This is a genomic window from Diaphorobacter sp. ED-3, from assembly GCF_027625375.1.
Taxonomy (GTDB): domain Bacteria; phylum Pseudomonadota; class Gammaproteobacteria; order Burkholderiales; family Burkholderiaceae_C; genus Diaphorobacter; species Diaphorobacter nitroreducens.
Window position 1 is genome coordinate 1,617,261 of the sequence record NZ_CP115182.1, and the last position, 113,801, is coordinate 1,731,061.

Sequence of the window (113,801 nt, forward strand, 5' to 3'; positions counted from 1 at the left end):
GGGGTGCGCTGACATGAGACTGGAGCAGCTGATCGAGCGCTTCCGCGTCGAGGCCGGCGATCTGCTGGAGCCTTACCTGTGGGAGCCTGATTGGCTACCCGGTTGGTTCAGCGAGGCACAGGACGAGGCGGCGGTGCGCGCGCGACTGCTGCTGGATGACTACACGCCTGAGTTGTGCACCATCGCCGTTGCGCCTGGGACAGCGAGCTACCCGCTGCACGCGAAGCTGTACGAGATCGCGAGTCTGCGCCTTGAGTCTGCCGACCGGCCGTGCGAGCCCGTGCTGGTGACGCGCGAGAAGCTGGACCGCATCGAGCCTGGCTGGCGTTACCTGCCCGAGGGCGCACCGCGCTGGGCCATCCAGACGGACACACGTCTGCGGCTGGTTCCAGCTCCAGCGACTGCAGGGACGCTCCGGCTGGAGGCCTACCGGCTGCCGCTCAAGGCGCTCAGCCTGGACACCGACAAACCCGAGATCCACGAAGCCCACCACCTGCACCTCGTGCAGTGGGTGCTTTACCGAGCCTTCGGCAAGCCTGACTCCGATGCACACGATCCGCAGCGATCCAAGCAGGCGCTGGACGAGTTTGAACGGTATTTCGGCCTGCGCCCGGACGCAGATCTGCGCCGATCCACGCGCCACGACGAAGTGCAGGCCAATGTGAGCTACGTGCTCTGAGGAATCGCCATGTACGGTTTCAACCCCGAGAAGATGAAGAAACAGGCAAAGGCCGAAGGTCCTGGCCTTGGATTCAAGCCGCGCAGCGCGGCCCAAGCGCAAGCGCTCAATCAGGCGCCCGACACCATTCCCGGTATGTTCAAACCCGGAGAGTTCGTGCTGCCGCCCGACACGGTGCACGCCATGGGCGGCCCCGAAGCGCTGCAGGGCGTGGTGGACGCGACACACACCCCGGCGCCTGACACCGCCGCAGTGCCGCGCGGGTTCCAGCCGCAGGTGTTCTTCGCGCAGGGCGGCAGTGTGGACGACGAAGTGAGCCGGCAGAAGGCGAACAGTTTTGGCGACGCCTCTGCGGCCGCAGCCGATCCCGCCGTTCGCCAGGTTCAACCCGCGCCAAACTCTCCGAGCAACACCTTCCCCGGAAATAGGACGCAGGGGGCAAGCGGGTTCAGTGGTGCACCGGTCGGGCAAGCAGACGCTCCAGCGACGGCGCCTGCGGCGGCCCGGGGCATGCCCACCCGCAATCCTGGCCCGTCCGAGTTGTTCATGAATGACCGCACCCAGGAGTTGCGTCAGCAGGTGGGCGCGGGCAACTATGCCCAGGCGGCCGGCACGGCGGCGCGTACCGCGGTACAGGGCCTTGGCATGTACGGCCTGGAGGCTGCGGATAAGGTGGCCACTCCGGTCATTGATGCCGCCCGCGGTTTCGGACGGGGCTTGTTTGGCTCCGATGCCAACGCGGCGCCTGCGCCTGCGGCGTCGACTCCCGCGGCCACTCCTGCAGCGAAGCCTGCAACAGCAGCGACGAACCCCACCGATACCCGCCTGGCAGTGGGCACGCAGACGGCGCCCGCCAGCACGCCCAATCCTGCGCCGGCTCCAACACCCGACGCGTCCGCAGGCAAACAGGTCATGCCCGGCGTGTATTCCCATGGCCCTGGCCAGTACAGCGACAGCGCGCAAGGCATGGGGTTCAAGCCGGGATTCACCGGGCAGCCCAGCGCGCAGAACCTGGCCGCAGCCGACAACCTGGCGCGCGGCTTTAACTCCAGCGCCCGCCCTGCAGATCCCGGACCAGCGTTGGGCTTTGGCCCGGGATCCGAGATGGCGCGCGTCCAGGCCCCCACCGTGCTGCACAGCGGCAACAGTTGGCAGGCGCGCAACGACCTGCGTAACCTGCAGGTCGGCGCCAGCAGCATCACCAACTCACCGACATGGAGTCGCGGCGCTGTATCGAATGACCGAGGCCGCCAGATCAGCGGTACAGCGGACCAATATGGCAACGTCGCAGCCTATCAGGCGGCACTCGGGGCGGATACTGCTGCGCGGGGTGCACAGCCGGCCTTTGACATGGCGGCGGCACGAGAAAACGCGGCCATCCAGCGCGAGGGCATGCAGCAGCAGGGCGCCACGACGCGTTCTGCCATCTCCGCCGGCATCGACCAGCAACGCGTCGGTATTGAGGGCCAGAAGGCTGCGGGACAGATTGAGGCCCAAGGCATTGCCAACCGCCAAGCCCAGCAGCAAGAGCAGTTGCTCGCCGTCCTCGCAGACCCGCAAGCCTCCGTCTCGCGGAAGCTGGAAGCTCAGCGCACGCTACGCGCCATGGCTGGCAAGACCGAGGAAAACCGCTTCACGGTGGTGCCCGGCGGCCAGGAGTGGGACGCTCAGGCCGGAGCCATGCGCAACGTGCCGGCGCGCGTGCTCAACAACCAGTCGGGGCAGTTTGTGGAACAGCCGGGGCAGGGTGGTCAAGCACAAGCCCCGCAAGATGCGGCTCAGAGGCAGGTTGGCATGACGTACCTGCTGCCGAACGGGAAGACCGGGCGTTGGACTGAAAAAGGGTGGCTGCTGGTCAGCTAGCGTTTCGCCGGCTGGAAGCCAACCTCTTCATCGGTTAAGTATCGGGCGGGTTCAGATGGTTGCGCTTCTGGTCTTGCCTTCGACGCCGGCGGCGGCGTCAGCACGCCCTTTTCCCAGTCAATTTGAGCTTGGGGCTGGCTTTGCCGATGCATCGGCCCGACCTCTGGCGGCAATGGGGAAGGAATCAGTGTTCGCAGATATTCGGGATTTTTCCCCTCAAGGCGATAATTGATAGCCTCAGCAGCAAAAAAAGCCCGCTACGGCGGGCTTTTTCATGCCCCCCCATAGGGCTCGACGCACAAGCTCGTGCCGCCTCGGTGTACTTTTTCACGTCTACTCCCTCTGCTAGAGTGCCGTCAGGAGGATTTATGCATTACGCACTCTTCGGCCTCATCATTGCGCTTGCCGGAATGGCGCCGGCTGTGCAAGCCCAGGTTTTCAAGTGCACGGGGCCGGGTGGCAAGCCGACATTCTCTGACAGGCCGTGCGACACTGGTTCTACCGGCGGCCTGGTTCAGCGTGAACGCACCTTCGAAGAAAAGATGAGCGAACGCGAGCAGGCCTTCGAAGCGGAGGCGCGCAAGCAGAATCGGCGCATGGCCGAACAGGAGCGCGACTGGGCGGCGCAGAGTCAGCGCCCAGCTCAGCCGATGGCTGCACCAGTGGTGAGACATTCGGGCAACGACTGGGCAAAACGCAAAGAACTCCAGAACCTCGAGACCTCTGCTAGCAGCATCACCAACAATGGCAGTCGCTGGGATAAGCCCGCCGAGGCGAGACGAGATGAAGCCAGGCGCGAGGAGGCTAGGAAACGCGCTGCACATGCTGGGCCAACCACCTTCACGAATTGCGCCCCGGGCTTTTGTTATGACAACCAGGGCGGCGTCTACCACCGAGTTAGTCCAGATTTCATGACTGGTCCGAATGGGCGGGCGTGCCATCGGTCTGGCAACATGTGGAATTGTTCTTAGGACTAACAGACGCCCGTGTATAGGGTTCGACTGCTAGCCACCCTCCGGGAAGACTGGGGGGATGGACAAGCAGCATCTCACAGACGAGGACGTTGGGTTTAGCTCTCCTGCGGCGAGCGGGAGCGGCGCCAATGTTGAACCTAAATATCTGACTGATGCTGAGGCCGGGTTCGCGCCGCCTGCACGCACCATCGGCGCCGCCCTCAATGACACCGTAATCGAGGTGGCCAACGCGGCCGCTGGCGGCGTGTCTTCGGCCGCAAACTTCGTGAAACCCGGCAACGCGGTTTCCAAGTGGATCGACAAGAACATCATCGAGGCGGGCGAGGCCAAGCAGTCCGATGTGGTGAAGGCCGAGAAGCAGCGGCTGAACTCCGATCTGGCCGCGGCCGATGGCGTGGGCGACGAGGTGGCCGCCGTTGGGCGGTACATCGTAAACAACCCGGTGCTGTCCGCAGCGCAGGCGGCCGGCTCCTTCGTGGGGCCCGGCCTGGCTGTGAAGGGCGCGACGACGGCCGCGCGCGCCGTAGGTGCTGGCGCCAAGGCGGTGGAGCGCGCCGGGCGTGCTGGCGGCGTCGCCGCGGGCGCTGCAATGGCAGGTGGCGATGCTGCAGGTACGGCGCATGATCTAGCGACGCAGGCCGGCGCCACAGACGAACAGGCGGTGACCGCGGGCCGGCAGGCGAGCGTGATCCCGGCCATCGTGGGCGGCGTGGGCGGCGCCTTCGGTGCCGAGAAGCTCCTGGCAGGCGCCAAGGGTTTTGCCGGTGGCACTGCGGCGCGCGCGCTCAAAACTGGCGCGTCCGAGGCGCTGCAGGAAGGCATCGAGGAGGGTGTGACCCAGTATGAGGGCCAGCGCGCGGCTGTGCCCTATGACCCCAACATCGACCCGAGCAAGGGTGTGGCCGGCGCAGCGGCGATGGGCGCGGCACTGGGCGGCATCACGGGCGCAGGCATGGGTGCCTTCGATGGCATCCAGGAGGCGCGACGCCAGCAGGCCAGTGACCCGTTTTCTCAAGCCGTAGCCGCACAGCAATCGGCCGGCCAGGATGTGGGCAGCAGCGTAGCCCACGGCGAAGGAACAACCGCGGCCGCTCCGGAGCAGCAGGACGCGGACCGCGAGCAATTCCAGGCGAGCCTTGGCGTGCGACAGGCACCGGTGCTGGATGAGGCACGCCTGCGTGAGCAGGGCGTGACGCCTGCCACCCAACTGAACGCCGAGGCATTGGATCGGGCCTTGGGTGTCGCATCGCCCATGCCGGCCGAGGATTCGACCGAGACCGCACCGCCTGCCGATGGGCCCGCCGCCGAACCGGCGCCGAAGCCTTCCGAGGCGATGGGCCTGGATGCCAACGCGGGGGCGCTGTCCGCCGCGGCGGTGCAGGCAGTGGATTCTGGCGCCCACGAGCAGATGCGGCAGGCCGAAACGCTTGCCCAGGCGGCAGAGCAGGCCAAGGCCGCCAATCCGCTGCAAAAAAAGGAGCGGGGTCCGCAGGCCCAGCCTGATGTGGACCCGCAAACCGGCGAGATTGCAACCGGCATGGCCGCCTGGTCGGATACGGATCTCTCCACCGCCTTCCGCGGCGCCCAGTCGCGCGAGGTGCGCCTGGGGCTCGCCAAGGAACTGCAGCGCCGCCGCGCCGCGCGCGAGCAGCAGGCCCTTCAGGCAGAACTCGCCGCCGAGCAGGACGGGACCTCCCCGGGCGCGGAGCGCGCAGACACCACCTTCGCCAGCGTCACAGAGGACGCCGGCGCACCCCCGGCCAGCACGGCCACCACCACAGGAGCACCAGCAGATGGCCCTACGTCCACCCAAGCCCAGCAAGCAGGCGCGCAACAACCGCAAGCAGGAACTCAAGAAGGCCCTGCACGAGCAGACGCGGCCACAGGAGCAGCCGCCGCGCCGGCTGGAGGAAGCGGCCTACAAGCGGCTGGACTGACCGGTGGCGGCGCCCCGACTGCGGACGCTGGAGCGCAAGCAACGCCAGCGGCAAGCGCGCCGGCTCAAGCGCAGGGCGGCGAGGTCGAAGTCTTGCGCCAGCAGCTGCGCGATGTAGAGGCCCGGATTCTGGCCGTAGTTCCCAGCGCCATGGGCGCGGGCGGCGGCGACATCGAGGCGGCCATGAAGAGCCGCAAGGTGCCGGTGACGCTCAAGGCGCAGCGCAAGGAGCTGTTGGACCAGGTGCGCGCTGCGCGGGACGCAGAGGTGAAGACCTTTGCTCCAGAAACAGGCACGCTGGGCATTGCGCGCGCCGACATGCCCCAGGTGCCCACCCAGTCCCATGGCGGACTGGTCAAGCACCTGAACGCCCAGGGCATCGCGCATGAAACCACGACCGTGGATGCGGCGGCGCTCAAGCCCACCCAGGCGGAATACTCGCCGGCCAAGGTGGAGGCGGCCAAGACGGCGGGCGGCGACCGCGCGGTGATTGTGTCCAGCGATGGCCACATCATCGACGGGCACCATCAGGCCATGGCGGCAGCCGAGGATGGCAAGCCAGTCAAGGCCATCGTGTTGGATGTGCCGGTGGAGCAGGCGCTGGAGGCGGTGAAGAACTCGCCCAGCGCCGCGCCGGCTCGCTTTCAGGGCAAGGATGCCGACAAGATCAATCCGGCCATCGAGGCGGTGCGTGAGCATGTCGCCGGGACCCTCGACAAGGCCGCGCTAATCGAACGCCTGCGCCCCCTCGGGCTAACAGAGGCCCAGGTGGGCTCTGTCACCTACAAGCTCGGCGATGACTGGCAGACGGCTGATACGCGGTCAGTGCTGGCGGCCGCCAATGTGTCTGATCCCCGAGACACGGCAAACACGCCGGCCACCTCTGCGACGCCCGCGCCGGGCAGCCGTGCCGCAGCCCGCATCGAGGACTTCGGCGAGGAGCTGCGCGGTGCGCGCAAGATGCTCTACGCCAAGGCCTACGCCGACGGCATGGCCCAGGCGCGTGAGCTGGACGTGCAAGCGCACCCGCTGTCCAAGACCTGGCCCGAGCCCGACTACGGCCGGCTGCTGGAGGGCGGCGCCACGCCGCAGGCTGTAGCCCTGGTGCGCGCGCTGCGCGACGCCGTGCCCACGAAGCCGCAGACCGCTTGGAAGCTCAAGGCCTGGGCCCAGAGGCTGCAGGCCCTGCGCGGCTTCGCGGACGACATCCTGGCCGGCCGCAGCGACGCATCCGCCGTGCTGCGTGAGCTGGAGCGCGCAGGCATCCGGGACGTGTCCAACCAGGCTGCGCTGTACGAGGCCGTGGGCCACGAGCGCTCGCTGAAGGGCGTGAGCCTGTCGTCCGCCCGGTATTCGATGTACGAGGGTGTGGACTACGACCCGCCGCGCACCATCTGGACGGTAGAGCGCGAGGCCAAGGGCAGCGCGTTCGGGAGCTGGCCGCGCGAACTTGCCAATGGCGACACGCGCGAGCAGGCCATCGCGGCCTTCAAGCGGCGCGCCGCCGAGCTGCTGGCCGAGGAGCAGGCGCCCACCAAGGGGGCGACCTTCGAGATCTACAGCAAGCGCGCCGGCGGCGCCCGCGAGTTCTTCATCGGCAAGAAGATCGGCCGCCATGTGGCCGAGCTCAAGGCCGGCTTCTCGGACCTCAAGGCCGCGCGCCAGTACAAGGGTGACCACCAGGCGGAGCTGGAAGACCTGCTGGCCAAGTACAAGGCCGTGCCGCCCGTGCGCAACGCCCAGAATGCTCCGCGCATCGGGGAGGACTACCGCCAGGGCGCCGACGTGACGCCCGAGCAGTTCCAGGAGGCCTTCGGGTTCCGGGGCGTGCAGTTCGGCAACTATGTGGAAGGTTCGCGCCGCCAGCAGGATCTGAACCGCGCCTACGATGCGCTGATGGACCTGGCCGGCGTGCTGAACCTGCCGCCGCGCTCGCTGTCCCTGGGCGGTCGCCTGGGCCTGGCCTTCGGTGCGCGCGGCGGTGGCGGCGCCAACGCGGCCGCGGCGCACTATGAGCCCGACACCGTGGTCATTAACCTGACCAAGCGCGAAGGCGCCGGCAGCCTGGCCCATGAGTGGTGGCACGCCCTGGACAACTACTTCTCGCGCCAGCGCGGCGACGGCGCCGCGATGATGACCGAGGAATCGCGCCGTGGCGACGGCGTGCGCGAGGAGATGCGCGCCGCCTTCCGCGACGTGATGTCCGCCATCCACCGTACCGCCATGCTTGAGCGCAGCCGCAAGCTGGACGAGCGGCGCACCAAGGAATACTGGTCCACCAAGCCGGAAATGTCGGCGCGCGCCTTCGAGAGCTACGCGATCGCCAAGTTGCAGGACCAGAGCGCGGGCAATGACTACCTGGCGAACGTGGTGGGCGATGCTGCGTTTGCGCTGGAGGGGGCCTACCCATACCCCACGGCGGGCGAGATGGCGCAGATCCGCGAAGCGTTCGATGCGTTCTTCCAGACGGTGGAGACGCGGGAGGAGGGCGGGACGACGGTGCTGTTCCGCCGCGACACAGCAGAACCATTCGACTACGAGGCGATGCAGCGCGTGGTGCTGGGCAAGCCAGCCGGATTCTCGGCAGCGGCGCGCGAGCAGGCGGTTTCTTCAGTGCGGCAGACCGTGGACGCCATCCGCGCCGCCTGGGGGGCCAATGCGCCCGAGGTGGTGGTGGCGTTCGACATGCAGGATGCAGCGGTGCCCGAGTCCGCGCGCCAAGCGGATCTGCGCCAGCGCAGCGGCGGTGCGCGTGGCGCGCCGGAGGGCTTCTACTACCGGGGCAAGGCCTACCTCATGGCCTCCCGGCTGAACACGCCGGCCGACGCCACCCGCGTGCTGTTCCATGAGGTGCTGGGCCACCATGGCCTGCGCGGCAAGTTCGGCAAGGATCTGGACGCGGTGCTCAACCAGGTGGCCACCATGCGCAAGGCAGAGGTGGACGCCAAGATCAAGGATTACGGCCTGCGCGGGGTGAGCAATCTGGACCGGCGCACGGCCGCCGAGGAAGTGCTGGCCGAGATGGCGGAGAAGAACCCGCAGTTGCTCTTTGTGCGGCGCGCGGTTGCTGCCATTCGCAACTGGCTGCGCACGCATGTACCCGGGTTCAAGAACCTGCGCTTGACGGATGACGACATCATCCAGGCCTACATCCTGCCGGCGCGCGGCTGGGTGGAGCGCAGGATGGACAATCCGGCCCGATTGCCAGCGCAGGGCGTGGTGGCACCCGCGTACAGCCGCTCGGAATCCACGCAGGCTGGCTACGAGGCTCGCATCGACGCGCTGTTTGGCGGCGGGAAAGCCCAAGTGGGAACCCGCGTGCTGGATCGCTCTGACGTGATGGGACTGCTGGGCTATCCAGATGTGCCCCTGATGCTCAATGAATCCCACCTGCGTGATGGGCTGACCAACCACCCAGAAATGACGGCAGCGGCCTGGAAGAAGGTGCCGGAGTGGATCGAGAACCCCGCCATGGTCTATCGATCGCTGGATGCCAAGCATCCGGGGCGCATCGTGATGGTCGCGCCGGAGTTGCTGGCGGGGTATCCGGTGGTCATGGCCATTGAGCCTAGCCCGGGTGTGGTGGGCGGGAAGCCCGGCCAGGCATCCACCGAGCAACTGCTGGTGACGGTCTTCGCCAAGACGACAGGCGTTGTGCCTGCCGCAGTCGCGGCACGCCAGGGGCGCCTTCTGTACCTGAACAAACAGAACGCCCAGTTGATCGGCCGAGGTGGAGGGGTCCAATTCCCCAAGCACGACGACGTTTCAACCGGGCGCACGAAAATTCTAACCGAGAAGCACCTGGCAGGGTGGCGCAGGGCGAATGCGCAGCAGGAACAGGGCGGCGGCGACGGGGCGATGTTCAGCCGTTCGCGCGAAACGCCTGCTGCACGCCACGTTGGCGAGATCCTGCGAAGCGTGACAGTCACCAACCTCAAGCAGCAGACCGCCTTCAAGGCTACTGACCTGCGCCCTCTTGGCCTGCAGTTCCTGGGGCGTCGCCAGCTGGTCGACGTGTACGGCGGCATGCTTCCCGAGCTGCGCCGCTACAGCGACCTGATGGCGCGCATGGATGCCGACAAGAACGAAGCCGGCGCCGGAGCGGATCAGCTGGCCAAGGACTGGGCCAAGTTGACCGACGAGCGTCAGTTGGCGGAACTGATGCACGACGCCACACTGGCGCAGATTGACCCAGCTAAGGAGTATGTCGCCGGCGATGATCGCGTCCGCTTCACAATGTTGCGAGGCCGGTATGACGGCCTATCGGCGCAGGCAAAGGCTGTGTACGCAAGAGCGCGAGATACCTACAGCGCACACATGGAGAGCGTGCGCGCCGCCATCAAGGAGCGCATCGAGCGCGCCGAGATGAGCAGCGAGCGCCGCGCAGCCCTGCTCCAGCGCATGGACGATGAGTTCTTCGGGCACATCAAGGGGGTGTACTTCCCGCTGGCGCGCTTCGGCCAGTACGTGGTGGTGGTCAAGGACGCCGAGGGAAAGGTGGCCAACGTGAGCCGCGCGGAGACCATGGCCGAGGCGGACGCCACGCGCCGCCAACTGCTGTCCGCCTTCCCGCAGGCCAAGGGCTTCACCGTGGGGAAGGTGCTCAAGGCCAAGGACTTCGTGGCCGAGCGCGACAGCGTGGGCCGCGGCTTCATGGAGCAACTCTACGGCGTGCTGGACAAGCAGGGCATGGATGCCAAGCAGCGCGCCGAGCTCGAGGACGCCCTGGGCCAGCTCTACCTGTCGTCGCTGCCGGATCTCTCGTGGGCCAAGCATGGCATCCACCGCAAGGGCACGCCCGGGTTTAGCCAGGACGCGCGCCGGGCCTTTGCCCAGAACGTGTTCCACGGCGCCAGCTACTTGGCCAAGCTGCGCTACGGCGACCAGCTGCAGGACGAGCTGGGCGAGATGCAGCGCCGCGTGGACGCCGGCAGCACCCAGGCCGACTTCGACTCGGTGAAGGCGCAGCAGGTGGTCGACGAGATGGTCAAGCGCCACGACGCGGCCATGAACCCCAAGACCAACGCCCTCTCCACCGCGTTGACCAGCCTGGGCTTCATGTTCCACTTGGGCCTGTCGCCGGCCTCGGCCATGGTCAACCTGACCCAGACCGCCCTGGTGGCCTTCCCCGTTATGGGCGCGCGCTGGGGCTTCGCCAAGTCCAGCGCCGCGCTGCTCAAGGCCAGCCAGGAGGCGGCGCGCGGCCGGAACGACATCACCGCCAGCCTGAGCCAGGACGAGAAGGCCGCCTTCGACGAGGCGGTGCGCTCGGGCGTGGTGGACGTGACCATGGCCCACGACCTGGCCGGCATCGCCCAGGGCGAGGACCGCAACGTCTCCTACAAGCTGCAGCCGGTGATGCGCGCGGCCAGCTTTCTGTTCCACCACGCCGAGAAGTTCAACCGCCAGGTCACCTTCGTGGCCGCTTACCGGCTGGCGCGCGAGGCCGGCGCCGACAGCAAGCAGGCCTACCAGCAGGCCGTGCAGGCCACCTACGACGGGCACTTCGACTACAGCGCCAACAACCGCCCGCGGGTGATGCAGGGCAACGTGGCTCGGGTGGTGCTGCTGTTCAAGCAGTACAGCCAGAACATGGTCTACACCCTGGCGCGCAACGCCCAGCAGTCGCTCAAGGGCGCCACGCCTGAGGCGCGCGCCGAGGCCCGCAAGGCCCTGGGCGGACTGCTGGCCATGCACGGCATGGCCGCCGGCGTGCTGGGCCTGCCCATGGTGACCACGCTTCTGGCCGCGGCCTCGATGCTGGGCGGTGACGACGACGAGCCATGGGATGCGGAGGTGGCCCTGCGGAACATGCTGGCCGACACCTTCGGCCAGAAGGCCGGCGAGGTGCTGGCCCACGGCCTGTCGCGCCTCACGCCCTGGGACATCTCAGGGCGCGTGGGCCTGGACAAGCTGATCTTTCCGGATGTGCAGGAAGGGCTGGAGGGCCAGCGTCTCGGCGAGTCGGCCATGACCGCGGCCTTGGGCCCGGTGGCCGGTATCGGCATCAACGTGCTCAAGGGCGCGCAGGAGATGAGCGAGGGCCGATATGCGCGCGGGCTGGAAGCCATGGCGCCCAGCGTGCTGCGCGGGCCGCTCAAGGCCTGGCGCTACGAGACTGAGGGCGTCAAGGACAAGACCGGCATCGTGGTGCAGGACGAGGTGGACGCCGCGGCGCTGTGGGGCCAGGCGGCCGGGTTCTCGCCGTCGAGCGTGCGCAACGCCTACGAGGGCAAAGCAGCCATCGCGGGCCACGACAGGGCCCTCATGGCGCGGCGCAGCGCCCTGGTGGAGCAGTTCGCCATGGCGGCCATGGCCGGAGACGAAGAGGGCAAGGCCGAGGCGCGGGAGGCGGTGGCCCGGTTCAACGAGAAGAACCCGAGCCGGCGCATCCTGCCGATGCAGCTGGCGCAGAGTGTGGCCGCGCGTCAGAAGCGGATTCGGGAGGCGCAGGAGGGGGTGTATCTGCCGGCTAAGCGCAGGGATGCGATGGAGCAGGGGAGGTTTGTGGTGGCTGATTAAAGCGTGTTGCCGACGTGCAGCTTGCGTTTGGCAGCGACATACGCCTTATGCGCAGCATCTGCCGATTCAAAGATGCCAAGTTCGTGCAGCTTGCCTTTGCTTCTGATTCGGGCTCTGAACCTGCCGGCACTACGTTGCTCTACGCCAAGAGCTCCAGAACGAGAGTGGCTCGAGGCCGATCGCCGGTTCTCGGTGTTCGTGATGTGCACAACATCCCTCAAGTTCTCGATTCGGTTGTCATCGCGAACGCCATTCAGATGGTCAATCTCGCCAGATGGCCATACACCGTTGTGCATGAGCCAGATGATGCGATGAGCTCCTATGGCTTTCCCACCCGTCTCAACCACGATGTACCCACCATCGTTGACATAGCCCGCGACCGCGCCGGCAACGCGATTTTTCCCAGTGAGGGATTCCCGCCACCGAAGGATGCCATTGTCGTAGTGGAAGATGGCGTGGACATTGTGGGGGCCGATGCACTCGGCTTTTGTGTGAGCGTGTGCCTCTTGCTTCGTCGCAAGTTCCAAGTTTGCGATGCGATTGTCGGAACGGTGGTGATTGCGATGGATCACCAAACCATCCGGCCAGTGTCCGTAATGCGCGAGCCACGCCAGATGATGAGCTCGCCATAGCTCTCCATCCATGCGAATGACCGCATAACCCTGCGATGTGAGGGAGCCGGCAATACAACCCTCTTTTGCGCGGCTACCAATAGTGGCCTTCCAGCGAAATGTTCCGGCTTCAGGGTCGAAGTGAAGCAGTTCAAGAAGCCTGCCGCGTGTAGGGCGTTCTTTCATTTTTTCATGTTACCAATCGTGCCAACTAAAGGCAAGGACCGCACGCAGCGCATCGCGGAGACCGCGCCCAAGGCGCTGCGCCAGCAGATGCGGGACATGGCGCGCGCAGCAGGCTGACCCTGTATAGGGTTCGACGCTCGGGCGGGGAGCCGGAACACTGCAGGCCATCAACCTGCAGGAGTTCCGCATGGCCAACACGAGCTTCCCGAAGGGCATGGAGAAACTGCTCTCCGGCTCGATCAACATCCCCACCGACACCATCAAGGCGGCGCTGCTGCCCGACGCCTACACCTACAGCGCCGCGCACGAGTTTCTGTCGCAGCTGGGCACGCGCGTGGGCACGGACCAGACGCTGGCGAACAAGGTCATCACGGGCGGTGTGTTCGACGCCGACGATCTGGACTTTGGCGCGCTGGCGCCGGGCAACAACCTGAAGGCCATCGCGGTCTACAAGGACACCGGCAACGCCGCCACTTCGCCCGTCCTGCTCTACATCGACACTGCCACTGGCCTGCCCATGGCGACGAATGGCGGCTCGATCACGATCCCCTGGGACGCTGGCGTGAAGAAGATCGCCCGACTGAACCTGCCGTTCTTTCCCAAAGGCGCTGAGAAGGTGTGGAGTGGCGCCGTGAACTTCATGGGCGACACGGTCAAGGTGGCACTGCTGCCCAGCACCTACGTCTACGACGCGGCGCACGAGTTTCTGGCGGATGTGGGCGCCACCATCGGCACGGCGCAGACGCTGGCGGGCAAGACAGTTACGGGCGGCGTGTTCGATGCCGATGACGCGAACTTTGGCGCGCTCGCCTCGGGCTCCACCATCGGGTCGGCGGCGATCTACAAGGACACCGGCAGCCCGGCAACGTCGCCGCTGCTGCTGCACATCACAGATGTGGTGGGCGTGCCGCTGTCCACCAATGGCAGCGGCGTGATGCTGGGCTGGTCCAACGGCGCGGCAAAGATCTTCAACCTGGTGCCGGCGTAAGGCGTAGGGGCGACACATGAGCCTGCTGTTCTCCAACAACGCCGAAACCACGCTGGCAAGTGCGGTCACGGCCCTCTCGCAGACGAGCCTCGTGGCAGTCTCGGACGGGTCGGCAGACATGTTCCGGTCCCCGCAGAGCGCCATGCCGACAGGGTTTCAACTCGCGACGCTGACCCACCCCAGCGTCCCGGGTGACTACGAGATCGTGCGCATCACCGCGCGCACAGGCAACGTTTTCACAGTGGAGCGCGCGGTTGAGGTCGTGTTCATTAATTCGGAAGACCCCAACCCCGAAAACATGCGACGGCAGGGCGAGGCAAGGCTCTGGCCGGCCGGAACAAAACTGAGTGCCCGCATCACTGCTGGAACGTTGAACACGTTGCTGGCTGGCGGCGACGGCATGATCACGCGGCCAGACTCCATCGTCTTGGACGTGACGGTCCCGGACTACCAGAGCCAGGCAGCGGCGGTTGAGCGGTCGATGACGTTTAGGGGCCGGACTAGCCACAGCTTTGTGGTCCAGCTGTCTGCATACCGCATGCTCTTGTTGGAGAACGCACGCATCAAGGACCTGTACTACCCCGCCGATCAGGACTTCAATATGTCCTCGCCATCTGTCGGCGGGACGTTCCCGGTCGATCTCGGCGTGCCGCCCGCCTGGGCCCCAAGCACCTACTACCCGCGCGGCATGGTGATCGTGCCCACCACGCCCGATGGCAACCAGTATTGGGCAGAGCTTGACCGGGTGGACGAGGGTAGCCTCTGGACAGCTGGGACCGAGCCCAGCTGGGTTCCCGACCCGGTAACAAACGGCGTGGAGGATGGATTTGACCCGAACATCAATCGGGGGCGCTGGCGTGCGACAGCCATGCCCATCAACTTCGGGCAGAGCCTGTTCTACCCGCTCGTGGTCACTGAGGTGGGGTTCATCGCCCACAAGGTCACGGCCACCACGACGCCCAGCATCTCCATCGGCACGGCGGCCAACCCCACCAAGTTTGCGGCAAATGTGGCCCTGAGCCAGATCACCGGCGATGGATGCGTTCACCGCATCCCCATCACTGCGGGCGGCGTGATGACGCGGGATCTGCACTACAAGGTTGATACGGCGGCAACGGGCGGGCAGTTCCTTGGGCGCTTTTACTGGCGCGGGTTCTTCGCGGAGACGTGGGGGATATGAGCTACCCGCTGATCAACGGCAGCACCATCAACGGAGCTGATACCGCCGGCACCGAAGGCATTGATCTGGTGTCTGGCGGGCAGGCCTTGGCGGTCAGCTTGTTGTTGGTCGGCGACGCGACGCCGCTGGAGATGGGGGTGGTAGCGGTCAAGGTGGCCATTCAGCCATCAGGCGTTGACCTCGTGGCCGCCGGGCAGGCCCAGCTTCGCTACAACCAGGCGCTGCAGCCCGCAGGCATTGATTTGGTGCAGCCTGGCCAAGCCTCCATGTCTCAGCAGCTCGCGGTCGATGGAGCGGTGCCGCTGGAGATTGGGCAGCACCGCGTGCGCAGTGGTACGGACGTGGCCGTGAAGGTGTCCGGACTTGATCTGGTGCGCACGGAGTTCCACAGCATGATCGTGGCGCAGCCGGCGCCCAACGTCACGCTGCAGGCCGACGGCGCCTACCCGTTGGAGGTGGGCGAGCCCGAGGTGGCGGCGGGGACCATTGCGCTGCAGGCATCGGGCGCGGCTCCGTTGGAGCTGGGCGTTCCAGCGGCGGTGGTGACGCTGGGCGCCGCCGGTGCGCAACCCCTGGAGCTGGGCTCACCCGGCTCGGCAGTAGTTCTTGGGGCGGCCTCGTCGCGCCCCCTGGAAATGGGCACCCCATCGCTGGCCTTCGGCATTCAGATGGAGGGTTTGGATCTGGTGCGCGCTGGCGCGCCCAGCATTGGGCTGGGTGTGGGCGCGTTGTCGGTTGCTGGTGCCTGGCCGCTGGAACTGGGCGAACCAGGTATGCCGACCGTCATGCTGCAGGCCCGCCAGGCTTTCCCTTTGGCGGTGGGCCAGCCCTGGATTGATCGGGGGACCGCATGCTGACCTTTGAGAGCTTCACGGGCATCAACAACGTGCTCCCCGAGCACCGCATGAGCGGCAAGGACTTGGTGCAGGCCCAGAACGTAGACATCGGCCTGACGGGCGAGATCGTGCGCCGCGGCGGATACGCTGAGGTATCCGCGCTGTGCCACAAGAATGTGCACGAGGCCTCGGGCTTCATGCTGGCCACCTGCGGCAGTGCGCTTACGGCCATCCACCTGGACGGCGCTCGGCATGTCATTCACCCCGCCATGGGCCCCGAGCGCGTGTGGTACTGCGACCTGCCGGATGGGCGCACCACATACACCAATGGCTTGATCCACGGCGTCACGGATGGCGTCACGGGCGTGGAGCGCAGCGTGCCCCTGCCGGCATCCCTCGGCGCCCCGGATGCCGCGTTTGGTGCGCTGCAGCCTGGCCGGTACCGCTACCACCTGACGCATGTGCGGCTGGCCGACCGGCTGGAGGGGCCGGCGGTTAGTTCTGAGCCCATCACCATCGCCCAGGGCGGGCTTCACCTGGACGGCCTGCCAGAGCTGGAAGGCCATGCCATCCATGTGTACCTGAGCGGCCAGGACGGGGAGGGCGCCTATTTGGCCGGTGTGGCCACGGGAAGCAGCTTTGAGTACGCGGGCAACAACGCAGCCTTGGTGCTGCCGTGCCGCACGCTGGGCGCGCTGGCCTTCCCGGTGGGCACGATCACGGCCTTCTGGCGCGGGCGCGTTCTCGTGGCGCAGGGCGAGGTGCTGTGGGCCAGCCGCCCGAGTGCGCCGCATCTGGCCGACTGGCGCGACTTCAAGCCGCTGGGCGCGGCGATCACTGCGATCCAGCCGGTGGATGATGGCGTTTACGTGGGCACCACGCAGGATCTCGTCTTTCTGGCAGGCACCACCTGGGACGGATTGGCATTCGTGCCCACGCGCCACGGCCCCGTGGTGCGGGGCTCTGGTGTGGCGGCGCCGGGGGATCGGCTCAAGCTGGGCGATGGCTCCGGCGCGGGCACGGCCATGCTGTGCATCGCCGGCGGTGAGATCGTCGCCGGGTTCAGCGGCGGCCAGACCACCAGCCTGACGGGCAACCGCTACCGCGCAACGCCCGCGGAGGTCTGCGCGACATTCCGTGAGGTGGGCGGCATCCCACAGTACCTGGCGGTACCGCAATGAGCCTGTGGAACCCGTACACCTTCGGCATTGGCGGCGCGCCTGCGCTGCTGGGCGCGGCGCCGCCAGCGCTGCGGATCATGGGCGGTACCGCCACGCCAGAGCAGTTGGCCGCCGCGCGCATGGTGTTCTCCCGGTTCTGCGCCCTGGCGCGCACTTCACCAGTGCCTAACCCAACGGAGATTGGCTCGCTGCCCGATGGAAGCCGGTACCAGATCGTGGTGGTCGGGCCATCCTCGGTCATGAACCTGTGGCCGGCTCGAGGGGAGGGCGGACCGTTCCTGTCGGGTGTTGGCATCCCTGTCCTGGTCCCTTCCGACCCACCGGGCGGCTACCTGCGCTACCTGTTTGTCCTGTCCCACCATGGCGGGCAGTGGCACGTCACCACGCCGAAGGCCTTTTACGGGGGCCGTGGCCTGTGGGCCTCCAAGGAGGACAGCCGTTATTACCTGACCTATGTCCCCAGGGGCGCGGAGGATGACAACCTGTACTGGCCGGCGCATGATGCCGAAGTGCAGCAGCGCCCCCAGTACCCCGCTGGGACCGTCGCTGGACCGGGCGGCATCGCCTATGAAACCGGCGCGCGGCCCGTTGGGTCAGCGGATCCCTCGCAAGGGGGCATGGTTGCCGTGTCCGGCGGATTCGTGCAGCCAACGGTTTCCAGCTATGTGCTGATTGGCCCCGGCATCTACTTGGCCGGCTACGCTGATCGAGACGCTATCAAGGAGACCCCGCTTGTCGCCGCGCAGCAGACGACGGGTTATGTGCCCGTGGACCCGGTGCTTCCGCCGAACATCAGCAAGCCGTTCACGCCCTTTGATGTATCGATGTTGCGCAGCGGCGCGCGCATGGCCACGCCGCTTATTGATATGCGGTACAAGCTGCTCGACCAGGAGCCCTACCACCTGATTTCTGCCTACGCCATCACCCACGAGATCAGCATAAACACGACGGGTGTGCAGCCCATCGTGTCTGTCAACGCCGTCGGCAAGGAAGTGATTGATGATGGCCTGAAGGATCGCATCTACACGATTACAAAGGCGGTGGAGATCGAGGTCCGGAGCATCACGCAACACAGCCAAAATGTGAACGGCATCGCCATGGCAACTCGCGCAATCGGGGTGTGGTGCCGGCGCACAGACAGGTACAAAGCACATCGCCCCTTCAAAGCCCAGGGGACTGTGTTTACTGGCTACGGATGGAAGGATGAGCTGGTCAATCTGTGGGTCGAAATCACTGGGGGAGTCGAGTTCGAGCAGGCAACAGAACAAAACACGGACCTGGGTCTCTACTGGAAGGTAAAGACCGCGGGCACTGGCGTTGGGTTCGTGTCGATTCTGCGCGGATCACAGATCCACGCCGACTGTGATTTCACGAATGACACGTCCAGCGTGCCGCAAAGCTATGAGTCCGCGGGGCTTTTCTACGACTACACGGCGTCGATGCCAGACCCCCCGGTCGGCAGCATTGGGAGTTATGACCCTCCGTTGGTCGGGCGTCCGGCCGACCTTACGGGAACCTCGCAAGTCAAGTCCGCCCACCGCCAGCGTATGCACACGCCTTGGGGACATGTGGATTTGTTGGACTCGGACTACACCATCGCGCTCACCGCGGCCAGCGGCACCGTCGTGCGGCGCTCTGTGCGCTATATCGACGTCGTGCTGGGCGTGATCGTGTTTGGGGAAGCGCGTACGTCAGTCAGGAATGCCGACGACCTCAACTATATCGAGTTGGAGACCAAGCACTTTCTCACTGTCTGGCACCGGGACGAGTTCATCCTCACCGTGGCTGAAGGCACCTCAGTCGGGACGATACCTCGCCGGCAGATCCTGACCTTTGGTGTTGAAGGGGCTCCCATCGACTATCGCCATGATCAGTTGAACCAAAGTGTCTCCGGCGCCTTCGATGCTCCCTACTTCTTGGAAGTCTCGCGGCTTGGCGAACGCATCAGTTTCGGGGTCGCAGGGCAGACCGACGTGAACTGGTCCGCAGAACTGCTGCAGAAGGACACACAGACCTACAGGACGACTCTTGAAGAGGCGGCTTACGGGTCCCTGGACACAATCGCCCCGTACACCGCCTCGGAATACACCGTGGAGTCCGCCCTGGACCCACAAAGCGGCGGTGGCGTGGTCTTCGTGAAGAAAGGCGTGGTACTGCACGGCGCATGGGCCATTGCACCGGGCGGCGCGCGCACCCCACTGTCGGCTCATCTTGCGGGCCGCAAAGGCAATCCCTATTCCCCCGGGGCCATCGTGGAGGCCGTGGTATCCGTATGAACACCATCGTTTGCAACACACTCACCGGCGCGGTATCAGAGTACACCTGGCCCACCTGGCAGAGCCTCACACCCAGCCACGCGGGCAGCGCCACGGGCCTGTTCTCGCTGGGCGGTGAAACGGATGCCGGCCAGCCCATCGTGGCGGACATTCGCTTGCCTCCCACGCTGCGCGAATCCACGCTGAAGCAGTCTATCCAGATGGCGTACCTGTCGATGCACGGCGCCGGCAGCGCTTGCTTCACCGTGCACGGTGCGCGCGAGAGCTGGCGTTACCAGTTCCCGCTGCGCGCCAGCGGCCAGACCCGCTGCCCCGTGGGCCGCGGCATCCGGGAGAACTACCTGGGCTTCGGCCTCACCAACCCCGCAGGCCAGGCCTTCACGCTGGATCGCGTGGAGATCTTGACCAGCACATCCAAGACCCGGAGGGTATGACCATGGCCATCACAGATCCAGCCGTCCTCATCGTCAACGACAAGTACGCCAAGTCGGTCGAACTGGCGGACGCGGCAGCGCGGCGCGCGTCGGATGCGGCGACTGCATTCAACGCTTCCATCTACGCGCCGCCGCAGATCAGCGTGCAGTGGCAGACGCTGGCTGCGCCGAGCCTTCCGCCGATCCCGAACATGCCCACGCTGCCTACGGAGAATTTCGTGGAGCCCGGCGGGCTGCCGGGGCCGCTGACGGCGACCATGGACGACGTGCAGATCGATGACTTCGACATCCCGTTGCCGGCGCTGGACTTCGGCCAGGCGCCGGAGCTGACCATCGGGCAGGCGCCCGTGCTGCCTCAGGTGCGCGATGTTGCCATCCCCGACGCTCCCGACATTACGCTGCCCGACGCGCCGCAGTTCCTGCAGCTGCAGACGCACAGCTTCGGCGGCGTGAACCTGCACGAGGACTGGCTGGACAAGCTCGATGAGATCCCGGAGCTGTCCATCCTCCAACCTGCACCGTTCGCGTACTCTCCGGGCGCGCGCTACGCATCGCAGCTGCTGGACAACCTCAAGGCCACGCTGAACGCGCGCATCCAGGGTGGTACCGGCATCGCCCCAGCAGTGGAGCAGCAGATGTGGGACCGCAGCCGCGACCGCGAGACGCAAATTGCGCTGGCGCGCGAGCAGGAGGTGCTGCGCGGCGCGGAGGCGTTGGGCTTCCCGTTGCCCTCGGGCGTTCTGGCCGGGCAACTGGCCGACGCGCGCCGCGAGTACCACGACAAGCTGTCGGGCCTGAACCGCGACATCGCCATCAAGCAGGCCGAGCTGGAGCAGCAGAATGCGCGGGATGCCATCCAGTCCGCGTTGCAGTTGGAATCGACGCTGCTGGACGACTGCTACAAGCTGGAGATGCTGGCCTTCGAGGCGGCGAAGACCACGGCGGACAACGCCATTGCGGCCCACAACGCGGCCATCGAGCATTTCAAGGCGCTGCTGCTGGGCTACCAGGCCTACGCCAGCGCCTATGAGACGGTCATCAAGGCCGAACTCAACAAGGTCGAGGTATTCAAGGCCCTGCTGTCGGCGGAGGAAACCAAGGCCAACATCAACAAGAGCCTGGTGGACCGCTACAAGGCGCAGATCGAGGGCAGCATGGCCGCGGTCGAGATCTACAAGGCCCGTGTCGGCGCCGCGCAGACGCTGGTGGAACTGGAGCGTGCGCGCATCCAGGCCGGCGGCGAGCAGGTCCGCGCCTTTGTCGCCACGGTGAATGCCGAGACGGCGAAGGCTGACATGTACAAGGCCCGCGTGGGCGCCGAGGCCACGAAGGTGGAGGCAGTGGGCGCCTTGGCGCGCGCCTATGGCTCCAAGGTTGGCGCGCAGGCCGAGCGTGCTCGTGCGGAAGTGGCCAAGTTCCAGGCGCAAGTGGCGGCCAAGGGTCTGGAGTGGGATGGCTGGAAGGCCCGTCTGTCCGCAGCCACCGCACGCATCGAAGCGGCCGCGCGCCGTGCGTCCATCATGGTGGATGGCTACCGGGCAGGCGCTGCTGCGGCCGAGGCACAAGCCACCTCCTACATGCGCCGCTGGGAAGCCGACGTCAAGCAGTACGAGGCGGGCAAGGAACTGGCATTCCGCGTGGCCCAGGCCAACGCCAACGCCGTGATGCACGCCAACAACATGAAGTTGGAAGCCGGCAAGATTTCCCTCGCTACCAGTTCGCAACAGGTCGCCAGCGCATGGGCGATGGTGTCGGCATCGGCGCAAGTCGGGTCGCAAATGAGCTACTCGTACCAGATGTGACCCCTTGACCCCCGTATAGGGTTGGACCCTTCGCCCGGCGGTTGGAACACTGCCGGGCATGACCACCCCGGCCAAGCTCAAGTTCACCATCTACCAGGGCGCGACATTTCGCAAGCGCCTGATGTGGAAGGCGCCCGACGGTACGCCCATCGACCTGTCGGGCTGCACCGCGCGCATGCAGGTGCGCGCCGAGGTCGAGTCCCCCACGGTGCTGCTGTCGCTGACCACGGAGAACGGCGGCCTGACCTTGGGTGGCGCGGCAGGCACGGTGGACCTGTACGTCAGCGATGAGGATGCGGGAGCCATCACCTGGGATGCCGGCGTTTGGGATCTGGAGATCGTGCACCCCAGCGGGGAGGTCACGCGCCTGGCCCAGGGCTCCATCGCCGTATCGCCGGAGGTAACCCGTGACTGATCTGGTCGTCGTCGAGGAAATTCAGATCCTGGCCCAGCAGCCCGACGACTCGGTGCTGCAGGAGGTCGTGGAGTCGGTGGAGATCCTGGCGGTGGCGGAGCAGGGGCCGCAGGGCATCCAGGGCGTTCCCGGGCCCGCCGGCGGCGCCACGTTGATCCCGGTGGGCGCAACGCCGTTGAGCGGGCACAGCGCTGTCGCTCTGGGCGGCGACGGCAAGCTGCAGCCTGCCGACTGCACGCTGGCCGCGCACCGCGGCGCTGTGCTGGGCGTCGTGGCCAACGCCTACGCCGCAGGCGCGGACGCCGTGGTCTCCAACAACATTCCGCTGGAGCACGCCGGCTGGACCTGGGCCGTGGGCCCGGTGTTCCTCGGCGCCGCTGGCGTACTCACCCAGGCTCTGCCAGTCGGGGCCAAGTTTTCCCAGGTCGTGGGCCATGCCGTCTCTGCGACGCGCGTGCTCATCGACGTTCAACCCCCCATCAACATCGCATAAGGAGGCACCATGCCCGCCAAGAAATTCCTGCGCCTCGTGAACGGCGTTTTCACCGAGATCTTCGGCATCCAGACCAGCGCGGGCGCGGCCAATGCCGGCGACCTTGTGGCGTTGGACGATACCGGTCGAATCGACGGATCCATGATGCCGGTGGGCATTGGCGCTGATACCGCGTCAATCGTGGCCTCCGAGGCCCTGGCGGCCGGCGACTGGGTGAACGTGTGGAACGATGCCGGCGCCTTCAAGGTGCGCAAGGCCGACGCCACCGTGGCAGGCAAGGATGTGCACGGCTTCGTCATGGCGGCGTTCACCAGCGGCAACCCAGCCACTGTTTACTTTGAAGGCACCAACACCCAGGTGACGGGCCAGACCCCGGGTCCGGTGTTCCTGCAGACCACAGCAGGCAAGGGCGGCGCGACGGTGCCGAGCGCCGCCGGCAACGTGGTGCAGCAGATCGGCGTGGCCGTGAGCGCCACTGCTGTGAACTTCGAGCGCAACGCTCCCGTGGTGCTGGCGTAAAGGGCTGACGTGGCAGAGCGCAAACCGGTCGTGCTGGTGGGCGGCGTCCTGAAGGAGATGCCGTCCGGGGATGCCTTGCCCGCAGCCAACATCCCGGAGGTGACGGCACCCAACATCCACGCAGCCCCCGCGAAACCCACCCCAGCAGACGCCGACGAACTCGGCTATGTCGATAGCGCGGCAGGCTGGGGGCTGGTAAAGCTCACATGGGCCAATCTCAAGACGGCGTTGTCGAATATCTTTTTGCCAAAAACCGGCGGCAGAGTAGCAGACAGCGATATTAATCCCGGCGCTGTAGAGGTCGGCATATATGGCAGCGGGGACCGACCCGCATATATCGATTTGCACGCATACGGAGCCCCCCTAGAAGTCGATTATTCCGCGCGCATCATTCGTAATGGTGGGCCTAATGGTGAGCTGAGTATTTTCCAGAACGGGACTAGCCCTGTGGCTTTCTACGCATCAGGCGGAATTTTGTCCAACGTTGGCCCAATTGGCTACGGGGTAGGCAATGGAGGAACTGCGGTACAGGCTAAGAGCAATACAACGCCAGTTCCCATTAACAAGCAAAACGGAGTTATTTATCTAGCCAACGGCAGTATCCCCGGCTCTGGGATTATTGTGTTTGAACTACAAAACACCTTCATTACGGCAAACTCCATCGTTGTTGTTCACGGTAGTTACATTGATACTGGTACTGGTTCTGGTTCTGCTATCTCTCAGTTTACACCTCAAGTGAATTATGTTCAGGCAGGTATTGCCGTTGTCCAGATTAAAAACAATTACGCCGGGACCATACCTACTGACGGCGTGACCATCCGTTTTGCCGTATTTGCCGGGAGTGCTTCATGATTCTCAAACAAGTAATCCGCTACACAAATGCCCCTGCTATTGAAGCCACATGGGTGCGATACGACCAAATGCCTGACGTGGAAGTGCCAGCATCTCCTGCGCTATACGATAAAGACGGAAATGAAGTGCAGGTTGCTGTAGAAGCGCACACAAGGCCCGGTGAAGTCATCGAAACAGTGCTCAAGTGCCACGCCTACAGCAACCACCCCGAGCAAATTGCAATGCTCCGCGCGGATCTTGGGGCCAACGCCGCCGAGCATGAAGGGCTGATCGCTGAGGTAGAAGCAACCTACACCCCGCCGCCTCCCACTCCGGCGGCAGAGGTGTGGGAGCGCATCAAGGCGGAGCGGGATCGCCGCGCGGCCCTGGGCGTTAAGGTCGGCGCGCATTGGTTTCACAGCGACCAAAAGAGCCGCACGCAGCAACTCGCGCTGACATCAACCACCCTCACCATTCCGGCCGACCTGCAGTGGAAAACCCTCACATTCACGCCACCGCCCGTGTTCGTGACGATGACGCGCGAGCTGGCGATCCAGATCGTACAAGCCACCGCAGAGAGCGACACAGCCATCTTCACGGCCGCGGAAATCCACCGCATGACCATGGAAGCGCAGGCAGACCCCGGCGCCTACGACTTCACGGGCGGCTGGCCCGCATCTATCGAGGACGAAGCACATGACGCAGGCATCCAATTCAACGGCAGTGCGGTTTAAGCGCATCCTCTCGCTGCTTCGCGCCTACGGTGAGCAGGTATTCATCGCGGCTGATCAACTGGTCAACGCTTTGATCCCCCCGCTGGACGGCACGATCAGCTACGCCGACGAGACCCTCAGCGCGCGCAGCTACAGGGCCTGGCGCGACGGCAAGATCCTTGGTCGCATCAGCATGCCCGTCATCAACCTGCTGTTCTATTGGCAAGGTCCTGACCACTGCAAGAAAGCCTACGTCAAGGAGTTTGAGCGGAAGAACTACCCCAGCGAGTACCACCCGCCGAATCAGCCGCGCTACGTGTCGAAGTCAGCACAGAGCTGAGCAATGGGCGTCGCCCCCGTATAGGGTTCGACGGGGAAACCGGCTCCCGGAATCATCCGGGTCCATGAAAACCGAAACCCTCGAAGCCATCGGCGCGGCCGGTAACAAGGCGACCATCGCCGGCGGTTCGGTGGCTGTTGCTGGGAAGATGACCGCCACAGACATTGCCACCTACGTCGGCGCCGCGGTCGCCATCATCGGTCTGCTGATCACCTGGTACTACAAGCGCGAGGCGAACCGCAGGCTCGCAGCAGAACATGCGTTGCGCCAGCAGGAGCGACAGATCCGCATCGACCTGATGCGCGCTACCGGGCGGCCCGTGCGTCATGACACGGACCTCGGCGCGCTGGAGGCTGACGAGTGAGCACCGCAGCACGCGGCGTCCAGCCCAAGGTAGTGTGGGTAGCAGCCCTTGGCGGCTTCGTCACGCTGCTTTCCCCGGCCTTGATCGAGCACCTGCAGAAGTGGGAAAGCGGAAAGAGCAGGGCGCTGGTGGTCTATGAGGACAAGCTGGCGGGCAACATCCCCACCGTTTGCAACGGCCTGACGCGCCATGTCACCAAGACGCCCATCGTCGTGGGTGAGCGCTGGACTGAGGCCAGGTGCATTGCCGAGGAAGCTGCCGCCATCGAGCGCGTGCAGCGCGCGCTGCTGCCGTGCTTCAAGCGCCTTCCGCCGCCGAGTGTGCTGGACATGGCCAGCAGCCACGCCTGGAACCTGGGCGCCAGCGCTACATGCGGCAGCGGCGCCATGCAGGCTTGGAATCGCGGTGAGTGGGAGCGCGGCTGCCAGCGCATCAGCCGCGGCGACGATGGCCGCCTGGTGTGGAGCTTCACCAGCCATATCGACCAGCGCACGGGCCAGAAGGTTTACACGTTCCGCCAGGGCCTGGCGAACCGGCGCGCGGATGAAACGGTCAAGTGCTCGGGAGGTCTGCTGTGAAACCCATTCTGATCGCGTTGATGGCGGCGACGCTGGCTGGCTGCACCATCGTGCCGGAAAGCACTGCCCAGAGCGCCTGCGAGTTGCTGCAGACCGCATCGAACGAAGCCGACTTGGCGCCGGCTTGGTATCTCGATGCCGGGGCCCTGCTGGAGCGGTGCGGCAGGCCTGATGCCCGCGCCGAGGCTGAGGCAAAGGCCTGTTACGCATCGGCGCGCAACGGCTACCGCGATAGCAAGGAATGTGAGGCCCTGCAATGAATGCCGTTGCCCTGGCCATGTGGTGGTACTGCGCTCAGCGCCTGATGTACAGCTATTCCGAGCAGACGGCTCGAGGCGCGACGTGATACCGGCCATCTACACCCACCTGATCGCGGCCGGCGCCGCCCTGGCTATCGGCGCATCCGGCGCTTGGTGGGCGCAGGCCCAGCGCTACGGCCTGGAGATCGAGAAGCTGCAGCACCAGCAAACCAGCGCCGAGCTGGCCGGCACCCGCCAGGCCGTGCAGGACATGGCCGCATTCCAGAAAGGATTGAACGATGCCCTCGCCAATTTTCAAGCCACAGGGCGGCGGAATGCCGCGGCCCAGCAAGACCTTGATCGCAGCCTGCGTGATCTGCGCGGCACTACTGCAGGGCTGCGGGGCGACTTTGCCGACCTGCCCGAGCGCATCGCCGGAGCTGCCCAACCCGCCCTCGCTGACTTCTCGGAGCAGTGCGTTGCCGTATTCCAGTCAATGGCAAGCGCAGGTGGACAACTGGCTGAACGAGGTGCGGAGCTCGCGAGAAAAGCTGATGAACACGCGGCTAATGAACGACTCATCTTCGAGTCGTGGCCCAAGCTATCAGGAAAGTAAGTGAGTTCAGCGCCGCCCCCAATGCGCTGCTTCAGCGGCGCGGCGGGCATCTCTCGCGTCTGCCAAGGAGCCGTAGGTGCCGACGTGAAGCCTGTGGCCATCAGCGCGGATGCGCACCTCAAAAGTGCCTGCGGCGTTTTCGTAGATACCGACGTTCTCCGGAGAGGTGCGTCGAGTGTTTCGCGCTTGGGTTGTGCGCGGAGCCCAAACGCAATTCGCTTTTACATAGCTGCCATTGTTATCGACGCGCTCAAGTGTGTGTCCAGGCGGGCACGCCCCCATGTCGGCATAAAACCGAGAGAACTCCCGCCATTCGGCGCAAATAACAATGCCGCGTCCACCATAATGGTGAAAGTTGGTGTTCTTGGGGTTCGTCACGCGTTGGATCATGTTGTTCCAGCTTCTGTATTCGCGCGACGCCCTGAGTCCGTGGGTGGTTTGCCGAGCGGCGGTCAGTTCCGATCTCAAGCATCCGCAGGACAAAGATTCTCCAGATCGAAGACTTTGGCCAAGAGAGCATGTCTCCCTTCCGCAGTCGCACGCACAAACCCATCGGGCATGTCGAGTGGCTCCGCCCTCACTTCGGCGCACAACTACGAGCCTGCCGAAGCGCCGCCCGGTCAAGTCAATTACTGGCATAAGTCCTCCGTTGCTTTGCTGGCAAGTGTACCGAAGTACGCCAGCACCTGCACAGCCGTACTCCAAGAGTTGGCAGATCGAGGTGGACGAATGGCGGAGCGTGGTGGAGAGATCGCGCGCGCGGCTGACGGCCATTCCGCTGACGCCGCGCTGATCCGGGAAGCCTGGCCCAAAAGCCCGCGCCGCCCGGATGGCGGCACCACTGAAAGCAACCCATGACCCAATTCCGCAAGAAGCCCGTCGTCATCGAGGCGAAGCAAGCCACCGGCACGCCGGAGAGCAACCGCGAAATCATCGACTGGACGCGCGGCAGCGCCACCCCGGCCAGCATGGACGATCACCCCGAGCGCGGCAAGTGCCTGAGTATCAGCACCCTGGAAGGTGCCCACTGGGTGTCCCCCGGCGATTGGATCATCAAGGGCGTAGCGGGCGAGTTCTACCCCTGCAAGCCTGACATCTTCGCGGCCACCTACGAAGCCGCGACCACGGCACTCCCCATCATCGACCCTGGCCCGGACTCCCTGGAGCGCGAGATTCAGGCCAAGGCCAGCGCCGCTCCGCGCGTGACGCCGGCCGACATCGAGGCCGAGATTGCCAGCGAGCACTATTTCACGGCAGCCGATGGGCAAGTCGGTGCCGTCGCGCGCAGCACCATCGAGGACGCGTGGGATGTCGAAGTCGCCGCGCCCCTTGAACTCCTGACCTTCTGCGTTCTGGTGCTGCGCAACGGCTTCACCGTCACCGGCGAATCGGCCTGCGCCAGCCCTGAGAACTTCAACGCCGAGATCGGCCGCAAGATCGCGCGAGAAAACGCCATCAACAAGGTGTGGCCGCTGCTGGGTTTCCGGTTGCGCGACGAGATTGCGCGCGGAGCTTAAGCATCAGCCTGAGCTGTGGGCGAGGTGCGGCAGGGTAAAATTCGATACTGTTCAGATGCCAGTTGGCGAAGGCGGTTGGCGGAGCTTGTAATGCATTGATTTATAAGCAAGTTCTAATCCCTTACAAGGCGTAGGTCAGCGGTTCGACCCCGTTAGCACCCACCACCCCATTCAAAGGCGAACGCAAGTTCGCCTTTTCTTTTGCAGCTGTTGAAAGATTGACCATGTTCGAATCCATCCGCAAGCACTCCAAGATCGTCATGTTCTTGTTGTTCTTGCTGATCATCCCGTCGTTCATCCTCGTGGGTATCGACAGCAACTATTTCAGCGGAGGAAGCCCGGTGGTAGCGCGGGTCGATGGCAAGGACATCACCCAAGCCGACTGGGACAACGCTCACCGTATGGAGAGTGATCGAATCCGCGCTCAGTCGCCAGGTATCGACGCCAAGCTGCTGGATTCACCGCAGGCACGCTATGCCACGTTGGAGCGGCTGGTGCGTGACCGCGTGCTGCAAGTCGCGGCGCAGGACATGCACATGCTGACCAGCGATGCGCGGTTGGCACGCGAGCTGCAGAGCATTCCGCAGATAGCGGCGTTGAAACGAGCTGACGGCACGCTGGATGCCGAAGCCTATCGCGCCCTGGCTGGTGCGCAGGGACTCACCCCTGAGGGGCTTGAAGCACGCATCCGGCAGGACTTGTCGGTCAACCAGGTCATGGGCGGTGTCATGGGTTCAGCATTCAGCGGCCCGGCGGAAGCACGTTTGGCACTGGATGCACTGTTCCAGCGCCGTGAAATCCAAATCGCTCGTTTCAATGCTTCGGCGTTTGTGTCCAAGGTCGTGGTGACGGATGCCGACCTGGAGGCCTATTACACCGCCCATCCTGCGAAATTCCAGCAGGCTGAACAAGCGTCAGTGGAGTATGTGGTGCTTGACCTTGATGCCGTGAAAGCGGGAATCACGCTCAGCGAAGATGACCTGCGCACCTATTACAAGGAAAACCTGAATCGCCTCGCGGGCAAGGAGGAGCGCCGCGCAAGTCACATACTGATCAACGCCAGCAAGGACGCCCCTGCGGATGCGCGCACCCAGGCCAAGGCCAAGGCGGAGGAACTGCTCGCGCAGGTACGCAAAGCGCCGGGCAGCTTCGCGGAGATTGCCAAAAAGGAGTCGCAGGACCCGGGCTCAGCACCGTCCGGCGGTGACCTCGGTTTTTTTGGCCGGGGAGCCATGGTCAAACCCTTTGAAGACGCCGTTTTTTCCATGAAGAAGGGGGAGATTAGCGACGTAGTGGAAACCGACTTCGGCTTCCACATCATCCTGCTTTCCGATATCAAGACTCCGCGCCAGCCCAGTTTCGAGGAGCTGCGCCCCTCGCTCGAGGCAGAACTCAAGCAGCAACAGGCTCAACGCAAGTTCGCAGAAGTGGCCGAGGCGTTTGCCAATGGTGTGTATGAACAGGCGGACAGCCTGCAGCCCGTTGCCGACAAGCTCAAGCTCAAGATTCAGACGGCCGACGGGGTTACCCGTACTCCGGCTGCCGGCGGCGCGGGGCCGCTTGCCAACGCACGCTTCCTGGAGGCGCTGTTCCAGTCGGACTCGCTGCAGAACAAGCGCAATACCGAGGCCATCGAGATCGGTACAAGTGTGCTGGCAGCCGGCCGCGTTACGGCATACCAGCCCGCCATGACGCTGCCGCTGGACAAGGCGCGCGACCAGGTGCGCGCGATCTATATCGCCGAGAAGTCCGCTGAACTTGCGCGGCAGGAAGGCCAAGCCAAACTGACCGCTTGGAAGGCCGCGCCGGATGCAGCCTCCGGGTTGACTGCTGCGTTGACGGTGTCGCGGGACCGGCTGCAGGATCAGCCTCGTTCCGTGGTGGATGCCGCCTTGCGTGCCAATGTGGACCAACTCCCGGCCTGGACAGGTGTGGACCTTGGTGCGCAGGGCTATGCCGTGGTGAAAATCAACCGCGTCGTTCCCCGGGACGGTGTGGACGACGCTCGTGCGCGTATGGAGCGAGAGCAATACTTGCAATCGTGGGCGTCGGCCGAGGCGCTAGCGTATTACGATTTGCTCAAGCAGCGTTTCAAGGTCCAGATCAAGGCCCCCCGACCGGTGGCCCAGGCAGAGCTACAAAACTAAGCCGGTTACCTCAGAGGGTAGATTTATCAGGCTATAATTCAAGGCTACGGTGGCTGTAGCTCAGTTGGTAGAGTCCAGGATTGTGATTCCTGTCGTCGTGGGTTCGAGTCCCATCAGCCACCCCAAATAACAAAGGCCCCCGCAGCGCAAGCTGCGGGGGCCTTTTGCATTCAACAAGGTTGGTGTGACCGGTGCCTGACTGAAGAGGCACTCCCGAACAGCAGACTGATCGTGCCGGAAGCCGTTCGCCTGCATACGGTTTTGTCCGACGGAGTGCCGAGTGCAAAGGCACTACAACCAAGACAAAGGATGCCCCATGCCAGCAACCCCCGCCCCTCAACCGGTCCCGCCCGTCCCGCCGAATCCCGGTGAGGTGTCGCCGCGACCCATTCCTATTGATCCGCCCGACAATACGCCGCCCATCGAATTGCCCGGTGACCCTATGCAAGAACCAAGCTAGTGGAGCCTGCAGGTGGTTTAACCCGGCAAGTTGGCTGGTATTTCCTCGTCGGGCTGCCGCGGTGGCGAGGTCGGTGGTGGGGCCGGTGGCAGATCACCGGGCGGGCGCGGTAATTCGTCTGGCACAGTGTGCAGCGGGTGTTCTGTCGGGTCGTGGGGCGTCATGGCGTGAATCCTGGGAAGGGGCGGGGGTACCAAAGGTTGCTCTGCACAGTCGCACCGCACACTATCCTCCCGCCCCTTGAGGCAGATAAGCTGGCATGCGTTGGTGGGGCTCCCGAGGCTTCTTGAGCGGTGTCACACGTGGAATGGGCCCCGCAGGGTCGAGGATCAACCGCGAAGGTATACCCGCAGTTGCGGGAGCCAGCTCGGCTTCCAGCCGTGCAATGCGCTGCCGGTACATCCGTGCCAGTGCAGCATGGTGTTCGGCAGCGTTTTCGTGTTCGAATGCCGCCATTCGCGCTTCATTCAGGCTGGTCTCGAGACGGTGGGCATACATGGCAGCGGGATCAAAGAGGCGCTTGAGCATGGTCTTCTCCTGTGAAGGGGTAGCAAGACCATAGAGCGCGCAACGCGCTGTAGAGTGTCGGACGGCGTCCCGCATTTCCGCCCGACAGTGGCACTTCGGCCGCAGAGAGACGTCTTCTCCAGGATGCCGAGGCACACTCGAAGCCCGGAGGAGTTCACATAACGCCCTGAAAGCCGCACAGGTGCTACGTTTGGTACTTTCGATTTTGAAAAGTACCATCATTTTTCGGTGCGTCTCCTTTGTGGCGCTTAGGACATGCTATGAGACGGCTTTAATGGTAGTGATTCTTTCGGTGGTCTCGGGCAGGGGCGGTAGTATCCGGTAACAACCACACGCCGCCTTTGCATGCACTGGGGATGGTGCGAACTGCCGAATGGATAAAACCAAACTCTCCGAAAGCGACATTTGCGAAAAGTTCATCCGGCCGGCCATGGAGCAGGCGGGCTGGGACGGCATGGACCAGATCTACCGGGAGTACCCGTTGCGCGCGGGCCGTGTGGTGGTGCGCGGCAGGCAGGCCCAGCGCGACAAAAGCACCGTGCTGCGTGCCGACTACGCCCTGTTCTTCAAGGCCAACATCCCCCTGGCCGTGGTGGAGGCCAAGGACAACCAGCATGCCGTGGGCGCAGGCATGGGGCAGGCCATCCAATATGCCGAGCTGCTGGGCGTGCCGTTCAGTTTCGCCAGCAATGGCGATGGCTTCGTGTTCCGTGATGCCACGCTGGCCGATGGTGTGCTGGAGCGCAACCTGACTCTGGAGGAATTTCCGTCACCTGCCGAGCTGTGGAGTCGCTACTGCGCCTGGAAGGGCTGGTCTGACGAAGAAAGCCGCGTCGCCGGTTTTGACTACGCCCCCAACAAGACCCCGCGCTACTACCAGCTCAATGCGGTGAACCGCGCGGTTGAGGCCATCGCCGCCGGACGAGACCGCGTGTTGCTGGTCATGGCCACTGGCACCGGCAAGACCTACACCGCCTTTCAGATCATCTGGCGCCTGTGGAAGAGCGGCGCCAAGAAGCGCATCTTGTTCCTGGCCGACCGCAACATCCTCATCGACCAGACCATGGTCAACGACTTTCGCCCCTTCAAGGGCGCCATGGCCAAGCTCAGCCCCAATGCCAAGGGCGTGGAGCGGGTGGATGCGCAGGGCACTGTGTCGGTCGAAGATGTGGAACTGGCCGTCAACAAAACCACCAAGCTGGTGGACAAGAGCTACGAGATTTACCTTTCGCTCTACCAAGCCGTCACGGGCACCGAGGAAGAGCGCAACATCTACAAGCAGTTCAGCCCCGATTTTTTTAACCTCATCGTGGTGGACGAATGCCACCGGGGCAGCGCGGCTGAAGACTCCGCCTGGCGCGACATCCTCACCTACTTCGCCAGCGCCACGCAGATCGGCCTCACGGCCACGCCCAAAGAAACCAAGGACGTCTCCAACACCGACTACTTTGGCGAGCCCGTCTACACCTACAGCTTGAAGCAAGGCATCGAAGACGGCTACCTCGCCCCGTACAAGGTCATCCGCGTCGATCTGGACAAAGACACCTTTGGCTGGCGCCCCACGGCGGGCATGACCGACAAACACGGCCACGCCATCGAAGACCGCATCTACACCGGCGCCGACATGAACCGTAAGCTCGTGCTGGAGCAGCGCGACGCCGTGGTGGCTGCCAAGATCACCGAATACCTCAACGCCACCGACCGCTACGCCAAGACCATCGTGTTTTGCGAAGACATCGACCACGCCGCGCGCATGCGCCAGGCGCTCGCCAACGCCAATGCTGACCTGTGCGCTACCCAGCCCAAATATGTGGTGCAGATCACCGGCGACAACGCCGAGGGCAAGCTGGAGCTCGACAACTTCATCGACCCCGAGAAAACCTACCCGGTCATCGCCACCACCTCCAAGCTCATGAGCACCGGGGTCGATGCGCAAACCTGCAAGCTCATCGTGCTGGACCAGGGCATCAAGTCCATGACGCTGTTCAAACAGATCATCGGCCGTGGCACGCGCATCAATGAGCACCACGGCAAAACCTGGTTCACCATCCTCGACTTCAAGCGCGCCACCGAACTGTTTGCCGATAAGGACTTTGACGGCGAGCCCGTGCAAATCTACGAACCCGGCGGTGGTGAACCTGTGGCCCCGCCCGAACCGGCACTGCCTGGCTCCACTCCTGGCGACCCAGGTGCGCCAGACCCTCTGGATCCTTTGAGCACTTTAGGCCCCTTTGCTGGCGGCAGTGGCGAATCAGATGGCCCCAAAAAATACGTCCTCGGCAACAACGTCACCGTGGCCGTGGCCCGTGAGCGCGTGCAGTACCTCAACGCCGAAGGCAAGCTCATCACCGAGAGCCTGCGCGACTACACCCGCATCAACGTGCGTAAGCAATACGACTCGCTCGACCAGTTCCTGCAAGCCTGGCAACAGGCCGACCGCAAGGCCGCCCTGCTGCAAGAACTGGAAGCGCAGGGCGTGCTGCTCGATGCGCTGGCCGACGAGGTTGGCAAAGACCTCGACCCCTTCGACCTGCTGCTGCACGTCGCCTACGACCAGCCGCCCCTTACCCGCCGCGAACGCGCCCGCCGCGTGCAAAAGCGCAACGTCTTCACCCACTACGGCCCTGTGGCCCGCAAGGTGCTGGAGGCATTGCTCGACAAATACGCCGACGAAGGCATCGCCACTATCGAGAGCAACGACATCTTCAAGCTCCAGCCCTTCTCCGACCTGGGAAGCCCAGTGGAGTTGGTGCGCAGCTTTGGCGGCCGCCCGCAGTACCTGAGCGCGCTGCAAACCCTGGAGCGCGAGCTGTACGCTCCTCGCTGACTGCTGCCCGCCGAAATTCAGACAAACGCCAGCCTCTCAAGAGCCGCGCTGGAATCCCTTATGACGAACAAAAAATGCATCGACCCCGCAGCGGCACGGCACTTCATTGCCAACTACCAAAGCCTGCTCGAAACCATCCCCACCACCAAGCGCAAGGCGAACCTGGTGGCGCAACTGACCGCGGCACGCGATGCCCTGTATGCCAACCCTGCGCTTTTGCAGCCAGCGCTGGCACACCTGCAGGACCAGGGCCGCTTCTGTGCCGACGACGTGCTGCAAGCCGTGCACACGCTGCGCGTTGACAAATGGATCTATGTCAACGACACCGCCATACACAGCCACTTTCTGGAGCCCCATGAGACGAATGCGGCGTATGCCATCAAGACGCTGACCACGCCCCTCAAAGAAATGCTTGGCAGCAGCGGTGCCGTCATCTCCTGCGGTCTGCTGGTGTTTCAAGGGCAGGTCATCTGCGACGGGCTGGTGAGCTTTGGCGCCTGGCTGGGGCCAAACTACCGGAGCAGCTTCAAAGAGCAACTCGCCGCCTGCCGTGCCCAGGGGACGCTTTATCGCGACCGCCTGTTGCCCCGGATGCCGCCAGAAACAGTGGCGCAGTAGCTCATAAAATGATAGCTACTAGCGCTTATCCCATAAGCGCTAGAGCCTGTTTTGACTTAAATTTTGCACCCCATGTCCAACCTCACCCCCGTCATCAAATCCATCCAGGACATCATGCGCCAGGACTCTGGCGTGGATGGCGACGCCCAGCGCATCAGCCAGCTCACCTGGCTGCTGTTCCTCAAGGTGTTTGACGCGCTGGAAGAAGAACTCGAACTCACCCGCGACGACTACCAAAGCCCCATCGCCGAGCACCTGCGCTGGCGCCACTGGGCGGCCGATGCCGAGGGCATGACGGGCGACGCCCTGCTTGACTTTGTGGACAAGCAACTCTTCCCCGCCCTCAAGGGCCTGAGCGCCGACCCCCAGCGCAACCCGCGCGGCTACGTGGTGCGCGGCGTGTTTGAAGACGCCTACAACTACATGAAAAGCGGCCACCTGCTGCGCCAGGTGGTCAACAAACTCAACGCCATCGACTTCAACCGCCAGGCCGAACGCCACCAGTTCAACGACCTGTACGAGAAGATATTGCGCGACCTGCAAAGCGCGGGCAACGCGGGCGAGTTCTACACCCCCCGCGCCGTCACCCAGTTCATGGTGGACATGACCAACCCGCAGCTGGGCGAAAGCGTCATGGACCCGGCCACCGGCACCGGCGGCTTCCTTGTCTGCGCCATTGAGCACCTGCGCAAACAGGTGCATAACGAAAGCCAAGAGGCCGTGCTGCAAAACAGCATTCGCGGCGTCGAGAAAAAGCAGCTCCCGCACATGCTGTGCGTTACCAACTTGCTGCTGCACGGCATCGAGGTGCCCAGCCAGATCGTGCACGACAACACCCTGGCCCGCCCGCTGCGCGACTACACCGCTGCAGACCGCGTCAACGTCATCCTCACCAACCCGCCCTTTGGCGGCATTGAAGAGCCGGGCATCGAGGCAGGCTTTCCGGCCGACGTGCGCACCAAGGAAACCGCCGACCTGTTCCTGGTGCTCATCCAGCACCTGCTCAAACCCGGTGGCCGCGCCGCCGTGGTGCTGCCCGACGGCTTTTTGTTTGGCGAAGGCGTCAAGGCCCGCATCAAAGAACAACTGCTGCAGCACTGCAACCTGCACACCATCGTGCGCCTGCCCAACGGCGTGTTTGCGCCCTACACCGGCATCAAGACCAACCTGCTGTTCTTCACCAAAGGCCAGCCCACCCAGCACATCTGGTACTACGAACACCCCTACCCCCAGGGCGTCAAAACCTACAACAAAACCAAGCCCATCCGCATCGACGAGTTCGATGCCGAAAAGGCCTGGTGGGGCACCGAGGCCGATGGCTTTGCCACCCGCGTGGAAAACGAACGGGCCTGGAAAGTCGGCATCGACCAGATCAAGGCCGCTGGCTACAACCTGGACCAGAAGAACCCCCACATCGGCGAACAGCAAAGCCACGACCCCGACGCGCTGCTGGCCGACTACGCCCGCCTGCAGGCCGAGGCCCAGGCCCTGCGCGACGAGCTGAAAGGCATCCTCGCCCAGTCTTTGGCTAAAACAGCCGCTAGCGCTTGAGGAATAAGCGCATGCTGCTATCAAATATGGAGCTAATCGCCACCGCCCCCGGTGGCGTCGCCAAACTGCGCGAACTCATCCTCACCCTGGCCGTGCAAGGCAAGCTGGTGCCGCAAGACCCGGCCGATGAACCGGCGGGCGTCCTGCTGCAGAAGATTCGGGCGGAGAAAGATCGGCTGGTTGCGGAAGGCAAGATCAAGCGGGACAAGCCGTTGGCGGAGATTGCGGAGGAGGAAAAGCCGTTTGAGTTGCCACAGGGGTGGGAATGGGTGCGGCTTGGAGTGGTGGTAAACGCCAGTGAAGCGGGCTGGAGTCCCACCTGCATTGGCTCTCCCCGTCGCCCCGGCCATTGGGGCGTTTTGAAGGTCAGCGCAGTATCTTGGGGAAGGTTTGACCCGACAGCCAACAAGGAGCTTCCCTCAGAGCTGACACCCAAGCCTGAATACGAGGTCAAGGATGGCGACTTCCTTTTGTCTCGCGCGAACACTGCTGAACTCGTTGCGCGCTCGGTGGTGGTCGGAGTAGCTGAACCACAGCTCATGTTGAGCGACAAGATCATTCGGTTAGCGGTTTCCAGCCAGATGAATCGTGCCTTTCTCAACATGGTGAACAACGCAAGCTACTCGCGTGAGCACTACGCGGCGAATGCGTCAGGGACCAGCAGCTCGATGAAAAACGTATCGCGTGAAGTGGTGTTGGCCTTGCCTGTCCCGCTCCCACCCCTCGCCGAACAATCCCGCATCGTCACCCGCGTCGAAGCCCTCATGCGCCTGTGCGATGCGCTGGAGGCCAAGGGCCACATGGAGGCCGCGCAACACGCCCAACTGGTCAGCACCCTGCTGGGCACGCTCACCGCCAGCACCACGCCCGAAGAGCTGGCCGCCCACTGGCAGCGCGTGGCCCAGCACTTCGACCTGCTGCTGGACCGCCCCGAAGCCATCGATGCCCTGGAGCAAACCCTGCTGCAACTGGCCGTGCGCGGCCTGCTCGTGCCCCAAGACCCCACCGACGAACCCGCCAGCGCCCTGCTGCAAAAAATCCGCGCCGAAAAAGACCGCCTCATCGCCACCGGCCAGATCAAGCGCGACAAACCCCTGCCACCCATCACCGACGAGGAAAAGCCATTTGAGTTGCCGGTGGGGTGGGAATGGGTACGGATGGGCGCCTTAATTGAGTTGGTATCCGGTCAGCATCTAGGGCCAAGTGAATACGTAGACGGTCTTACTGCGAGCTTGCCTTATTTGACAGGTCCAGCAGAGTTTGGTGCGCTATCACCTGACCCGACACGATCAACGCACGAACGACGTGCGGTAGCAATCTGCGATGACATTCTGATCACGGTGAAAGGATCAGGAGTTGGGAAGCTGAACGTGGTGAAACACGATGAAATGCTATCAGTCGGCAGTTGATGGCTATTCGACCGATTCTTTTGAATCCGGAATTTCTGATGATCTTTTTGCAGACGATGTCTCTTTACTTCCAAGCGAAGTCGATTGGCATCGCTATTCCTGGAATTGGTCGCGAAGACGTTACCCACGCAGAGTTTGGATTGCCTCCCCTCCCCGAACAATCCCGCATCGTCACCCGCGTCACCGCCTTGCGCCGCCTGTGCGCCGACCTGCGCCAGCGCCTGGCCGAACGCCAGTCCGTGCAGGCCCGTCTGGCCGAGGCGCTGGTGCAAGAGGTCGCCTGACCATGTCTTGGGTAGGCGAAGCCACGGGCCTGTGGGGTGTGCTCAGCAAGGGCTGGGACTGGTGGCGGGGCAGGCGCGACCCGGCCCGTCGTGCGGCTCAGCGCCTGATCCGTGCCTTTGAGGCGCATGGCGTGCCTCGGCAGCAGATCATTCGCCTGGTGCCCGCCGCTATCGCCCAGGCCAAGCCTGGGCTGGGTATGGCCGATTGCTCGTCGCCTGAGCAACTCAAACCCAAGCTGACCCCGGCATTGCTGGATTGGGCGGCAGGTTATTTGAATCTGCGCAGGGATTGGTTGGACGGCAGGGAGGATGTGCCGCCGCACTTGGTTGTAGACCATTACAAGCACCCCTCCCGATACGGAACTTGGCTGCAGGCGCGCAAGGCGGAAGCGGCGGACGTGCAACGCTATTTGTCCGTCTGGAAAGCCTACGGGACCCCGGTAGGGCCGGGTGCGGATGGTCCACTGTGTCTGGTCTATGAGGAAACCATCGCAGGGCTGGACGGCATGGAGCGGTCGCGTTACTGGTTGTTGGCCGATGGATGGACCATGGGCCATGCCCCCTGTGTGGAAAACCTGGCGGCCGTGGTGCATGTGGCGCAGCAGGCGGGTGTGCTGGTGGTGGGCAAGGAGTTGAGGGCGCCTGACCTGGTGCGCCTGCAAGAAGGCCAAGCGGTGGTGCCGGAACTGCTGCAGCGCACGCGGGGCAGTTGGTATCCCACCGATCTGGTGAACCCACCTCCCCAGCACGATTCGCCGTGGCGTCAGGCTATATGGCATGGTGGGCAGGGTTTGTTGGCGCGGCCAGACACCGTCACTGCGTCCCAGGCCGCAACGCCTGCGGCAGAGCCTCTCGATCAGGCTGGCCAGTAGAGCTTGCGCACCTGTCGCGCAGCGGGAAATCGAAGACGGCCGAGTCAGCGCTGGAGCAGGCCCTGATCGCGCGCTTCGCCACGCTGGGCCGAGTACCCGAGCCGTTCCTGCTGCGTTCGGACAATGGGTTGGTCTTCACCAGCCGCAGCTTCACGGCCCTGGGAAGCTACGGACTGCGTCAAGAATTCATCACGCCGCACAGCCCTGAGCAGAACGGTCTGGTCGAGCGGGTGATCCGCACGCTCAAGTGCGTGCATCGGCATCGCTTCGACTTGCTGCAGCATGCCAGTCGCCTGATCGGGGACTGGATTCATTTCTACAACCACCGGTGCCCGCACCAGGCGCTGAACATGAGAACCCCCGCTGAGGCATTCGCATTAGCGGCATGACCCATGACCTGTGCAGTTTCTGCTGGGTCAATACAGTATGTGGAGATGCCGGCAAAAGTACCAACTTTTTGTTGGTATGTCACGGTACGCGGTGAGACGGCTTGAGACAACAAAAAACCCGCAACGCTAGGAAGCATGCGGGTTCTAAGAGGCCGTGAGATTGTGTGGAGGTCTGTTTTGGCCTGCCCGGAGGGACTCGAACCCCCGACCTATTGCTTAGAAGGCAATTGCTCTATCCGGTTGAGCTACGGGCAGATGATGCAGGTATGCGGTGCGCGCGGTGATGTGTGCGCTCGGAGTGCAGGATCATACAGGCGCCCGGAGCGCTTCCGCACCAGCCTGCGCAGCCCATGAAATAGAAGACGGCATGCGGGTGCTGTGTATGATGCTAAATATGCCTTTAGCGCTTATCCAGCAAGCGCAAGCAGCTATCATTTGAAGAGTGGCCGCAGTCCGGCGTGCTCTTCAGTCCATCTCCTCAAACACCAGCGATGGAGGTGCCATGACCCGTGCCACATCGCCGAGCTGGCCGATGACATGGTTGGCGAAATAGCTGTTCTGCGTATCGGGCTCCAGCGCTGCCACGGCCAGATTGGCCAAGGGCTGGTTGAGAGACACGTAATAGCTGCCCCCCGGCACGTCGATGGCGCTGCGCATGGGGGTCACGGTGGCGCGGATGATCGGGCGGGCGCCAGGGATGGCTCCGCGCACGTCCTCTCGCTCGGAGCTCTCCCGGCTGGTTTCCTCATAGATGTCGGCCAGTACGGAGCCCGCCTCGGCGACGTGCATCACCTGGATGCCCAGCAGCTTCAGGCGCTCCACTGCATCCGTTGCGCCGCTTGCTAACCAATAGCCGCAGGGGCGGTGGCGTTTTTTGACCGGCTTGAGTTGCAGCGAGGAATTCCAATCCACGCGCAGGGTCCGGTCTGCGCCGGTCTGTGGGTCCAGCATGACCAGGTCGCGCTGGCCGGGGGTTTGCGTGGCTTCCACCACGATCTCGCCGCGGCATGCCTGGGAGGCAATGTCCCGCGCTTCATAGGAGCGCACCTGCTCCAGGTCGGCGGCGCGGTCCACGGTGCTGCGCAGTGCACTGGTGAGGGCCGTCACCTGCGAGTGCACGCGCCGCTGGATGTGGGTGCGGCCAATGCCCACGCCGCGCGTTTCCACGAGCATGCTGACGGCGTTCTTCAGACCATTCACGTTGCGGCCGGTATCGGGTTGCGTCCCTCCCATGGACAGGCGAAGGTCTTCGGCGCGGGTCGAGGTGGTGTAGTACCACTCCTGGCTCAGGCCTTCCGCTTCCAGGGCCCTGATCATGGGGTGGTGGAACCATTCCAGAGCTGCCTTGGTCATGAATTCCGGCAGGTTAGCCGTCGTTGCGTGCTGCAGCAGCACGTCGTAGCGTTGGATGGCATGGAATTTCTCGAGGAACCGTCCGGTGACGGTGTATTCATGCGCATCGAAAATGGCGATCGGGCGATAGTTGCGCACTAGTTTGGCGAGTGCCTGGGCCTCCGGAGTTTGCAAAAGCAGGTGGTCCCGGTTCATGTCGATGCCGTTGGACGTGGCTCGTGTGCCGGCCTCGGCTCCGTCGGGATTCGCGCGGGGAACGACGATCACGTTGATGCGCTCCAGCATGGGCTCCAGCAGACCCTGTGCCAGTTCGCGCGCCAGTACGAGCAATGCCTCGCTGCCGGCGGGTTCGTCGCCATGTTGCTGCCCAAGCAGCAGCACCGTGGGGCGGCGGCTGGCGTCCAGCGCGGCCACGTTGGTGCCAGCCGCGCGGGTCAGCACCAGGCCGTGCAAGGGTGTGCCGCGCTGCGATACCCCCAGGTCCAGCATTTGCACACGGGTCGTGCCGCGCTGCGCCGTGGCCAGATTACGCAGCCATTGGGTGAGTTCGGCGTTGGTGGTGAAAGCCTGGCGCCCCTCGGCGAGCCCCGGCGTTTCGTACCGCACGGAAGGCGCGGGAAAGCGTGCTGCGACAGCGGCGCTGTAGGGGAGCGCGGTGGAGGCCGGCTCGGTGGCCGGGGCGACGGGCGTTACCGTGACTGGGCTGGGCACGACTTCGCCACGCTGCACTGTTCCCAGCGGCGGCGGTACGGCGCGGGACGTTTGCGGACCAGCGGGCGCGGGGGGGGAGGACTGCGCGGGCCACGGAGGCAGGGGCGTGCTGGAGCAGGCGGACAGCAGGAATGCGCCCAGCAGCGCGGTAGCGCGGTGCCGTGCTGCGATTGCGGCGATTGGCAGCGCGTATGTGTGGGAGAGCAGATTCTTCGGCGTCATGGTGGGCGTGGCGGAAGTGGTGCTGGGGCGGATGTTACCCGGCAGCTTTGATGTCCTGCGCGTGCGGCGGGGTGGTTGGCCCAGGGGCCATGGAAAAAAGCCCGGCTGTGCCGGGCTTTCTGTTGTCGTGAAGGTCTCAGCGGCCGAAGCCGCCGCCGCGTGGGCCGCGGCCACCACCGCCGCCGCCGTTGCCACGGCCGAAGCCGCCCCGACGCCCGCGGTCCGCCATGCTGTCCACGCTGGTGCGCATGGGGTCCGGCTGGCTGGCACGGCCGCTGCCATGGCGTGGGCCGATGCCAATGTTGCCGAGCTGCGTGCCCAGGTGGGCGTTCTCGCTGCGAGGCTGGCTGTCGTCGAAACGGCGATTTCCGCCATTACCGCCATTACCCCCGCCACTGCCTGCACCAGCGGGACCGCCGCGGCGGCGGCCACCGGCCGTGTTCTGCGGACGTTGCTGATCACGTGGGCCGGCAGTACGGCCTGCATTGCCTGCGTTGCCGCCGCGGCCCCCGCTGCCGTTCTGACCCCCGGCGCGCTGCTGGCCTTCGCCCTGGCCCCCGCCCTGGCGCGAACCGCGCTGGCCGCCAGTGGCCGCCTTGTTGGTGCGGATGCGCTCCATCATCTCCTGGCGTGCCGCCTTGGCCGCTGCCTGCATGACTTCGCGGCTGGGCGGCTTGCCCGCGCCGCCCCAGATGGTCTGGCGGCCCATGGCGATGGGCTCGGCCTTCTCTCCCTCGTCCGGGCCAAAGCCGTCGATCACCTGCACGGGGATTTCCTGCTTGGTGAAGCGCTCGATCTCCATCATGAAACCTTCCTCGTCCATGCAGACGAGGCTCACGGCATGGCCCTCGCGGCCGGCGCGGCCCGTGCGGCCGATGCGGTGCACGTAGTCCTCGGGCACGTTGGGGATTTCGTAGTTCACGACGTGCGGCAGGTCGTCGATGTCGATGCCGCGTGCCGCGATGTCAGTGGCCACCAGGGCGCGAATCTGGCCCGTCTTGAAGCCCTCCAGCGCCTGGGTGCGGGCGCTCTGGCTCTTGTTGCCATGCAGCGCCATGGCCGAAACGCCGTTCTTGGTCAGGTACTCGGCCACGTTGTTGGCGCCGAACTTGGTGCGCGTGAACACCAGCACCTGGCTCCAGTCGTGTTCCTGGATGATGTGCAGCAGCACCTGCTTCTTCTTGCCGCGCCCCACGGGGTGGATCACCTGGCTGATGCGTTGCACCGTGGTGTTGCGCGGGGTGACCTGGATGCTCTGCGGGTTCTTGAGCAGTGAGTTGGCCAGTTCACGGATGTCGTCGCTGAACGTGGCCGAGAACAGCAGGCTTTGCTTGGACTGGGGCAGCAGCGCCAGCACCTTCTTCACGTCGTGGATGAAGCCCATGTCGAGCATGCGGTCGGCTTCGTCCAGCACCAGGATCTCGACGGTGGACAGGTCCATGAAGCCTTGCTGCTGCAGGTCCAGCAGGCGGCCAGGGGTGGCCACCAGCACGTCCACGCCGCGCTTGATGCGTTCGATCTGCGGGTTCATACCGACGCCGCCGAAGATCACGGTGGAGTTCAGATCCAGGTATTTGCCGTAGCCGCGCACGGATTCTTCGACCTGCGCTGCCAGCTCCCGCGTGGGCGTGAGCACCAGGGCGCGCACACCCTTGCCGCCAAACTGGCTGCGTGGGGCTTGGCCTTCGGCCAGGCGGTGCAGCATGGGCAGCGTGAACGCGGCGGTCTTGCCGGTGCCGGTCTGTGCGCCGGCGAGAAGGTCGTGTCCAGCGAGGACGGCTGGGATGGCCTGGGCCTGGATAGGGGTCGGGTTGTCGTAGCCTTGTTCTTGCACGGCCCGCAAAATGGCCGGCGCCAGCTTCAGTTCTTCAAATGTCATGTAATTGGATGCGCCCATCCGGGGCGCTGGGTATCGGCCTGTCGCAGGCGACTTTACGGGCCGCCGAGCCAGTTTGTTAGGCAGATGATTGCAAGGGTGGGAGCCCGGAAAATTCTTCCTTCGTCCCCAGCTTGTCTAGGCTGATGCCGTGGGCAACTGGAGCCCAAGACGGGGTCTATTGTCGCATGCGCCGATAATCCGCGTTTGTGCGCAAAAAATTTTGGCGCCTTCTTCTGCCCGTTTCCTGAATAAATCCATGGCCCAATACGTTTTCTCGATGAACCACGTCACCAAGACCGTGCCGCCCAAGCGGCAGATCTTGAAGGACATTTCCCTTAGCTTCTTTCCGGGCGCCAAGATCGGCGTGCTGGGCCTGAACGGCTCCGGCAAGTCCTCTCTGCTCAAGATCATGGCGGGCGTGGACAAGGAATTCGAAGGCGAGGCACTGCCCATGCCCGGGCTGTCGATCGGCTACCTGCCCCAGGAGCCCCAACTCAATCCCGAGCACACCGTGCGCCAGGCTGTGGAAGAAGCCATGGCCGAGGTGAACAACGCCAAAGCCCGCCTGGAAGAGGTATACGCTGCTTACGCGGAAGAGAATGCCGACTTTGACGCGCTGGCCAAAGAGCAGGGTGAATTGGAGGCGATCATCGCCGCGGCCGGTACCGATTCCGAACACCAGTTGGAAATTGCGGCCGACGCGCTGCGTCTGCCGGCGTGGGATGCGGTGATCGGCAAGCTATCGGGTGGCGAAAAGCGTCGCGTGGCCCTGTGCAAGCTGCTGCTGTCCAAGCCCGACATGCTGCTGCTGGACGAACCCACCAACCACTTGGACGCCGAATCCGTGGACTGGCTGGAGCAATTCCTGCACCGCTTCAGCGGTACCGTGGTGGCGATCACCCACGACCGCTACTTCCTGGACAACGCCGCTGAGTGGATTCTGGAACTGGACCGAGGCCACGGCATCCCCTACAAGGGCAACTACTCTGACTGGCTGATCCAGAAGGGCAACCGTCTGGAAGCCGAGCAAAAAGGCGAGGAGGCTCGCGCCAAGGCTTTGAAGAAGGAACTGGAGTGGGTGCGCCAGAACGCCAAGGGCCGCCAGGCCAAGTCCAAGGCGCGTATTGCCCGCTTCGAAGAGCTGAGCGATTACGAATACCAGCGCCGCAACGAAACGCAGGAAATCTTCATTCCTGTAGCGGATCGCCTGGGCTCTAAGGTCATCGAATTCAAGAATGTCTCCAAGGCCTTTGGTGACCGCCTGCTGATCGACAACCTGAGCATGAACATCCCTGCCGGCGCCATCGTCGGCATCATCGGCCCGAACGGTGCCGGCAAGTCGACCCTGTTCAAGCTGATCGCGGGCAAGGAGCAACCTGATTCCGGTACCGTGGAAATCGGTCAGACCGTGAAGATGGCCTTTGTCGATCAGCACCGCGACGCACTGGCCGATGACAAGACCGTGTGGGAGGACATCTCCGGCGGGCTGGACATCATCAACGTGGGCAAGTTCCAAATGGCGTCGCGCGCCTATGCCGGGCGCTTCAACTTCAACGGCCAGGACCAGCAGAAGAAGGTGGGCAACCTGTCCGGGGGCGAGCGCGGCCGCCTGCACCTGGCCAAGACGCTGATCCAGGGCGGCAACGTGCTGCTGCTGGACGAACCGTCCAACGACCTGGACGTGGAAACCCTGCGTGCGCTGGAAGACGCGTTGCTGGAATACGCTGGCACCGTGCTGGTCATCAGCCACGATCGTTGGTTCCTCGACCGAATCGCGACGCACATCCTGGCAGCCGAGGGCGACAGCCAATGGGTATTCTTTGACGGCAATTACCAAGAATACGAAGCTGATAAGAAAAAACGATTGGGTGAAGAGGGTGCGAAACCGAAGCGTATGCGCTACAAGGCCCTCAAATAAGCACTTACAGGTAGTAGCATCGGGCGGACCGCCGCCCATTCTTCGTCCGTCTCCACCATGTCCCTTTCCGCGTCCCGCGCCCGTACGGTTTTTCGCGCCTGCGTTGTCAACGCCGTCAGGGACAGCGAGGCCCTGATGGAGGCGCTGGTGACTGGTACGCGCGAAGCGCTCACGGCGCAGGAATCCTCCACCCGCGACCTTCACAAGCGCATCCAGATCAGCGACGCCTTGCGCCTGCTCAAGCAGCACGAGGCGTCGTTGCCCAAGGCCTACCCCATGGCCTTGCTGGAGATTTTTGCCGAAGGCCCCTCGGCCGCGAAGACGAGGGCCGGGCAGCCCGGCGGAATGGACCTGGGCGAGCTCGCCCTCATGGACGATGCCGACGTGCTGGTCCAGGTGGAACTGTCGCGGGCGCAGCAGATCGCCGCTCTGGCGACAGAGGCAACGCTGGCGGAACTCAACACGCTCGTCAGTTCGGCGCAGGGCCTGCACAGCGTGCAACCCGAGAGCAACCCTTTTCGCCCCGAGAACTACATCCGCGCGCTGCAGCAAGTGGTGAGCGATACCGGTGTAAGCGGGGAAGTGCGGCAGCTGTGGATGAGCCAGATGCGCGAACTGCTGGGCATGCAACTGGTAAGCGCCTATAAGCGCGCCGCCCAGAGCCTGCGCGAGCATGGCGTCGAGCCCGTGGGCTATGCGGTGGCGGGAGCCCCGGGTGTGCGCAGCGGGCATGGTGGTGGATATGCCCACAGTTCCCAGATGGGCGTGGGCTACGCGCCGCCCTCGGCCTATGGTGCGCCGGCCAGCGAATATGGTGCCGCGAGCGCCTATGGCCAAGGTTACGGGGCAGGCTGGGGAGGCGCCTCGGGCAACGTGGCCTTGGCGCCGCAGGCCGAAGAAGCGCTGCTGACGGTGGGTATCCTGCGCCAGATGCTGGCCGGTGGTGGTGACCCTTTCGCCTACGATGCACGCGGCGGCTATATGGCAGTGGCAGCCACTCCGGCCAACGCGTACGTCACGCCGGCCGCGGCGGAAGCAATGGAAGACATTGCGCAGCTGGAACGCATCGTGGGCCGTCTGTCGGGGGGGGCTGCGGTCCCGGTGACGGGCTGGAACGGCACCTCTGCACATGCGCCGGTGGCGGCATCCCCCACGCGGACGGCGCATGAGGTCGTGAGCCGCATGATGGACAACATTGCGCAGGATTCGCGGCTGCTGCCTCCCATGCAACGTGCCGTGCAAAGCCTGGAGCCCGCGCTGAAGGAGTTGGTGCAGCACGACACGCGGTTCTTCACGGATGAACAGCACCCCGCCCGGCGCCTGCTGGACGAGTTGACCCAGCGCAGCCTGGCATTCAACGCCGAGGATGGGCCCGCCTTCAGCCGCTTCATGCGGCTGGTGAACGAAGCCGTAGGCCACCTGGCTTCCATCGAGATCCGGGATGCCGCACCGTTCGCCCAAGTGCTCAAGGCGCTGGAAAAGGCCTGGACCGCGCAGGAGCGTCGCCAGCTTGAACGCCATGAAGCGCAGCAGCGTGAACTGCTCCAGCGGGAGCAGCGGGAATTGCTGGCCGAGAAGATTGCCGCCGACTTCCGCCGCCTGCCCGATGCGGACAAGGTGCCGGCCGACCTGCTGGCCTTCGTGACCGGCCCGTGGGCGGATGTGGTGGCGCAGGCGCAAAGCAGCCAGCCCCAGGAAACCGGCGGAGACCCCGGAGGCTATTTGGCGTTGGTGCCGCTGCTGCTGTGCTGCGCGCAGCCCGAGCAGTTGCGCTCGGACCCGGAGCGCCTGGGCCAGGCCATTGCCGACATGGTGCCGGTGTTGGTGCGTGGGCTGGAGAGCATTGACCACCCGATCGAGCGTATTGCCGAAGTGACGCAGCGCTTGGCGCAGCTTCAGGGTGAAGCGCTGAACTACGCAGCGGCGAGCGTCTTCGGCGACACGCCGGCGGAAGAGGTCAGCCCTGAAACCCGCGCTGACGATGTGCTGTCCTCCGATACGGCCGCCGCGGCGGACCCGTCGATGGCCGGAGCAGTGGCTCAGCCCGCATTGCGCATCGGCCAGTGGGTGGAAATCATCACCAACCAGCGTGCGGTGCGAACCCAGCTCACCTGGTGCAGCCCGCACAACACACTGTTTTTGTTCACCGGAGCCGACGCGAGCACGCAGTCCATGACGCGGCGCATGATCGACAAACTGTCCTCTGACGGGGCATTCCGCCTGATTTCCGACCAGCCGGTGGTGGACCGCGCTTTGCGCGCCGTGCGCACCAAGCCGGCCAAGCTGCGCTAGGGCGCTCCGCCGGTCGCGGGGACTGCCGTTCAGCCTGCCGCGCGTGGCAGGCGCCGGCGCACCAGTTGGATGTGGTTGCGCAGGGCGTAGAGCTCGTCGGCATAGGACAGTGGCACGCTCACTTTTTCCACCTGCGCCTCCATGCGGTCCAGCCGTTCGCGCAGCGCGTCGGGGGTGGCCTCTCCTCGTTCCATGTCGTCTTCGATGTCGCGCAGATGCCCATACCAGCGGAACACGCGCGAGCGCACGCGGAACTGGTACAGCGGCGGCACCACGCGCGACAGCGGCAGCATGACCGCAATCAAGATACCCAGTACCAGCCACATGCGCTCGACGAGGTTGGCGATCCAGAATGGCAGATAGCGCTGCATCAGCGGCGCCGGCTCGTTGATGGCACGCTCGCCCTCCTTGGCAATGGGCAGTTCCGCGTGCCGGGTGCTGGGGAATTCGCGCGCACGGTTGAACCAGCCCGCATTGCCATGGATGCCCTGCGCGCTCTGGGCAAATAACTGCAGCAGGGCAGGGTGGGTGCCTTCACGCGCCAGCAGGGATGTGGTGGATGCCACCAACCGTACGTCGCGCGGGGGTACGTTGGCCGCCAGGTCCACCACGCCGCGTGGCAGCACTACCGGCGTGAGGAACGGAAAACGGCGGCTGTAGGCCTCGTTCTGCGGGAAGTGCATGAGCTGCACGCCGGGCGTTTGCAGCAGCATCTGCACCATCAATGACTCGGGGGCGGAGGCGAACACCAGGGCGTCCAACCGCCCCGCCAGGAACGCCACCGTGGCGGGCGTCTGCTCCAGACGGGTGAGCGTGAGGGCATCCAGCGGAATGTGGTTGGCGTCCAGCAGGCGCTCCATGAGCGTTGGTACGCCGCTGCCGGGCGAGCCGACGTTCACGCGCAGCCCGCGCAGCTGGTGCAGCCCCTCCAGCCGGGCCGATCGGTGGATGCGGCGCGCCACATCGCCGCGGTAGAACAGCCAAATGGGCTCCACGAAGAGGCTGCCCAGCGAGACCAGCTCATCACTGTCCTCGGGACGCAACTCACCCGTGCCACCTTGCACGAAGGCGAGGTCGGCGTGGCCATCGCGCAGCAGCTGCAGGTTGGATGACGAGCCATCGCTGGGCAGCAAGACCACGTTGATCCCGCTTGCCGCCAGTGCGTCGCGATAGCGCTGGCCGAAGGCCTCGTAGGCGCTCTGCGCGGGGCCGGTGGCCAGCGTCACCGTGCGCGGCGGCGTGGGGTTGAGCCACCAATAGGCCAAGAGCACCAGGCCCGCGCCCAGTAGCGCCAGCGGCCCGGCAGACACCAACAGGTCGCGCAGCGACAGCAGCGCCGTGCGCAGGCGGCGTGACATCTGTCCCATGGTTAGCTCCCGGCAGATAGATCGGCATGGCACGGAAGTGCCAGGCCATCGGCAGTGCGCAGGGTGCGCGCGGCGAGCACGGCGCGCACGGTGGCGCGGGCCACCGCCTCGGCCGCCATCGTGGCCAACACCATCATGCCGGGGTGGTGCGGCACGTGGCCCGTCGCCAGCGTGAACAGCGTGTCTCCGTCGCTCATGGTGTGCACGGGGTTGATGCTGCGGGCCAGGCCGTCATGGCCGGCGACGGCCAGTCGCTGAGCCTGAACCTTGGTCAGCCGCGCGTCGGTGGCGATCACGCCGATCGTGGTGTTGCTGCCGGCCAGCAGGGGATGAGGGGGCTCGCCGCGCAGCAGCGCGTGCCGTGTATCGCGCAGCGTCAGCCCGTTGGCAGCGCGGGCGCCCGCCAGTGGGCGCCCGGTGTCCGGGTCGACCACGTCGCCCACGGCGTTGCAGGCAATGAGCGCACCCACCGTGACGCCCGCGACGGTGACCGAGGCTGTGCCTACGCCGCCCTTCATGGCGTGCTGCAGGCCGAACATCTTGCCCACCACGGCGCCAGCGCCGGCGCCTACGTTGCCCTCGGCTGGCGGCTCGCATGTGGCGGCATTGCAGGCCGCATAGCCGGCCACCGCATCGGGCCGCACCTTCATGTCGCCCACGTGCAGGTCGAACAGCACGGCCGCTGGCACCAGTGGCAGGCGGCCCACGCCCACGTCCAGCCCTACGCCGTGCTCCTCCAGCCAGCGCACGGCCCCCGTGGCGGCCTCCAGCCCCCAGGCGCTGCCACCCGCCAGCATGATGGCGTGCACCTGCTCCACCAGGTTGCCCGGGGCCAGCAGGTCGGTCTCGCGCGTGCCGGGGGCGGCGCCGCGCACATCCACGCCTGCCACGGCACCCTCGCGCGCAATCACCACGCTGCAGCCGGTGGGGCGGCGTGGGTCGGTGAAGTGGCCGACCTCGATGCCGGCAACGTCGGTGATGGCGCCGCAGGCGCTGTGCAGGGAGCAAGCTTGCATGGGCGCCGATTATGGTGCCGCGCCGGCACCTGTCCCCGCGTCTTGCGGGGTGCTCTCAAAGCCGGGTGCGGCGCAGCCGCAGGGCATTCGTGATCACCGAGGCCGAGCTCAGGCTCATGGCCAGCGCCGCGATCATCGGCGACAGCAGCCAGCCCGTGAATGGGTAGAGCAGGCCGGCGGCCAGCGGCACGCCCAGCGCGTTGTAGACGAAGGCAAAGCCCAGGTTTTGGCGCATGTTGGCCACCGTGGCCTGCGACAGTGCGCGCGCCGTGGCGATGCCGCGCAGGTCGCCCTTGACCAGGGTGAGCTGGGCGCTGTTCATGGCCACGTCCGTCCCGGTTCCCATGGCGATGCCCACGTCGGCGCGCGCCAGTGCCGGCGCGTCGTTGATGCCGTCGCCGGCCATGGCCACGGTGCGTCCCTCGGCCTGCAGGCGTTCGACCAGGGCCAGCTTATCGGCGGGCAATACCTCGCCGTGCACCTCGTCGATGCCCAGGCGCCGTCCCACGGCACCTGCCGTGGTCAGCCCGTCGCCGGTGGCCATGATGATGCGCAGGCCGGCCGCATGCAGGGCGGCCAGCGCGTCGGGCGTGCTGGCCTTGATGGGGTCGGAGACAGCCAGCAGGCCCGCCAGTTGCCCATCCACGGCCAGGAACATCACACTGGCGCCTTCGCCGCGCAATGCCTCGGCGGTCTGCGCCAGCGGTCCCGTATTCACGTTGGACTGCTGCATCAGCACCGTGTTACCCAGCGCCAAGGTGCGGCCCGCGATCCGGCCGCGCACGCCGATGCCCGAGGCCGAGTCGAACTGTTCGGCCGCGTCCAGCGCCAGCCCCTGCTGGCGTGCCGCGGCGACGATGGCCGCCGCTAGCGGATGCTCGCTGCCCTGGTCCAGGCTGGCGGCCAGGCGCAGCACCTCTGCCTCGCCCCATCCGGGCGCGGCCACGGTGCGCTCAAAGCGCGGCCGGCCCTCGGTCAGGGTGCCGGTCTTGTCCACGATCAACGTGTCCACGCGGCACATATGCTCGATGGCGGCCGCATCGCGGAACAGCACGCCCTGCGTGGCGCCGCGCCCCGTGGCCACCATGATGGACATCGGCGTAGCCAGGCCCAGCGCGCAGGGGCAGGCGATGATGAGAACCGCCACAGCGTTGATCAGGCCGTAGACCCACCTGGGCTCGGGCCCGAACAGGCCCCAGCCCAGCAGCGTGAGCACAGACACGCCGACCACGGCCAGTACGAACCAGCCCGCAACGCGGTCGGCCATGCGCTGCATGGGCGCGCGCGACCGCTGGGCCTGCGCCACCAGTTGCACGATCTGCGACAGCATCGTGGCCGCACCCACGAGTTCGGAGCGCATGACCAGCGCCCCGCTGGTGTTGAGCGTGGCGCCGATCAGCTTGTCGCCCGTGCGCTTGCTCACTGGCAGCGGCTCGCCCGTGAGCATGGACTCGTCCACGGCGCTGCTGCCTTCGACGACCACGCCGTCCACCGGCACCTTCTCGCCGGGACGCACGCGCAGCAGGTCGCCCACATGCACGTGGGCTAGCGGCACGTCCTCCTCGCTGCCGTCGGCGGCGATGCGGCGCGCGGTCTTGGGTGCCAGGCCCAGCAGCGACTGGATGGCGGCCGAGGTCTGCGAGCGCGCCTTGAGCTCCAGCATCTGGCCCAGCAACGTCAGCGAAATGATGACCGCGGCCGCCTCGAAGTACACGCCCACGCGGCCCATGGACTGGAATGAGGCCGGGAACACGCCCGGCGCCACGGTGGCCACCACGCTGTAGAGGAAGGCCGCGCCCGTGCCCAGACTGATCAGAGTCCACATGTTGGGGCTGCGCTGCACCACGGATTGCCAACCGCGCACGAAGAACGGTGCGCCGGCCCACAGCACGATGGGCAGCGTCAGCACCAGCTCTACCCCGCTTTGCGTGGCCATGCCGACCCAACCCAGCCGGTGCCCGGCCATGGCCAGCGTGGTGACGACCATGGTGAGCGGCAGCGTCCACCAGAAGCGGCGCGAGAAGTCGCGCAGTTCGGGGTTGTCATCGGCTGCGTCCAGGCTGGGCAGTACCGGCTCCAGCGCCATGCCGCACTTGGGGCAGTGGCCGGAGCCGCTCTGTCGCACCTCCGGGTGCATGGGGCAGGTATAGACCGTGTCGGCGGTTGGTGGGGCGGGTGGAGCGGCCGATGGCCGGGGCACGTGGGGGCTGTGGTGTAGGTGCTGCCCGTGTGGGGCAGCTGCGGGCGGCGTGCTGTGGGAATGCATGAGGGCTCCTTGGTGCGGCAAGGGGCCGGGCAACTGCCGCCCGGTCCGTGGGGCGTCAGCGCAATGGTTCGATATGGGTGACGACGAATACGCCCTTCACCCGTTCGGCCCGAAAGCGCACCTTGTCGCCGGGCTTGAAGGTGGCCGCCTGTGCCGGGTCGCGCAACGTGAACACCATGGTCATGGGCGGCATGGCAAGGTTCTTGAGCTCGCCGTGGCGCAGCGTGATCTTGCCGCTGCGTGCATCCCAACGCGTGACTTCACCCTCGCTGAGATCCTGCGTGCTGTCGCCGGACGCGGCGGGCGTTTCGGTGTGATGGGCGTCGTGGTCCGAGCCCTGGGCATGTGCCCAGCTGCCGGGCAGGCCCAGCAGTGCCAGAGCGGCCACGGGTGCGAGGGCGATGCGCGGCGCGCGCGCAGGCAGGGTGTGCGATGGCATGGCGTGGCCTTTCATGGTGTGCATCAACGGTAGCTGGTGAATACGCGCGTGGAGACGTCGCTGTTCATCAGGTTCTTGGTGACCAGCAGCACGTCGTACGGGTCCTTGCGGCCGTTGTACTCGGGCCCGTCCATGCCGGGGCTGCCCACCGGCATGCCCGGGACGGTGAGGCCCAGGGCCTTGGGTTTGTCCTTGAGCAGCTTGCGCACGTCGGCAGCGGGCACATGGCCTTCGAGCAGATATCCGCCCACCAGCGCGGTGTGGCATGAGCCCAGGCGCGTGGGCAGGCCGAGCTTGGCGCGTACGGCGGCGTTGCCCGTTTCGTGCACGGTGACCGTGAAGCCGTTGGCCTGCATGTGGCTCACCCAATCCTTGCAGCAGCCGCAGTTGGGGTCTTTCCAGACCTCCACGGCGGTCTGCGGGGCGGCGGCACGGGCCAGGGCGGGCAGGGCGGCACCGGCCATGCTGGCGGCGAGGGCCGTCATCCATTGGCGGCGGGTGGGTTGCGTGATTCGCATGGTGGACTCCTGATGATGCGGATGGTGGTGTTGTTCAGGGCGTGACGGTGAAGGTGCCGCGCATGCCTGCTTCGTAGTGGCCGGGGATCAGGCAGGCGAAGTCGAAGCGGCCGGGCCGGTTGAAGTGCCAGACCAGGTCTTCCTTGGCGCGCGGGGCCACGTGGGCCATGTGGGGTTCGGCATGCTCCATGTCGGGGTACTGGCGCATCATGGCCGCATGCTGGTCCAGCGTGCCCTGTGTGCCCAGCACCACCTCATGCATGACCTGGCCCTTGTTCTCCACGCGCAGGCGCACGGTCTCGCCTTGCTTGACGGTGAAGTGCGAGGGGGTAAAGCGCATGTCGTCTGTCATGCGCAAGGTGATGGTGCGCTTTGCGCCCTTGGCCTCTCCCGCAATCCCCCATTCCTGCTGCTGGGGTGCGACGGCAGGGTGGCTGTTGTGCATGTTCTCATGACCAAAACTGGCTGTAGCGCCCGCCAATAAAGCGCAAGCAGCTATGAATTTGATAGATTTCATGGGTTTCTCCGAGAGTTCAATGGTGTTCGTGGCTGGCACCCGGCTTGCGCACACTGGGGGCGCCGGGGGCCCGGCCGGGCGGGGTCGGGCGCGGGGCAGTGGCGTCCAAGGGCGCACCGGCCCATTCGTGCGCCACCGTGCCCGCCGGGTGCCGGTACCAGCCCGGGTCGCGCCAGTCCTGAGCGGCCAGGCCCTGGCGGACCTTCAGGGTCGTGAACATGCCGCCCATCTCCAGCGGGCCGAAGGGGCCGGTGCCGGTCATCATGGGATAGGTGTTGTCGGGCAGCGGCATTTCCATCGCGCCCATGTCGGCCATGCCGCGCTCGCCCATAACCATGTAGTCGGGAATGATCTTCTGGATCTTCCCGACCAGGCCGCGATGGTCCACGCCGATCATGGTGGGCACGCCGTGGCCCATGGCGCCCATGGTGTGGTGGCTCTTGTGGCAATGCAGCGCCCAGTCGCCGGGCTCGTCGGCGATGAACTCCAGCTGCCGCATCTGGCCCACGGCCACGTCGGTGGTCACCTCGGGCCAGCGCGCGGCCTTCGGGGTCGGCCCGCCGTCGGTGCCCGTGATCTCGAACTCATGCCCATGGATGTGGATGGGGTGGTTGGTCATGGTCAGGTTGCCCACGCGGATGCGCACGCGGTCGCCCTGTCGTGCCACCAGCGGGTCGATGGCGGGGAACACCCGGCTGTTGAAGGTCCAGATGTTGAAGTCGGTCATGGTGTTGACCTTGGGCGTGAGGCTGCCCGGCTCCACGTCGTAGGCGCTGAGCAGGAAGGCGTAGTCACGTTGCACCTCCGCGATCAGGGGGTGGCGCGCCTTCGGGTGCGTGATCCACAGGCCCATCATGCCCATGGCCAGCTGCACCATTTCGTCCGCATGCGGGTGGTACATGAAGGTGCCGGGGCGGCGCGCCGTGAACTCGTACACGAAGGTCTTGCCCGCGGGGATGTGCGGCTGGGTAAGCCCGGCCACGCCGTCCATGCCGCTCGGCAAGCGCTGGCCGTGCCAGTGCACGCTGGTGTGCTCGGGCAGGCGGTTGGTGACGAAGATGCGCACGCGGTCGCCTTCCACCACCTCGATGGTCGGGCCCGGGCTCTGGCCGTTGTAGCCCCACATGTTGACCATGAAGCCGGGCGCCACCTCGCGCACTACCGGCTCGGCCACCAGGTGGAATTCCTTGACGCCGGCGTTCATGCGCCATGGCAGCGTCCAGCCGTTGAGCGTGACCACGGGCTGGTAGGGCCGGCCGCTGGACGGGGTTAGCGGCGCGGCCGTGTCGGCAGAGGATTGCGAGGGCGCCTCGGGCAGCGCGGCCAAGGCCACGCGGCTCACCGATGCGGCGGAGGCGGCGACCACGGCCGTGGCGGCGCCGGAGAAGAAATGGCGGCGCTGCATGTCAGTGGCCTTCCGAAGGGGCGTTGGGGGTGGTGGGAGCGGACGGCAGGCCGGTGGGCGCGCCGGGCGATGTGCCCGTGAGAGCCAGTTGCAGGTCGGTCTGGGCGAGCCAGAAGTCGCGCTGCGCCTCGGTGGCGGCAGCCACGGCCTGGCTGGCGCGGCGCGCCTCGGCCAGCAGCTCCCACACGCTGATGAACATGCCGTTGTAGCGCAGCACGGCCTCGTCCTGCATGAAGCGCGCCAGTGGTAGCGCCTCGGCCTGCTGCTGGTGCGCCAGGTCCCAGGCGGTGCGGTAGCGCAGCCAGTGGCTGCGTGCCTCGCTGCGCGCGCGGATGGCGGCATCCTGCAGTTGCGCGGCGCTGTGCTGCAACTCGGCCCGCGCGCGGCCCGTGGCAGTTCCGCCCCAGTCGAACAGCGGCAGAGGCAGCTCTACCTCCCAGCCGCGTGTGGTCTCGCGGTGGCCGGAGGCGCGCTCGGTCGCAGTGTTGCGGCTGTAGCTCAGGCCGATGTCGCCGAACACGGATCCAACACCGGCCCAGCCGCTGCGGTCGGCGGTGGTGTCCAGGTCGCGGCGCAGCGCGCGCAGGTCCAGCCGCTCGCGCAGGGCCGTGGCTTCGGCGTCGTCGCCGCTGCGCAGTGCATCCGCCATGGGCAAGGCGGGTAGCGCATCGGGCAGCGTGAAGTCGGCCTGCGCGCCCCACAGCCCCATCAGCCGCGCCAGTTGCTCGCGCTCCAGCGCGGCATTCAGCCGCGCGCGGGCCAGCTGTGCTGCCGCGTCCTGTGTGATGGCGATTTCGCGTGCCTGCTGCAGCCGGCTGAAGTTGCCCACGCGCGCCATGCGCCGCGCCAGCTCGCCACCGGCCTCGGCCGCCTCGTGCATGCGTTCGCGCGCGGCCAGCACCTGCCGGGCGGCCACGGCGCGCAGCCAGGCGCGGCGTGTGTCCGCGGCCAGGCGCAGCACGTCCTGTGCAGCGGCCAGCGTGGCCTGCTCCATCTGCCAGCCTTGCCAGCGCGTGCGCCAGGGCAGGGTGATCACGTTGACCAGGCTGAAGCCGAGCTGGCGCTCGATCTCGCGCTCATGCCCGCTGGTGAATCGCCCCAGCGTCAGCGTGGGGTTGAACAAGGTCAGCGCCTGTGCACGCTGCGCATCCTGCGCGGCCAGATTGGCCAGGCGGGCCTGCAGCGCGGGGCTGTTTAAGAGCGCCACGCGCACGGCGGTGTCCGCATCCACGGGAAGGCGCAGCCATTCGGTGATCTGGGCCTGCGCGTCGCTGCGGCTTTGCGCATCGGGCGCGGGCAGTTGCGCGCCGTCGGGCAGGCGGGGCTGGACATGGCTTTGCACGTCGCCGCGCAGCCCATCGGGGGCGACGCTGGCGCAGCCGGCCAACACCAGTGCAGCGGCCAGCGCAGCCAGGGCGAGCGGAGGGCGCCTCATGGCCGGCCTCCGTAGTGGTGTTTCGGGGTGGGCATGCCAGGGCTGGGCGGCGCAGCGCGTGCCTGCTCGGCTTCCCAACGCACGATGTCGGAGTGGCCACCGGGAAAGGCGCCCACGGCGGTGTTGGCGGCCTTCCAGCCGATGTCGGCCTCGGCCACGTCGCCGCTGGGGGGCAGGGGCTGGTGGCGCAAGGGCAGACTGGGGGCCTGTGCCGAGTCGGCGGTGGTGGTCTGCGATGGGGCGGCAGGAACATTGTCAACCTGCGCCCAGGTCGGCGGTGCGATGCCGGCCAGTGCCGCCAGGGCCATCATGGCCGCAGGGCTGGTGGGGTGCGCGAAGCGCATGGGAGTCTCCCGTCAAACATGACACAACCGCGTCCGCGACACTCGGCCGCGGCCCCGTCGAGGGACATGCAGCCGATTGCGGACGCACTTCGGGCGTCAGTGCTCAGGAGATGGGTGGCTTGATGGCTTGCGCAGCCGTGGCGCTGGCAAAGGGGGTGCCATGGTGCGGTTGCAACGTGCTGTCGTGCCGTCCATGAAAGGCGGGCGCCCAGACCGGCGCGTAGAAGGCCGAATGGCAGGCGCCGCAGGCCGAACAGCCGGCGGGGTGTTCCGCGTGGACCGCCCCGCCGGTATCGCAGCAGTGCGGCTGTGCTGATGCGCTGGCATGGTCGCCGTCATGACCACCGTGGTCGTGCGTGTCGCTTGCCATAGCGTGGTGGGTAGCAGCTGCCGCGATGGTGGGCTGCGCGGGCGTGGCCGGTGCAACGCCCATGGCCATGGCGTCGCCCAGCAGGCCCCGCAGGACCAGCAGCAGACCCAGGATCATGGCAACGGCGTGGCGCATGCAGCGAATGATACCGGCGCGGTGCAGGAAGTTCCCGCCAGAGCGAGCGCCCGGCGATGGCCCGGCCGCGTGCCGTCAGACCGCCATGTAGCGCCCTGGCCGGTGGTTCATGGCCAGCACCAGGTTGAGCGCCACGGCGCCGATGACCGACCACAGCACGCGCAGCGGCTCCACTGTGACCAGCGCCGCCAGCACGATGCAGCAGTCCACGGCCATCTGCACCTTGCCGGCGCGCCAGCCGAAGCGGTCCTGCAGGTACAGCGCCATGATGCCCACGCCCCCCAGGCTGCAGCGGTGGCGGAACAGCACCAAAAAGCCCATACCCATGATCAGCCCGCCGGTGATGGCCGCATACAGCGGCTGCAGTTCGCTGATCTGCAGGAACTGCGACTGCAGCTCCGACAGCACCGACAGCAGCGCCACGGCCGCGAAGGTCTTGAGCGTGAAGGCCAGGCCCAGCTTGCGCAGCGCCAGCCAGTAGAACGGCAGGTTGAGCGCGAAGAACAGCTTGCCGAAGCCGATGCCCGTGGCGTAGTGCAGCACGAAGGCCAGCCCCGCCATGCCGCCGGTGAGCAGCCCGGCGCTGGCGAGGAAGGCCACGCCCACGGAGATCAGCGTCACGCCCACGCCAATCGCCACGGCGTCTTCGGTGCGGGTGTGCGGGACCATGGCGGGAGCGGCGTTGGCGGTGGTGGTGGACATGGGCGGGATCGGCAGTCGCCGTGGTGACCGGCGGGGGCGCGATTGCACCACGGCATCGGTCGGTGTGTCTTGCGCTGGGTCAAATTCCCGTGTCTGGGTAGTGTGATGCTCCTAAAAGATGAGCTGTTTGCGCTTGTCAGTCGGGCGTTAGAGGTCGATTTGACTCATCTCTTGCGCACCCGGCGTGCCGGGGGGCTGGGTGGCCTGCATGGCTTCGGTGATACATGCGCGCACGGCCACGCTGGGCACCATGGGCCGCAGTGCGGGCACGCTGGCACGACCGATGTTGCCCTGCGGCAGCCGGCGCACCAGGTGGCCCACCAGCGTGAGGCCCAGCCGCGCCCATTGGCCCCGAGCCTCCGGCGCGTCGCCCAACTGGCGCGCAAAGCGCAGCATCTGCCAGTGCGCGCGCCAGTGCAGGCCGAGGCGGTTCTGGCCCAGCACATGGGCGGCCTCCAGGTAGCGCCAACGCTGTTCGGTGGGCGCATCCACGCTGGTGCGCCAGCGCTGCAGCAGGTAGTCGTAGGCGGCGCGCTGGCGGCTTTGTGGTGATTGGGTCATGGTCATGCGGCCTCCTTCGCCGCGATAGAGGCACCGCGGCGCAGGCGCAGCCCGTTGGCCACCACCAGCAGGCTCACGCCCATGTCGGCTGCCACGGCCATCCACATGCTGGCCAAGCCCAGCAGCGCCAGGGTGAAGAACGCGGCCTTGATGCCCAGCGCCAGGGTGATGTTCTGCCACAGCACGGCGTGTGCGCGGCGTGCCAGCCGCACGGTGTCGGGAATGCGGCGCAGGTCGTCGTTCATGAGCACCACGTCGGCCGTCTCCATGGCCATGCCGGTGCTGTGTGCGCCGCCCATGGCGAAGCCCACGTCGGCCTGGGCCAGCGCGGGCGCATCGTTGATGCCGTCGCCCGCCATGGCGGTGGGGCCGCGCGTGCGCTGCAGCGCGGCCAGGGTGTCGAGCTTGTCCTGCGGCAGCAGGCCGCCGAGCGCGTCCTGCGCGTCGGTAATGCCCGCCTCGGCCGCGATGGCCTGTGCGGTGGCCGGGTTGTCGCCGCTCAACACCACCGGGTGCACGCCCAGCGCGCGCAGTTCGGCGATGGCCTGGCGCGCGTGGCCGCGCAGCGGGTCGGCCACGGCGAACAGCGCGCGCACGGCTTGCGCGTCGGCCAGCAAGGTGACGGTGCGGCCCTGCCGCTCCTGTTGGGCCAGGGCGTCTTCGAGCGCAGCGTCGGCCAGGCCTTGTTCGCGCATCAGGCGCAGGTTGCCCAGCCACCAGCGCTGGCCGCCCACCTCGGCCTGCACGCCGCGACCGGGCAGGGCCTGCAGGTTCTGCACGCCGTTGTGGGGGGCCGCGGGCAGGCCGGCGGCGATGGCGCGCGAGACGGGGTGCTCAGACCGGCTGGCCAGCTGCCAGGCCACATCTGCCACGGCGTCAGCATCGGCGCCGTTCAGGGCACGCCACTGCACCAGGGCGGGGCTGCCGGTGGTCAGCGTGCCGGTCTTGTCCAGCGCCACCACGCGCAGGCCGCGCGCGGCCTCCAGCGCGCTGCCGCCCTTGATGAGGATGCCGCGCCGCGCGGCGGCCGTGAGCGCGCTGACCACCGTGACCGGCGTGGAGATGACCAGCGCGCAGGGGCAGGCGATGACCAGCAGCGCCAGCGCCTGGTAGGTGGACTGCGTCCAGGTCCAGCCCATCAGCGGGGGGGCCAGCAGCGCCAGCAGCACGGCCAGTGCAAACACGATGGGTGTGTAGATGGCGGCAAAGCGGTCCACGAAGCGCTGGATGGGGGCCTTGCTGGCCTGCGCTTGCTCCACCGCGCGCACGACGCGCGCAATCAGCGTGTCGCCGGGCGGGGTGTTCACCTGCATCAGCAGCTCGCCCTGCTGGTTCACGCTGCCCGCGTACAGCGGGTCGCCGGCGGCCTTGTCGGCCAGTTGGCTCTCGCCGGTGATGGGGGCCTGGTTCACGCTGCTGCTGCCGTGGGTGACGGTGCCGTCCAGCGGCACATGCGCGCCCGGGGCGATGCGCACGGTGGCACGCAGCGGCACCTGGTCCACGGGCAGGCTCAGGGTGCTGCCATTCGGCTGCTGCACGTCGGCCGTGGCGGGCGCCAGTTGCAGCAACTGGCGTATGGCATGGCGCGCGCGGTCCATGGCGCCGTCCTCGATGCGCTCGGCCGCCACGTACAGCGCCATGACCATCGCTGCCTCGGGCCACTGGCCGATGAGGAAGGCGCCCGTCACCGCCACGGCCATGAGCGCGTGGATGCCCAGGCGCAGGCGCGCAAGGTCTTTGAGGCCCACCCGGTACACGCCCAGGCCCGACAGTGCAATCGCCACCACGGCCAGGGCCATGCCGGCGTAGTCCTGCTGCATCCAGTGCGCCGCCTCGGCGCCCGTGGCCAGGGCCAGCGCCGCGGCGATGCGCGGCCAACCGGGCAGGGTGCCGTGGTCGTGGCCGTCGCCCGCCGATGTGCTGCAGGCGCAGCCGCTGCATGCGGATGCGGGCGGAGGAGGCAGGTTTGCCGCGCCCGGGCCATGGGAATGGGACGCGGAATGGGAGGAATGGCTTTGGCTCATGCCATGATTGGAAACCTTGAAGCCACTCCAAGGTCAAGCCATGCTGCGACAAAGCCCCCGCCACCGTATCGGTGATGCCGCCCGGCTCTCGGGCGTGCCACCGGCCAACATCCGCTATTACGAAAAGGAAGGCCTGCTGCCCGCGCAGACCCGCGCGGACAACCGCTACCGCCTCTACAGCGACGAGGAGGTCCACCGCATGCGCTTCGTGCGGCTGTGCCGCGCCATGGACATGTCGCTGCAGGAGGTGCGCGGCCTGCTGGCATTGGACGCCTGCAGTACCACCGACGGCCATGCCGCCTGCGTCACGCTGGACGAGCACCTGGCGCACGTGCGCACGCGCATGGCCGAGCTGGCGACGCTGGAGCAGGAACTGCTGTCGCTGCGCAGCCGTTGCGACGGCACGGGAGGGCAGTGCCACGTGATCGAGGCGTTGCACGCACGCGCCGATGCCGATCCCGTGCCGCCCGCAGGGCCGGCGGCCCGCAGGCATGTATGAGGCCCATGGCACAGGTTGCTATGGTGTTAATAGCTGCTAGCGCTTGCTGCATAAGCGCTAGCGGCTAATTTGTTACTTATCGAATGCGGCCTTCGCCTATGATCCGCGCATGAACGCCAGCCTGCACCCTTCCATCGTGCCCCGGCGCCTGTGGGCCCAGGCGCGGCGTTGGGTCGTGGCGTGGTGGCGCATCATCTACCTGGGCGCCGTGGTCATGGTGCTGATGCTCTCGCCGTCCAGCTACGGCCGCGCCACGCGCTGGCGGCTGGCGCGCCACATGTACCAGGACACCGCGCCCATCCTGCTGGGCTTCACGGTGCTGGCGGCACTCATCAGTCTGGTCATCACGCGCATCGTGGTCGTGACGGCGCTCAGCTACGGCCTGTCGCGCTATGCGCTGGAGATGGTGATCCGCGTGCTGGTGCTGGAGCTGATCCCGCTGACCGCCGCGCTGTTCGTGGCGATGCGCGCCACCATCCCCAACGGCACGCAGCTGGCGCTGATGCGCCAGTCGGGCCACTTTCAGGCTCTGCGCCAACGCGGCGCCGACCCCGTGCGCATGGAGCTGCTGCCGCGCGTGGTGGCCGGCGTGTATGCCAGCATCACGCTGGCGGCGCTGTCGTGCGTAGTGGCGCTGGTCATGGCCTACCTGGGCGTGTATGGGCTCAACACGGCGGGGCTGCCGGTGTACACGCGCATGTTCGGCCATGTGTTCGCGCCGCAGATCACGCTGGTGTTCGTGCTCAAGACCGTGTTCTTCAGCCTGGCCGTGGCGCTGATTCCCATGGCTTCGGGGCTCTACGAGAGCGGCGACGCACGCCAGGCCCAGCAGCCCGACTCCGAGCTGGGCGGCTTGGCGCGCATGTTCGCTGTGCTGCTGCTCATCGAGGTGATCTCGCTGATGGGCAATTACTACTGATTTCATGGCCACGCGATGACCGATCCGCAACGTCCCCAACCCCCGCTGTCCGAACCGCCGGCGAACGCGCCGGTCGAGCTGCTGCGGCCCGTGGCCCATTTGGAGCGCAAGGCCGCGGCGCTGCTGCTGTTCACGCTGGTGCTCGTGCTGGGTGCCGGCCTGTACCTGCTGTACGCGCGCGGCGCGTTCGAGCCCACGCAGCGGCTGGTGCTCACGGCCGAAGATTCCGAGGGCGTGGTCGTGGGCATGGACATGACGTTCTCGGGCTTTCCCATCGGCCGGGTGCGGCGCATCGAACTGGCGGAGACCGGCAACGTGCGCATCCTCATCGACGTGGCCCAGCGCGACGCGCACTGGCTGCGCACCTCCAGCGTGTTCACCCTGGTCAGCGGGCTGGTGGGCGGCACCACCATCAAGGCCTACAGCGGCATGCTGGCCGACCCGCCGCTGGAGGACGGCGCCGAGCGACCCGTGCTGCGCGGCGACGCCACGGCGGAGATTCCGCAGCTCATGTCATCGGCGCGCCAGCTGCTGGACAACCTGAACGCCATGACCGGCGCAGAGTCCGCCCTGGGCGGCGCCATGGCCCAGGTGCGCACGCTCACCGAGCGGCTCAACGCGCCTGGCGGCGCCCTGGGCGTGCTCATGGGCAACGATGCGGACGCGAAGAAGATCCTCACCACGCTGGAGCGCACCAACCAGTTGCTCGCGCGCATCGACGGCATGGCCGCCAAGGCGGACAGGCAGGTCTTCGGTGCACAGGGCGACCCCGGCCTGGTGCCCGAGGTGCGGGCCGCCGTGGTGCAGCTCAACGGTTTGCTGGCCGACGCGCGCCAGAGCCTCACCAAGGTGGACGCCGTGCTGGCCGAGGCCCAGGCCGTGGGCGCCAACGCGCGCGAGGCCACGACCGACCTGGGCACGTTGCGCGCCGAGGTGGAAGGCAGCCTGCGCAAGGTGGATGCGCTGGTGAACGAGATCAACCGCAAGTGGCCCTTTGCCCGCGAAACGGAGCTGAAACTGCCATGACCTCCCTGCAGCTTCTTTTGTGGCGGGGCTTGGCACCCGCGCTGGCCGTGGTGCTGTCGGCCTGCGCCGGCAAGGCGCCGGTGCCCGACTGGCAGATGAATGCCCACGGCGCGGCCGAGCGGGCGACCGAGGCCTACCTGTCCGGCAACACCCGCGTGGCCGACCAGGAATGGACCCGTGCACGCGCCGAGGTGGCACGCACCGGCCGACCCGAGTTGCTGGCGCGCGTGGAGCTGATGCGCTGCGCCGCGCAGGTGGCTAGCCTGCAACTGCAGCCCTGCACGGCTTTCGAGCCGTTGCGCGCCGATGCGGCGCCGCCGGAGCAGGCCTATGCCGACTACCTGGCAGGCCGCGCCACGCCCGCGCAGGCGGCGCTGCTGCCCGAGGCACAACGCGCCGCAGCAGCCAGCCCCCAGTCCATTGCCGGCATTGCCGACCCCTTGGCGCGCCTGGTGGCAGCGGGTGCGTCCGTGCGCGCCGGGCGCGCTACGCCGGAAGTCATGGTGGTGGCCACCGACACCGCCTCGGCGCAGGGCTGGCGCCGCCCGTTGATGGCCTGGCTGCTGCTGCGCGCCGAACGGGCGGGTGCGGCGGGCGATACCGCGTTGGAGGCCGCGCTGCGGCGGCGCGTCGCTGTGGTGGAAAGCGGCGGCGCACCCGCCAGCGCCGTGCCCTGAAGCCCGGCCCGGGCGACCCGCAAAAAAGCCGCCCGAAGGCGGCTGGAGGGGAGGAGTGAGAGGGAGCTCAGTCGAAGACGCCAGCGGGAACGAGTTGCTCCAGCTGGCTGTGCACCTGCGAGTCGGCCACCTGGGTCGTCTGGTGGGGCACCAGGGTCATGACACTGGCCGCGAAGGCCAGGACCACGGTGACCACAAAGGCCGTGTAGGCGCGCGATCCGGGGCGGAAATGGCGTTTCATGGCAGTACCTCAGGTGGGTGGAACACACGGTATGCATGCATACCAAGACATGGAGCGATTAGAGCGCTTCAGTCCTCGCACCGTCTGTAAGACAAGGTAGATATGCGCAGCTTGGAAACCACCGTTACCGTTGGATGCAATCCCCTCCGGCGGCTGGGCCGCGCGGCGTGCTGCGCGGTCAACCACCGTTCAGGGCGCGTGCGAGCGCTCCCGCGGTGAGGGACCTCCCGGCGGGCCAGCGGTCGGCGGTAGCGCCGTGCTCCCAGCAGGCGTGGCCCGCCGCCGCAAATGCCGCACCGGCCTGTGCAGGCACCGCGGCCAAGCGCGCCCCCAACAGGCCGGCCAGCACGTCACCGGTGCCTCCCGTGGCCAGGCGTGCGTTGCCCGTGGGGTTGATGAGGGGCGTGTGCCCCGGTGCGGCAATCACGCTGCCCGAGCCCTTGAGCAGCACGGTGCAGCCGTACTGATCGGCCAGCGTGCGCGCCGCGGCCAGGCGGTCGGCCTGCACGGCGGCCGTGGTGCCGGCCAGCAGCCGCGCGGCCTCCAGGGGGTGCGGAGTCAGCACGGTGGGGCGGCCCTGCCGGCCACGCTCGCGCAGCAGATGCTGCAGATGGGGGTCGGCGGCCACGGCGTTCAGCGCGTCTGCGTCCAGCACCAGGCGTGTCGATTGCTGCAGGACGTCTGGTAGCACGGCCGCCACGGCCGCGCCGCCGCCACAGCCGCAGACCACGGTGGCGTGGTCCAGCGCCAGCGCGTCACAACGGCGCAGCATCAGTTCAGGCTGCTGCGGCAGGGCGGGGAGTGCGCCGGCGTCCAGCAGCGCCACCATCACGCGGCCCGCGCCGGCGTGCAACGCCGCGCTGGCGGCTAAAAGGGCGGCACCGGTCATGCCCATGCCGCGCGCCTGCAGGCCTTCGCCGCCGATGACGGCCACGTCGCCGTAGCTGCCCTTGTGGCTGGCATGGGCGCGCACGGCCGGGGCGGGGGGGCCGGCGAGCCAGGCGCAAGGGGTTTCGGTTGATGCCGGCACGCCCAGGTCATCAAACCACACGCTGCCCGCTGCGTCGCGGCCCTGGCCGGTGAACAGGCCTGGCTTGAGCGTGAGCAGGCTCAGCGTGTGGCGCGCCGCCGTGGCACCTGGATGGGCCGGCGCCAGCCCCGGGATGTACTGGCCTGATTCCGCTACCAGGCCGGAGGGCAGGTCCACACACAGCGTGGGTGCCGCGCAGGCGTGCATGCGGGCCAGCCATTGCAGCAGCCGCGCGTCGGGCCTGCGGGGGCGCGGATCGGCGCGCAGGCCGATGCCCAGCAGCGCATCCACGCACAGGTCCTGCGGACCGAGGGAGGGCGGCTCAGCCGCGAACGGTACGCCGGCCTCTTGTGCGCGCTGCCAGGACTGGCGCGCGTCGGCAGGCGCCGTCTCGGGCGTTCCCAGCCAGGTCACCACGACCGGGTGGCCGCCGCGGTGCAGCAGCAGGGCGGCCTCCAGCCCATCGCCGCCGTTGTTGCCGCCGCCGCAGGCGAACCAGAAGGTGCGCGCATGCGGAGCCAGCGCGAGCGCCAACCGGGCCGTGGCCTGGCCGGCGCGCTGCATCAGCGTGTGGGGCGCGAGGGCAGCGGCGGCGCAGGCCTCCAGGCGGCGCGTGGCCGCGGTGTCGAACAGGGGATGGGGCCGGTCAGGTGCGATGCGCTGCATGCCCGGCATTGTGGCGCCGGGCGGGGGCCGTGCGAAGCGCGCTAGAAGCGCTGCGGCGCAAAGGGCTGCAGGTCAATCGCGGGACTGCGCTGGGCGATCAGGTCCGCCAGGGCGCGGGCACTGCCACAGGCCTGGGCCCAGCCGCAAGCGCCGTGGCCGGTGTTGATCCACAGGCCGGACACACCGCTCGCGCCGATGGCGGGGGCGCCATCGGTCAGCGTGGGGCGCGCGCCGCGCCAGACCTGCACCTGCGGGGACGAGGTGAGTGCGCCGCCCGGGAACCAGCCCGACAGCGCGAGGTAGAGCGTCTGCAGCGTGGGCGCGTGGTGGCTGCCGTTGCCGTGCCCGATCTCGGCGCCGCCGGACACACGCACGCGCTGACCCTGGCGGGTGATGGTGATGCGGTGCAGCGGATCGATCACCGAGCCCTGCGGTGCATGGCTGTCCTCGCGCACCGGCGCGCTGACGGTGTAGCCATGTACGGCCTCCAGGGGCAGGTGGCGCCCCAGCGGGCGCAGCAGCGCGGCGCTGGCCACGCCGGCGCACAGCACCACGGCGTCGGCCTGGCGCGGGGCGGCTTCGCCTACGACGTGGACGCCGGGCGGCGATGCGCTGAGAGAGCGGACATGCGCGCCGAACACGAACTGTGCGCCGCGCTCCTGCGCCGCGTGGCGCAGGATCTGCGCAAACAGCCGGCAGTTGCCGGACTCGCCATCCGGTACATGCACGGCGCCCGCCAGCGGCACGTCGGTGGACAGGCCGGGCTCGATGAGCCGCGCGGTGTCGGCATCCACATCGCGCAGGCCCACGCCCGCGTCGCGCAGCACCTTCAGCGCGGGCTGCAGGCGCTCCACATCTTCGGGGCGGCGCAGCAGCACCAGAGTGCCGCGGCTGGTTTCCAGGTCCACGTCCAATTGGTGGATGAGTTCGCGCGTGCGTGCCAGGCTGTAGCGGCCCAGCCCTTCCAGCGCGGCCAGCCGCGCCGCCGTCTCGGGCCGGCGACCCGCCTGGGACCAGCGCCAGCGCCAGCGCCGGCCTGCCATGCCGGCGCCGCGTACCAGGCGCAGCGTGGCATCGCGGCTCCAAGGCCAGCGGCCGAGCGACCCGCCCAGGCCCGGCGCCGCCCACGGCATGAGTAGCGAGGGCGCCAGCAGGCCGGAGCTGCCGAAGCTCGCCTCCTCTGCCGCGGCGCCGCGCTGCTCGACCACGGTGACCTGATGGCCGTCCGCGGCCAGTTCATAAGCAGTGGCCGCGCCGACGATACCGGCGCCCACTATGATGATGTGCATGAAAATTGAAGCGAAATATGCCTCTAGCGCCCGTAGGATAAGCGCTAGTAGCTATTGTTTTTGTAGTTCTTGTTCGATCAGCAGGCCGATGTTCAGCACCGGGTCGTCGCGCAGTGCGCCGTGCCACACCATCAGGCCCACGGGCAGTTCGCCCGCTTCGTGGCAGGGCAGGGACAGGGCGCAGCCGTCCAGCATGTTGACCACGCTGGTGTTGCGCAGCAGCAATCCGTTGACGCGAAAGAACTCCGCGTCGCGCTCGCTGCCCGGCGCGACCGATGCGATGGGTGGCGCCACGATGGGCACGGTGGGCGAGAGCAGGGCGTCGAAGTCGGCCATGGCGGTCTGCATGCGTGCGATCCAGGTGCGCCGCGCGTGCAACAGATCGATGTAGTCGGCCGCGGACATGCCAGCGCCGCGCTCGATGCGGCTCTTCACGCGCGGATCGTAGGCGTTGCCGTGCCGTGCCAGCAGCGTGCGGTGCCAGGCGTAGCTTTCGGCGGCGGAAAACCCGCCGGTGGCGTTCACATCGGCCAACTGGGCGGTTTCTGCCAGGGCAATCTCGGTGATCTGCGCGCCGGCCGCGCGCAGGCGGGACAGCGTGCGCGCGAAGGCGCGGGCCACGGTGGCGTCCAGTCCGTCCAGGAACAGTGTGGCGGGTACGGCCAGCCGCCAGGCCGACAGCGGTGCGGGGCTGCGCGTGACGCGCCGTGCCGCCAGGATCTCGTGCGCCACGACGGCATCGCGCACCGTGCGGGTGAGTGCGCAGGCCGTGTCCAGCGTCGTGGACAAGGGGACGGCGCCTTCGGTGGGCACGAGGCGCGCGGTGTTCTTGAAACCCACGATGCCGTTCAGCGCGGCCGGGATACGGATCGAGCCGCCCGTGTCGGAGCCCAGGCCAATGAAGGCCGCGCCCGTGGCCACCGACACCCCGGCGCCCGACGACGAGCCCCCGCACACCCGCGCGGGGCCGGGCAGCGCGCCGTGGCGGGCGTCAAATGCGGCGGGCGTGCCGAAGTGCGGATTCACACCCACGCCGGAGAAGGCGAACTCCACCATGTGCGTGCGGCCGATGAACGCTGCGCCCGCGCGGCGCAGGCGCGCCACGGCCGGGCTGTCGGCCGGCGCGGGTGGCGCATCCCGCAACACGGTGGAGCCTGCGGCGGTGGTCATGCCCTGGATGTCGAACAGATCCTTGACCGAGACGGCAAGGCCCGCCAGCGGCAGACGCTCCACGCCGGGCACGGCGGCTGCTGCGCGGGCCTGGTCGACGCTGGTCTGGCGGAACACATGGGCGCAGGTGGGCCCTTCGGCGGCGGCGATGCAGCGCTCGATTTCATCGCGTGCGCTGCTATGCCCGGCAGCTACGTGGCTGCGGGTGGAGACGAGGTCAGCCAACATGGGGATATGCTAGAATCTTTGGGTTTTGCTGAGAGCTGCGCCGCCGCCGTGCTGCCAGGCATCATGCAGAACTTAATCGCAAACCAGCCCTCTCAAGGTGTTGCCCTCTGCCCTCTCGTGGGACTGCAAGTTCCACGCAAGAGCAATTCAGTGGGCAAGTATTGAGGCTGGATTTTAGACCCAACCTTCGGAGAAACCTCATGTCCGTCACCATGCGTGAAATGCTGGAAGCCGGTGTCCACTTTGGTCACCAAACGCGCTTCTGGAACCCCAAGATGGCCCCCTTCATCTTCGGCCATCGCAACAAGATTCACATCATCAACCTGGAAAAGTCGCTGCCGATGTTCCAGGAGGCGCAGAAGTTCGCCAAGCAGTTGGCTGCCAACCGCGGCACGATCCTGATGGTCGGCACCAAGCGCCAGGCCCGCGAACTGGTGGCCGAGCAGGCCCAGCGCGCTGGCGTGCCCTATGTCGACCAGCGCTGGCTGGGCGGCATGCTGACCAACTTCAAGACCGTCAAGACCTCCATCAAGCGCCTGAAGGACATGAAGGCACAGCAGGAAGCCGGCCTGGAGTCCATGAGCAAGAAGGAGCAGCTGATGTTCTCGCGCGAGCTGGAAAAGCTCGAGAAGGACATCGGGGGCATTCAGGACATGGCTGCGCTGCCCGACGCCATCTTCGTGATCGACGTGGGCTACCACAAGATCGCCGTGTCCGAAGCCAAGAAGCTGGGCATCCCGCTGATCGGTGTGGTGGACTCCAACCACTCGCCCGAAGGCATTGACTACGTGATCCCGGGTAACGACGACTCGGCCAAGGCTGTGGCTCTGTACGCCCGCGGCATCGCCGACGCTATCCTTGAAGGCCGTGCCAACGCCGTGACGGAAGTGGCCAAGGCTGTGGCTGCCGAAGGCTCCGACGAATTCGTGGAAGTGGACGAGAACGCCGCCTGAGTCAAGGGCCGCGCGATGCGTCGCAAAAAAAGCGGGGCCCCTGGTGAGCCCCCTTTTTTTTAGCTTCTGATCCTGTAACGAACTGAACTCAAGAACTGGAGAAACACGATGGCTGCAATTACCGCAAGCATGGTTGCCGAACTGCGTGGCAAGACCGATGCCCCCATGATGGAATGCAAGAAGGCCCTGACCGAGGCCGACGGCGACATGGCCAAGGCCGAAGAGCTTCTGCGCGTCAAGCTGGGTACCAAGGCCGGCAAGGCCGCTTCCCGCGTGACGGCCGAAGGCGTGGTGGCATCGTTCATCAACGGCAACGTGGGTGCGCTGATCGAAGTGAACAGCGAAACCGACTTCGTGTCCAAGAACGACAGCTTCATCGCCATGGCCAACGCCGCCGCCAAGCTGGTCGCTGAGCACAACCCCGCGGACATCGAAGCCCTGGGCCAATTGGCCTATGAGCAGGATGGCTTCGGCCCCACCCTGGAAGATGTGCGCAAGGGCCTGATCGGCAAGATCGGCGAGAACATGTCTTTCCGTCGTTTCAAGCGTTTCAGCGGCTCCAACCTGGCCGCCTACCTGCACGGCTCGCGCATCGGCGTGGTGGTGGAGTTCGACGGCGATGCCGTGGCCGCCAAGGACGTGGCCATGCATGTGGCCGCCATGAAGCCCGTGGCGCTGACCAGCGCCGACGTGCCTGCCGACCTGATCGCCAAGGAGCGTGCCGTGGCCGAGGGCAAGGCCGCCGAGTCCGGCAAGCCGGCCGATATCGCCGCCAAGATGGTCGAAGGCTCGGTGCAGAAGTACCTCAAGGAAGTCTCGCTGGCCGACCAGGTCTTCGTGAAGGCCGCCGATGGCAAGCAGACCGTGGCCCAGATGCTCAAGGCCGCCAACACTACGGTGAAGGGCTTCACCCTGTACGTGGTGGGCGAGGGCATCGAGAAGAAGGTGGACGATTTCGCCGCCGAGGTGGCTGCGCAAGTCGCTGCCGCCAAGTCGGGCGCCTGATAGCGCCTGCCGCCCACGCCCTTCATCCCCCCAGTCCAGCCTTACGGAGAATTGCCCATGACCCTCGCCACGCCAGCCCACAAGCGCATCCTGCTCAAGTTGTCTGGTGAGGCGCTGATGGGCGATGACGCATTCGGCATCAACCGTGCCACGATCGTGCGCATGGTCGAGGAGATCGCCGAGGTCACCCGCCTGGGCGTGCAAGTGGCGGTGGTGATCGGCGGGGGCAACATCTTCCGCGGTGTGGCGGGCGGGTCCGTGGGCATGGACCGCGCCACGGCCGACTACATGGGCATGCTGGCCACCGTGATGAACGCGCTGGCCCTGGCGGACGCCATGGACAAGCAGGGGCTGACGGCCCGCGTGATGTCCGCCATCGGCATCGAGCAGGTGGTGGAGCCCTACGTGCGTCCCAAGGCGCTGCAGTACCTCGAAGAGGGCAAAGTGGTGGTGTTCGCCGCCGGAACCGGCAACCCCTTCTTCACCACCGACACGGCCGCCGCGCTGCGCGGCGCCGAGATCGGCGCCGAGGTGGTGCTTAAGGCGACCAAGGTCGACGGCGTGTACACGGCCGATCCGATGAAGGACCCGTCGGCCACCCGCTATGCCAAGCTCACGTTCGACGAGGCCATGAGCCGCAACCTGGGCATCCTGGACGCGACGGCCTTTGCCCTGTGTCGCGACCAGAAGCTGCCGATCCGCGTGTTCTCCATCGTGAAACATGGCGCGCTGAAGCGCGTGGTGATGGGCGAAGACGAAGGCACGTTGGTGTACGCTTGATGCCTTTGCCGCGCCTGGCCTGATTGCCCGCTTGCAGAGGAACCACACATGACGATTGCCGACATCAAGAAGACGACCGAGGCGAAGATGGACCAGTCCATCGCCGCCTTCAAGAACAACCTGGCCAAGATCCGCACCGGCCGCGCCAACCCGCAGCTGCTCGACACGATCCATGTCGAGTACTACGGATCCATGGTGCCGTTGTCCCAGGTGGCCAACGTGGCCTTGCTCGACGCGCGCACCATCAGTGTGCAGCCCTGGGAAAAGAACATGGGTGCCAAGATCGAGAAGGCGATCCGTGAAAGCGATCTGGGGCTGAACCCGGCCTCCATGGGCGACCTGATCCGCGTGCCCATGCCGCCGATGAGTGAAGAGCGCCGCAAGGAGATGACCAAGCTGGCGCGCAGCGAAGGCGAGGGCGCCAAGGTGGCCATCCGCAACCTGCGCCGCGATGCCAATGAGGGCGTCAAGAAGCTGGTCAAGGACAAGCTCGCCTCCGAGGACGACCAAAAGCGCGCCGAGGCCGATGTGCAGAAAACCACCGACAAGCACATTGCAGAGATCGATGCCTTGGTGGCGGCCAAGGAGCAGGAAATCATGGCGATCTGATCCGGTTTTGCGGATAGATCCTGGATTCATGCCCACCGTGCAGGGAGCCATTCCCCACCACATTGCCATCGTCATGGATGGCAACGGCCGCTGGGCGACGCGCCGCTTCCTGCCGCGCCTGGCGGGGCATCGGCAGGGCGTGGAATCGCTGCGGCGCTGCGTGCATGCTTGCGTCCAACGCGGCGTGGGCGTGCTTACCGTGTTCGCGTTTTCCTCCGAGAACTGGAACCGTCCGGCGGACGAGGTGTCCGGTCTCATGGATCTGCTTGCCAAGGCGCTGACACGTGAGGTGCCGCAACTGGCCCGGGATGGCGTGCAGGTGCACTTCGTGGGGGAAAAATCGGGCATTTCGGCGCAGGTGCGCGAAGGGCTTCAGCGTGCCGAGGCGGCCACCGCAGGCAACCAGCGCCTGGTGCTCAATGTCTGCTTCAACTACGGCGGCCGCTGGGACATCACGCAGGCCGCAGCTGCGCTTGCAGCGCGGGGCGAGCCCATCACCGAGGCCAGCCTGCATGCCGCCATGGGCATGGCCCATGTGCCCGATCCGGATCTGCTGATCCGAACCGGTGGCGAGCGGCGCATCAGCAACTTCCTGCTGTGGCAGGCCGCCTATACCGAACTGTATTTCAGTGACCGCCTGTGGCCCGATTTCGACGAGGCCGCACTGGATGAAGCCATCTCGGACTTCGCGGCGCGCGAGCGCCGCTTTGGCCAAACCTCCGACCAGGTACAAGCGCAGCAGCCCGGTTCGCTGCGTGCCTGATTCCGTCCACCGCACATCGCTGAAGGGGCCTGGATGCTCAAGCAACGTGTCATCACCGCGTTGGTCCTGCTGGCCATTCTGCTGCCGGCATTGTTCTATCCCTCGTTCGTGCCCTTTGCCGTGGTGACGCTGGTCATGATGGCTGCGGCGGCGTGGGAATGGGGTCGGCTCAACGGCCTCGGCGGCGGCGCCAGCATCGGCCTGGGGGCGGCGTGTGTAGTGCTGTGCGGCCTCGGGTGGGCCGCGGGCTGGCTGCACCAGCCGCTGCCCTGGCTGTGGCTGGTGGGCGGCGCTGCCTGGGTGCTGGGCGGGGCCGCCTTGCTGCGCGTCGGCGTGGCCGGCTGGCCGCAGCTGCCGCGCGGGCTGCGCGTGGCTGGCGGCGTGCTGGCGCTGTGGATGGCCTGGCTGGCCGTGGCCCAGGCGCGCGTGGTGGGGGTCAATTTCCTTCTGTCGGTTCTGACCCTGGTGTGGGCGGCCGACATCTTTGCCTACTTTGCCGGCCGCGCTTTTGGCCTGCGCTTCACGCGCAACAAGCTGGCTCCCTCTATCAGCCCCGGCAAGAGCTGGGAAGGGGTGTGGGGTGGCATGCTGGGTGTGCTGGTGCTGGCCGCGGCCTGGACCGCGGCCGATGGGGCCTGGCAGGCCAGCGTGCCCAGCCTGTACTCACGCCTGGCAGCCCAGGGCGTATGGCTGCTGGTCGTTGGCGCATTGTTCATGGCCGCCATGAGCGTGGTAGGCGACCTGGTGGAGTCGCTCATCAAGCGCAGCGCCGGTGTCAAGGACAGCAGCGGCCTGCTGCCCGGCCACGGCGGCGTACTGGACCGCATTGATGCGCTGTTGCCCACGCTGCCCCTGGCCATGATGCTTTCTCATTTCGCATCCCCATGAAACAACGTCTCACGGTGCTGGGTTCCACGGGATCCATCGGCACCAGCACCCTCGACGTGGTGGCACGCCACCCCGATCGCTACGAAGTCTTTGCGCTGAGCGCGGCCACGCAGGTGGACCTGATGCTGGCGCAGTGCGCGCAGTTCCGTCCGCGCTATGCGGTGATGGCCAGCAGTGCACACGCGCGCCAGCTGGCAGACAAACTGCAGCAGAGCGGCTTGCCCACCGAGGTGCTGCAAACACCCGATGCGCTGCAAGCCATTGCCTCCCACGAAGAGGTGGACGCGGTCATGGCGGCCATCGTGGGCGCGGCGGGCCTGGCCCCGTGCCTGGCGGCCGCGCGTGCGGGCAAGCGCCTGCTGCTGGCCAACAAGGAGGCGCTGGTCGTCGGGGGCGAGGTGTTCATGGCTGCGGTGCGCGAAGGCGGCGCCACGCTGCTGCCCATCGACAGCGAGCATTCCGCCATCTTCCAGAGCCTGCCCGAAGACCCCGCCACCTGGCCGCGGCGCGTGGACCACGTGCTGCTCACTGCATCGGGCGGGCCGTTTCGCACGCGCGACCCGGCCACGCTGCGCGACGTGACACCGGCGCAGGCCTGCGCGCATCCCAACTTCTCGATGGGCCGCAAGATTTCCATCGACTCGGCCACGATGATGAACAAGGCGCTGGAGGTGATCGAGGCGCGCTGGCTGTTCAACCTGGCCCCCGAGCAGATCAAGGTGGTCATCCACCCGCAGCAGATCATCCACTCCATGGTGCAGTTCGTGGACGCGTCCATCATTGCCCAGTTGGGCACGCCCGATATGCGCGTGCCCATCGCCTGTGGCCTGGCCTGGCCCGAGCGGGTGGAAAGCGGCGCGGCCCCCCTGGATTTCACGCAACTGGCAGCGCTGACCTTCGAAGAAGCGGATCCCACGCGCTTTCCCGGCCTGCACCTGTCCTGGCAGGCGTTGCGCGCGGCGCCCGGCACCACGGCCGTGCTCAATGCAGCCAACGAGGTGGCAGTGGCGGCTTTCCTGGAGCAGCGCATACGTTTCGACCAGATCCATGCGCTCAACCTTGCAACTTTGGAAGCCGTCGAACCGTCCAACCCGGACTCGCTGGATGCACTGCTGGCGCTGGATGCGCGCACGCGTGCGCGGTCCGCGGAGTTGATGGCGCGCTTGTGAGGATGCTCTTAAAAGGTGAGCTTTTTGCGATTGTCACATAAGGGTTGCAGGTGCGTTTTATATTCAAACCATTGCTGGATAAGCGCAAGGCGCTCTGATTTTTGTAGGAAACCCCAGGCATGCTGCTGACTGTCGTTGCCTTCATCGTCGCGTTGGGCGTGCTGATCGCCGTGCACGAGTACGGCCATTACCGCGTGGCGGTGGCCTGCGGTGTCAAGGTCCTCCGCTTCTCGGTCGGCTTTGGCAAGCCTTTGCTGCGTTGGCAGCCCAAGGGTTCACCCACGGAATTCGTCATCGGCGCCTTTCCGCTGGGAGGGTACGTGCGCATGCTGGACGAGCGCGAGGCGCCCGTCGAGCCGCATGAACGCCACCTGGCCTTCAATACCCAGCCCCTGCGTTCGCGCGCCGCCATCGTTGCCGCGGGGCCGCTGGCCAATCTGCTCCTGGCGGTGTTGTTGTATGCCGCCGTCAACTGGGGCGGCGTGGACGAGCCCAAGGCCTACCTGGCCAGCCCTGTAGCGGGCTCGGTGGCCGAGCAGGCGGGCCTGCGCGGCGGCGAACTGGTGGTGTCCGCCGGGCTGGGCGAGGGCGATTTCGAGCCCGTGCGCTCGTTCGAAGACCTGCGCTGGACGCTCACGCGCGGCGCGCTGGACGGGCAGAACGTGCGGCTGCTGCTGCAGCCTGAGCGCGGCTCGACGCCGCGCGAGGTGCTGTTGCGCATAGATCAGCTGGACGTGCGCGAGGCCGATGTGCAGCTGTATCGCCGCATCGGCATCACCGCGCCCTGGACGCGACCCGTGCTGGGTGAGGTCGTGCCAGGCGGCGCGGCTGCGCGTGCGGGGCTGCGCGCTGGCGATGTGGTTCTGCGCCTGGGCAGTGCGGCGGTGGTGGATGGCGCGCAACTGCGCGAGCTGATACGCGCGTCCGTGCAGGCGGGCCAGCCGCTCACGCAGGTCTGGCGCATCGAGCGCGACGGTCAGCCGCGCGACCTGGAAGTCACGCCCGAAGTGGCACAGGAGGCTGGCGGCGCCGTGGGACGCGTCGGCGCCTATGTGGGCGCGCCGCCCGAGATGGTGAACGTGCATTACGGCCCCTTGGAAGGGCTCTGGAAAGGCACGGTGCGCACATGGGAGGTGTCGGTCCTCACGCTGCGCATGATGGGCCGCATGGTGATCGGTGAGGCTTCGCTCAAGAACCTCAGCGGGCCGCTGACCATCGCCGATTACGCAGGCCGTTCCGCCAGCATGGGGCTGACCCAGTACCTCAGCTTCCTCGCACTCATCAGCGTGAGCCTGGGAGTGCTGAACCTGCTTCCGCTGCCCGTATTGGATGGTGGGCACCTGATGTATTATCTTTGGGAGGGGGTGACGGGACGGGGCGTGTCCGAAGCCTGGATGGAGCGGCTGCAGCGCACAGGCGTCGCGGTGCTTCTCCTCATGATGTCCATCGCCCTGTTCAACGACCTCACCCGGCTTTTTGGCTAACCTTTTCGCCGCCGTTGCGCTGCACTGTCGGCTCCAGCTTCATCCATGAGAAAACATATCAATCGCCTGGGCGTGCGTACGGCATCCGCCCTCGCAGCCATGGTTTTTGCCTCCCAAGCCGCATGGGCGCTGGCGCCGTTCAAGGTGCAGGACATCCGTGTGGAAGGCCTGCAACGTGTGGAGCCGGGCACCATCTTCGCGTCGTTGCCGCTGCGCGTGGGTGACGAGTACAACGACGACAAGGGTGCAGCAGCCATCCGCGCGCTGTTTGCCCTTGGCCTGTTCAAGGACGTGCGCCTGGAGGCTTCCGGCAACGTGCTGGTGGTGGTGGTGGAAGAGCGCCCGACCATCGCCGACGTGGATTTCGCCGGCACCAAGGAGTTCGACAAGGACACCCTCAAGAAGGCCATGCGCGACGTGGGTTTGACCGAGGGGCGCCCCTTCGACAAGGCCCTGGCCGACCGCGCCGAGCAGGAACTCAAGCGCCAGTACATCAACCGCAGCCTGTACGGCGCGGAGGTGGTGACCACCGTCACGCCGATCGAGCGCAACCGTGTCAACCTCACCTTCACCGTCACCGAGGGCGAGCCCGCCAAGATCAAGGAAATCCGCATCGTCGGCAACAAGGCCTTCAGCGAATCCACGCTCAAGGGGCTGTTCGACCAGGACACGGGCGGCTGGATGAGCTGGTACACCAAATCCAACCGCTATTCGCGCGCCAAGCTCAATGCAGACCTGGAGACGCTGCGCTCGTACTATCTGGCGCGCGGCTTCCTGGAGTTCCGCATCGAGTCCACGCAGGTGGCAATCTCGCCCGACAAGCAGGACATCTCGATCACCGTCAACGTGAACGAAGGCCAGAGCTATGTGGTTTCAGGGGTGAAGTTGGAAGGCAACTACCTGGACCGCGATGACGAGTTCAAGTCGCTCATCACCATCCGCCCCGGCGAGCCCTACAACGCCGATAAGGTGGCCGAAACCACCAAGGCTTTCACTGACCACTTCGGCAACTTCGGCTTTGCCTTCGCGCGTGTGGAGGCTGTGCCCGAGATCGATCGCGAGAACAACCGCGTGGCCCTGGTGCTGCGCGCAGAGCCCTCGCGCCGCGCCTATGTGCGCCGGATCAACGTGAGCGGCAACAACCGCACGCGCGACGAAGTCATCCGCCGCGAATTCCGCCAGTTTGAAGCCTCCTGGTACGACGGCGACAAGATCAAGCTGTCGCGCGACCGCGTGGACCGCCTGGGCTATTTCACTGAGGTGAATGTGGAAACCCAGGAGGTGCCGGGCGCGCCCGACCAGGTGGACCTGGTGGTGAACGTGGCCGAGAAGCCTACGGGCTCGCTGCAACTGGGGGCGGGCTTTTCCAGCGCCGAGAAGGTCTCGGTGTCGTTTGCCATCAAGCAGGAGAACGTCTTCGGTTCAGGCAACTACCTTGGCGTGGACGTCAACACCAGCAAGTACCGTCGCACGCTGGTGTTTTCCACCACCGATCCGTACTTCACGCAGGATGGCATCTCCCGTACCTTCGACGTTTACTACCGCACGGCCAAGCCCTATGAAGACCAGGGCGGCAACTATGAGTTGGTCACCGCGGGCACCAGTGTGCGCTTGGGCGTACCCTTCAGCGAGACCGACACCGTGTTCTTCGGGGGGGGAGTGGAGCAGACGCGCATCAAGGCCGGTACCAATATCCCCGCCGCCTACCTCGCCTATGCGCAGCAGTTTGGTGAAAACAGCCTATCCGTGCCGCTCACCATTGGCTGGTCGCGCGATGACCGTGACAGTGCGTTGGCACCGAACTCCGGGCGGTACCAGCGCCTGAACTCCGAATGGTCCGTAGCCGGCGATGCGCGCTATGTGCGAGCCAACTACCAATACCAGCAGTACATTCCCTTGAACAAGCAGTTCACCATCGCCTTCAACGGCGAGTTGGGCTTAGGCAAGGGCATGAATGGCCGTCCCTTCCCGGTGTTCAAGAATTTCTACTCCGGCGGCCTGGGCTCGGTGCGCGGCTTCGACCAGGGTACACTGGGTCCGCGGGACGTGACCGGTGCGTCGCTGGGCGGCCCCAAGAAGATCACGCTGAATGCCGAACTCATCGCGCCGTTCCCCGGCGCCGGCAACGACCGCACGCTGCGCTGGTTCACTTTCGTGGACGCGGGCAACGTGTACGGCGAGGATGAGAGCTGGGAGCTGGGCGACATGCGCGTCTCGGCTGGTCTGGGCCTGAGCTGGATTTCCCCGCTGGGCCCGCTACGTATCGCCATCGCGCAACCGGTGCGCAAGTTCGCCGGCGATAAAATCCAGAAACTGCAATTCCAGATCGGAACGTCTTTCTAATGAAATCCCTTTCCCGCCACATTCCCCTGGTCGTCCTGTTGGGCTCCCTGGCTGCCGCCGTGCCTGCACAGGCACAGGAGTTCAAGGCCGGCTTTGTGAATACCGACCGCATCTTCCGCGAAGCCAACACCGCCAAGGCGGCGCAGGCCAAGCTGGAGCAGGAATTCTCCCGCCGGGAGAAAGAACTGGTGGACATGGGCAATTCGCTCAAGTCCGCCACCGAGAAGTTCGAGCGTGAGGCGCCCACGATGGCCGAGAGCCAGCGCACCGCACGGCAACGCCAGTTGGTGGACCAGGACCGCGAATTCCAGCGCAAGCGCCGCGAATTCCAGGAGGACCTGGGCGCGCGCAAGAACGAGGAACTGGGCCAGGTGCTCGAGCGTGCGAACCGCGTCGTCAAGCAGGTGGCCGAGCAGGAGAAGTACGACGTGATCCTGCAGGAGGCCGTCTACATCAATCCCAAGCACGACATCACCGACAAGGTGATCAAGGCGATGAACGCTGCCAACGGCGGCAAGTAAAGCACCGGCACGAGGCAGTAGCGCGTGAGCTTGCGACTCGGGCAGATCGTCGATGCACTTGGGGGCAGCCTGGAAGGAGGGGACAGGGATACCGAAATCCTCCGCATCGCCCCGCTGGAATCCTCCGGCCCGGGTGACCTGTCCTTCCTGAGCAATCCGCGCTACCAGTCACAACTGGCCGCCTCCCAGGCGGCCTGTGTCATTGTGGCCCCCGCGATGCGCAATGCAGCCTTGGAGCGCGGCGCTTGCATCGTTGTGGAGCAGCCCTACACGTACTTTGCACACGTGACGCAGCTGTGGGTGCGCGCGCATGGCCAAGGTGCGCCTGCGGGCATTCACCCCAGCGCCGTGGTTGATCCTCAAGCCCAGGTGGCCCCGACGGCCTCCATCGGTCCCCTGTGCGTGGTCGAGCGCGGCGCAGTGATTGGAGCGCACACGGTGCTCAAGTCGCGGGTGACGGTCGGCGAGCGTTGCACGGTTGGCGAGCGCTGCATCCTGCACCCTGGCGTGGTCATCGGGGCCGACGGCTTCGGCTTTGCGCAGCAGCGCGGCGAATGGATCAAGATCGAGCAACTGGGCGCGGTGCGCATCGGCAACGATGTGGAGATCGGTGCGAACACCTGCATCGACCGCGGAGCGCTCGACGACACGGTCATCGAAGACGGCGTCAAGCTCGACAACCTGATCCAGATCGCGCACAACGTGCACATCGGCCGCCACACCGCCATGGCGGGCTGTTCCGCGGTGGCGGGCAGCACCCGCATCGGCGCGCACTGCACGATTGCAGGGGCCGCGTCCATCGTGGGGCACCTGCAGTTGGCGGACAATGTGCACATCTCCACCAACACGGTGGTGACGCACTCGATCACGCAACCGGGGCAGTACACCGGGGTGTTTCCCATGGACGACAATGCGAAGTGGGAAAAGAACGCGGCCACGCTGCGGCAGCTGTACCGGCTGCGTGAACGCATCAAGGCTCTCGAACAAACACGAAAAGACGGCTAGGCCGCTCACAGAAAAATGATGGATATCCACCAAATTCTCAAACTCCTGCCCCACCGCTATCCGTTCCTGCTGGTGGATCGGGTGAATGAGCTCGAACGCGGCAAGCGCATCCTGGCCATCAAGAACGTGACCATCAACGAGCCGTTTTTCACGGGGCACTTCCCCGCACGCCCGGTGATGCCGGGGGTGTTGATTCTCGAAGCACTCGCGCAGGCGGCGGGCTTGCTGTCGTTCGACATGATGGGTGAGGCGCCGGGCGACGACAAGGTCTTTTACTTCGTCGGTATCGATGGTGCGCGCTTCAAGCGCCCCGTGGAGCCAGGCGATCAGCTCATCCTCGACGTGGAACTGGACCGCATCAAGGGCGGCATCTACAAGTTCAAGGGTGTCGCGCGCGTGGGCGACAGCGTCGCGTGCGAGGCCGAGATCATGTGCACCATGCGCACGGTGGCCTGACAGGCCGAGGATTTCGCTTGGCGCCCAACATCCATTCCACGGCCCTCGTTGATGCGGCCGCGCAGTTGGACCCTACTGTTACGGTGGGGCCGTATGCGGTTATCGGCCCCCACGTGCAAATCGGCGCGCGCACGTCGATTGGCGCGCACTGCGTGATCGAGGGCCATACGCGCATTGGCGAAGACAACCGCATCTTCCAGTTCAGTTCGCTGGGAGCAGCTCCGCAGGACAAAAAATACGCGGGCGAGCCCACGCGTTTGGAGATCGGCCACCGCAACACGATCCGCGAGTTCTGCACCTTCAACGTCGGCACCGTGCAGGACCGGGGCGTCACCACCATCGGGGACGACAACTGGATCATGGCCTATGTACACATCGCGCACGACTGCGTGGTGGGCAACCAGACCATCCTGGCTAACAACGCCACGCTGGCCGGACATGTGCAGGTGGGTGACCAGGCCATCATCGGCGGCTTGACCGGCGTGCACCAGTTTTCACGCATCGGCGCCCACGTCATGGCGGGCTTTGCCAGCCGCATCTCGCAAGATGTTCCGCCCTTCATGATGGTGGACGGCAATCCGCTGGCCGTGCGCGGGCTGAACCTGGAAGGGCTGCGCCGGAGGGGTTTTTCCGCGCAGCGCATGGCGGGCATCAAGCAGGCCTACCGCCTGCTGTACCGCCAGGGCCTCACGCTGGAGGCCGCGCTGTCGGCCATGGCCGACGTGCCGCATTCGTATCCCGAGGCGGAAGGCGATATCGCCCTGCTGCGTGATTTCGTGATCGCGTCGCAGCGCGGTATCGCGCGCTGAGACGCCACTGGCGCCATGGTGGCTGAGTCTCCCCGCGTCGCAATGGTGGCTGGCGAAACCTCCGGCGACCTGCTGGCCGGCCTGCTACTGGACGGCCTGCGTGCGCGGTGGCCCGCCGTGGCCAGTATGGGCATCGGCGGGCCGCGCATGCAGGAACGGGGCTTTCATGCCTGGTGGCCCAGCGAACGGCTGGCCGTGCACGGCTACAGCGTCGAGCTGGTGCGGCGCCTGCTGGGCATCCTGCGGATCCGCCGGCAGCTGCGTGCCAGATTGCTGGCGGACAAGCCCGACGTCTTCATCGGCGTGGATGCGCCCGATTTCAACCTGGGGTTGGAGGCGGACCTGCGTGCCGCGGGCATAAAGACGGTGCACTTCGTCTGCCCTTCGATCTGGGCGTGGCGCGCCGATCGGGTCGAGAAGATTCGTGCCAGCGCGGACCATGTCCTGTGCATCTTTCCGTTTGAACCGGAACTGCTCGCGCGCCAGGGCATCGCCGCCACCTATGTCGGCCACCCATTGGCCAGTGTCATCCCCCGGGTGCCCGACAAGGCGGCTGCGCGCGCACAGCTGGGCCTGGCGGTACACGATGAAGTGCTGGCCATCCTGCCGGGCAGTCGCTCGGCGGAGGTGGCCTACATTGCCAAGCCGTTCTTTCAGGCTGCAGCGCTTATCAAAAAAGCGCGACCAGCTATAAAAATAGTAGTACCCGCGGTGCCTGCCCTGAGGGCTCGTATCGAGCAGATCGCGCGCGAATGCGGGGTGCTGGATGCGCTGACCATCGTCACGGGCCAATCGCACTCGGTGCTCGCGGCCTGCGACGTGACGCTGATTGCCAGTGGCACCGCCACGCTGGAGGCCGCGCTGTTCAAGCGGCCGATGGTCATCTCCTACCACATGCATCCGATCAGTTGGCGCCTCATGCGCCGCAAGCAGTTGCAGCCCTGGGTGGGCTTGCCCAACATCCTGTGCAGGGAGTTCGTGGTGCCCGAGCTGTTGCAGGACGCCGCCACGCCCGACGCACTGGCCACCGCGGTCCAGGACTGGCTGGACGCGCGGTTGCAGGATCCGGCCCGTATCCAACGGCTGGAACAGCGCTTCACGGCATTGCACGACGATCTGCAGCGCGATACCCCGCGACTGGCTGCCCATGCGATCCAGAACCTCCTTGCTTGAACAGGCCGCCCTGGACTGGCATCCGCCCGGCCTCGTCGCCGGCGTGGATGAGGCCGGGCGTGGGCCGTTGGCCGGCCCCGTGGTGGCGGCTGCGGTGATCCTGGACGACCTGCAGCCCATCGCTGGCCTGGCCGACTCCAAGGTGCTTACGGCCGCACGGCGCGAGAAGCTCTACGACGAGATCCGCGCTAAGGCGCTGTGCTGCAGCATTGCGGAAGCATCGGTGGAGGAGATCGATCAACACAACATCCTGCAAGCCACGATGCTGGCCATGCGCCGTGCGGTGCTGGGGCTGCGGCTGAAGCCGGTGCGGGTGTTGGTGGATGGCAATCGCTTGCCGCCGCTGGACGTTCCGGCGGAGGCCATCGTCAAGGGCGATGCGCTGGTCGCGTCGATCTCAGCCGCCTCCATCCTTGCAAAGGTCACGCGCGACCGCTGGTGCGCGCAATTGCACCAGCAATACCCGGTGTATGGCTTTGCCGGCCATAAGGGCTACGGCACGGCAGAGCACCTGGCCGCGCTGGAAGTGCATGGGGCCTGTCCCCAGCACCGGCGCTCGTTCGCGCCGGTGGCGCGCGCCTTGCAGGCGCCCGTCGCCGCCTGAGTCTGATCGCTATCCCCCTTTGCGTTTCCTATGCACGCCACGCCTGCTTTCATCCAATCGCGCGACAACGCACTGCTCAAGGAGTTGCGCCGCCTGTCGCAGGACAGTTCCGCATACCGCAAGCAGGGCCGTGTGTGGCTGGAGGGAGATCATCTGTGCAGCGCCGCGCTGGCGCGTGGACAAAAGCCAGCGATAGCGGTGTTCTCGGAGTCATTTTGGCCCCAAGCGCCTGCTGAATATGCGCGAGCAGCTATAAAAAATGTAGTGATCGCTGATGCGCTCTGGAGTGACATCTGCGCTCTGGAGTCTCCGGCGCCCATGGGGTTTGTGTTGCCGCTGCCTGAAGCGGAGGGGTTGGACGGAAGGATGCCGACTGTCGTGCTCGACCGCCTGCAGGATGCAGGTAACGTGGGCTCCATCCTGCGCAGCGCATCAGCATTCGGGTTCACGCAAGTGGCGGCGCTGAAAGGCACCGCTGCGCTCTGGAGTGGCAAGGTGCTGCGCGCGGGCATGGGCGCCCATTTCGCCTTGCGGCTGGTCGAGGGGTTGGCGCCCGCAGACATCGACCGGCTGGAGGTCCCGTTGCTGGCAACCAGCTCGCACGAGGGCGACTTCCTCCATCGCGCAGCCTTGCCCTGGCCGTGTGGCTGGATCATGGGCCACGAAGGGCAGGGCGTCTCGCCCGCCCTGCAGCAGCGTGCGCGGCGCCACATCCGCATTGCGCAGCCTGGGGGCGAGGAGTCGCTCAACGTGGGGGCCGCCGCGGCCATCTGCCTCCATGCCAGCGCTGCGGCGCGCGACTCGGCTGGCTGAGGCGTTCACGGCCCTGGCCGCGCGTCCGCCGGCGGTAGGGCGAATCGGTGGGAAAGCCTACTCAGTGCCCGCGAGACAGGGCACATTGATGTCGCGCGCGAACAGCCGGCAATTGATCGAGTGGCTTGCTTCCACGCCGGCGTTGCGGTTGCGTTGGAATGCCGCCAGCTTGTTCTCTTCGTAGCGCGGATGGGGCGGCGCGCCTTCGGGGCGGTCCAGGCTCTCGGCCCACACGGAGGCATGGCACAGGCTCTTGCCTTCGCAGGCATTGGCCGCGGCGCGCTGCACATAGGCGCGGTTGCCTGCCTTGTCGGTCGGCACCATCACATACACATGATGGCCATACTGGCCGATCACGGCATCTTGGGCCAGGGCATGCGGGGCGCTTAGTGTGAGCATCAGTCCCAGCAGGGCGAAAGTGGGCCGCTTCATGATCCTCCTCCGGTAATGTTTATTGTGTGGCTCGCTGCGCCAGCAGTGAATCTCGGGCCTGCAGGGGCGTTACAAACAAAAAAGCCGCTGAAAAAAACAGCGGCTTTTGCTTGTCTTTGGTGCCCAGGAGAGGACTCGAACCTCCACGATGTTACTCGCTAGTACCTGAAACTAGTGCGTCTACCAATTCCGCCACCTGGGCATTTCAGGGAAGCTCAGATTATAGGAGCCTTTTTGTTCGCCTGAACGGCATTTCAAAAAATTTTATGTATCCCTCGCGCTGCTCCAACACGCCCACATTGTTGAGACGCGGGTAACAAAAAAGGCCACTTCAAATGAAGTGGCCTTTGCTGTCAGAACCCTGGCGGGTTCTCGTTAAACTTGGTGCCCAGGAGAGGACTCGAACCTCCACGATGTTACTCGCTAGTACCTGAAACTAGTGCGTCTACCAATTCCGCCACCTGGGCATTTCAGGAAAGTCATAGATTGTATATCAAAAAAAATCACTCTGAATCATCCGTCGCCAAAGTTTCACTGGACGAGATCGAAGGCACCGTCCAGGGACACCGCGACGGGCATGGCTTCGTCCTGCGCGATGACGGCCAGCCTGACATCTACCTTCCTGCCAATGAGATGCGGGCGGTATTGCACAAGGACCGGGTGCGCGTGCGCATCGCGCGCCAGGACCGGCGCGGCCGGCCTGAAGGCCGCGTGGTTGAGATTCTGGAGCGCCCGCCCCAACCCATCATCGGGCGCCTTCTTCAGGAGAGCGGTGTCTGGCTGGTCGCTCCTGAGGACAAACGGTACGGCCAGGACGTGCTGATTCCCAAGGGTGCCACGGGGGCTGCTGCGACGGGACAGGTCGTGGTGGTGGAACTGACCGAGCCGCCGGCTTTGTTTGGGCAACCCGTGGGGCGGGTGGTCGAAGTGCTGGGGGAGGTAGATGACCCCGGGATGGAGGTGGAAATTGCCGTGCGCAAATACGGGGTTCCGCACGAATTCTCCGAAGCGTGCCTTGACCAGGCGAAGGCGCTGCCGGACAAGGTGCGCGCTCAGGACAAGCGTCGACGCGTTGATCTGACAGATGTCCCCCTGGTCACCATCGATGGTGAAGACGCGCGCGACTTCGACGACGCGGTGTATTGCGAGCCCGCCAAGATCGGGCGCGCCAAGGGGTGGCGCCTGCTCGTGGCCATCGCGGACGTGAGCCACTATGTGGAGACGGGCAGCGCCATCGATATTGACGCCTACGACCGGGCGACCAGCGTTTATTTCCCGCGGCGCGTTATCCCCATGCTGCCGGAGAAGCTCTCCAACGGGCTGTGCTCGCTGAACCCCCATGTCGAGCGCCTGTGCATGGTGTGCGACATGATGGTTACCGCCAAGGGTGAAATTCACGCCTATCAGTTCTATCCTGCGGTCATGCTCAGCCACGCGCGGCTTACCTATACCGAGGTGGCTGCGGTGCTGGCCAATACGCGCGGCCCGGAAGCGCTGAAGCATCAAGAGCGCGTGGGCAACCTGCTCAACCTCTACGAGGTCTACCGCGCATTGCTGGCCGCGCGGCAGGCGCGCGGCGCCGTGGACTTCGAGACGACCGAGACGCAAATCGTCTGTGATGACAATGGCCGTATCGAGAAAATCGTCCCGCGTGTACGCACCGAGGCGCACCGCCTGATTGAGGAGGCGATGCTCGCCGCCAACGTCTGCAGCGCCGATTTCATCGGTCATGCCGGCCGGGCGGGGCTGTATCGCGTTCATGAGGGGCCTGCGCCGGAGAAGCAAGAGATCCTGCGTGCATATCTCAAAGCCATGGGTGTTGGCATGTCGATCGGGGACGACCCGCGGCCGGCAGATTTCCAGGCGATTGCCGAGGCCACCAAGGACCGGGTGGATGCGCAGCAAATCCACACCATGCTGCTGCGTTCGATGCAGCAGGCGATCTACACGCCTGTCAACAGCGGTCACTTCGGTTTGGCATTCGAAGCCTATACACACTTCACCAGTCCTATTCGCCGCTACCCGGATCTGCTGGTGCATCGCGTGATCAAGTCCATCTTGAGCGGCACAAAATATGTGCTGCCCGCGCTGCCGACGCCGGGGGAGGCTCAGTTCAAGCTGGCCAAGCGTCTGGCTTCCAAGGGGGGGGAATCCTCTGCACGCCCTTCCAAGACGGGTGGCGTTATCAGCGTCCGGGAGACGCAGGCGTGGGAGGCCGCGGGACTGCACTGCAGTGCGAACGAACGCCGTGCGGACGAGGCCAGTCGTGATGTGGAAGCATGGCTCAAGTGCCAGTACATGCGTGAGCATCTGGGTGAGGAATACAGCGGTGTCGTCAGCGCGGTGACGAGCTTCGGCATCTTCGTGACGCTTGATGCCCTCTATGTGGAAGGGCTGGTGCACATCACGGAACTGGGTGGGGAGTACTTCAAGTTCGATGAGGCGCGGCAAGAACTGCGGGGGGAGCGCACGGGTATCCGCTATGCGATTGGTGCACGCGTGCGTGTTCAGGTCAGCCGCGTCGACCTCGATGGCCGCAAGATCGACTTCCGGCTGGTGCACGAAGCCGGCGACGGTTTCTCCACCAAAGGCCCCAAGTCCAGGGATGGCGCGAAACGCGGTTCCTCGGCAGCGGCCTTGGATGGTCGTTCCGCCTCGGTGCCCACGGCCCGGGAAAGCAGCGAGGAGGGGAGCCGGCGGCGCCCGCATAAGCAGGCCTTGGCCGGCAAAAAAGCGGCAGGTGGCAAGAACCCTTCTAAGGGCCGCAAATCCCGCGGTTGAGTAGATTGATGGGTAAGAAGGACAGGAGACAAGCGTCGCATATGGTTAAAGCATCGAAGGTGGCCATCGTTACGGGGGCTGGGTCAGGGATTGGCAAGGCGGCGGCTTTGGCGCTGCTGCGCGATGGATGGAGCGTTGTTCTCGCTGGGCGGCGTGAGTCGCTATTGCAGGAGGTCGTGGGCGAATCCGAGGGTGGGGTGCGTGCGCTCGCCGTTCCCACCGATGTGTCCGACCCCGCTGCGGTGCGCACGCTGTTTGACCGGGCTGTGCTTCAGTTCGGGCGCGTGGATCTGTTGTTTAACAATGCGGGCGTGAGTGCTCCCGCCGTGCCGCTGGAGGATCTGGCGGTGGAGCAGTGGCGGCAGGTGGTCGACGTCAACCTCAATGGCATGTTCTTTTGCATGCAGAACGCTTTTCGGGTCATGAAGACGCAGTCGCCACGGGGCGGGCGCATCATCAATAACGGCTCGATTTCAGCGCACGCCCCGCGGCCCAACTCCATCGCCTACACCGCCACCAAGCATGCGGTGATGGGCCTGACAAAGACAGCGGCTCTCGATGGGCGCAAGTACGATATTGCGGTGGGACAAATCGATGTCGGGAACGCCCAGACCGAGCTGGCACAGCGCATGACGCAGGGCGTGCAACAGGCCAATGGCCAGATTGCGGCGGAACCTCTGATGGACGTGGACATCGTGGGGCAGTCCGTGCTTTACATGGCCAATCTTCCGCTGGAGGCCAATGTGTTGTTCCATACCGTCATGGCGACCAAAATGCCTTTTGTCGGACGTGGTTGAGAAATTCATACGCGCCTTGCTGCACGCCGCAGGGGCGCTGTGCATGCTGCTCGCTGCCTCGGTGGCCGCCGCGCCGGCCGTGGATATGGCGCCGCGTGTGCAGGCCTGCACCGCGTGCCATGGCAAGCAGGGGCGTGCCACTCCTGACGGTTATTTCCCTCGCATCGCGGGAAAGCCGTCGGGATATCTGCACAACCAACTGCTCAATTTCCGGGATGGCCGGCGCAGCTATCCGCAGATGGCGTACTTGCTGCAGCATCTGACGGATGACTATCTCCAGGAGATGGCGGACCACTTCGCAAGACTGGACCTGCCCTATGCGCCACCGGTGGCTGCAGCTGTATCAGCAGCCACACTGGCGCAGGGAGAGAGGCTTGTGCGGTGGGGGGATGCGAGCCGCCAATTGCCGGCCTGCGTGCAGTGCCATGGCGATGCTCTGGCGGGCGTCGCGCCTTTCATTCCAGGGTTGCTGGGGCTGTCTCGCGATTATGTGAGCAGCCAATTGGGGGCCTGGCAGACCGGTCTGCGGCGCGCCCATGCGCCAGATTGCATGGCGCGCATCGCCAGCAAACTGACCGCTGCCGATGTAAGTTCCATCGCGGCGTGGCTGTCCTCCCGTCCTGTTCCCTCAAGGTTCACACCGGCGCCGGCAATCAAGGCGTCGCTGCCAATACCCTGTGGCGGCATGGATTCTCCGGCGTTGCGGGCTGGCGCGGAGCAGGTGCAATGAGTGCTTGGCGCAAAAGGCTTGCGACGGCGGGGCTTTCCGTAGCGCTGGTTGCGGGAGGGATCTGGGTATTGAACCGGCTGGATGAAGCTCCGTTGCCGCACGCCGAACGCGTGACCACCACGGCCTCTCTCGACATTGCCAGAGGCCAGTACTTGGCACGTGCCGGTAACTGCCTCGCCTGCCACACCCGACAAGGAGGCGTGGCATTCGCAGGGGGCCGTGGGATAGAGACGCCTTTTGGCGTGATTTACGCCCCCAACCTGACACCCGACCGGGAAACGGGTATCGGAGCGTGGTCCGCATCAGAATTCTGGCGAGCCCTGCACAATGGCCGTTCGCGCGATGGCAGGCTGCTTTCGCCGGCCTTTCCTTATCCCAGCTATACGCGCATCACCCGTGAAGACTCGGATGCCATCTTTGCCTTCTTGCAAAGCTTGCCGCCGGTGGTGCAACCCGGCGTGCCGTCGCGCGTGCGCTTCCCGTTCAATACCCAAGCGGCATTGGCAGTGTGGCGAGCGTTGTATTTTCGGCCTGGTGTATTCGAGCCCGTACCGTCCCGCTCTGCGGAATGGAATCGAGGCGCCTATCTCGTGCAGGGGCTCGGGCACTGTGCTGCATGCCATTCGCCGCGCAACGCGATGGGGGCGGTATCTACAGACGGGCGTTTGAGCGGGGGGATGGCGGCAGGCTGGTACGCCCCAGCGCTCAACACCTCGAATGAAGGAGGTGTGGCGGAATGGCCCAGGCAGGATGTGGTCATGCTCCTGGGGGCGGGGCGCTCACCCCGGGCCGCGGTATCCGGCCCCATGGCGGAGGTGGTCTACCACAGCCTTCAGTATTTGAGCGATGCCGATCTGCAAGCGATGGCGGACTATCTGCAAGCGCTGCCGCCAACGGACAAGGTCGCCGCGCCTCGGCGGCCCCCTTCACCTGCATCGATGCAGCGTGGGCGGGCCACGTACGAGCGTCAATGCGTGCAGTGCCATGGAGGCGAGGGCCAGGGCGATCCTGAGGCCTTTCCTCCGCTGGCAGGCAATCGGGCGGTGATGCTGGAAAATCCTGTCAATCTGGTGCATATGGTGCTGCAGGGCGGGTATCTGCCAGCCACCGGGGGTAATCCGCAACCCCATGGCATGCCGCCATTCCTGCAGCGTTTGAGTGACGCAGAAGTGGCGGATGTGCTTTCATATATTCGCAACGCCTGGGGTAATGCGGCTTCCAGGGTCGATACGATCGATGTCCATCGGGCCCGTGAGGGGCGTGATTCTTAAGGAACTTCTCATGGGCTCCGAAGCCTTTTTGCCGGATGCTGCTTCACATGCCAGCGCAACGCCGCAGTGGTGGGTCGTGTGCCTGTGCGCACAATGGTGCGGTGTATGCCGTGAATACCGTCAAGCCTTCGAGCAAACTGCGCGCGCTTGGCCGCAAATGCGCTTTGAATGGGTGGATGTGGAGGATCAGGAAGAAGTGGTCGGCGACCTGGATGTAGAGACTTTTCCTACTGTCTTGATTGCCGATGGGAGGGCTGCACGGTTTCTGGGACCCCTATTGCCTCAGGCCACAGTGTTGGGGCGCATGCTTCAAAGCTTGCAGCAGGCTTCCCAAGTAGCCACGATGGACAGCACAGCGCAGGACCTTTTTGAGAGGATACGGTCAAGCCGCCAGGGTTGATTCCCGCCCGAATGCAAGATACGTGCCTTTGATCTTTGCAGGTGGCTCGCATATTGGCTACAATACTGGCTTCACGACCAAAACGGGCGGGTACTTACCGCCCTTTTTTTTTGGGCGTTTGATTTTGGTTTTTGCAGCCTTGCCGGCCCCGGTGGGGCCATCACTTGGAATTGGATAGAGCGCACGCACGTGGCATTGCAGCAAATCGTTGAACAAACCGTGGCCGGGCTGGGTTATGACCTGGTGGAGATTGAGCGCTCCGCCGGAGGGTTGCTGCGCATTACCATTGACCTGGTTTGGGTGCCGCCCACGGATGAGGTGTCCGCTGCCGTAGGCGTCGAGCAATTCATTACCGTAGAGGATTGTGAAAAGGTCACCCGTCAGCTGCAGTTCGCGCTGGAGGTGGAGGGGGTGGACTACACGCGGTTGGAAGTCTCATCCCCTGGGATCGATCGCTTGTTGCGCAACGAGGCGGACTTCAAGCGTTTCGAGGGCGAGGTGATCGACATCACCCTCAAGCAGCCCATGGGCGCTGCGGCGGGAGGGCAAGTGCATGCCAACCGCAAGAAATTCCGGGGAACGCTCGAGCATGCCGATTCGGGCGGTTGGCAGATTGTCTGGAGCGATGAGCCGCCCGTGAAGCCGGGGCAGCGCATCAGCAAGAAGCGCGTGCCAGCGCCTTTGCAGGCCCTTGGTTTCACTTTGGATGAGTTGCGCGAGGCGCGGCTTGCGCCGATCGTGGATTTCAAAGGACGAGGGATCAAGCCCGGAGAGCCGGGCTGAAGGTTGCATAACCGGACTGTCCTCTGAACGGGCAGTTCGTCAGGAATTGAGAAACAGGAGAGCCGTCGCATGAATCGCGAGTTGTTGATGTTGGTAGAAGCCATTTCGCGCGAAAAGAACGTGGAGCGCGATGTGGTCCTGGGCGCTGTGGAGTCTGCTCTGGCACAGGCCACGAAGAAGCTCTACCAGGGTGAAGTGGACATCCGCGTGTCGATTGATCGCGACAGCGGCGAATACGAGACTTTCCGTCGTTGGCTGGTGGTGCCCGACGATGCCGGATTGCAGAACCCCGACGCCGAAGAGCTGCTGATGGATGCCCGCGAACGGGTGGCCGATATCGAGGTGGGGGAGTACATCGAGGAAGCCGTCGAGTCGGTACCGATCGGCCGCATCGGGGCCATGGCGGCCAAGCAGGTGATCTTGCAGAAGATCCGCGATGCCGAACGCGAGATGCTGCTCAACGATTTCATGTCACGCGGCGAGAAAATTTTCACCGGCACGGTGAAACGCATGGACAAGGGCGACATCATCGTCGAGAGCGGCCGGGTGGAAGGGCGCCTGCGTCGCGGCGAGATGATCCCGAAGGAAAACCTGCGCAATGGAGACCGTGTGCGCGCCCTGATCATGGATGTGGACCTCACGCTGCGCGGAGCACCCATCATCCTCTCGCGCTCCGCGCCGGAGTTCATGATCGAGTTGTTCCGCAACGAGGTGCCCGAGATCGAGCAGGGCCTGCTGGAGATCAAAAGCTGTGCCCGTGACCCCGGCAGCCGCGCGAAGATCGCTGTGCTCAGCCATGACAAGCGCGTGGACCCCATCGGCACCTGCGTGGGCGTGCGCGGAACGCGTGTGAACGCCGTGACCAACGAACTGGCGGGGGAGCGCGTGGACATCGTGCTGTGGTCCGACGACCCTGCGCAGTTCGTGATCGGCGCGCTTGCTCCGGCCAACGTGACCTCCATCGTGGTCGACGAAGAGAAGCATGCCATGGACGTCGTGGTGGACGAGGAAAACCTCGCCATCGCCATCGGACGCGGCGGCCAGAACGTGCGCCTGGCGTCCGACCTCACGGGCTGGAAGATCAACATCATGGATGCGGCCGAATCCGCGCAGAAGCAGGCCAATGAAACCGATGCCGCGCGTCGCCTGTTCATGGAGAAGCTGGATGTGGATGAGGAGATCGCCAACATCCTGATCGAGGAGGGCTTTGCCAGCCTCGAGGAAGTGGCCTATGTGCCGCTGCAGGAAATGCTGGAGATCGAGAGCTTCGACGAGGACACGGTGAACGAACTGCGCGCACGTGCCAAGGATGCGCTGCTCACCATGGAAATCGTTCGTGAAGAAAGCGTGGAAAGCGTATCGCAAGACCTGCGTGACCTCGAAGGTTTAACGCCCGAACTGATCGCCAAGTTGGCGGAAGGCGGCGTGCATACGCGTGACGACCTGGCCGATTTGGCCATTGACGAACTGACCGAGCTGACCGGCCAGTCTGCCGAAGATGCGACCGCCTTGATCATGAAGGCGCGCGAGCACTGGTTCACGGGGCAAGAGTAAGGGTCAGGGAGGTTCGAACACAATATGTCGAGTAACACTGTTGCTGAGTTCGCTGCAGAGCTCAAGAAATCGCCTGAAACCTTGCTGGACCAGCTGAAGTCCGCCGGTGTGGTCAAGGCGTCGCCGTCGGACGTTCTAAACGAAGCCGACAAGCAAAAGCTGCTGGCCCACCTGCAGGCCAGTCATGGCACTGCGGGGGGTGACCGCAAAAAGATCACCCTGGTCAAGAAGTCCACCAGCGAGATCAAGCAGGCCGACGCTTCTGGCAAGGCACGCACGATCCAGGTCGAAGTGCGTAAGAAGCGTACTTTCATCAAGCGTGACGACAGTGTCGACGCGCCTTCCGATGCGACTGAATCCGTTCCTTCGGCGGAGGATCTCGAGCTCGTGCGCCGCGAGGAAGAGGCGCGCCGTCAGGCAGAGCTGATTCGCCGCCAGGAGGAAGAGTTGGCCTTGACACGCCGCGAGCGTGAAGAGCGCGAGCGCCGCGAGCGCGAAGCCGAAGAACGCGCTGCCGCCTATGCCGCCCAGCAGGCGGAAAAGAAGGCGCAGGAGTCTGCGGAGCGTGCCGAGGCGCAGCGCGAAGCTGCCGTGGAGGCCGAAGAACGTGCGAAGGCACAGGCCGATGCCCGGGCAAAGGCCGATGAAGAATCCAAGGCACGCGCGGCGGAAGAAACCGCGCGTGCGGCCGACCTGGACGAGCGCCGCCGCAAGGCGCTTGCCGAGGCCGAGGCCATTCGCGCAATGATGGCTGCCCCCAAGAAGGTGCTCGTGGCGAAGAAGCCCGAGGAACCCAAGCCTGCCGCCAAGGCGGGAGCTTCCGGGGATGCCAAGAAGGGTACGCTGCACAAACCCGCCACCGGTTCCGGCACGGGCGCGCGCACCGCTGCGCCATCGGCGCCAGGCGGGGCGGGCAAGGAGGTCAAGTCGGCCAAGCTGTCGTCCAGCTGGGCCAACGACACAACCAAGAAGAAGGAAATCAAGACCCGCGGCGACAGCAGTGGCGGCGTGGGGCGCAACAACTGGCGTGGCGGCCCCCGCGGCCGCCGCGGCAATGACCGCGACGACCAGCGCCAGCAGCAGGCAGCCACAGAGTTCCGCGTGCTCGAGGTCTATGTGCCCGAGACCATCACCGTGGCCGAGTTGGCGCACAAGATGGCCATCAAGGCTTCCGAAGTGATCAAGTCGCTCATGAAGATGGGCCAGATGGTCACCATCAACCAGCCGCTGGACCAGGACACCGCCATGATCGTGGTGGAGGAAATGGGCCACACCGCGAAGGTGGCCGCTCTGGATGATCCGGAAGCCTTCACCGCCGAGGAAGTGTCCAGCCAGGATGCCGAACAACTGTCCCGCGCCCCCGTGGTGACGGTGATGGGCCACGTGGACCACGGCAAGACCTCGCTGCTGGACTACATCCGGCGCAGCAAGGTAGCCTCCGGCGAAGCTGGCGGCATTACCCAGCACATCGGCGCCTACCATGTGGAGACGCCACGCGGCATCGTCACGTTCCTGGACACGCCGGGCCACGAGGCCTTCACGGCCATGCGTGCGCGCGGCGCCCAGGCCACCGACATCGTGATTCTGGTGTGTGCGGCAGACGACGGCGTGATGCCCCAGACCAAGGAAGCCATCAAGCACGCGAAGGCGGCTGGTGTTCCCATCGTGGTGGCGCTTACCAAGGCAGACAAGCCCGAGGCCAACATCGAGCGCGTCAAGCAGGAACTGGTGGGCGAGCAGGTGGTGCCTGAAGAATATGGCGGCGATTCGCCATTCGTGGCCGTGTCGTCCAAGACGGGAATGGGCATTGATGCTCTGCTGGAGCAGGTTCTGCTGCAGGCCGAGGTGCTGGAACTCAAGGCTCCCGTCGATGCGGCTGCCAAGGGTATCGTCATCGAGGCCCAGCTGGACAAGGGCCGCGGGTCCGTGGCCACCGTGCTGGTGCAGTCCGGTACGCTCAAGGTGGGCGATGTGGTGCTTGCAGGCCAGACTTTCGGCCGCGTGCGCGCCATGCTGGACGAAGACGGCAAGCAGACCAAGGAAGCCGGCCCGTCGATCCCGGTGGAGATCCAAGGCCTGAACGAAGTGCCCCAGGCGGGCGACGACTTCATGGTGCTGCAGGACGAACGCCGCGCCCGCGAGATCGCGACGTACCGCGCTGGCAAGTTCCGCAACACCAAGCTGGCCAAGCAGCAAGCGGCCAAGCTGGAGAACATGTTTGCCGAGATGGGGGCGGGCGAGGTGCAGACCCTGCCGCTGATCATCAAGGCGGACGTGCAGGGCTCCCAGGAGGCGCTGGCGGCTTCGCTGCTCAAGCTCTCCACCGAAGAGATCCGCGTGCAGATCGTGTACTCCGGCGTGGGCGGCATCAGCGAGTCGGACGTCAACCTGGCGATCGCCTCCAAGGCCATCGTTATTGGCTTCAACGTGCGCGCCGATGCGCAGGCCCGCAAAACGGCCGAAGGCAACGACGTGGACATCCGCTACTACAACATCATCTACGACGCCGTGGATGAAGTGAAGGCAGCGATGTCCGGCATGCTGGCGCCCGAACAGCGCGAGGAAGCCATCGGCACGGCCGAGATCCGTACCGTGTTCGTGGCCTCCAAGATCGGTACCGTGGCGGGTTCGTACATCACGTCGGGCCAGGTCACGCGCAACTGCAAGTTCCGCCTGCTGCGCGACAACATCGTCATCTACACGGGCGATGTGGAATCGGTGCGCCGCATGAAGGACGACGTCAAGGAAGTCAAGGAAGGCTTCGAGTGCGGTATCAAGCTCAAGAACTACAACGACATCAAGGAAGGTGATCAGCTGGAGTTCTTCGAGATCAAGGAAATCGCACGCACGCTGTAAGGGCCGTACGACATGGCTGCCAAGAAATCCTCTTCCCCCAACCGCGGCTTCAAGGTCGCGGATCAGATCCAGCGCGACCTCACCGAGCTGATCCGCGATCTCAAGGATCCGCGGATCGGCATGGTGACGCTGCAAGGGGTCGAGGTGACGCCGGACTATGCGCACGCCAAGGTGTTCTTCAGTGTGCTCATCGGTGATGGTGAGGCCTCCGAGGAGGCCTTGAACCAGGCGGCTGGCTTTCTACGCAACGGCCTGTTCAAGCGCCTGCACATCCACACCGTGCCCACGCTGCACTTCGTGTACGACCGCACCACCGAGAAGGCGGCCGACATGAATGCGCTGATCGCGCGCGCGGTGGCCTCTCGTTCCAAAGACGACGACGCAGCATGACCGAACGCGCTCCCCGCATCCGGGTGCAGCGGCGCCCGGTGCACGGAGTGCTGCTGCTCGACAAACCCCTGGGCCTGTCCAGCAATGACGCCTTGCAGAAGGTGAAGTGGCTGCTGCGCGCCGAGAAGGCTGGCCACACGGGCACGCTGGACCCGCTGGCCAGTGGTGTGCTGCCGCTGTGCTTTGGTGCCGCCACCAAGTTCAGCCAGTTGCAGCTGGAAGCGCCCAAGACCTATGAAGCCGTCGCACTGTTGGGTACCACCACAACCACCGGTGACGCCGAGGGTCAGGTGCTGGCGCAGTGCGCGGTCGATCCGGCCATGCTCACACCCGAGCGGCTGGCGGCGGTACAGGCGCAGTTCACTGGCCCCATCCGCCAGGTGCCGCCCATGCACAGCGCGCTCAAGAAAGACGGCAAGGCGCTGTACGAGTACGCGCGTGCCGGCATTGCCGTGGAGCGCGAGGCGCGTGATGTCACGATCCATGCATTGAAACTGGCGCTAACGCATACGGAGCAAGCGCAACCAGCTATTAAAATAGTAGTGACCTGCAGCAAAGGTACCTACATCCGCACCCTGGGCGAAGACATCGGCCAGGCGCTGGGCTGCGGCGCGCATCTCACGTTCCTGCGCCGTATCGACACGGGCGGTATCGGCGTGGAGCGATGCGTGACGCTGGAGGCGCTGCAGGCCATGGACGAGGATGCGCGCATGGCCTGCGTGCACCCGGTGGAGACCTTGCTGGCGCAGCACACGGCTGTCACGCTGGACGATGACAATGCCGGGCGTTTCCTCTCGGGCATGCGCCGGCGCGGCCCCTGGCCCGACGCGCCCGCCGTGGCCGTGTTCGGGGCGCGCCCGCGCGTGCTGCTGGGGGTCGGGCATGTGCGGGGAGGAGAGCTGATTCCAGACCGGCTGCTCAGCCCCCTTGAAATTCAACAGATTCTGGAGAGCTCGCCGCGGGCTGAACGCGGCACATTGGAAGCAACTACGCTATGAGCAAACAAATCCGCAACATCGCCATCATCGCCCACGTCGACCATGGCAAGACCACGATGGTGGACCAACTGCTGCGCCAGTCCGGCACCTTCGCCGAGCACGAGAAGGTCGTGGACACCGTGATGGACAGCAACGCCATCGAGCGCGAGCGCGGCATCACCATCCTGGCGAAGAACTGCGCCGTGAGCTGGAACGGCACGCACATCAACATCCTGGACACGCCCGGCCACGCGGACTTCGGCGGCGAGGTGGAGCGTGCACTGTCGATGGTGGACGGCGTGGTGCTGCTGATCGACGCGCAGGAAGGCCCCATGCCCCAGACGCGCTTCGTGACCAAGAAGGCGTTGGCGCTGGGCCTCAAGCCCATCGTGGTGGTCAACAAGGTGGACAAGCCCGGCGCGCGCCCCGACTACGTGGTGAACGCCGCTTTCGATCTGTTCGACAAGCTGGGCGCCACCGACGAGCAACTGGACTTTCCCGTGGTCTACGCCTCGGGCATCAACGGCTGGAGCTCCCTGGAGCAGGGCAACCCCGGCGAGCAATGGGGCCCCGACATGTCGGCGCTGTTCGAGACCATCCTCAAGCATGTGCCCTCCGTGAAGGGTGACGCCACGGCACCCCTGCAGATGCAGGTATCGGCGCTGGACTATTCCACCTTCGTGGGCCGCATTGGCGTGGGTCGCATCACCCAGGGTACGCTCAAGGCCGGGCAGGACGTGCTGGTCATGGCTGGCCCCGATGGCGCCAGCTACAAGGGCCGCGTGAACCAGATCCACCAGTTCCAGGGCCTGGACCGCGTGCAGGTGAGCGAAGCCGGCCCCAGCGAGATCGTGCTCATCAACGGCATCGAGAACGTGGGTATCGGCGAGACCCTCACCGACCCCGCCAACCCCCAGCCGCTGCCCATGCTGAAGATCGACGAGCCCACGCTGACGATGAACTTCTGCGTGAACACCTCGCCGCTGGCGGGCCGTGAAGGCAAGTTCGTGACCAGCCGCCAGATCTGGGACCGTCTGCAGAAGGAGCTGCGTTCCAACGTGGCCCTGCGCGTCAAGGAAACCGACGAGGACGGCATCTTCGAGGTGTCCGGCCGCGGCGAACTGCACCTGACCATCCTGTTGGAAGAAATGCGCCGTGAAGGCTACGAGTTGGCCGTCTCCAAGCCGCGTGTGGTGTACCGCGACATCGACGGCGAGCGCTGCGAGCCTATCGAACTGGTGACCGCTGATATCGAGGAAGGCCACCAAGGCGGTGTGATGCAGGCCCTCGGCGAGCGCAAGGGTGAACTGGTGAACATGGAGCCCGACGGCCGTGGCCGCGTGCGCCTGGAGTACCGCATCCCGGCCCGTGGCCTGATCGGTTTCACCAACGAATTTCTGAACCTGACGCGCGGCTCGGGCCTCATCAGCAACATCTTCGACAGCTATGAGCCGCATAAGGGCGACATTGGCGGCCGCAAGAACGGCGTTCTGATTTCCATGGACGATGGTGAAATTTTCACCTACGCCCTGGGTAAGCTCGACGACCGTGGCCGCATGTTCGTGAAGGCAGGCGACCCGGTGTACGAAGGCATGATCGTCGGCGTGCACAACCGCGACAACGACCTGGTGGTGAACGCCACGCGTACCAAGCAGCTCACCAACTTCCGCGTGAGCGGCAAGGAAGACGCGATCAAGATCACGCCCCCGATCGACCTCACGCTGGAGTACGGTGTGGAGTTCATCGAGGACGATGAACTGGTGGAGATCACGCCCAAGAGCATTCGCCTGCGCAAGCGCCACCTCAAGGAGCACGAGCGCAAGCGCGCCAGCCGCGAAGGCGCGTGATCGGCAAGGCCTGTTCTGCCTGAACCGGCTTGGCTGCGGCAGCCAAGGCGCTGCGAGCCGACGAAGGGTGAGCCCATCCGCAAGGAGGGTTCGCCCTTCGCGCATCTGAGGCAGCGCGGTATGGCGCCAGCCGCTAACATGCGGGCCTCACGGCATGCGTGGGTAGCACATGCCGACGACACAAGAAATCCACAGGGAGGAGACAGCGATGACCGCGAATGCCTTGCCCGGCCACGCGCGGGCGGTCTGGCTGATGGTGGCCGTCACCTTCATGTGGTCCATCGCGGGCGTCGTCACGCGCCATCTGGACCAGGCGCGCAGCTTTGAAGTGACCTTCTGGCGCAGCTTCTTCATGCTGCTGTCGCTGTGCGTGATCCTGCCGGTGCTGCAGGGCAGGGCGTTGCTGGCCAATCTGCGGCGCGGGGGGCGGGCGGTGTGGATCTCTGGCGTGTGCTGGAGCGTGATGTTCACGGCCTTCATGATCGCCATATTGCTCATCCCAGTGGCCAGCGTATTGGTCACCATGGCCATCGGACCGTTGCTCACGGCATTGCTGGCGCGCGCCTTCATTGGCCACCACATCGCGCCGCGCACCTGGTGCGCGATTGCATTGGCGGGCGCAGGCATCGGGTGGATGTATGGCTCGGGCATCTCCGGCCTGTCCGTGGTGGGCGTGCTTGTTGCCTTGTGCGTGCCGGTCGCGGCGGCCGTGAACTGGGTGGTGGTGCAGCACTCGCAGCGCCAGGGCCATGCGGTGGACCTGGTGCCCGCCGTGCTGCTGGGGGCGGCGCTGTCCGCCCTGGCCACGCTGCCGCTCGCCTGGCCGTTCCAGGCCACGGCGCGTGATTTGTCCCTTCTGGCCCTGCTGGGTCTGGTCCAATTGGCGATCCCCTGCGTGCTGGTGGTGTACTGCGCGCGCGTGCTCAAGGCGCCTGAGATTGCGCTGCTGGGCCTGCTGGAAGTGATCTTTGGCATTCTGCTGGCCTGGGTGGGCGCTGGAGAGCGCCCAGCCCCGGCCGTGCTGATGGGAGGCGCGCTGGTGATCGGCGCGCTCGTTTTCAATGAACTGCTTGGATGGAAGGAACAACAATGACGGAGATGACGGCGGAAGTCGTGACCGAGGTGCGCGGCCAGGTGGGCTGCATCACGCTGAACCGCCCGAAGGCGCTGAATGCCTTGTCGCTGGGCATGGTGCGCGACCTGATGGCGGCGCTGCTGGCCTGGCAGCATGACGACAAGGTACTGGCCGTGGCGATCCGCGGCAACGGCCGCGAAGGGCCCTTCGGTGCCTTCTGCGCGGGCGGCGACATCCGCTTCTTGCACGCCGCGGGCAGCACGGGCAATCCGCAACTGGAGGACTTCTTCACCGAGGAATACGCCCTCAACCATCTGATCCACACCTTCGGCAAGCCCTACATCGCCTTCATGGACGGCATCGTCATGGGGGGCGGCATGGGCATCAGCCAGGGCGGCACGCTGCGCATCGTGACCGAGCGCACCAAGATGGCCATGCCGGAGACGGCGATCGGCCTGTTCCCCGATGTGGGCGGCGGCTACTTCCTCTCGCGCTGCCCTGGCCGCGTGGGCGAGTGGCTGGCACTGACGGGCGACGCCATCGGCGCAGCCGATGCCATTGACTTCGGCCTGGCGGACGGCTTCCTGCCGGCGGACCAGCAAGCGGCGGTGTGGGACGGTCTGGCGTTGCAGACGTTTGCCGACGGCGCTGCCGTTCAGCAGTGGGTTGCATCAAAATTTGTAGCTGCTGGCGCTTGCGCTGTAAGTGCTAGAGGCCAAATTGATCACTACTTCGCGTTGGATGATGCGGCGGCCATCGTGGCTGCGCTGGAGCAGTCTGACGACGAGTGGGCACGCGCCACGGCTGCCACGTTGCGCAAGCGCTCTCCACTGATGCTGCATGTCGTGCTGGAGCAGGTCCGCCGTGCGCGCAGCATGGGCCTGGCCGACGACTTGCGCATGGAGCGCGACATGGTTCGGCACTGCTTCTACCTGCGTCCCGGCCAGAGCGAGACGGTGGAGGGCATTCGCGCCCTGGCGGTGGACAAGGACCACAGCCCGCGCTGGAACCCCGCGCGCGTGGAGGATGTGGAGCCCGCGCTGGTGCAAGCGTTCTTCAAGAGCCCTTGGCCGGCGCACGCGCACCCGCTGGCGGCGCTGCGCTGATCTGCTGGTACACCGCCGTGGCCAGCGCCTGCAGCGTGGGCCGCGGCAGTTCGCCGCTGAGGGCGTAGCCAAAACCCCGGTCCACCCAGTAGAAACTGGACACGGTCCCTTCGTCGTGGAACTGGAACGCGGTGGTCGGTGCGGCCGCAGCCTGTAGGCCGTCGAGTGCGCCCAGGTACAGCGTGATTCGCGCGCCCGCGGCGTTCTGGTACATGAATTGCGCGCGCGCCCCGCTGCCGCCGGGCAGCAGGCGCCCGCCCATCAATTCGAACCCCTCGGCCTGCAGCCGCGGCACGGTGAGCGGGCGCGCCAGCCGCTTGGACAGCCACTGCACCAGGTGGTCCTGCTGCGCGGCCGCCACTTCCACAGGATGGCGCTGTTCGGGTTGGTAGACCGCGTGCGCCACGGCCGCCTGCTGCACGAACCGTTGCGGGGGGGCCGTGGCCAGTGTGGTTTGTTTGCCGTCCGTCGCATGCAGGCTCCAGCCCAGCCCGAACGCCAGCACCCAGCCCGCGGCAAAGCCGCCCCAACGGGCCCAGTGCTGTTGCGTGTCGTGTGCGTCTTGCAGGCGCTCTGCCGCCTGTACCAGCACATTGGGCACAGGCTGCCGCAACCAGTCAGCGTGCAGGGTCTGCAGCTGCGCACGCTGTTGCGCCCACGCTTCGGCACGCTGCCTCTGCGAGGAGTCCATGCGGGAGTGCAGCGACTCTGCCTGGGCGCGCGGCAGCCGGTCGTCCGCCAAAGCATGCAGATGCGTCTCGTCCGAAGGGCTGAAAGGGTCGGGCTTCATGGCGGGCTCACTACGGGCGGAAAGGGCGCTTCATTTCATGCGGCGCAAGGCAGTCGGGGTGGATGACGGCTGGGCGTGGACTGAGGGCTCCATCAACTCGCGCATGCGTGCGCGAGCGCGGGACAACCGCGACATCACCGTGCCTTCCGGTATACCCAGCACACGCGCCACGTCGGCATAGGCCATGTCTTCCAGTGTCACCAGGAGCAGCACGGCCCGTTGATCGACGGGCAGGCGTTGCAGGCAGCGGTCCAGGTCCATGGCTGTTTCGTGGGAGGCGTCAGCCGCGTCCGCGATGGCCGCCAGGGCATCCACATCCAGCGCCTGCACGGGCACCAGGCCGCGGCGCTGGTTGAGGTACAGGTTGTGCATCAGCGTGAAAAGCCAGGCGCGCAGATTGCTGCCGCCGCGCCACAGCAGCCACTTGCGGCAGGCGCGCTCCAGCGTGTCCTGCACCAGATCGTCGGCTGCCCATGCGTCGCCGGTGAGCGCGCGCGCATAGCGGCGCAACCCCGGCAGTTGCTCCACGATCTGGACGCGGTTCATGGGCGCATTGTGGGGCTCATGGCTTGGCGGTGCGCCACAGGTTGTTCACGCCGTCCCCCGTCTTGTCGCCGGGCTTGCCGTCCTTGATCCAGTAGTACAGCGGCTTGCCCTTGTAGGCCACCTGCTTGGCGCCGTCGGCGCGCTGGATCAGACTGTAGCCTTCACCCGCGGGGGCGCTGGTGGCGGTCAGGGGTGGCCAGTTGGTGGCGCAGGCGCCGTTGCAGGCCGACTGGCCATCGCCCGCTACGTCCTTGTCGAAGGTGTAGAGCGTCATGCCGTTCGGGCCGACGAGCACGCCGTCCTGGGTGCTGACTTGCGCGGGCGCGAGGGAATAACAGCCGGCGAGTGCCAGCGCGGCGAGCAGGGAACTGAGCTTGGTCATGGTGTTCTCCGGAAGGGTGCCGGCCAGAGGAATTGTGGCCGGACGCTGGCATGAACACCGGGGGCGGTGCGTTTATTCCACCCTCCGCCAAAAAAAGATCAGCGGTGGCGGCTCTTCATGACGCGTTCCACCTCGCGCTTACCTTCGCGCTCCTTGATGGTGTCGCGCTTGTCGTGCTCGGCCTTGCCCTTGGCCAAGGCAATCTCGCATTTGGCGCGGCCGTCCTTCCAGTGGAGATTCAGCGGCACCAGGGTGTAGCCTTTTTGCTCGACCTTGCCGATCAGGCGCCGGATCTCGTCCTTGTGCATCAGCAGCTTTTTGATGCGCGCCGCGTCGGGGCTGACGTGCGTGGACGCGGTCTTGAGCGGGTTGATCTGGCAGCCGATGAGAAACAGTTCCCCATCTTTGATGATCACGTAGCCGTCGGTAAGTTGCACCTTGCCCTCGCGCAGTGCCTTGACCTCCCAGCCGTGCAGCACCAGCCCCGCCTCGTAGCGCTCTTCAAAGAAATAGTTGTATGCCGCCTTCTTGTTGTCGGCGATGCGGGACGATGTGTCAGGTTTCTTGGCCATGGTGAATAGATGCGGCGCAAACCGGGAGATCAAGGGTCTCCCTACAATTGTTGTCGTCTCGCACCATCGATTCTAGGCCGGCTGTGCCATCAGGCCCATCCAGCCTTCGCCTGCATGAAAACTGTCAACAAGTCCGTCCTCATCTGGTACAGCCCCGAAGAAATGTTCGCCCTCGTGACGGACGTGGCCAAGTATCCGCAGTTCCTGCCCTGGTGCGACCACGCCACCGTCCTGGAAACCCATGCAAATGGCATGAAGGCGGAAGTGGGCATTGCGTTGGGCGGCATACGCAAGTCGTTTGTCACGCGCAATACGCATGAGCCCGGGCGCCGCGTCAAGATGGAACTGGTGGAGGGCCCCTTTTCACAGCTCGACGGCGACTGGCACTTTCATCCTGTGGGGGACGGTACGCAGCGCGCATGCAAGGTCGAACTGCAGCTGAGCTACGGCTTTGACAACCGGGCGTTGGCGGCGTTGGTCGGCCCCGTGTTTGACCGCATCGCCGCCACGTTCATTGATGCCTTCATCAAACGGGCCGAGCAGGTCTATGGCTGAAACCTTGCCCCCGCCGGGGCGGCTGCGCATCGCGGTGGCCATCTCGCGGCAACCGGGCGATGTGCACGAGTGGGTGGTGCTGCTTCCGGCCGGTGCTACGGTGGTCGATGCTCTGAGCGCCTGCGGACTGGATGCGCAGGCTGAGGGGCTTGTCTGGGGCATTTGGGGCAGGGAAGGCAGACTGGACGATTTGCTGCACGATGGTGACCGCGTGGAAGGCTGCCGCCCCTTGCGGGTTGACCCGAAGCTGGCGCGCCGCCAGCGCTTTGCGCGCCAGGGCGCTCGTGCAGCGGGATTGTTCGCCAAACGCCGGCCGGGGGCCAAGTCCGGTTATTGAGAGTGCTTCCCAGCATGCGCTGAAAACAAAACGGCCGCCTCATCCATGCGGAAGGGCGGCCGGTGGCGGCGGTTATGGGGTAGCTGCTACTTGCAGTCGGAAGCGATGGTTGCTTCCGCTCGGCGTAATTCTGCTGCGCGGGTTGCGTCGTCCATGAAGCCCCGCTCCCCCTTGGCATTGACATTGCTCACCAACTGGCCGGGCGCCAACTGCTCCTTTGCGCGTTTGGCGCGCGCGCAGTTGTCGGCACGGGCCTTGGCCACGCGGTCCTCCTCCGCTTTCTTCTTGGCGGCTTCGGCGGCGTCAGCCTTGGCCTTGTTCTCCTCCAGCTGCTTGTCCTTGCCGCTGGCAGGCGCGGCGGCTTCGGATGCGGGGGCCGACGCTGGCGAAGCGGGCGCTGCCATCGCTGTACGCGGCAGGGCGCGCTGCGGTTGCTTGAGGATGCTCTTGTCAGGAATGTCCTGTGGCGGCGGGCGGTCGCTGAACACCTTGCGCCCATCCTTGTCCACCCATTGCCATTGGGCCGTTGCGCCCATGGCCCAGGAGCAGCCCAGCGCCAGCAGAAGAAGCTTGTGCGGTTTCATGCGGGCGAGTGTAGCGGTGAGCGGCTGCACCCACCAAGGGGCGCTCACGCGGGGTGTGTGCGATTTGTCGCGCGGCGGGTACAATCCTTTTTTTGGAGCTTTCACATGCGCCTTCTTGGAAAAGCGCTCACCTTCGACGATGTGTTGTTGGTGCCGGCGTACTCCCAGGTCCTGCCCAAGGACACCTCCCTCGTCACGCGCTTCACGCGCAACATCACCCTGAACCTCCCGCTCGTGTCCGCCGCCATGGACACCGTGACCGAAGCGCGTCTGGCCATCGCCATCGCGCAAGAAGGGGGGATTGGCGTCATCCACAAGAACATGACGGCCGAGCAGCAGGCGGCCGAGGTGTCAAAGGTCAAGCGGCATGAGTCCGGCGTGGTGCACGATCCCGTGGTCATCACGCCCGAACACACGGTGCTGCAGGTGCTGGAACTGTCCGAGAACCTGGGCATCTCGGGCTTCCCGGTCTGTGATGGTGGCAAGGTGGTGGGCATCGTCACCAGCCGCGACGTGCGCTTCGAGACGCGCTACGACGTCAAGGTACGTGAGATCATGACGCCGCGCGAGAAGCTGATCACCGTCAACGAAAAAGACGGCACCACCCCGGCGCAGGCCAAGGCACTGCTCAACCGCCACAAGCTGGAGCGCCTGCTGGTGGTGAACGACGCCTTTGAGCTCAAGGGCCTCATCACGGTCAAGGACATCAACAAGCAGACCACGTTCCCCAACGCCGCGCGCGATGCGGCAGGCCGCCTGCGCGTGGCCGCTGCCGTGGGCGTCGGCGCGGGCACCGAAGAGCGCGTGGCGTTGCTGGTCAAGGCCGGTGTGGATGCCATCGTGGTGGATACAGCCCATGGCCACAGCAAAGGTGTGATCGACCGCGTGCGCTGGGTCAAACAGAACTACCCGCAGGTGGACGTGATCGGCGGCAACATCGCCACCGGCGCTGCCGCGCTGGCCCTGGCCGAGGCAGGCGCCGATGCGGTCAAGGTCGGCATCGGTCCCGGCTCCATCTGCACCACACGCATCGTGGCTGGCGTGGGTGTGCCCCAGATCATGGCCATCGACAGCGTCGCCACCGCGCTTCAGGGCACAGGTGTGCCGCTGATCGCCGACGGCGGCATCCGCTTCTCGGGGGATATTGCCAAGGCGCTGGCCGCAGGCGCGTCGACCATCATGATGGGCGGCATGTTCGCTGGCACCGAGGAAGCGCCGGGCGAAGTCATCCTGTACCAGGGCCGGTCCTACAAAAGCTACCGTGGCATGGGCTCGATCGGCGCCATGCAGCAGGGCTCGGCCGACCGCTACTTCCAGGAAGCCACCACGGGCAATCCCAACGCTGACAAGCTGGTGCCCGAGGGCATCGAAGGCCGCGTGCCCTACAAGGGCTCCATGGTGTCCATCGTGTTCCAGATGGCCGGCGGCGTGCGTGCGGCCATGGGCTACTGTGGTTGCGCAACCATCGAAGAGATGAACAACAAGGCCGAATTCGTGGAGATCACGGCGGCTGGCATCCGCGAGTCGCACGTGCACGACGTGCAGATCACCAAGGAAGCCCCCAACTACCGGGCGGACTGAGTTTTCGCCATTCCGCAGGCCCGAACCCGTCTCCAGGTGTTCGGGCCTTTTGTCTTTTACCGACCCTGTCGCTCTCCATGCAACACGACAAGATCCTCATCCTCGACTTCGGCTCCCAGGTCACCCAACTCATCGCGCGCCGCGTGCGCGAGACGCATGTCTACTGCGAGGTCCACCCCTGCGACGTGAGCAGCGACTGGGTGCGCCAGTTCGCCGCAGACGGCAAGCTCAAGGGTGTGATCCTGTCGGGCAGCCACGCCAGCGTTTACGAAGTGGACGACCGCGCCCCTGACGCCGTGTTCGAGTTGGGCGTGCCCGTGCTGGGCATATGCTACGGCATGCAGACCATGGCCGCTCAGCTGGGCGGCAAGGTCGAGGGCTCGCACAGCCGCGAGTTCGGCTATGCCGAAGTCCGCGCCCATGGCCATACCGCGCTGCTCAAGGGCATCGAGGATTTCTCCACGCCCGAGGGCCACGGCATGCTGAAGGTGTGGATGAGCCACGGCGACAAGGTCACCGAGCTGCCTCCCGGTTTCAAGCTGATGTGCTCCACCGGCAGCTGCCCCATCGCCGGCATGGCGGACGAAACGCGGCGCTTCTACGCCGTGCAATTCCACCCCGAGGTCACGCACACGGTGCAGGGCGCCGCGCTGCTCAACCGCTTCGTGCGCGAGATCTGTGGCGCCCAGGCGGACTGGATCATGCGCGACCACATCGAGGAAGCCGTGCAGAAGATCCGCGAGCAGGTGGGCGACGAGGAAGTGATCCTGGGCCTGTCTGGCGGTGTGGATTCGTCGGTGGCTGCGGCCCTGATCCACCGTGCGATTGGCGACCAGCTCACTTGCGTGTTCGTGGACCACGGCCTGCTGCGCCTCAACGAAGGCGATATGGTCATGGACATGTTCGCAGGCAAGCTGCACGCGAAGGTGGTGCGCGTGGATGCCTCGGACCTGTTCCTGGGTGAGCTGGCCGGTGTGTCCGAGCCCGAGCAAAAGCGCAAGATCATCGGCCGCCTGTTCGTGGACGTGTTCAAGGCCGAAGCCGAAAAGCTCAAGGCCAGCGGCCAGGGCCACAAGGGCGCGACCTTCCTGGCGCAAGGCACTATCTACCCCGACGTGATCGAGTCCGGCGGTGCCAAGAGCAAGAAGGCCGTCACCATCAAGAGCCACCACAACGTGGGCGGGCTGCCCGAGCAACTCGGCCTCAAACTGCTGGAGCCGCTGCGCGACCTGTTCAAGGACGAGGTGCGTGAGCTCGGCGTGGCCCTGGGACTGCCGCGCGAAATGGTCTACCGCCATCCGTTCCCTGGCCCGGGCCTGGGCGTGCGCATTCTGGGCGAGGTGAAGAAGGAATACGCCGACCTGCTGCGCCGCGCCGATGCCATCTTCATCGAAGAGCTGCGCAACTTCACCGACGAAGCCACGGGCAAGACCTGGTACGACCTCACCAGCCAGGCCTTCACCGTGTTCCTGCCCGTCAAGAGCGTGGGCGTGATGGGCGATGGCCGCACCTACGACTATGTGGTGGCATTGCGCGCGGTGCAGACCAGCGACTTCATGACAGCCGACTGGGCGGAGTTGCCCTACGCGCTGTTGAAGAAGGTCTCCAGCCGCATCATCAATGAGGTGCGCGGCATCAACCGCGTGACCTACGACGTGTCGAGCAAGCCGCCTGCCACCATCGAGTGGGAGTGACGCTTACCGGCGTCTAGCAGGCAGTAGGTGCTGCTCCTGTAACCCCGTCAACTTTTGCACAACGCCCGGTCTGAACACCGGGCGTTGTTTTTTTTGCTCTAAAAATAGGAGCTGCTGGCGCTTGCTAGGTAGGGGTTGCAGCCTTTTTGTGTGAATATGGATTGCAGTGGGGAAGAGGGCGTGCGCCGAACGGGGCGCACACGGGGCTGCCTATGAACGTGTGGCTTAGTGCTGGTGCCTGCCAGGCTGCCTGAACAAGCAGAGCGAGCCGCTGGTCCGTGTGCGGGCAGTGCAGTTGTCGGGTGCAGGGCGATGCACCGGGGGGCGCGGCGATGGGGATGCGACAGCGTCCGCACATCAGGCCGACGGCAAGAAGCCTCCGCACATAGTCCGACGCCCCAGGATGATCGGAGATTCCACCACGATAGAAGCAACCGCCGTCCTACATCTGCGCCCCTGCGTCATGGATAGCGTTTGCACATGCGATCTAAGCAACCCACCGCGAGCGACGCCCTCCCATCTGGCGCGAAGCAGGGGCAGGGCAAGGCCCCCACCTCGACACGCACCCTGTGGAAGGGGGCGATCAGCTTTGGCCTCGTCCATATTCCCGTGGGCTTGTACTCGGCGACCGTCAGCTCGGGCATCGACTTTGACTGGCTGGACCGCCGGTCGATGGAGCCGGTGGGGTACAAGCGTGTGAACAAAATCACGGGCAAGGAAATCGCCACGGCCGATATCGTCAAGGGTGTGGAGTATGAAGAAGGCCGCTACGTCATTCTGACGCCCGAGGAAATCGCGGCCGCCTTTCCTAAGGTCACGCAGACGATCGAGATCGAGGCGTTTCTTGACGCCGACGAGATCCCCTTTGTCTACCTGGAGCGTCCCTATTACACGGCGCCTCTCAAGCGTGGCGAAAAGGTGTACGCGCTGCTGCGCGAGGCCCTGCGCCAGAGCAACCGCGTGGGCGTGGCCAAAGTGGTGATCCAGTCCAAGCAGCACTTGGCCGTGCTCATTCCGTGCGGCCGAGCGCTGATCCTCAACCTGCTGCGCTGGGGAGGGGAGATCCGCTCATTCGAGCAACTGGCCCTGCCGCCGCTGGATGCGAAAGCCGCGGGTATCAAGGACGCGGAGCTGGCCATGGCCATGCAGCTCATCGAGGACATGACGCAGGAGTGGAACGCGGACCGCTTCCGCAATTCCTTCTCTGAGGAGATCCACAGGCTGGTCGAGGCCAAGGCCTCTGCGGGAGAGATTGCCCATGTCGCTCAGCCGGATGAAGGACCGGCGGTGGCTGCGGGGGCGGAGGTGCTGGACCTCACCGCGTTGCTCAAGCGCAGCCTGGAGGGCGCCTCGGCCACCCCGCCGCGCAAGGACAAACCCGCCTCCGTGACCCGCCTTGCACCGTCGGGTAAGGCAGCGGCCAAATCCACCGCCGCCAAAAAGTCACCGGCCCGCAAGACGGCGGCCAAGGCGGCGCCTGCCAAGCCCACTGCGGCCAAGAAGCCTCGCCGCGCGCACGGATAGCCGTGCGTACACCGGATAAGGCGACGGACCATGCCCCGCAAAGACCCGCTGGCGACCTACAAGCAAAAGCGCAACTTTGCCGTGACGCCAGAGCCCGCGGACGGCGGAGCGCAGTCGCAGGCGCTGCAGTACGTGATTCAGAAGCACTGGGCCAGCCGCTTGCACTACGACCTGCGCCTGGAACTGGACGGCACAATGAAGAGCTGGGCCGTACCCAAGGGCCCCAGTTACGACCCGGCGGACAAACGCATGGCCGTGCAGGTGGAAGACCACCCGATTTCCTACAACCAATTCGAAGGGCAGATCCCGCCGCGCCAATACGGCGCGGGGCGGGTCATCATCTGGGACCGCGGCTATTGGGTGCCGCAGGGCAATCCGCGCGAAGGCTACCGCAAGGGAAAGCTGAAGTTCGAGATCCACGGCCACAAATTGCATGGTCACTGGACCCTGGTGCGTATGCATGGCCGAGACGACGATAAGCAGCCACCCTGGCTGCTGATCAAGGAGCGCGACGGGCTGGAGCGTGCGGCCGGGGAGTTCAGCGTGGTCGACGAGATGCCCGACACCGTGGCAGACCAGCCGCCCGTTGCGCCACCGACGCGCGCAGTCGCGCAGCGGGCTGGGCCCGCGCAGATTCAGCCTCCCACGGCAGCGGCGGTGCCGTGGACATCCGCACCCACGGCACCGCTGCCTGACCAGCTATCCCCGCAACTCGCCACGCTGGTGGATGGACCGCCGGCCGACCTCTCGCAGTGGCTGTGGGAGCTGAAGTTCGACGGTTATCGCATGCTGGCCCGGGTTCAGCGCGACAAGGCACGGCTGTACACCCGTAACGGCAACGACTGGACCGCCAAGATGCCCGCCCTGGCGCAAGCGCTGGCCGCCTTGCCGCTGTCCTCTGCATGGATCGACGGCGAGGTGCTGGTGCTGGACGCCCAGGGTGTCCCCGACTTCCAGGCGCTGCAGAACGCGTTTGACGGGCGTTCGACCGACGCGCTGGTCTTTTACGCCTTCGACTTGCCTTATGCGCACGGGCGCGATCTGAGGCAGATGCCCCTCACTGAACGGCGCGCGCTGCTGCGCAGCGTGCTGCAGCCAGCCTCCTCAGACCGTGTGCGGTTCAGCGAAGCGTTCGAAGCCCGGCCGGCGGACCTGGTGGCCTCGGCCTGCCGGCTGGGATTTGAAGGGGTGATCGGCAAGCGCAAGGACAGCGTGTATGCCTCCCGCCGCAGCACGGACTGGATCAAGCTCAAGTGCAGCCATCGGCAAGAGTTCGTCATCGGCGGATACACCGACCCGCAGGGCTCACGCACAGGGATCGGTTCACTGCTGCTGGGCGTGCATGACGAGGGCGGTGCCCTGCGCTATGCCGGCAATGTGGGCACGGGTTTCAGCGAGCGCGTCCTCGCGGACCTGGCCCGGCGGCTGGGCGCTTTGCGCACCCAGGACAGCCCGTTTGCCCAGCCGCGCTCCATCCCCCGCAAGGTGCATTGGGTGAGGCCCACGCTGGTGGCGGAGGTTTCCTTCGCCGAATGGACGAAGGAGGGCAAGGTGCGCCACGCCGTGTTCCGCGGGTTGCGCGACGACAAGCCCGCCGCCGCCATCGTCCACGAGGAGCCTGCGCACCTGCAGGGGGCTGCGCCCAGCCGCGCCGCGCGCGTGGGGGGGCTGCAGGTGACAAGCCCGGCGCGCGTGGTGGATCCCTCCACCGGGTTCACCAAGCTTGATCTGGTGCGGTACTACGCCACGGTAGCGCCCCTCATGCTGCCCCACCTGCAGGGGCGGCCCGTATCCCTGCTGCGGGCGCCGCAAGGTCTGGAGGGCGAGCTTTTCTTTCAAAAGCACCTGGACACGGGGGCATTGGACGGGGTGAGTGCGTTGTCACCCGACCTGGATCCTGGGCACCCGCCGCTGCTGGAAGTGGCCACGGCGCAGGGCCTGCTGTCGGCCGCGCAGATGAACACCGTCGAGTTTCACACCTGGAATGCTCGCAAGGACCGGATCGAGCGGCCCAACCGCATCACCTTCGACTTGGATCCGGGCGAGGGCGTGCCGTGGGCGCACGTGCAGGAGGGCGCGGCGCTTGTGCGCTTGATGCTCACCGAGCTGGGCCTGCCATCGTTCCTCAAGACCAGCGGCGGCAAGGGGCTGCATGTGGTGGTGCCCATCAAGCGGCTGCACGGCTGGGATGCCGTGAAAGACTTCAGCCAAGCCGTGGTGCAGCATCTGGCGCGCACCCTGCCGCAGCGTTTCGTGGCCAAGAGCGGACCCCGCAACCGTGTGGGAAAGATCTTTGTGGATTACCTGCGCAATGGCTTTGGCGCCACCACGGCCTGTGCATGGACGGCGCGCGCGCGGCCGGGCATGGGCGTGTCTGTGCCCGTCGCCTGGCAGGAACTGGACGCGCTCACGGGTGGCGCCCACTGGACGGTGCAGACCGTGGACCGGCGCTTGAAGACCGGCAACGGCCCCTGGTCAGGCTATGACGAGGCTGCCGTGTCCATCGGGCCGGCGATCAAGGCGCTCGGGGAAAAACGCCACACATAGCCCTGGTGCCCTGCAAGCACTCATGGTGGGGCGAAGGCATACAAGCGGTCTAGGCGGCCCTCATTGAACCTGGTTGCTTCCTGTATCCTTTGAAGCGCCCCGGTCATCGGCCGGGGCGATTTCTTCTCGCTGCGCGTGTGCCCGGCCACCGGTGGTTGCGGGCCTGCGTGTCTGGTGGCAATCCTTCGTTCAAAGACTTCAACATGTCCCTTGATTTCCACGGCCGTGTGGCCATCGTGACGGGTGCAGGTGGCGGCCTGGGCCGTCAGCATGCTTTGGCGCTGGCAGCGCGTGGCGCCAAGGTGCTGGTCAATGACCTTGGCGGCGCCGTGGACGGCAGCGGTGGCTCGGTGTCCGCCGCGCAGGCCGTGGTGGATGAGATCCGCGCCGCAGGCGGCGAGGCGCTGGCCAACGGTGCGTCGGTGACCGATTTCGCGGCTGTGCAGGCCATGGTGCAGCAGGCCATGGACGCGTGGGGTCGCGTGGACATCCTGGTCAACAACGCCGGCATCCTGCGCGACAAGTCGTTTGCCAAGATGGACATGGCGGACTTTGCCCTCGTGGTCCAGGTCCACCTCATGGGCGCGGCCCATTGCTGCAAGGCGGTGTGGCCGCACATGCAGGCGCAGAACTATGGGCGCATCGTGATGACGACGTCCTCCACGGGCCTGTACGGCAACTTCGGCCAGGCCAACTACGGCGCGGCCAAGCTGGCGCAGGTGGGGTTGATGCAGACGCTGGCGATCGAAGGGGCCAAGTACGGCATCCATGTGAACGCCTTGGCACCCACGGCCGCCACCCGCATGACCGAGGGCTTGATGCCCGAGGACGTGCTGGCTGCCCTCCGGCCCGAGGCGGTGGTACCCGCCATGCTGGTGTTGGCGCATGAGAGCGCGCCCACGCGCACCATTCTGTGTGCAGGCGCGGGCACATTCGAGGCCGCGCACATTACGCTCACCCAGGGCATCCACCTGGGACAAGGTGCCGATGTGCCGGAGCAATTGGCCGCGCGCCTGGCCGAGGTGACGGCCCGCGGAGCGGGTGAGCAGGTACCGCAAAGCGGCGCCGCACAGGGGACGAACGAGGTGGCGCAGGCCCTGGCTGCGCACCGCTGACACGGCCTGTCCGGGGCGGTGCTGCCCCGCTGCTACGGTACCAAGAGCGACCGTGCAGAGGCCGGCGGCAGTTCCCCGGTGTCAGGCCGGCGCTTGATGTGGGCGCGGGCAGGCCGCAGCGCGGCGTGCTAAGTTTCGGCCCCACATCAAAAAAGATGGAACAACCACCACCATGAGCACACTCCCACAGCGAATCGCAGCCCTGTCCGCCGACCGGTTGGCAGGCATGCGCCGCGGCATCGAGAAGGAGGGGCTGCGCGTGCTGCCCACGGGCGCCCTGGCGCTCACACCCCATCCGGTGGCGCTGGGCTCGGCCCTCACGCACCCCTGCATCACCACGGACTACAGCGAATCGCAGATCGAGCTCATCACCGGTGCCCACCGCACGGTGCAGGAATGCCAGGATGAACTGACCGAGATCCACCAGTTCGTGCACCGCGTGCTCCAGCAGCAGCCGGGCGGCGAGATGCTCTGGGTGTCCAGCATGCCCTGCATGTTGCCTACGGACGAGACCATTCCGCTGGCGCGCTATGGCTCGTCCAACCCGGGGCGTGCCAAGAGCGTGTACCGCATGGGCCTGGGCCACCGCTACGGCCGGCGCATGCAGACCATCTCGGGCATTCATTACAACTGGTCGCTGCCCGGCGTGGGCAGCGACGAGTACTTTGCGCTGATCCGCAACTTCCGCCGGCACGCGTTCGTGCTTCTGTACCTGTTTGGTGCATCGCCTGCGCTGTGCCCGTGCTTCGTCGAAGGGCGGCAACACAGCCTGCAGCCGCTGGGCGACGGCAAGCGCGCGCTGT

The 113,801-nt window shown here is 65.8% G+C and carries 102 protein-coding genes and 4 tRNA genes (2 of these 106 cut by a window edge); 75 read left to right on the forward strand and 31 right to left on the reverse strand.

What is annotated here, in order from left to right; all coding sequences use genetic code 11:
- The 5 genes from PCQ86_RS08030 to PCQ86_RS08050 all read left to right on the forward strand — a co-directional run.
- Positions 1-12: the 3' end of a hypothetical protein gene (locus PCQ86_RS08030; protein WP_270175205.1), read on the forward strand. The gene continues 456 nt to the left of window position 1, outside the view; only the last 12 of its 468 coding nucleotides appear in the window; its start codon lies off the left edge, out of view; it ends in the stop codon at positions 10-12.
- A gap of 1 nt (position 13) precedes the next feature.
- Complete coding sequence (locus tag PCQ86_RS08035; protein WP_270175206.1) at positions 14-679, forward strand: phage adaptor protein; 666 nt, start codon at positions 14-16, stop codon at positions 677-679.
- A 9-nt stretch (positions 680-688) separates the two neighbouring features.
- Positions 689-2,542, forward strand: a complete 1,854-nt coding sequence (locus PCQ86_RS08040; RefSeq protein WP_270175207.1) for a hypothetical protein — start codon at positions 689-691, stop codon at positions 2,540-2,542.
- Between the two features lie 368 nt (positions 2,543-2,910).
- Positions 2,911-3,513 (forward strand): DUF4124 domain-containing protein, encoded by a 603-nt coding sequence (locus PCQ86_RS08045; RefSeq protein WP_270175208.1) that lies wholly within the window; start codon positions 2,911-2,913, stop codon positions 3,511-3,513.
- Between the two features lie 247 nt (positions 3,514-3,760).
- Entirely contained in the window at positions 3,761-11,974 is an 8,214-nt protein-coding gene (locus tag PCQ86_RS08050; protein WP_270175209.1) for a PLxRFG domain-containing protein, read from the forward strand.
- Here the strand turns inward: PCQ86_RS08050 and PCQ86_RS08055 are convergent.
- Positions 11,971-12,771, reverse strand: coding sequence for an HNH endonuclease (locus PCQ86_RS08055; protein WP_270175210.1), 801 nt, complete (start codon positions 12,769-12,771; stop codon positions 11,971-11,973). The genes PCQ86_RS08050 and PCQ86_RS08055 overlap by 4 nt on opposite strands.
- A gap of 187 nt (positions 12,772-12,958) precedes the next feature.
- Here PCQ86_RS08055 and PCQ86_RS08060 point away from each other — a divergent pair, with 187 nt between their 5' ends.
- The 17 genes from PCQ86_RS08060 to PCQ86_RS08140 all read left to right on the forward strand — a co-directional run bounded on the left by PCQ86_RS08060 (position 12,959) and on the right by PCQ86_RS08140 (position 26,576).
- A complete protein-coding gene (locus PCQ86_RS08060) occupies positions 12,959-13,759 on the forward strand; it encodes a hypothetical protein (RefSeq protein ID WP_270175211.1) in 801 nt (266 codons plus the stop codon).
- Positions 13,760-13,775: 16 nt separating this feature from the next.
- Positions 13,776-14,939: a hypothetical protein gene (locus tag PCQ86_RS08065; protein ID WP_270175212.1), complete on the forward strand. Its 1,164-nt coding sequence runs from the start codon at positions 13,776-13,778 to the stop codon at positions 14,937-14,939.
- Complete coding sequence (locus PCQ86_RS08070; protein WP_270175213.1) at positions 14,936-15,796, forward strand: hypothetical protein; 861 nt, start codon at positions 14,936-14,938, stop codon at positions 15,794-15,796. The genes PCQ86_RS08065 and PCQ86_RS08070 overlap by 4 nt, the downstream gene beginning before the upstream one ends.
- Positions 15,790-16,956 (forward strand): hypothetical protein, encoded by a 1,167-nt coding sequence (locus tag PCQ86_RS08075; protein WP_270175214.1) that lies wholly within the window; start codon positions 15,790-15,792, stop codon positions 16,954-16,956. Before PCQ86_RS08070 ends, PCQ86_RS08075 begins: the two co-directional genes overlap by 7 nt.
- Entirely contained in the window at positions 16,953-19,232 is a 2,280-nt protein-coding gene (locus PCQ86_RS08080) for a hypothetical protein (protein WP_270175215.1), read from the forward strand. Before PCQ86_RS08075 ends, PCQ86_RS08080 begins: the two co-directional genes overlap by 4 nt.
- Complete coding sequence (locus tag PCQ86_RS08085) at positions 19,229-19,666, forward strand: hypothetical protein (protein ID WP_270175216.1); 438 nt, start codon at positions 19,229-19,231, stop codon at positions 19,664-19,666. The genes PCQ86_RS08080 and PCQ86_RS08085 overlap by 4 nt, the downstream gene beginning before the upstream one ends.
- Before the next feature lie 2 nt (positions 19,667-19,668).
- Positions 19,669-21,468: a hypothetical protein gene (locus PCQ86_RS08090; protein ID WP_270175217.1), complete on the forward strand. Its 1,800-nt coding sequence runs from the start codon at positions 19,669-19,671 to the stop codon at positions 21,466-21,468.
- Between the two features lie 58 nt (positions 21,469-21,526).
- Positions 21,527-21,883: a hypothetical protein gene (locus PCQ86_RS08095; RefSeq protein ID WP_270175218.1), complete on the forward strand. Its 357-nt coding sequence runs from the start codon at positions 21,527-21,529 to the stop codon at positions 21,881-21,883.
- Positions 21,876-22,376 (forward strand): hypothetical protein, encoded by a 501-nt coding sequence (locus tag PCQ86_RS08100; RefSeq protein WP_270175219.1) that lies wholly within the window; start codon positions 21,876-21,878, stop codon positions 22,374-22,376. The genes PCQ86_RS08095 and PCQ86_RS08100 overlap by 8 nt, the downstream gene beginning before the upstream one ends.
- Positions 22,377-22,385: 9 nt before the next feature.
- The gene (locus PCQ86_RS08105; RefSeq protein ID WP_270175220.1) at positions 22,386-22,895 is read left to right on the forward strand and encodes a hypothetical protein; all 510 of its coding nucleotides are present in this window, start codon (positions 22,386-22,388) and stop codon (positions 22,893-22,895) included.
- A gap of 9 nt (positions 22,896-22,904) precedes the next feature.
- On the forward strand, positions 22,905-23,747 hold the full coding sequence (locus tag PCQ86_RS08110; protein WP_270175221.1) for a hypothetical protein: 843 nt from the start codon (positions 22,905-22,907) through the stop codon (positions 23,745-23,747).
- Positions 23,744-24,460 (forward strand): DUF4376 domain-containing protein, encoded by a 717-nt coding sequence (locus PCQ86_RS08115; RefSeq protein WP_270175222.1) that lies wholly within the window; start codon positions 23,744-23,746, stop codon positions 24,458-24,460. The genes PCQ86_RS08110 and PCQ86_RS08115 overlap by 4 nt, the downstream gene beginning before the upstream one ends.
- Positions 24,423-24,779, forward strand: a complete 357-nt coding sequence (locus PCQ86_RS08120; RefSeq protein ID WP_270175223.1) for a hypothetical protein — start codon at positions 24,423-24,425, stop codon at positions 24,777-24,779. The genes PCQ86_RS08115 and PCQ86_RS08120 overlap by 38 nt, the downstream gene beginning before the upstream one ends.
- Before the next feature lie 64 nt (positions 24,780-24,843).
- On the forward strand, positions 24,844-25,143 hold the full coding sequence (locus PCQ86_RS08125; RefSeq protein ID WP_270175224.1) for a holin: 300 nt from the start codon (positions 24,844-24,846) through the stop codon (positions 25,141-25,143).
- On the forward strand, positions 25,140-25,721 hold the full coding sequence (locus PCQ86_RS08130; protein WP_270175225.1) for a lysozyme: 582 nt from the start codon (positions 25,140-25,142) through the stop codon (positions 25,719-25,721). The genes PCQ86_RS08125 and PCQ86_RS08130 overlap by 4 nt, the downstream gene beginning before the upstream one ends.
- Positions 25,718-25,981: a hypothetical protein gene (locus PCQ86_RS08135; RefSeq protein ID WP_270175226.1), complete on the forward strand. Its 264-nt coding sequence runs from the start codon at positions 25,718-25,720 to the stop codon at positions 25,979-25,981. Before PCQ86_RS08130 ends, PCQ86_RS08135 begins: the two co-directional genes overlap by 4 nt.
- A 19-nt stretch (positions 25,982-26,000) precedes the next feature.
- Positions 26,001-26,576 carry a hypothetical protein gene (locus PCQ86_RS08140; protein ID WP_270175227.1) on the forward strand — a complete coding sequence of 192 codons (576 nt, stop codon included), beginning with the start codon at positions 26,001-26,003 and terminating at the stop codon, positions 26,574-26,576.
- Positions 26,577-26,582: 6 nt separating this feature from the next.
- On the opposite strand, the gene PCQ86_RS08145 is transcribed toward PCQ86_RS08140, so the two are convergent.
- A complete protein-coding gene (locus PCQ86_RS08145) occupies positions 26,583-26,966 on the reverse strand; it encodes a hypothetical protein (RefSeq protein WP_270175228.1) in 384 nt (127 codons plus the stop codon).
- A gap of 464 nt (positions 26,967-27,430) precedes the next feature.
- On the opposite strand from PCQ86_RS08145, the gene PCQ86_RS08150 reads away from it, so the two are divergent.
- The 3 genes from PCQ86_RS08150 to PCQ86_RS08160 all read left to right on the forward strand — a co-directional run bounded on the left by PCQ86_RS08150 (position 27,431) and on the right by PCQ86_RS08160 (position 30,365).
- On the forward strand, positions 27,431-28,093 hold the full coding sequence (locus PCQ86_RS08150) for a Gp49 family protein (RefSeq protein WP_270175229.1): 663 nt from the start codon (positions 27,431-27,433) through the stop codon (positions 28,091-28,093).
- 224 nt (positions 28,094-28,317) lie between these two features.
- On the forward strand, positions 28,318-30,240 hold the full coding sequence (locus PCQ86_RS08155) for a SurA N-terminal domain-containing protein (protein WP_015912839.1): 1,923 nt from the start codon (positions 28,318-28,320) through the stop codon (positions 30,238-30,240).
- A gap of 49 nt (positions 30,241-30,289) precedes the next feature.
- Positions 30,290-30,365 (forward strand) — tRNA-His (locus PCQ86_RS08160).
- A 560-nt stretch (positions 30,366-30,925) separates the two neighbouring features.
- On the opposite strand, the gene PCQ86_RS08165 is transcribed toward PCQ86_RS08160, so the two are convergent.
- Positions 30,926-31,228, reverse strand: a complete 303-nt coding sequence (locus PCQ86_RS08165) for a hypothetical protein (RefSeq protein ID WP_270175230.1) — start codon at positions 31,226-31,228, stop codon at positions 30,926-30,928.
- A gap of 373 nt (positions 31,229-31,601) precedes the next feature.
- Between PCQ86_RS08165 and hsdR the strand changes: the two genes are divergently transcribed.
- The 7 genes from hsdR to PCQ86_RS08200 all read left to right on the forward strand — a co-directional run bounded on the left by hsdR (position 31,602) and on the right by PCQ86_RS08200 (position 39,178).
- Positions 31,602-34,055 (forward strand): EcoAI/FtnUII family type I restriction enzme subunit R, encoded by a 2,454-nt coding sequence (hsdR, locus tag PCQ86_RS08170; protein WP_270175231.1) that lies wholly within the window; start codon positions 31,602-31,604, stop codon positions 34,053-34,055.
- Positions 34,056-34,115: 60 nt separating this feature from the next.
- Entirely contained in the window at positions 34,116-34,673 is a 558-nt protein-coding gene (locus PCQ86_RS08175; protein ID WP_270175232.1) for a hypothetical protein, read from the forward strand.
- A gap of 72 nt (positions 34,674-34,745) precedes the next feature.
- On the forward strand, positions 34,746-36,224 hold the full coding sequence (locus PCQ86_RS08180) for a type I restriction-modification system subunit M (RefSeq protein ID WP_270175233.1): 1,479 nt from the start codon (positions 34,746-34,748) through the stop codon (positions 36,222-36,224).
- Positions 36,225-36,235: 11 nt separating this feature from the next.
- Positions 36,236-37,633 carry a restriction endonuclease subunit S gene (locus PCQ86_RS08185; RefSeq protein ID WP_270175234.1) on the forward strand — a complete coding sequence of 466 codons (1,398 nt, stop codon included), beginning with the start codon at positions 36,236-36,238 and terminating at the stop codon, positions 37,631-37,633.
- Positions 37,633-37,917 carry a restriction endonuclease subunit S gene (locus PCQ86_RS08190; protein ID WP_270175235.1) on the forward strand — a complete coding sequence of 95 codons (285 nt, stop codon included), beginning with the start codon at positions 37,633-37,635 and terminating at the stop codon, positions 37,915-37,917. Before PCQ86_RS08185 ends, PCQ86_RS08190 begins: the two co-directional genes overlap by 1 nt.
- A gap of 2 nt (positions 37,918-37,919) precedes the next feature.
- The gene (locus tag PCQ86_RS08195; RefSeq protein WP_270175236.1) at positions 37,920-38,789 is read left to right on the forward strand and encodes a hypothetical protein; all 870 of its coding nucleotides are present in this window, start codon (positions 37,920-37,922) and stop codon (positions 38,787-38,789) included.
- Positions 38,790-38,917: 128 nt separating this feature from the next.
- Positions 38,918-39,178, forward strand: a complete 261-nt coding sequence (locus tag PCQ86_RS08200) for an integrase core domain-containing protein (RefSeq protein ID WP_270175237.1) — start codon at positions 38,918-38,920, stop codon at positions 39,176-39,178.
- 178 nt (positions 39,179-39,356) lie between these two features.
- Here the strand turns inward: PCQ86_RS08200 and PCQ86_RS08205 are convergent.
- From PCQ86_RS08205 to PCQ86_RS08215, 3 genes are all read right to left on the reverse strand, one after another.
- Positions 39,357-39,433, reverse strand: a tRNA-Arg gene (locus tag PCQ86_RS08205).
- Positions 39,434-39,643: 210 nt separating this feature from the next.
- Positions 39,644-41,464 carry a M14 family metallopeptidase gene (locus PCQ86_RS08210; RefSeq protein ID WP_270175238.1) on the reverse strand — a complete coding sequence of 607 codons (1,821 nt, stop codon included), beginning with the start codon at positions 41,462-41,464 and terminating at the stop codon, positions 39,644-39,646.
- Positions 41,465-41,600: 136 nt separating this feature from the next.
- Entirely contained in the window at positions 41,601-43,343 is a 1,743-nt protein-coding gene (locus PCQ86_RS08215; protein WP_270175239.1) for a DEAD/DEAH box helicase, read from the reverse strand.
- Positions 43,344-43,599: 256 nt separating this feature from the next.
- Between PCQ86_RS08215 and ettA the strand changes: the two genes are divergently transcribed.
- On the forward strand, positions 43,600-45,261 hold the full coding sequence (gene ettA / locus PCQ86_RS08220) for an energy-dependent translational throttle protein EttA (RefSeq protein WP_015912846.1): 1,662 nt from the start codon (positions 43,600-43,602) through the stop codon (positions 45,259-45,261).
- A gap of 57 nt (positions 45,262-45,318) precedes the next feature.
- A complete protein-coding gene (locus PCQ86_RS08225) occupies positions 45,319-47,553 on the forward strand; it encodes a DUF1631 family protein (protein WP_270175240.1) in 2,235 nt (744 codons plus the stop codon).
- Between the two features lie 29 nt (positions 47,554-47,582).
- Here PCQ86_RS08225 and PCQ86_RS08230 read toward each other — a convergent pair whose 3' ends face one another.
- From PCQ86_RS08230 to PCQ86_RS08290, 13 genes are all read right to left on the reverse strand, one after another.
- Entirely contained in the window at positions 47,583-48,920 is a 1,338-nt protein-coding gene (locus PCQ86_RS08230; protein ID WP_123676556.1) for a TAXI family TRAP transporter solute-binding subunit, read from the reverse strand.
- 2 nt (positions 48,921-48,922) lie between these two features.
- Positions 48,923-49,936, reverse strand: coding sequence for a P1 family peptidase (locus PCQ86_RS08235; protein WP_270175241.1), 1,014 nt, complete (start codon positions 49,934-49,936; stop codon positions 48,923-48,925).
- 55 nt (positions 49,937-49,991) lie between these two features.
- Positions 49,992-52,202: a copper-transporting P-type ATPase gene (locus PCQ86_RS08240; protein WP_270175242.1), complete on the reverse strand. Its 2,211-nt coding sequence runs from the start codon at positions 52,200-52,202 to the stop codon at positions 49,992-49,994.
- 55 nt (positions 52,203-52,257) lie between these two features.
- Positions 52,258-52,641 carry a copper-binding protein gene (locus PCQ86_RS08245; RefSeq protein ID WP_041836328.1) on the reverse strand — a complete coding sequence of 128 codons (384 nt, stop codon included), beginning with the start codon at positions 52,639-52,641 and terminating at the stop codon, positions 52,258-52,260.
- Positions 52,642-52,664: 23 nt separating this feature from the next.
- Positions 52,665-53,126: a DUF411 domain-containing protein gene (locus PCQ86_RS08250; protein WP_442874557.1), complete on the reverse strand. Its 462-nt coding sequence runs from the start codon at positions 53,124-53,126 to the stop codon at positions 52,665-52,667.
- Positions 53,127-53,193: 67 nt separating this feature from the next.
- Positions 53,194-53,676 carry a cupredoxin domain-containing protein gene (locus PCQ86_RS08255; protein ID WP_047351136.1) on the reverse strand — a complete coding sequence of 161 codons (483 nt, stop codon included), beginning with the start codon at positions 53,674-53,676 and terminating at the stop codon, positions 53,194-53,196.
- Positions 53,677-53,692: 16 nt separating this feature from the next.
- Positions 53,693-55,081, reverse strand: a complete 1,389-nt coding sequence (locus PCQ86_RS08260; protein WP_270175243.1) for a multicopper oxidase family protein — start codon at positions 55,079-55,081, stop codon at positions 53,693-53,695.
- A 1-nt stretch (position 55,082) separates the two neighbouring features.
- Positions 55,083-56,516, reverse strand: a complete 1,434-nt coding sequence (locus PCQ86_RS08265; RefSeq protein ID WP_270175244.1) for a TolC family protein — start codon at positions 56,514-56,516, stop codon at positions 55,083-55,085.
- Positions 56,513-56,860, reverse strand: coding sequence for a hypothetical protein (locus PCQ86_RS08270; protein WP_270175245.1), 348 nt, complete (start codon positions 56,858-56,860; stop codon positions 56,513-56,515). The genes PCQ86_RS08265 and PCQ86_RS08270 overlap by 4 nt, the downstream gene beginning before the upstream one ends.
- A 103-nt stretch (positions 56,861-56,963) precedes the next feature.
- Positions 56,964-57,365, reverse strand: coding sequence for a hypothetical protein (locus tag PCQ86_RS08275; RefSeq protein ID WP_123676548.1), 402 nt, complete (start codon positions 57,363-57,365; stop codon positions 56,964-56,966).
- 75 nt (positions 57,366-57,440) lie between these two features.
- Complete coding sequence (locus PCQ86_RS08280; protein WP_011805791.1) at positions 57,441-58,067, reverse strand: YitT family protein; 627 nt, start codon at positions 58,065-58,067, stop codon at positions 57,441-57,443.
- 147 nt (positions 58,068-58,214) lie between these two features.
- Entirely contained in the window at positions 58,215-58,634 is a 420-nt protein-coding gene (locus PCQ86_RS08285) for a DUF3703 domain-containing protein (protein WP_270175246.1), read from the reverse strand.
- Positions 58,631-60,652: a heavy metal translocating P-type ATPase gene (locus PCQ86_RS08290; RefSeq protein WP_270175247.1), complete on the reverse strand. Its 2,022-nt coding sequence runs from the start codon at positions 60,650-60,652 to the stop codon at positions 58,631-58,633. The genes PCQ86_RS08285 and PCQ86_RS08290 overlap by 4 nt, the downstream gene beginning before the upstream one ends.
- Positions 60,653-60,692: 40 nt before the next feature.
- On the opposite strand from PCQ86_RS08290, the gene PCQ86_RS08295 reads away from it, so the two are divergent.
- The 4 genes from PCQ86_RS08295 to PCQ86_RS08310 all read left to right on the forward strand — a co-directional run bounded on the left by PCQ86_RS08295 (position 60,693) and on the right by PCQ86_RS08310 (position 63,773).
- Positions 60,693-61,151, forward strand: coding sequence for a MerR family transcriptional regulator (locus PCQ86_RS08295; protein WP_015912858.1), 459 nt, complete (start codon positions 60,693-60,695; stop codon positions 61,149-61,151).
- Between the two features lie 109 nt (positions 61,152-61,260).
- Positions 61,261-62,070 (forward strand): MlaE family ABC transporter permease, encoded by an 810-nt coding sequence (locus PCQ86_RS08300; protein WP_270175248.1) that lies wholly within the window; start codon positions 61,261-61,263, stop codon positions 62,068-62,070.
- 15 nt (positions 62,071-62,085) lie between these two features.
- Positions 62,086-63,096, forward strand: a complete 1,011-nt coding sequence (locus tag PCQ86_RS08305) for an MlaD family protein (protein WP_270175249.1) — start codon at positions 62,086-62,088, stop codon at positions 63,094-63,096.
- The gene (locus tag PCQ86_RS08310) at positions 63,093-63,773 is read left to right on the forward strand and encodes a hypothetical protein (RefSeq protein WP_270175250.1); all 681 of its coding nucleotides are present in this window, start codon (positions 63,093-63,095) and stop codon (positions 63,771-63,773) included. The genes PCQ86_RS08305 and PCQ86_RS08310 overlap by 4 nt, the downstream gene beginning before the upstream one ends.
- A 67-nt stretch (positions 63,774-63,840) precedes the next feature.
- Here the strand turns inward: PCQ86_RS08310 and PCQ86_RS08315 are convergent, their stop codons facing one another.
- From PCQ86_RS08315 to PCQ86_RS08330, 4 genes are all read right to left on the reverse strand, one after another.
- The gene (locus PCQ86_RS08315) at positions 63,841-64,014 is read right to left on the reverse strand and encodes a hypothetical protein (protein ID WP_270175251.1); all 174 of its coding nucleotides are present in this window, start codon (positions 64,012-64,014) and stop codon (positions 63,841-63,843) included.
- 178 nt (positions 64,015-64,192) lie between these two features.
- Complete coding sequence (locus PCQ86_RS08320) at positions 64,193-65,710, reverse strand: NAD(P)H-hydrate dehydratase (RefSeq protein ID WP_270175252.1); 1,518 nt, start codon at positions 65,708-65,710, stop codon at positions 64,193-64,195.
- A 41-nt stretch (positions 65,711-65,751) separates the two neighbouring features.
- Entirely contained in the window at positions 65,752-66,999 is a 1,248-nt protein-coding gene (locus tag PCQ86_RS08325) for an FAD-dependent oxidoreductase (protein WP_270175253.1), read from the reverse strand.
- A 51-nt stretch (positions 67,000-67,050) separates the two neighbouring features.
- The gene (locus PCQ86_RS08330) at positions 67,051-68,397 is read right to left on the reverse strand and encodes an amidase (protein ID WP_270175254.1); all 1,347 of its coding nucleotides are present in this window, start codon (positions 68,395-68,397) and stop codon (positions 67,051-67,053) included.
- Positions 68,398-68,597: 200 nt separating this feature from the next.
- Here PCQ86_RS08330 and rpsB point away from each other — a divergent pair, with 200 nt between their 5' ends.
- The 16 genes from rpsB to PCQ86_RS08410 all read left to right on the forward strand — a co-directional run bounded on the left by rpsB (position 68,598) and on the right by PCQ86_RS08410 (position 83,772).
- Positions 68,598-69,350 carry a 30S ribosomal protein S2 gene (rpsB, locus tag PCQ86_RS08335; protein WP_011805780.1) on the forward strand — a complete coding sequence of 251 codons (753 nt, stop codon included), beginning with the start codon at positions 68,598-68,600 and terminating at the stop codon, positions 69,348-69,350.
- A 108-nt stretch (positions 69,351-69,458) separates the two neighbouring features.
- Positions 69,459-70,355 (forward strand): translation elongation factor Ts, encoded by an 897-nt coding sequence (gene tsf / locus PCQ86_RS08340; protein WP_011805779.1) that lies wholly within the window; start codon positions 69,459-69,461, stop codon positions 70,353-70,355.
- Positions 70,356-70,412: 57 nt separating this feature from the next.
- Positions 70,413-71,135: a UMP kinase gene (gene pyrH / locus PCQ86_RS08345; RefSeq protein ID WP_011805778.1), complete on the forward strand. Its 723-nt coding sequence runs from the start codon at positions 70,413-70,415 to the stop codon at positions 71,133-71,135.
- A gap of 48 nt (positions 71,136-71,183) precedes the next feature.
- Positions 71,184-71,744: a ribosome recycling factor gene (frr, locus tag PCQ86_RS08350; protein WP_011805777.1), complete on the forward strand. Its 561-nt coding sequence runs from the start codon at positions 71,184-71,186 to the stop codon at positions 71,742-71,744.
- A 28-nt stretch (positions 71,745-71,772) separates the two neighbouring features.
- Positions 71,773-72,507, forward strand: coding sequence for a polyprenyl diphosphate synthase (gene uppS / locus PCQ86_RS08355; protein WP_270175255.1), 735 nt, complete (start codon positions 71,773-71,775; stop codon positions 72,505-72,507).
- A gap of 33 nt (positions 72,508-72,540) precedes the next feature.
- Positions 72,541-73,395 (forward strand): phosphatidate cytidylyltransferase, encoded by an 855-nt coding sequence (locus PCQ86_RS08360; RefSeq protein WP_270175256.1) that lies wholly within the window; start codon positions 72,541-72,543, stop codon positions 73,393-73,395.
- A complete protein-coding gene (ispC, locus tag PCQ86_RS08365) occupies positions 73,392-74,564 on the forward strand; it encodes a 1-deoxy-D-xylulose-5-phosphate reductoisomerase (protein ID WP_270175257.1) in 1,173 nt (390 codons plus the stop codon). Before PCQ86_RS08360 ends, ispC begins: the two co-directional genes overlap by 4 nt.
- A 119-nt stretch (positions 74,565-74,683) precedes the next feature.
- Positions 74,684-76,048, forward strand: a complete 1,365-nt coding sequence (gene rseP, locus PCQ86_RS08370; protein WP_270175258.1) for an RIP metalloprotease RseP — start codon at positions 74,684-74,686, stop codon at positions 76,046-76,048.
- Between the two features lie 45 nt (positions 76,049-76,093).
- Positions 76,094-78,391 carry an outer membrane protein assembly factor BamA gene (gene bamA, locus PCQ86_RS08375; RefSeq protein WP_220638772.1) on the forward strand — a complete coding sequence of 766 codons (2,298 nt, stop codon included), beginning with the start codon at positions 76,094-76,096 and terminating at the stop codon, positions 78,389-78,391.
- Complete coding sequence (locus PCQ86_RS08380; RefSeq protein ID WP_047351154.1) at positions 78,391-78,912, forward strand: OmpH family outer membrane protein; 522 nt, start codon at positions 78,391-78,393, stop codon at positions 78,910-78,912. Before bamA ends, PCQ86_RS08380 begins: the two co-directional genes overlap by 1 nt.
- Positions 78,913-78,936: 24 nt before the next feature.
- A complete protein-coding gene (lpxD, locus tag PCQ86_RS08385) occupies positions 78,937-79,917 on the forward strand; it encodes a UDP-3-O-(3-hydroxymyristoyl)glucosamine N-acyltransferase (RefSeq protein ID WP_047351155.1) in 981 nt (326 codons plus the stop codon).
- 15 nt (positions 79,918-79,932) lie between these two features.
- Entirely contained in the window at positions 79,933-80,373 is a 441-nt protein-coding gene (fabZ, locus tag PCQ86_RS08390) for a 3-hydroxyacyl-ACP dehydratase FabZ (RefSeq protein WP_011805769.1), read from the forward strand.
- A 17-nt stretch (positions 80,374-80,390) separates the two neighbouring features.
- Positions 80,391-81,182: an acyl-ACP--UDP-N-acetylglucosamine O-acyltransferase gene (gene lpxA / locus PCQ86_RS08395; protein WP_135149332.1), complete on the forward strand. Its 792-nt coding sequence runs from the start codon at positions 80,391-80,393 to the stop codon at positions 81,180-81,182.
- A 15-nt stretch (positions 81,183-81,197) separates the two neighbouring features.
- Positions 81,198-82,355 carry a lipid-A-disaccharide synthase gene (gene lpxB, locus PCQ86_RS08400; RefSeq protein ID WP_270175259.1) on the forward strand — a complete coding sequence of 386 codons (1,158 nt, stop codon included), beginning with the start codon at positions 81,198-81,200 and terminating at the stop codon, positions 82,353-82,355.
- Entirely contained in the window at positions 82,330-82,959 is a 630-nt protein-coding gene (rnhB, locus tag PCQ86_RS08405; protein ID WP_011805766.1) for a ribonuclease HII, read from the forward strand. Before lpxB ends, rnhB begins: the two co-directional genes overlap by 26 nt.
- Before the next feature lie 30 nt (positions 82,960-82,989).
- The gene (locus tag PCQ86_RS08410; protein ID WP_270175260.1) at positions 82,990-83,772 is read left to right on the forward strand and encodes a TrmH family RNA methyltransferase; all 783 of its coding nucleotides are present in this window, start codon (positions 82,990-82,992) and stop codon (positions 83,770-83,772) included.
- A gap of 57 nt (positions 83,773-83,829) precedes the next feature.
- Here PCQ86_RS08410 and PCQ86_RS08415 read toward each other — a convergent pair whose 3' ends face one another.
- From PCQ86_RS08415 to PCQ86_RS08425, 3 genes are all read right to left on the reverse strand, one after another.
- A complete protein-coding gene (locus PCQ86_RS08415) occupies positions 83,830-84,204 on the reverse strand; it encodes a hypothetical protein (protein WP_103738363.1) in 375 nt (124 codons plus the stop codon).
- A 117-nt stretch (positions 84,205-84,321) separates the two neighbouring features.
- Positions 84,322-84,406: transfer RNA gene (locus PCQ86_RS08420), tRNA-Leu, on the reverse strand.
- A 180-nt stretch (positions 84,407-84,586) separates the two neighbouring features.
- Positions 84,587-84,671: transfer RNA gene (locus PCQ86_RS08425), tRNA-Leu, on the reverse strand.
- A gap of 19 nt (positions 84,672-84,690) precedes the next feature.
- Between PCQ86_RS08425 and rnr the strand changes: the two genes are divergently transcribed.
- The 13 genes from rnr (at position 84,691) to PCQ86_RS08490 (ending at position 100,771) form a co-directional block, all read left to right on the forward strand.
- Entirely contained in the window at positions 84,691-86,985 is a 2,295-nt protein-coding gene (gene rnr, locus PCQ86_RS08430; protein ID WP_270175261.1) for a ribonuclease R, read from the forward strand.
- Between the two features lie 41 nt (positions 86,986-87,026).
- Complete coding sequence (locus PCQ86_RS08435; protein WP_041838809.1) at positions 87,027-87,782, forward strand: SDR family oxidoreductase; 756 nt, start codon at positions 87,027-87,029, stop codon at positions 87,780-87,782.
- A gap of 43 nt (positions 87,783-87,825) precedes the next feature.
- Positions 87,826-88,512, forward strand: coding sequence for a c-type cytochrome (locus tag PCQ86_RS08440; protein WP_270175262.1), 687 nt, complete (start codon positions 87,826-87,828; stop codon positions 88,510-88,512).
- Positions 88,509-89,783 (forward strand): c-type cytochrome, encoded by a 1,275-nt coding sequence (locus tag PCQ86_RS08445; protein ID WP_270175263.1) that lies wholly within the window; start codon positions 88,509-88,511, stop codon positions 89,781-89,783. Before PCQ86_RS08440 ends, PCQ86_RS08445 begins: the two co-directional genes overlap by 4 nt.
- 10 nt (positions 89,784-89,793) lie before the next feature.
- A complete protein-coding gene (locus PCQ86_RS08450; RefSeq protein ID WP_270175264.1) occupies positions 89,794-90,183 on the forward strand; it encodes a thioredoxin family protein in 390 nt (129 codons plus the stop codon).
- A 189-nt stretch (positions 90,184-90,372) separates the two neighbouring features.
- Complete coding sequence (gene rimP, locus PCQ86_RS08455) at positions 90,373-90,966, forward strand: ribosome maturation factor RimP (protein WP_047350597.1); 594 nt, start codon at positions 90,373-90,375, stop codon at positions 90,964-90,966.
- A 69-nt stretch (positions 90,967-91,035) separates the two neighbouring features.
- On the forward strand, positions 91,036-92,520 hold the full coding sequence (nusA, locus tag PCQ86_RS08460) for a transcription termination factor NusA (protein WP_047350559.1): 1,485 nt from the start codon (positions 91,036-91,038) through the stop codon (positions 92,518-92,520).
- Positions 92,521-92,544: 24 nt separating this feature from the next.
- On the forward strand, positions 92,545-95,376 hold the full coding sequence (gene infB, locus PCQ86_RS08465; RefSeq protein WP_270175265.1) for a translation initiation factor IF-2: 2,832 nt from the start codon (positions 92,545-92,547) through the stop codon (positions 95,374-95,376).
- A 12-nt stretch (positions 95,377-95,388) separates the two neighbouring features.
- Positions 95,389-95,766: a 30S ribosome-binding factor RbfA gene (gene rbfA, locus PCQ86_RS08470; protein ID WP_011805755.1), complete on the forward strand. Its 378-nt coding sequence runs from the start codon at positions 95,389-95,391 to the stop codon at positions 95,764-95,766.
- A complete protein-coding gene (gene truB / locus PCQ86_RS08475) occupies positions 95,763-96,764 on the forward strand; it encodes a tRNA pseudouridine(55) synthase TruB (RefSeq protein ID WP_011805754.1) in 1,002 nt (333 codons plus the stop codon). The genes rbfA and truB overlap by 4 nt, the downstream gene beginning before the upstream one ends.
- Positions 96,761-98,590 (forward strand): translational GTPase TypA, encoded by a 1,830-nt coding sequence (gene typA / locus PCQ86_RS08480; protein WP_011805753.1) that lies wholly within the window; start codon positions 96,761-96,763, stop codon positions 98,588-98,590. The genes truB and typA overlap by 4 nt, the downstream gene beginning before the upstream one ends.
- 208 nt (positions 98,591-98,798) lie before the next feature.
- The gene (locus PCQ86_RS08485; protein ID WP_088887079.1) at positions 98,799-99,683 is read left to right on the forward strand and encodes a DMT family transporter; all 885 of its coding nucleotides are present in this window, start codon (positions 98,799-98,801) and stop codon (positions 99,681-99,683) included.
- Positions 99,680-100,771: an enoyl-CoA hydratase/isomerase family protein gene (locus PCQ86_RS08490; RefSeq protein ID WP_011805751.1), complete on the forward strand. Its 1,092-nt coding sequence runs from the start codon at positions 99,680-99,682 to the stop codon at positions 100,769-100,771. The genes PCQ86_RS08485 and PCQ86_RS08490 overlap by 4 nt, the downstream gene beginning before the upstream one ends.
- On the opposite strand, the gene PCQ86_RS08495 is transcribed toward PCQ86_RS08490, so the two are convergent.
- From PCQ86_RS08495 to smpB, 4 genes are all read right to left on the reverse strand, one after another.
- A complete protein-coding gene (locus PCQ86_RS08495) occupies positions 100,722-101,561 on the reverse strand; it encodes an anti-sigma factor family protein (protein ID WP_270175266.1) in 840 nt (279 codons plus the stop codon). The genes PCQ86_RS08490 and PCQ86_RS08495 overlap by 50 nt on opposite strands.
- A gap of 30 nt (positions 101,562-101,591) precedes the next feature.
- A complete protein-coding gene (locus PCQ86_RS08500; protein WP_270175267.1) occupies positions 101,592-102,107 on the reverse strand; it encodes an RNA polymerase sigma factor in 516 nt (171 codons plus the stop codon).
- 16 nt (positions 102,108-102,123) lie between these two features.
- Positions 102,124-102,489 (reverse strand): COG4315 family predicted lipoprotein, encoded by a 366-nt coding sequence (locus PCQ86_RS08505; protein WP_270175268.1) that lies wholly within the window; start codon positions 102,487-102,489, stop codon positions 102,124-102,126.
- A 98-nt stretch (positions 102,490-102,587) separates the two neighbouring features.
- Positions 102,588-103,061, reverse strand: a complete 474-nt coding sequence (gene smpB, locus PCQ86_RS08510) for an SsrA-binding protein SmpB (RefSeq protein ID WP_011805747.1) — start codon at positions 103,059-103,061, stop codon at positions 102,588-102,590.
- A 114-nt stretch (positions 103,062-103,175) separates the two neighbouring features.
- On the opposite strand from smpB, the gene PCQ86_RS08515 reads away from it, so the two are divergent.
- Positions 103,176-103,616, forward strand: a complete 441-nt coding sequence (locus tag PCQ86_RS08515; protein WP_011805746.1) for a type II toxin-antitoxin system RatA family toxin — start codon at positions 103,176-103,178, stop codon at positions 103,614-103,616.
- Positions 103,609-103,953, forward strand: coding sequence for an RnfH family protein (locus PCQ86_RS08520; RefSeq protein ID WP_270175269.1), 345 nt, complete (start codon positions 103,609-103,611; stop codon positions 103,951-103,953). The genes PCQ86_RS08515 and PCQ86_RS08520 overlap by 8 nt, the downstream gene beginning before the upstream one ends.
- An 86-nt stretch (positions 103,954-104,039) precedes the next feature.
- Here the strand turns inward: PCQ86_RS08520 and PCQ86_RS08525 are convergent, their stop codons facing one another.
- A complete protein-coding gene (locus tag PCQ86_RS08525; RefSeq protein WP_103738371.1) occupies positions 104,040-104,537 on the reverse strand; it encodes a DUF4124 domain-containing protein in 498 nt (165 codons plus the stop codon).
- 105 nt (positions 104,538-104,642) lie between these two features.
- On the opposite strand from PCQ86_RS08525, the gene guaB reads away from it, so the two are divergent.
- From guaB to gshA, 6 genes are all read left to right on the forward strand, one after another.
- Positions 104,643-106,118, forward strand: coding sequence for an IMP dehydrogenase (gene guaB / locus PCQ86_RS08530; RefSeq protein ID WP_011805743.1), 1,476 nt, complete (start codon positions 104,643-104,645; stop codon positions 106,116-106,118).
- Positions 106,119-106,195: 77 nt separating this feature from the next.
- On the forward strand, positions 106,196-107,812 hold the full coding sequence (guaA, locus tag PCQ86_RS08535; protein WP_011805742.1) for a glutamine-hydrolyzing GMP synthase: 1,617 nt from the start codon (positions 106,196-106,198) through the stop codon (positions 107,810-107,812).
- A gap of 480 nt (positions 107,813-108,292) precedes the next feature.
- Positions 108,293-109,336, forward strand: coding sequence for a non-homologous end joining protein Ku (gene ku / locus PCQ86_RS08540; RefSeq protein ID WP_270175270.1), 1,044 nt, complete (start codon positions 108,293-108,295; stop codon positions 109,334-109,336).
- 30 nt (positions 109,337-109,366) lie between these two features.
- Positions 109,367-111,883 carry a DNA ligase D gene (gene ligD / locus PCQ86_RS08545; RefSeq protein ID WP_270175271.1) on the forward strand — a complete coding sequence of 839 codons (2,517 nt, stop codon included), beginning with the start codon at positions 109,367-109,369 and terminating at the stop codon, positions 111,881-111,883.
- Between the two features lie 203 nt (positions 111,884-112,086).
- Positions 112,087-112,998: an SDR family NAD(P)-dependent oxidoreductase gene (locus PCQ86_RS08550; RefSeq protein WP_270175272.1), complete on the forward strand. Its 912-nt coding sequence runs from the start codon at positions 112,087-112,089 to the stop codon at positions 112,996-112,998.
- Positions 112,999-113,170: 172 nt separating this feature from the next.
- Positions 113,171-113,801, forward strand: partial view of a glutamate--cysteine ligase gene (gene gshA / locus PCQ86_RS08555; RefSeq protein WP_047350583.1) — the 5' end (the start) only. The gene runs 902 nt beyond the window's last position; only the first 631 of its 1,533 coding nucleotides appear in the window; its start codon is at positions 113,171-113,173; the stop codon falls past the right edge of the window.

Coding starts and splice junctions, on each gene's coding strand:
- rseP (WP_270175258.1), top strand. CDS start 74,684: ATGCTGCTGACTGTCGTTGCCTTCATCGTCGCGTTGGGCGTGCTGATC.
- guaB (WP_011805743.1), top strand. CDS start 104,643: ATGCGCCTTCTTGGAAAAGCGCTCACCTTCGACGATGTGTTGTTGGTG.
- PCQ86_RS08295 (WP_015912858.1), top strand. CDS start 60,693: ATGCTGCGACAAAGCCCCCGCCACCGTATCGGTGATGCCGCCCGGCTC.
- lpxB (WP_270175259.1), top strand. CDS start 81,198: ATGGTGGCTGAGTCTCCCCGCGTCGCAATGGTGGCTGGCGAAACCTCC.
- smpB (WP_011805747.1), bottom strand. CDS start 103,061: ATGGCCAAGAAACCTGACACATCGTCCCGCATCGCCGACAACAAGAAG.
- PCQ86_RS08090 (WP_270175217.1), top strand. CDS start 19,669: ATGGCCATCACAGATCCAGCCGTCCTCATCGTCAACGACAAGTACGCC.
- PCQ86_RS08440 (WP_270175262.1), top strand. CDS start 87,826: ATGCTGCTCGCTGCCTCGGTGGCCGCCGCGCCGGCCGTGGATATGGCG.
- PCQ86_RS08075 (WP_270175214.1), top strand. CDS start 15,790: ATGCTGACCTTTGAGAGCTTCACGGGCATCAACAACGTGCTCCCCGAG.
- PCQ86_RS08415 (WP_103738363.1), bottom strand. CDS start 84,204: ATGAAGCGGCCCACTTTCGCCCTGCTGGGACTGATGCTCACACTAAGC.
- PCQ86_RS08280 (WP_011805791.1), bottom strand. CDS start 58,067: ATGTCCACCACCACCGCCAACGCCGCTCCCGCCATGGTCCCGCACACC.
- PCQ86_RS08115 (WP_270175222.1), top strand. CDS start 23,744: ATGATTCTCAAACAAGTAATCCGCTACACAAATGCCCCTGCTATTGAA.
- rnhB (WP_011805766.1), top strand. CDS start 82,330: ATGCGATCCAGAACCTCCTTGCTTGAACAGGCCGCCCTGGACTGGCAT.
- PCQ86_RS08500 (WP_270175267.1), bottom strand. CDS start 102,107: ATGAACCGCGTCCAGATCGTGGAGCAACTGCCGGGGTTGCGCCGCTAT.
- rpsB (WP_011805780.1), top strand. CDS start 68,598: ATGTCCGTCACCATGCGTGAAATGCTGGAAGCCGGTGTCCACTTTGGT.
- PCQ86_RS08310 (WP_270175250.1), top strand. CDS start 63,093: ATGACCTCCCTGCAGCTTCTTTTGTGGCGGGGCTTGGCACCCGCGCTG.
- PCQ86_RS08485 (WP_088887079.1), top strand. CDS start 98,799: ATGACCGCGAATGCCTTGCCCGGCCACGCGCGGGCGGTCTGGCTGATG.
- pyrH (WP_011805778.1), top strand. CDS start 70,413: ATGACCCTCGCCACGCCAGCCCACAAGCGCATCCTGCTCAAGTTGTCT.
- PCQ86_RS08175 (WP_270175232.1), top strand. CDS start 34,116: ATGACGAACAAAAAATGCATCGACCCCGCAGCGGCACGGCACTTCATT.
- PCQ86_RS08215 (WP_270175239.1), bottom strand. CDS start 43,343: ATGACATTTGAAGAACTGAAGCTGGCGCCGGCCATTTTGCGGGCCGTG.
- truB (WP_011805754.1), top strand. CDS start 95,763: ATGACCGAACGCGCTCCCCGCATCCGGGTGCAGCGGCGCCCGGTGCAC.
- PCQ86_RS08445 (WP_270175263.1), top strand. CDS start 88,509: ATGAGTGCTTGGCGCAAAAGGCTTGCGACGGCGGGGCTTTCCGTAGCG.
- PCQ86_RS08045 (WP_270175208.1), top strand. CDS start 2,911: ATGCATTACGCACTCTTCGGCCTCATCATTGCGCTTGCCGGAATGGCG.
- PCQ86_RS08165 (WP_270175230.1), bottom strand. CDS start 31,228: ATGCTCAAGCGCCTCTTTGATCCCGCTGCCATGTATGCCCACCGTCTC.
- PCQ86_RS08095 (WP_270175218.1), top strand. CDS start 21,527: ATGACCACCCCGGCCAAGCTCAAGTTCACCATCTACCAGGGCGCGACA.
- PCQ86_RS08125 (WP_270175224.1), top strand. CDS start 24,844: ATGAAAACCGAAACCCTCGAAGCCATCGGCGCGGCCGGTAACAAGGCG.
- PCQ86_RS08235 (WP_270175241.1), bottom strand. CDS start 49,936: ATGCAAGCTTGCTCCCTGCACAGCGCCTGCGGCGCCATCACCGACGTT.
- PCQ86_RS08450 (WP_270175264.1), top strand. CDS start 89,794: ATGGGCTCCGAAGCCTTTTTGCCGGATGCTGCTTCACATGCCAGCGCA.
- PCQ86_RS08085 (WP_270175216.1), top strand. CDS start 19,229: ATGAACACCATCGTTTGCAACACACTCACCGGCGCGGTATCAGAGTAC.
- PCQ86_RS08410 (WP_270175260.1), top strand. CDS start 82,990: ATGCACGCCACGCCTGCTTTCATCCAATCGCGCGACAACGCACTGCTC.
- PCQ86_RS08230 (WP_123676556.1), bottom strand. CDS start 48,920: ATGGGACAGATGTCACGCCGCCTGCGCACGGCGCTGCTGTCGCTGCGC.
- ligD (WP_270175271.1), top strand. CDS start 109,367: ATGCCCCGCAAAGACCCGCTGGCGACCTACAAGCAAAAGCGCAACTTT.
- PCQ86_RS08070 (WP_270175213.1), top strand. CDS start 14,936: ATGAGCTACCCGCTGATCAACGGCAGCACCATCAACGGAGCTGATACC.
- PCQ86_RS08155 (WP_015912839.1), top strand. CDS start 28,318: ATGTTCGAATCCATCCGCAAGCACTCCAAGATCGTCATGTTCTTGTTG.
- PCQ86_RS08550 (WP_270175272.1), top strand. CDS start 112,087: ATGTCCCTTGATTTCCACGGCCGTGTGGCCATCGTGACGGGTGCAGGT.
- PCQ86_RS08490 (WP_011805751.1), top strand. CDS start 99,680: ATGACGGAGATGACGGCGGAAGTCGTGACCGAGGTGCGCGGCCAGGTG.
- PCQ86_RS08185 (WP_270175234.1), top strand. CDS start 36,236: ATGCTGCTATCAAATATGGAGCTAATCGCCACCGCCCCCGGTGGCGTC.
- PCQ86_RS08505 (WP_270175268.1), bottom strand. CDS start 102,489: ATGACCAAGCTCAGTTCCCTGCTCGCCGCGCTGGCACTCGCCGGCTGT.
- bamA (WP_220638772.1), top strand. CDS start 76,094: ATGAGAAAACATATCAATCGCCTGGGCGTGCGTACGGCATCCGCCCTC.
- typA (WP_011805753.1), top strand. CDS start 96,761: ATGAGCAAACAAATCCGCAACATCGCCATCATCGCCCACGTCGACCAT.
- PCQ86_RS08270 (WP_270175245.1), bottom strand. CDS start 56,860: ATGCGCTTCGCGCACCCCACCAGCCCTGCGGCCATGATGGCCCTGGCG.
- PCQ86_RS08290 (WP_270175247.1), bottom strand. CDS start 60,652: ATGAGCCAAAGCCATTCCTCCCATTCCGCGTCCCATTCCCATGGCCCG.
- PCQ86_RS08120 (WP_270175223.1), top strand. CDS start 24,423: ATGACGCAGGCATCCAATTCAACGGCAGTGCGGTTTAAGCGCATCCTC.
- infB (WP_270175265.1), top strand. CDS start 92,545: ATGTCGAGTAACACTGTTGCTGAGTTCGCTGCAGAGCTCAAGAAATCG.
- ettA (WP_015912846.1), top strand. CDS start 43,600: ATGGCCCAATACGTTTTCTCGATGAACCACGTCACCAAGACCGTGCCG.
- PCQ86_RS08285 (WP_270175246.1), bottom strand. CDS start 58,634: ATGACCATGACCCAATCACCACAAAGCCGCCAGCGCGCCGCCTACGAC.
- PCQ86_RS08315 (WP_270175251.1), bottom strand. CDS start 64,014: ATGAAACGCCATTTCCGCCCCGGATCGCGCGCCTACACGGCCTTTGTG.
- PCQ86_RS08525 (WP_103738371.1), bottom strand. CDS start 104,537: ATGAAACCGCACAAGCTTCTTCTGCTGGCGCTGGGCTGCTCCTGGGCC.
- PCQ86_RS08495 (WP_270175266.1), bottom strand. CDS start 101,561: ATGAAGCCCGACCCTTTCAGCCCTTCGGACGAGACGCATCTGCATGCT.
- PCQ86_RS08145 (WP_270175228.1), bottom strand. CDS start 26,966: ATGATCCAACGCGTGACGAACCCCAAGAACACCAACTTTCACCATTAT.
- PCQ86_RS08275 (WP_123676548.1), bottom strand. CDS start 57,365: ATGCGCCACGCCGTTGCCATGATCCTGGGTCTGCTGCTGGTCCTGCGG.
- PCQ86_RS08515 (WP_011805746.1), top strand. CDS start 103,176: ATGAAAACTGTCAACAAGTCCGTCCTCATCTGGTACAGCCCCGAAGAA.
- PCQ86_RS08180 (WP_270175233.1), top strand. CDS start 34,746: ATGTCCAACCTCACCCCCGTCATCAAATCCATCCAGGACATCATGCGC.
- ku (WP_270175270.1), top strand. CDS start 108,293: ATGCGATCTAAGCAACCCACCGCGAGCGACGCCCTCCCATCTGGCGCG.
- frr (WP_011805777.1), top strand. CDS start 71,184: ATGACGATTGCCGACATCAAGAAGACGACCGAGGCGAAGATGGACCAG.
- PCQ86_RS08065 (WP_270175212.1), top strand. CDS start 13,776: ATGAGCCTGCTGTTCTCCAACAACGCCGAAACCACGCTGGCAAGTGCG.
- PCQ86_RS08190 (WP_270175235.1), top strand. CDS start 37,633: ATGGCTATTCGACCGATTCTTTTGAATCCGGAATTTCTGATGATCTTT.
- PCQ86_RS08055 (WP_270175210.1), bottom strand. CDS start 12,771: ATGAAAGAACGCCCTACACGCGGCAGGCTTCTTGAACTGCTTCACTTC.
- PCQ86_RS08150 (WP_270175229.1), top strand. CDS start 27,431: ATGACCCAATTCCGCAAGAAGCCCGTCGTCATCGAGGCGAAGCAAGCC.
- PCQ86_RS08195 (WP_270175236.1), top strand. CDS start 37,920: ATGTCTTGGGTAGGCGAAGCCACGGGCCTGTGGGGTGTGCTCAGCAAG.
- PCQ86_RS08105 (WP_270175220.1), top strand. CDS start 22,386: ATGCCCGCCAAGAAATTCCTGCGCCTCGTGAACGGCGTTTTCACCGAG.
- tsf (WP_011805779.1), top strand. CDS start 69,459: ATGGCTGCAATTACCGCAAGCATGGTTGCCGAACTGCGTGGCAAGACC.
- PCQ86_RS08305 (WP_270175249.1), top strand. CDS start 62,086: ATGACCGATCCGCAACGTCCCCAACCCCCGCTGTCCGAACCGCCGGCG.
- PCQ86_RS08080 (WP_270175215.1), top strand. CDS start 16,953: ATGAGCCTGTGGAACCCGTACACCTTCGGCATTGGCGGCGCGCCTGCG.
- nusA (WP_047350559.1), top strand. CDS start 91,036: ATGAATCGCGAGTTGTTGATGTTGGTAGAAGCCATTTCGCGCGAAAAG.
- PCQ86_RS08210 (WP_270175238.1), bottom strand. CDS start 41,464: ATGACGCCGAAGAATCTGCTCTCCCACACATACGCGCTGCCAATCGCC.
- PCQ86_RS08360 (WP_270175256.1), top strand. CDS start 72,541: ATGCTCAAGCAACGTGTCATCACCGCGTTGGTCCTGCTGGCCATTCTG.
- PCQ86_RS08225 (WP_270175240.1), top strand. CDS start 45,319: ATGTCCCTTTCCGCGTCCCGCGCCCGTACGGTTTTTCGCGCCTGCGTT.
- rbfA (WP_011805755.1), top strand. CDS start 95,389: ATGGCTGCCAAGAAATCCTCTTCCCCCAACCGCGGCTTCAAGGTCGCG.
- PCQ86_RS08060 (WP_270175211.1), top strand. CDS start 12,959: ATGGCCAACACGAGCTTCCCGAAGGGCATGGAGAAACTGCTCTCCGGC.
- PCQ86_RS08435 (WP_041838809.1), top strand. CDS start 87,027: ATGGTTAAAGCATCGAAGGTGGCCATCGTTACGGGGGCTGGGTCAGGG.
- PCQ86_RS08320 (WP_270175252.1), bottom strand. CDS start 65,710: ATGCAGCGCATCGCACCTGACCGGCCCCATCCCCTGTTCGACACCGCG.
- PCQ86_RS08240 (WP_270175242.1), bottom strand. CDS start 52,202: ATGCATTCCCACAGCACGCCGCCCGCAGCTGCCCCACACGGGCAGCAC.
- uppS (WP_270175255.1), top strand. CDS start 71,773: ATGCCCACCGTGCAGGGAGCCATTCCCCACCACATTGCCATCGTCATG.
- PCQ86_RS08250 (WP_442874557.1), bottom strand. CDS start 53,126: ATGACGGCCCTCGCCGCCAGCATGGCCGGTGCCGCCCTGCCCGCCCTG.
- PCQ86_RS08260 (WP_270175243.1), bottom strand. CDS start 55,081: ATGCAGCGCCGCCATTTCTTCTCCGGCGCCGCCACGGCCGTGGTCGCC.
- PCQ86_RS08265 (WP_270175244.1), bottom strand. CDS start 56,516: ATGAGGCGCCCTCCGCTCGCCCTGGCTGCGCTGGCCGCTGCACTGGTG.
- PCQ86_RS08040 (WP_270175207.1), top strand. CDS start 689: ATGTACGGTTTCAACCCCGAGAAGATGAAGAAACAGGCAAAGGCCGAA.
- PCQ86_RS08035 (WP_270175206.1), top strand. CDS start 14: ATGAGACTGGAGCAGCTGATCGAGCGCTTCCGCGTCGAGGCCGGCGAT.
- ispC (WP_270175257.1), top strand. CDS start 73,392: ATGAAACAACGTCTCACGGTGCTGGGTTCCACGGGATCCATCGGCACC.
- PCQ86_RS08255 (WP_047351136.1), bottom strand. CDS start 53,676: ATGAAATCTATCAAATTCATAGCTGCTTGCGCTTTATTGGCGGGCGCT.
- PCQ86_RS08520 (WP_270175269.1), top strand. CDS start 103,609: ATGGCTGAAACCTTGCCCCCGCCGGGGCGGCTGCGCATCGCGGTGGCC.
- PCQ86_RS08330 (WP_270175254.1), bottom strand. CDS start 68,397: ATGTTGGCTGACCTCGTCTCCACCCGCAGCCACGTAGCTGCCGGGCAT.
- guaA (WP_011805742.1), top strand. CDS start 106,196: ATGCAACACGACAAGATCCTCATCCTCGACTTCGGCTCCCAGGTCACC.
- PCQ86_RS08325 (WP_270175253.1), bottom strand. CDS start 66,999: ATGCACATCATCATAGTGGGCGCCGGTATCGTCGGCGCGGCCACTGCT.
- PCQ86_RS08245 (WP_041836328.1), bottom strand. CDS start 52,641: ATGCCATCGCACACCCTGCCTGCGCGCGCGCCGCGCATCGCCCTCGCA.
- hsdR (WP_270175231.1), top strand. CDS start 31,602: ATGGATAAAACCAAACTCTCCGAAAGCGACATTTGCGAAAAGTTCATC.
- PCQ86_RS08300 (WP_270175248.1), top strand. CDS start 61,261: ATGAACGCCAGCCTGCACCCTTCCATCGTGCCCCGGCGCCTGTGGGCC.
- PCQ86_RS08380 (WP_047351154.1), top strand. CDS start 78,391: ATGAAATCCCTTTCCCGCCACATTCCCCTGGTCGTCCTGTTGGGCTCC.
- fabZ (WP_011805769.1), top strand. CDS start 79,933: ATGATGGATATCCACCAAATTCTCAAACTCCTGCCCCACCGCTATCCG.